Source organism: Murinocardiopsis flavida, assembly GCF_003014485.1.
Taxonomy (GTDB): domain Bacteria; phylum Actinomycetota; class Actinomycetes; order Streptosporangiales; family Streptosporangiaceae; genus Murinocardiopsis; species Murinocardiopsis flavida.
Genome location: NZ_PYGA01000005.1, coordinates 113971 through 226864, shown reverse-complemented (window position 1 = coordinate 226864; position 112894 = coordinate 113971). Strand labels below are relative to the sequence as shown.

Sequence of the window (112894 nt, the reverse complement as noted above, 5' to 3'; positions counted from 1 at the left end):
GGCGATGGCGTTCAGCGCCGGGCCGAGGAACAGCGCGACGACGATGCCGACGAGCAGGAACGGCAGGATCTTCAAAAAGATCCCGATGTCGCGGCCGACCAGCGAGCCCACCTGCCAGAAGCGGATCTGGTCGAACACGAAGTTGTTGGTGACGATGACGCCGTGGATGAACCCCATGAGCACCGCGCCGACGGCGGTGCCCGCGAGCGCGAGCCGGATGGGGGTGGCCCCGCTGCGGCCGCGCGCGCCGAGGGTGTAGACGGCGACGGCGGCGACGGCCGCCCCGAGGAACGCGAACCACACGTAGGCGGAGACGCTGGTCAGCCCGAAGACGAAGATCGCGACCACGACGGCCGCGGCCGCGCCGGCGTTGATGCCGAGTACGCCGGGGTCGGCGAGCGGGTTGCGGGTCAGCGCCTGCATCAGGGCGCCGGCGAGGCCGAGCGCCATGCCGACGAACACGCCGAGGATCGTGCGCGGCAGCCGGAGTTCGAAGATGACGCTCTGGTCGTACCCGCCGTCGAAGTTCCACAGCGCGTCGGCAACGGTGGCGAGCGGGATGGGCTTGGCGCCGACGGAGACGCTCAGCATGACGCACAGGGCGAGGGCGCCGATCGCGGCGAGCAGCCCGCCGGCGCGCATCAGGTGCACGCGTGCGTGCGCGGAGGTGCGGCGGCGCATCGCGGCCGCGGCGGCCGTGCTGTCGTCGGTGCGGGGGTCGTCGTCGACGGAGGCCAGGCGCTCCAGTGTCATCGCGCGCCGTCCGGGCGCAACCGATGGGCGCGCGGAGAGTGGAGAGGCACCGCATTCCTCCGTAACCGGAAATTTCGAACCGAGCAAAGCCTAACCTAAGTGGATCAGGCGGCGGAACTGGGCGTCGGCCGCACCGGGGCCCGCGGCAGCGCCGCCGCCTGCGGTCGGGCGGCCGCGCGCCGCGCAAGCGCCGCAAGAGAGAAGCGCCGCGTGAGTGCCGCAAAAAGCAGTGCCGCAAAAAGCAGCGCCGCGCAGAAATCGCGTTGCGCGCGGCGGCCCTCTCACGCCATCCTCGGCCCAATGACCACAGCGAATCCCCGGATCACCAGTTCCAGCCCCGCCGACCTGCACGCCACCGGCGGCTACCACCACGTGACCCTCGTTTCGGCCGGCCGCACCGCGCACCTGGCGGGCCAGTGCCCGCTCGACGCGGACGAGAAGATCGTCGCCCTCGGCGACCCCCTGGGCCAGGCCGACCGCACCGCCGAGAACGCGCTCGTCGCCCTCACCTCGGCGGGCGCGCGCCCCGAGGACGTCATCCGCACCGTCGTCTACGTCGCGAGCGACGACCCCGACGTGCTCGCCGAGGTGTGGCACCGGCTCGCCGAGGACTCCCCGATCAAAGCGGCCTTCGTCACAGCGAGCACCCTGATCGGGGTGACCTGCCTGGGCTACCGCGGCCAGCTGGTCGAGGTCGACCTCACCGCCGCGCTGCCCGAGGGGTAGCGCGGCGGCTCAGCTCCGCTCCCCGATGCGCGGGGGCTCGAACGCGCGCATCCGCGGCGGCTCGCCGGAGTAGGCCGCGACCTCCACGAGCACGTGCTGGCCGGTGCACCCCTGGCTGAGCGCCGAGGTGCCGATGTCGGCGGTGAGGACGTTGGGGTTGCCGTGCGCGCAGGTGACATCGGGCGCCGACGGGTCGAACCACGCGCCGGTCGAGAGTTGCGCCACACCGGGCCGCAGGGCATCGCTGACGCGTACCCCGGCCAGGCAGCTGCCGCGGTCGTTGTACACGCGGACGACGGCGCCGTCGGCGAGGCCGCGCGCCGCGGCGTCATCGGGGTGCAGCCGCAGCGGGGCGCGGCCGCCGATCTTCTGCGCGGCGCTGTAGTCGCCCATGTCCTGCTGGCTGTGCAGTTTCCCGCTGGGCTGGTTGGCGATGAGCAGCAGCGGCCATTCCCGGGAGCGCTCGGAGCCGAGCCGCTCCTCGCCGGCCAGCCAGGTGGGGCCGCCGGGGCAGTCGGGGTAGTCGAATCCGGCGATGGTCTCCGAGCGCAGCTCGATGAGGCCGCTGGGGGTCCCCAGCGGGGCCGCCGCGGGGTCGGCGCGGAACGCACCGAGGAGGGCGGTGTCGGCGGCGCGCCCGGGGATGGGCACGCTGCCGGCCGCCCAGAATCCGTCGAACGAGGGCAGGTCGTCGCCGCCGCGTCCGTCGCGCCATTCGTCGTAGACGTGCCGCAGCCACCCGGCGGAGTCGCGCCCCTCGGTGAACTCCTGCTCGACGCCGAGCCGCCGGGCCAGCGCCGCGTAGGTGTCGTACTCGTCGCGCGCCTGCCCGTGCGGGGCGACGGCGCGCGCCATGGCGCGGAGGGTGAGGTCGCCCTGGCTGGCGGCGATGTCGTCGCGCTCCAGGGTGGTGGTCGACGGGAGGACGATGTCGGCGTGGCGCGCCGTCGCCGTCCAGTGGGTCTCGCCGACGACGACGGTCTCGGGCCGCCCGAACGCCGTGCGCAGCCGGGAGAGGTCCTGGTGGTGGTGGAACGGGTTGCCGCCGGCCCACCACACGAGCCGGATGTCGGGGAACACGAGCCGGCTGCCGTCGAAGTCGAACGCCTCGCCCGGGTGCAGCAGCATGTCGCTCACCAGGGCGACGGGGATGAACGACCGCACGGGGTCGGCCCCCTGCGCGAAGCGGGGGATCCCGCCGGGCGTGGCGCCCCCGCCGTAGTTGCCGCTGGAGCCGTACCCGGACGCGAACCCGCCGCCGGGGAGCCCGACCTGGCCCAGGCAGGACGCCAGCGCTAGCCCGGCCCACAGCGGCTGCTCGCCGTAGCGGGCGCGCTGCACCGACCAGCCGACGTTGACCAGTGTGCGGCCCGCCGCCATGCGCCGGGCGAGGCCGCGGATCGCCGCCGCCGGGACCCCCGTGATCCCTTCCGCCCATTCGGGGGACTTCGCGACGCCGTCGGCGCCGCCCATGATGGAGTCGCGCAGGTGGTCGGCTCCGACGGTGTACCGGCCGAGGAATTCGCGGTCGGCCAGCCCTTCGTCGAACAGGACGTGCATGAGCGCGAACATGAGTGCGGTGTCGGTGCCCGGTGCCGCCGGCAGCCACTCGGCGCCGACGTCCTCGGGGGTGTCGTCGCGCAGCGGGCTGACGGAGACGAACGCGGTGCCGTTCGCCGCGGCGGCCCGCATCGCCGGGACGGCGGTCTGCGCCGCGCGGCCCCCCGACGCCACCCAGGTGTTGGAGCCGCGCAGCCCGCCGAAGGTGACCAGCAGGTCGGTGTGCGCCGCGACGGTGTCCCAGGTCGCCGGGCGGCGCAGCAGGTCGCGCGTTCCGTCGGGCCCGATGAGGTGCGGGAGCAGCGACTCGACCGCGCCGTGGCTGTAGGTGCCGACCGAGCGGGTGTAGCCGCCGGTCGTGTTCAGGAAGCGGTGCAGCTGGCTCTGCGCGTGGTGGAACCGGCCGGCGCCGGCCCACCCGTAGGACCCGCCGAACACCGCTCCGTCGCCGTGGGTCTCGCGGACCCGGCGGAGCTCGCGGGCGAGCAGGTCGAGGGCGGTGTCCCAGTCGAGGGCGACGTAGTCGTCATCGGGGTCGCCGCGCAGCAGGTCGGGTCCGGGCCCGTTCTCCAGCCAGCGGCGCCGCACCGCGGGCGTGCCGATGCGGGTGGCGTGGTGCTGGGCCGCGGGGACGTTGGCGATGAGCGGCGCCGGATCGGGGTCGTCGGGCCCCGGGCGCGCCCCGGTGACGGTGCCGTCGCGCACCAGTACCTCGTAGGTGCCCCAGTGCGAACTGGTGCGGTGCGCGGTCGCGGCCCCCTGCTCGGCGGATCCGCCGCCCGCCGCGGCCGGGCCGTCCCCGTGGACATGGTCGTCAGCGTGCGCCATGGTGCGCCCTCCCCCGAATCGCGACACCTGCCCCACCAGGCTACGCGGGTGCGCACCGGCCCCGGGACGCGGCAGGATGGGCGGCGCGGACGTCGATCGGGGGGAGAACGGGATGGATGCGGTGGCTGCGCGGCCGAGGCGGTCGGTCCTTGCGGTGCCGGGGTCGAACCCGCGGTTCATCGCCAAGGCGCGCGACCTCGCTGTCGACGCGTTCTTCCTCGACCTGGAGGACGCGGTCGCCCCGGCGGCGAAGGACGAGGCGCGCGGGCTGGTGGTCCGGGCGCTGGCCGAGGGCGGGTGGGGCGATCGGATCCGCTCGGTGCGCGTCAACGACCTGAGCACGGCGTGGACCTACCGGGACGTCATCGAGGTCGTCGAGGGCGCGGGGGCGCACCTGGACAGCCTGGTGCTCCCGAAGGTCACCGAGGCGGCCCAGGTGCGGTGGCTCGACACCCTGCTCACCCAGATCGAGCGCGCGGTCGGCCTGGAGGTCGGCCGCATCGGCATCGAGGCGCAGATCGAGGACGCCCGCGGGCTGGTCGCCGTCGACGCGATCGCCGCGGCGTCCCCGCGCGTCGAGTCGCTGGTCTACGGCCCCGCCGACTTCATGGCCAGCATCAACATGAAGACCCTCGTGGTCGGCGAGCAGCCGCCGGGGTACGACGTCGGCGACGCCTACCACTACGTCCTGATGCGCATCCTCATGGCGGCGCGCGCCAACGGCCTCCAGGCCATCGACGGCCCCTACCTCCAGGTCCGCGACACGGCGGCGTTCACGCGGTCCGCGCGGCGCACCGCGGCCCTCGGGTTCGACGGCAAATGGGTGCTGCATCCCGCCCAGGTCGACGCGGCGAACGAGGTCTACGCGCCCGACCAGGACGACTACGACCACGCCGAGCTGATCCTGGACGCCTACGCGCACGCGACGACGGTGCAGCGCCGCGGCGCGGTCATGCTCGGCGCGGAGATGCTCGACGAGGCGTCGCGCAAGATGGCGCTGGTCGTCGCCGCGAAGGGGCGCGCGGCGGGGCTGCGCAGGACCCGGGCGTTCAGCCCCGACGCCTGAGCCCTCGCCGCGGCCGGCGCGCACCTCGCCGCCCGCAGAGGTCCTCGGCGATCAGGGCGAGGCCGATGGCGAGCAGCCAGGAGTCCTTCGCCAGCGCGATGCCCTTGCCGGACGGGCGGATGCCGTCGCTCTCGCGGGCCTCGGGGTCGGTGAAGTACAGGCCGAGGAGGCTCGCGGAGAACCCGGTCAGCGCGGCCCCGGCGACGGCGCCGGGCACGAACGGGGCCAGCAGCGCGGCGCCCACCGCGATCTCACCGGTGCTGAGCAGCCGGACGAAGGTCTGCGGGTCCATGTCCTTGAGGAACGGGTAGGCCCTGGCCGCCTCGGCGTGCACGTGGGCGGCGGTGTCGGGGTCGGGATTGCGCTTGCCCAGCCCGGAGTTGAGGATGAACGCGCCCGGGAGCAGGCGCAGCGGCAGATGGTGGGGCCTGGCGTTCGTGCCCATGAGCACTCCAAAGTCGCAGCGGGTTCGGCCGGTCCGCCCTTCGCGGGGCGGCGGCCTCGACCTCTCACGTCTACCCTGTCCGCGCCCCGGATGCAGCTTGCCGCTCCGGTGGGCCGGCCCGGATCGGGCGCGGCGTCCGCCGGGGCCCGCGGCCGAGCCCGGCGCACCGGTCCCCGCGCGCCCCGCCGCCCCGGCGTCCTGGGGCCCGATGACCCGGCCGGGCCGGTCCCGCGGTGGGTCCGGCCGGGCGCACGTGCGGCGCCCCGAGACACGGGGTTAGAATCTGGAGCGATCGCTTAGGTTTTTGCGCCGGGCCGGCACCGCGGGTGCGCCCGGGGCGGAAGGGACGCACACCATGAACGTGCAGGAGACGCTGCGGTCCACCGCGCAGATCACCAGGGCCTTCGGGGAGACGTGGATCCGCGGGCGCGTGCTGGACGACCCGTTCAGCAGGCTCTACCTGCGCGAGGGCATGCTCGACCCGTACCCGGTCCACCGGCGGCTGCGGGCCGCCGGGCCGGTGACCCGCAGCTCGGCCGGAGTGTGGCTGATCACCGGGCACCGGATCGGCGGCGAGGTCCTCCGCGACCCGCGCTTCGGCGTGCGGGCCGAGCCGTACCGGATCGGCGAACCCGGCCCGCTGGAGTACCGCGCGGGCGCCGAACACGACTTCTCGATCATGCACATCGACCCGCCCGACCACGGCCGCCTCCGCCGCATCGCCGCCCCGGCCTTCAGCCCCAAGATGATGCGGCACTACCGCCCGCGCATCGAGCAGGTGACGCACCGGCTGCTCGACGCCGCGCAGCGCAAGGGCGGCTTCGACCTGATGGCCGACATCGCGTCGCCCCTGCCCATCACGGTGATCTCCGACCTCATCGGCGTGCCCGACGGGGACTTCGAGCGCTTCGCCGAGTACGGCAGGGTCGTCGCGCGCTCCATCGACGGCGTCCGCTCCCCGAGGCACGCCCAGGAGCTCGCCCGTGCCACCCGCGACCTGTACGCGCTGTTCGCGGAGCTCGTCCCGGAGCGGGCCGGTTCGGACGGCGACGACGTGATCACCCGCCTCGCCGGCGCGCTCGACGAGGGACGGCTGACACCGGCCGAGCTGCTCTCCCTGACATGGGTGCTGCTCATCGCCGGGTTCGAGACGACCGTCAACCTCATCGGCAACGGCATGCTCGCGCTGCTGGCCAACCCGGGGCAGTGGCGGCTGCTCTGCGAACGGCCCGACCTGGCCCCCAAGGTGGTCGAGGAGGTGCTGCGCTACGACTCGCCCGCGCAGGCCACCATCCGCATCGCCAACGAGCACGTCTGGCTCGCCGGTCAGCGGATCGCCCGCGGCGACCAGGTGTTCGTCCTCATGGGGGCCGCGGGGCGCGACCCCGCCGTCTACCCCGACCCGGAGCGGTTCGACATCACCAGGGAGGACCCCGCTCCCCACATCGCGTTCGGCAGCGGCCCCCACTACTGCATCGGCGCGCCCCTGGCCCGGTTGGAGGGGGAGGTCTTCTTCCGCGCGGTCGCCGAGCGGATGCCCGACCTCGTCCGCCGCGGCCTGCCCACCCGCCGCCGCATGATGTCACTGCGCGGCCTGGCCCACTTCCCCCTATGGCACCCCGCCCCGCGCACCTGACCGCGGCTCGGTGCCGGCCCGAACGACCGGTGGGACGACGGCGCAGATCCCCCGACAAGGACGGACACCCCGCTGACCGCGGTTCTCTTAGTTCGAGTTGTGTCCTTTTTCCAGCTGAATATTTTGGAGTGGTTACATGCCCGCTGACGTGCTCGGGAGTAGCGCTCGAAGGCGGTTTGGTGCGATAGCATTCCGCACACGTTCCGCAAGAGATCATTAGTCACTTAAAGTCTACGTTTTGAACAATAAGCTCCTCGCTCGTTGGTGGCCATCCTGGAATTGGTATGTTGGAACCGAAACTGGCAACATACCATTGATCAATCTGTCGCCTCATTAGAAGAGGGAATGCGCGCAGTTGCATTCCGGGTTCCCAGGAAACTATCTCTCCCTGGGTTTCCATTATTTATTATTACCAATTCATAATCGATTTTGAAGCGGCGCGGTTTCTCTGCGGCCCCCCATGTTTCTGGGTCATACTGACGATAGGCGTCCTTGAATTCGGATAGTTGTGTTGCAAGGAATTGTTTTGAGAGATTACCTTTTGGCCTGGCTTGACTCAGTCGTTCAGCGAGTTCTTCTTGGTTGAGCCCAATGAGACGGGGGTGGCTTTCATTGGCAATAACCCATGCCTGGGACAGTACCGTTCGAGTGTTCTTGTCTATTCTAGGCCAGAGTTCTTTAATTCGACCGAGTTGAACAAGTCCTAACCACTCGCGGGCAGCGGCGACGGGGCCTCCGTCGCCATAATGACTGTTCATGGTTTCAAGTACTATCTGCAAATTTTGTGAAGCCAATTCTGCTAGGCCACTAGCTTCACCGTAGTCGAGTACCCTGCGATAGGCGGAGATGGCAAGGCTGTATAGCTCATCCTCGTGGTGAAGCGATCCGAGAATGAACGCAGCTCGCGCATCATCGGGCATTGAACCGGAGCCGATTATGCATTCGAGACGCCCTTTTGCTTCAACACGCTCTCCGGATTCAATCATCGAAGTAATCTGGTCAAAAACTGTATCCTCTCTCTCTTGGTTCGAAGTAGATTCTTCAGATTTGACTAGCGCCGGGATGATCGTCGGCTGCCCCTTAAGTCTTCTGACTAGTGAATCCAGATTCCAGTTTTCAGAGTTTCCTATATCATAGTAGCTCGTAAGTCGGAACGGTGGAGGTATGTATGCGTAATCAGATGGAGATACTATTACCGGTACAAATTTTGCTGGGTCGCTTTCTGCATGATAAATGTCTGCCGTAATAACCGAACCTTCCCATTTGACACCCACTCCTCGGCCGGGAACTTCCCGGCCAAGATGCCTGCGCAAATAGGTCTCAGTCGCAACAAGGATGACGTAGTCAGAAATTTCAATTTGTTCATACATCCACAATGGCCACGATGGTGGAGGAGGGGCCTCATCAAATAAATCGATCCAAGCATCAATTCCCCTCTTTCGAAGTTCTTGTGCGAGGTTGGCGATTTCGAATCTATGATCTTCGTCATCATGGCTATAGGATATAAAAACTCGTATGAATTCTTTTGTTGTCATATAATCCCAATTATTTGCTTCTGAAATCGAACTTCAAAGCTAATTTCTATGTTCGAAATCATAGCAATGGAATGGGGGTTGAAAATCATGATCTCTTAAATTTCCTGACTGAAACTTTGAAGTAGAATCATGGGATGATTGAATCATTACATTACGTTCACATTTCATGTGATTGAGAAATCACTGAAGGTGAAGAACTCTGTAAGGGTCGTGCTTCGGGTCTGCGCCAAGTGCCTCGATGGTGAAGACGCCATCGCCAATGTCCGCATTGGGCTGCTTTCGGTGGCATACGGCTACATCGGACTGGTGGACGCTCGACGCCACGGCGCGGGTGCTCGCCCTGGTCACCAGGCAAACGCGGTGGTCCGGGCGCGATGGGGCGGGTTCTCACTGCGGGGGGCCGTGTCTCTTACCAACGGCTAACCGTCATGGGCGACGATGAGGGGCATGAGCACTGCGAATCGGATCCTCGTCGCCGATGACGACCGCGCCATCCGGGAGTCGTTGGAGCGCGCCCTTGAGCTGGAGGGCTACGAGGTGCGGACCGTGGGCGACGGTGTGCAGGCGCTGGCCGTCGTGCACAAGGATCCGGTCGACCTGCTGGTGCTCGACGTCATGATGCCGGGGGTCGACGGGCTCGGGGTGTCGCGGGTGCTGCGGGCCGAGGGCGATCGCACCCCCATCCTGATGCTCACCGCCCGGGTCGAGACCCCCGACCGGGTCGCCGGGCTCGACGCCGGGGCCGACGACTACCTGCCCAAGCCCTTCGAGCTCGACGAACTGCTGGCGCGGCTGCGGGCCCTGCTGCGGCGGGCGGCGCCGGTCGCCGAAGGCCAGGCCGGGCAGCTGCTGCACGTCGGCGACCTGCGGTTGGACCCCGAGGCGCGGCGGGTGTGGCGCGGCGAGCGCGAGGTCGAGCTGTCCAAGACGGAGTTCGACCTGCTGGAGCTGCTCGTGCGCAACGCCGGGATCGTGCTCGACCACTCCACGATCTACGACCGCATCTGGGGATACGACTTCGGGCCGGAGTCCAAGAACCTCGCCGTGTACATCAGCTACCTCCGGCGCAAGCTCGAACCCGCCGGGACGCCGCCGCTGATCCAGACCATCCGCGGCGTCGGATACACGATCCGGCCGCAGTGATGTCCGGACCCGCACCGAACGGCGGCGCGGCCGGGCCCGACGCCGCGCCCGGGCCCGGGTCGGCGGCCGGCGGGGAGTCTTCTCGGCAGGGCTCCGCGCCGCACGGGCACGCGCCGCGGACCGGGCGGCGCGCGCGGTGGCCGCGGTTGGACGAGTGGACGCTCGGCGCCCGGTTCGCGCTGATCTTCGCGCTGGTCGCGGCGGTGATCATCGCCCTGCTCGGCTCGCTCGCCTACAGCGCGGCCGCGGCGCTGATCCGCACCGACGCGCAGCAGGACTTCGACAGCACCGTCGAGAACCTCGCGCGCGACGTCCGCAACCAGACCCCGAACCACGACGGATCCGGGTCGCTGCGGCTGCTGGCGTCGGAGTCGTTCACCTACCAGGTGCTCGCGCCCGACGGCTCGCTGTCGTTCCAGTTCCGGCCGCCGCAGCGGCTCGACTACCTGCCGATCGACCTGGTCGACCGCCAGGTGGCGGCCATGGACTCCGTCGCGTCGGTGCGCACCCGCGAGGACACCTCCAACGGGGAGAACTACCGCATCGCCACGGTGTCGCTGGGCGGCGGCACAGGCGCGGTCCAGATCGGCCAGCGGCTGTCGCCGATGGAGAACATGCTGGGCACGCTGGCGCTCCAGATGCTCGCCATCGGCGGCGTGGTGCTCGTCGGTGCGGCGTGCACGGGTTGGCTGATCGCGCGGCGCATCACGGGGCGCCTGGTGCGGCTCACCGAGGCCGCCGAGTACGTCACCTCGACCGGGCGGCTCGACCTGGTGGCGCCCGACCAGGGCGGCGGCAAGGACGAAGTGGGCCGGCTCGGCCGGGCGTTCAACGCGATGCTGGCCCGGTTGACGGCGTCCAAGCAGGACCAGCGCCGCCTGGTGCAGAACGCGTCGCACGAGCTGCGCACCCCGCTGACCAGCCTGCGGACCAACGTCAGTGTGCTCGACCGGCTGGAGCGGCTCTCCCCTGAGGCGCGCCGCCGGCTCATCGACGACTTGCAGGGCGAGACCCGCGAACTCACCGACCTCGTGAGCGAACTGGTCGAGCTGGCGACGGAGACCCGGGCGGACGAGCCGGCCCAGGAGGTGGCGCTGCGCGACGTCGCCGAGCGCGTCGCCGCGCGCTCGGGGCGGCGCAGCGGCCGCGAGATCGTGGTGGACGCCGATGACAGCGCGGTGTTCGGCCGCCCGCAGGCGCTCGAACGCGCACTGTCGAACCCGGTCGAGAACGCGTTGAAGTTCGACCCCGGCGGCGCGCAGCCCGTCGAGATCGTGGTGCGCGGCGGCCGGGTCGAGGTGCGCGACCGCGGCCCCGGCATCGAGCCCGGCGAACTCGCGCACGTCTTCGAGCGCTTCTACCGCGCCACACCGGCCAGGAGCATGCCCGGTTCGGGGCTGGGGCTGTCGATGGTGCAGGAGATCGCGCTCTCCCACGGCGGCAGGGTGTTCGCCTACAACAGGGACGGCGGGGGCCTGGCGATCGGCTTCGACCTGCCCGTCCTGCCGCCGCCCGGCGGCTGACCCCGGGGCGCCCTCAGTCCCGCCCCACCGCCTTCAGCGTCATGTCGGCGAGGGTGTCGGCGTAGGCGTGGGTGAGCGGGCCGGTCTGGAACAGCCAGCGGTAGGTGAGCGGCCCGGTGAGCATCTCGACAACGGTGCGCACGTCGGCGTCGGCGTCGATCTGGCCGGCCTCCTGCGCGGCGCGCAGGCGCGCCTCGTAGGCCGCCCAGCCGGGTTCGAGGGAGCGCGTCCGGTTGCGTTCGGCGAGGGCCTCGTCGATCTGGATCTCGGTGTTGAGCGCGCGGAGGACGGGGCCCAGCCGGGGGTCGGTGAACTCGTCGACAGTGGCGCGCAGGACGGTCTTCAGGTCGGCGGCGATGTCGCCGGTGTCGGGCAGCGCGGGCTCCTCCCCTTCGACCGCCCCCGCCCCTTCCTCGATGGACATCTCGACCGCGTCGAAGAGGACTTCGCCCTTCGACCGCCACCAGCGGTAGATCGTCTGCTTGCCGACGCCGGCGCGCGCGGCGATGCCCTCGATGGTGGTCTTCTGGTAGCCGAGCTCGGCGACCTGCGCCATCGCGGCGTCGAGGATCGCGGTGCGGGAGCGTTCGCTCCGCCGGGAGGAGTCGGGCCTCTTCTCGTATGCCATGGGACGAGACGCTACCAAAAGAACGAACCGAGACGTTTCGTCTTGACAAGGAAAAGAACTTGCCGCATCGTGTTCTTGGCGAGACGATGCGTTTCGTCGCACCGGACGGACGAGACGGAAGAGAAGGAGGCCCCCATGCCTACTGGACGCAACAACATGCTCGGAATCGGCGGACAGCGCAGCAAGCACTCGAAGAGCGCCCTGCGCGGCGCCCCGGCCAAGGGGCAGCGCGGCGGCGGCGACGCCCAGGCGGCAAAGCGCGAACTGCTGCGGAAGATCCAGGAACGGTCCCGGAACGGACCCGGGCAGGGCAGCGGCGGCAACGAGGCGTCGTGACCCCGCGCGACCGGACGCGGCGCGGCCGGTCGGCAACGGGCGGAGGCCCCGCACGGCACCGCCGTGCGGGGCCTCAGCGCTGTTCGGGCCCCGCCTTGTCCTCGTCGAGCTGGTCGCGGAGCTCGTCGATGACCAGCAGGTCGCGGCGGACCCGGGACGTCCGGTAGGTCACCCGGCCGGCGATGTGCGCCGCCACCGGCACCGTCAGCAGCTGGAAGAGGGCGACCAGCAGCAGGATCCCCACCTGGGGGTCCGGCGCCAGCCGCAGGCCGATCCCGATCAGGATCAGTATCAGCCCGAGGATCTGCGGCTTCGCGGCGGTGTGCAGCCGCGAGAGCAGGTCGGGGAACCGCACCAGCCCCACACCGGCGGCGAAGGACAGCAGCGCCCCGCCGAGCAGGCAGCCCAGCGCGACCCACTCCAGGACGGTCTCCATGGTGCTCACCGGTCCTCCACGTCTTCGAGCGGTTCCGGCGGGGCCGATTTCTCCTGCTTCGCGACGAACCGCGACACGCTCACCGAGCCGACGAACCCGAGGAGAGCGAGCACCAGCAGGATCGGCAGCACCGAGGCCTCGCGGTGATAGGCGCCGTACGCGCCGATCCCGGCGATGGCGCAGGCCAGCAGCACGTCCAGCGAGATGGAGCGGTCCAGGATCGACGGGCCGAGCAGCAGCCGGACCATGCTCAGCAGCGTGGCCGCGCTGAGCAGCAGCGCGATCGCGATCCACATGATGCTCACAGGACCTCCCCGTCGTCGAGCGCGTGTTCCAGCGCCGCCTTCTCCTCGAGCCGTCTGATGTCGGCGCGGGTGCCGAACGCCTTCGTCACCCGCTCCTCCACGCGGAGCACGTCGCGGCGGGCGGCGTCGGCGGCATCGCGGTCCTGCACGTCGAGCGCGTGCACGAACAGTGTCGAGGTGGCGTAGCGGACCTCCACGATCACGCTGCCGGGGATGACGGAGACCGTGATGGCGGTCCCCGTGAGCAGCACGTCGGACTCGGTGCGCAGGGGCACCGCGATGACCGAGCTGCGCGGGGTGCGCCCGAACGCGAACGCGGTGCGGACGACGCGCGCGCTCGCGGCCACCAGGTCCACCGCGAAGTGCGCGGCGAACACCAGCAGGCCGTAGGGGCGCAGCCGCAGCCCGGTGTCCACCGCAGGCAGCGGGAACACCCAGACGATCGCCACCGCCACGGCCAGGCCGGACGCCACCACCGCCGGCGACAGCTCGCCGTACAGCAGCACCCACACCACGAGCAGCGACGCCACCAGCGGCAGCTGGATGACGCGGCGCCCCACGGCGAAGCTCAGGGGCGGCCGCTGCGGTCCGTCGGGGCGGCTCATGAGGTCCCTCCGGGAAAGACCGCGTCGATATAGGGGGCCCGCTCCAGCAGCTCCTCTGCCGCGCGGTCGCTGAAGCCGATGAGCGGCCCGGCGAACACGGTGAAGGCGATGCCCATGGCGACCAGCCCCACCGTCGCCACCAGCATGGTGCGCGGGAACGTGGCGGAAGTGGTGATGGTGCGCCCGCCGAGGGTCGCGGCGCGTCCGCTGACGGTGCGGACGCCGGGCGCGCGCACCCGCGACGACGGCCCCATGGCCTCGCCGGGGCCGAACGCCGAGGTCGGCGACTCCTCCTCCGAGGTCTCCAGCACGGTCCCCGGCTCGGCGACGGCGCCCTCGGCCGGGGCGCGCCAGAACGCGTAGTTCCACACTCGCGCGATCGCGTACAGCGTGAGCAGGCTGGTCAGCACGGACCCGGCGACGAGCGTGTAGGCGAGGGGCCCGCCGAGCTGCACGCCGGCCTGCATGAGGCCGAGCTTGCCGAGGAAGCCCGACAACGGCGGGATGCCCGCCAGGTTCATCGCGGGGATGAAGAACAGCACCGCGACGAGCGGCGACAGCTTCGCCAAGCCCCCCAGGTCGTCCATTGACGTGCTGCCGCCCCGGCGCTCGATCAACCCGGTGACCAGGAACAATGTGGTCTGCACGGTGATGTGGTGGGCGACGTAGAACACCGCTCCGGCCAGGCCCAGCTGGCTGCCGAGCGCCATCCCGAAGACCATGTACCCGATGTGGCTGACGAGGGTGAACGACAGGAGGCGCTTGATGTCGGTCTGCGCGACGGCGCCGATGATGCCGACGACCATGGTCGCCAGCGCCACCCACATCAGCAGCTCGTCGACCTGCCCGCCGGGGAACAGCAGGGTCTGGGTGCGGATCATCGCATAGACCCCGACCTTGGTGAGCAGCCCGGCGAACACCGCCGTGACCGGCGCGGGGGCGGTCGGGTAGGAGTCGGGCAGCCACGCCGACAGCGGGAACACGGCGGCCTTGATGGCGAACGCCGTCAGCAGCATCACCTGGAGGACCAGGCGCAGCTCCTCGGGGATGTCCGCGAGCCGCACGCCGAGCTGCGCCATGTTCACCGTGCCGGTGGCCGCGTAGGCGGCGCCAATCCCGACCAGGAAGATGACGGAGGACAGCAGCGACACCACCACGTAGGTGGCGCCCGCCCGGATGCGCGATTGCGTGCCGCCGAGGGTCAGCAGCACGTAGCTCGCCGTGAGCAGGATCTCGAAGCCCACGTAGACGTTGAACAGGTCGCCGGCGAGGAACGCGTTGGACACCCCGGCGACCAGGATCAGAAACGTCGGGTGGTACACGGCGAGCGGCGCGACCTCGTCCTCGTCGGCCATGCCCTGGCCGATGGAGTACACCAGCACGGCCAGGGTGATGGCGGCGGACACGGTCACCATGAGCGCCGAGAGGCGGTCGGCCACCAGCGCGATGCCGATGGGCGCGCCCCAGCCGCCGACGTGCACGACCTGCGGGCCGTACAGGTCGGTCCCGATCAGCAGGGTGATCCCGATGAGCAGCACGGCGGCGAGGGTGGCGACGCTGACCACCCGCTGGACGCGCTGCAAGCGGACACCGGCGGCGAGCTTCGCGCCGGCGCTGAGCAGCGGGAGCACGACGGGCAGCGGGACCAGGTAATGCAGGAAGTCGTGCATCTAGTCGGCTCCTTGCATGTCGCTGTCCTCGGCGCGGGCGAGCCGTTCGCGCTCGGAGCGGATGGCCCGCCGCAGCTCGCGCTTCTGCCTGCGGATGTTCTGCCGCAGCTCCCGGTGCAGTTCCCGTTCCGCCTCGCGGTCGGCGCGCACGTGCTCCTTCAGGCTGCCCCTGGCCTTGTCGACCCGCGCCTGGTAGGCGGCGACCTGTTCCCGGACGTTGCGCTTGCGGTCGAGCATGTACCTGGCGGCCTGCTCCGTCCCGTAACGGTCCTCGTCGGCCATGCACGCGCGGAGGTCGGCCTTCGCCTGCGCGATCTCGCTGCGGATCTCGTCGCGCTCCGCCGCCTCGCGCTCGTCCTCGGCGTCCATCTGCCGCTGCATCTGCGTCCGCTGCTCCTCGATCTGGCGGCGCAGGTCGCGCTTTTGGGCGCGGATCCGGTGGCGCAGCTCGACGCGGCCGCCGCCGAGGACGATCCGGCGGTCCTCGGCGTCGTCCTGCACCTCGTCGTTGCCCTGGAGCTGCCAGCTGCGGTGCGCCATCGCGAGGAGGAACGCGGTCACCCCCAGGGTGATGACGATCGCCGTGAGGATCATGGCCTGCGGCAGCGGATCGGACATCTCGTTCTCGGGGGTGGACCCGAGCAGCGGCTGGCCGCCCGCCGCGCCGCCCGTCGACAGCAGCATCAGGTTGACGCCGTTGCCCATGAGGATGACGCCGAGCAGGATGCGGGTCAGGCTGCGTTCGAGCAGCAGCACCACACCGCTGGCGACGAGGACCCCGACGACGGCCACCAGGACGAGGGTCGGTGTGTCGTTCACGCGCTGACCTCCTCTGCCGCGGCCTCGCGTTCGGCCTCGCGGTCGAGCTGCTCGTCGATGCGCGCCCCGAGGCTGCGCAGGATGTCCAGGACCAACCCGATCACCAGGAGGTACACCCCGAAGTCGAAGATCAGCGAGCTGGTCAGGTGCAGGTGGCCGAGGAGGGGGACGTGCGGTTCCCACACCGCGCCCTCCAGGATCTCGGTGCCGAACACCGCGCCGCCGACGGCGGTGCCCAGGGCGATGACCAGGCCGAAGCCGATCAGGGCGCCGGGCTGGGCGCGGACGGACGCGTAGAGCTCGAACCGGCCGCCGGCGAGGTAGCGCACCATCAGCCCGAGCCCGGCCACGATCCCCCCGGCGAACCCGCCGCCGACCGATGTGTGCCCGGTGAACAGCAGGTACACGGAGAGCAGCATGATGACGGGGAACAGCATCCTGGCGATCACCTCGAAGATGATCGAGCGCCGCTCCTCGCTGAGGGCCTCGGCGCCGGGCAGCCACAGGGGGTTCCACCGGTGCTGGACCCGCAGCAGGTTGCCCGCCGACGCGAGGCCGACGGGCTGCCACGCGGTGCCGCCCGACGGCGGCGCCGGGCTGATGGGGGTGTGCACGCCGAGCTGGGGGAGCGCCGGGTCGACCAGGCGGGTCCGCGCGGTGGACGTGCGGCGGCGGACGAACATCAGGCTCGCGACGCCGGCCGCCGCGACGGCGAGCACCGAGATCTCGCCCATGGTGTCCCAGGCGCGCAGGTCGACCAGGATCACCGAGATGATGTTCTTGCCGCCGGCCTCCTCCGCCGCGGCGGGGAAGCCGCTGGAGACCGACTCCGCCTGGCGGCCGGCGAGGGCGAAGTAGGCGATGGACGCGACGAACGCGCCCATCGCGGCGCCGACCAGCAGGTTCCAGATGCGGCGGCCGCGCAGGGTCGGCGTCGAGAACCGGCTGGGGAGGCGCCGCAGCACCAGCACGAACACGACGAGGCTGATGGTCTCGACGAGGAACTGGGTGAGGGCGATGTCGGGGGCGCCCTGGAGCACGAACAGCGAGGCGGTCCCGTAGCCGGTGAGCCCCACCAGGATCACCGCGAAGAGGCGGCGGCGGACCAGCAGCGTCCACAGTGCCGCGACGGCGATGACGGTGGCGGGCAGCAGTTGCAACGGGGTGTCCCACACCCGGATGGGCGGTGCGGGGATCTCCCACAGCTCCCCGCGGATGATCGCGGCGGCGCACACCACGACCAGCACGACCAGGGTGGTGCCCAGGTAGATGGGCAGCGACCCGCGCTGGGTGGCGCCGGTGACCTGGACGGCGAACGTGTCGAACCAGGCGAGGAAGCGGCGGAAGAGGCGGTCGGGGTCGATCAGGGCCCACCGCGCGCCCAGCCACTCGACCCGGCCGCGCACGCCGAACAGCGCGAACCCGCCCAGCACGCACAGGACCGAGAGCAGCAGCGGGACCTCGAAGCCGTGCCACAGCAGCAGGTGCTCGGCGCCGGCGCCGCCGGTCCAGGGGACGGAGTCGGCGTAGACCGCTGCCACCGGGTCGACGAGCGCCGCCAGCGGCCCGCCGATCAGGCTCAGCGCGGCGAGGATCGCGGCGGGGGCGAGGAACAGCGGGTCGGGGGCGTGCACCGGAGTCGCGGCGGTGCCGGGCTTCGTCGCGAACGCGCCCCACAGGAAGCGCAGCGAGTAGCCGACCGTGAGCACCGAGCCGACGACCATGCCCGCCAGCGCGGCGGTCTCCCACAGCCCGCCGTTGCCGAAGGCCCCGAACGCCGCCTCCTTCGCCACGAAGCCCGCTGTCGGCGGCAGCCCGGCCATGGACGCCAGGACAACGGCCGACACCCAGAACACGGCGGGCATCGACCGGCGCAGGCCCGACAGTTCGCGCAGGTCGCGCGTTCCCGTGCCGTGGTCGATGATGCCGACGAGCAGGAACAGCGCGGCCTTGAACAGGGCATGCGCGCACAGCATGGCGAGCCCCGCGAGCGCCGCGTTGCGGGTGCCGGCGCCGAGCAGCGCGGTGAGGAAGCCGAGCTGGCTGATGGTGCCGTAGGCGAGGAGCAGCTTCAGGTCGTACTGCCGCAGCGCCTTCCAGCCGCCGAGCACCATCGTGACCAGCCCGAACACGATGGTGACGGCCTGCCATACCGCGAAGTCGCCGAACGCGGGGGTGAACCGTGCGATCAGGTACACTCCGGCCTTGACCATGGCCGCGGCGTGCAGGTAGCCGCTGACGGGGGTGGGCGCCTGCATGGCGGCCGGCAGCCACAGGCTGAACGGGGTCAGCGCCGATTTCGACAGCGCCCCGATCAGGATCAGCACCAGCGCGGTACCGACGAGCGCGCTCGCTCCGGGCGGGTCGGCGAGCAGCTCGGAGATGATGTAGGTGCCCGTGGTCTCGCCGAGCATGATGACGCCCACCAGCATGGCGAGCCCGCCCAGCGTGGTCACGGTCAGCGCGGTGGTCGCCGCCCGCCTGCTCTTCTTGCGCTCGGTGTAGTGGCCGATGAGCAGGTAGGAGAAGACGGTGGTCAGCTCCCAGTAGATGAAGAGCTGGATCATGTCGTCGGCGAGGACCAGGCCGAGCATGGCCCCGGCGAAGCCGGTGAGGACCCCGGCGAACCTGCCGAGCCCCGGTTCGTCGTCGGTGAAGTAGCGCGCGCAGTAGACCAGGATCAGTGCGCCGATACCGGCCGCGATCAAGGTCATGACCAGGCCGAGCACGTCCATGCGGAACGCGAGGGTCAGCCCGAACTCCGGCGCCCAGGGGTACGACTCGGCGACCGGCCGCCCAGCGACGACCGCCGGGGCGCGCACCAGCGCCCACAGGGCGGTGGCACCGGGGACGAGGGCGAGGACGAGGAAGGCGTTCCGGCCCCACCAGCGCACTAGCAGCGGGGCTAGTGTCGCGGCCACGAAATGCGCGACCACCAGCGACGTCAAACCTGCTCCCCCTTTTGCGGGCCGTGTATTTCGGTCCGGCCGGTTCGGACGGCACGTATGCGCGCTGAGCGCACGGGCGCACCGGCAACCCTAGGCCGCCCTGCGCCGTTTCCCGGGGAGGCCGCGGTGCTCCGGGCGGACCGCGGGGCCGGGTCAGCGCGGCTTATCGGGGTTTTAGGTAGCTTGGCTATCTGATGTCTAGGCTACCTAAAGGGTTTGGGCGGCGGAGACGGGGGCAGCGGGAATGTCGCGCGAGGATCCGGAGTTCACCGAATTCCTGCACGCCTGGGGTGATCTCATGAACGCGGTGGCGCACGCCCGCGCGCGCAGCACGGTCGCCGACGCACCGAAGCTCACCCTTCCGCAGGCGCTGCTGCTGGAGACCGTCCGCGCCCAGCGGCGCCCGACCGTCGGCACGATCGCCGCGGCGGCGGGTATCGCGTCGCCATCGGCGACCCGCATGCTCCAGCAGCTCGAACGCAAGGGCGCGGTGCGGCGCCGCCGCTCCGACGAGGACGAGCGGATCACCGTCATCACCCTCACCGACGAGGGCGCCGTTGCCCTGGACGAGTGCTGGGCGGGGCTGCGCGCGCGCCAGCACCAGCTGTTCGACGGGGTCGACCCCGCGCTGCGGCCGGCACTGATCGAGCTGCTCCGCAGCATGCGCGACGTGGTCGACACCATGTGAGCACCGCCCGCGCGGCATCCGGCCGCGCTCATGGTGACGGCGACACCAGGTTGGAGTGATTCCGCAAGTCCTGGTCCACCTCGGGTGGCGGGTCTGTGTCCGGGGTCTGGCGGTCGAGGCGGGCCGTGGTGTTTCGTGCCGCTTGCGCTTCGCGCGGAGCGGCAGCCTTCGCCGTGCGGCCGCGGGCCTGTGCACAGGGGCTGCGCAGGGGCGCTGTCGCGCGGCGACCTCGCGACTTGTGTTCGGGGCTAGACTGCGACGGCCACGGATTCACCGGTAACCCGCTGGTCGGCGTACACTGCCCCTAATGTGGCATATGCCATGTTCTGCGGCCTTTCGCTGCGGCGGTGGCCGTCGGCACACGCGGTATCCGGTGGTAGGCGGGTCGCTCCAGGGCTGGTCGGCCCGGCTGCGGTGACCTTCGGGAGTAGGTAGGCTCCCTTTGTCCCGTTTCGACGATTCGGCTCTGCCGTAATGGTGCGCCGCGGGCGCGCCGAGCGGACAGCGCCGGCCCGGCGTTCCCACGCCGGGCGAGAACCTCGCACAGTGACAGATCACAGGGCGGCCGTTCGCGCGCGTCCGGAACGAGTCAGGCAAGGGGCTGGTCAATGTCGTGGGCCATCGCCGCTGCTGTCGCGGGCGCGTTGGCCGTCGCGGCCGGCGCGGCCCTCCAGGAGCGCACGGTGATCACCGCTCCCACCTCGGGGATCAGCCAGTTCCGACTGCTCCGGCACCTCGCCCACAGCCCGCGGTGGCTGGTCGGCACGGCGCTCACCGTGAGCGGGGTCGGCGCGCACATGTGGGCGCTGGGCCACGCCCCGTTGACCGTCATCCAGCCCATCAACATGAGCGGGCTGCTGTTCGCCGTGGTGCTGTCGGCGTTCTTCCACAAGCGCAAGCTCAGCCGGTCGCAGGTCGTCGGCTCGCTCGCCGTCACGGTGGGACTCGTCAGCCTGCTCAGCGTGCTGCCGTACCACACCGAGACCCCCGACTTCGAGCATCCCGCCCTGTCGATGCTGCCCGGTGTGGCCCTCCTGGTCCTCCTCGCGTGCCTCGCCATCGCCCGCTACAGCGGCGACGCCGTGCAGGCGTGGACCCTCGCCTTGGGCGGCGGCGTCGCCTACGCGGTGACCTCGGCGCTGGCCCGCGTCATAGGCCTGGGGGTGCTGGAGGACCCGCTGAACATCGTCCGCCCGCTGACCGCCGTCGCGCTGGTCGTCGGGCTGTGCGGCGCCCTCGTCGTGCAGAACGCCTACCGCACCCACCACTTCGCGCTCGCCTACGCGACCCTGCTCATCAGCGACCCGATCACTGCGGGGATCATCGGGGTGGCGTTCTTCGGCGAGCCGCTGCCCGAGGGCCCGATGAACGGCGTCATCGCGGCGGTCGCCACCGCCGTGATCATGGCCGGCACGGTCACCCTCGCCAAGTCCACCCGGCCGGCGAAGGCCGCGGTGACCGTCCCGCTGCTCGACAGCGCCGACGACGAGGACGGCGAGGCCGCCGAGCGGCCCGCCGCCGAACCGGACGCCGGCGACCCCGCCGCCGCTGATTCCGCCCCCCGCACCGCGGTACGCACCGAGGCCGGGCAGGCGCGCACCGGCCCGCGCGCACCGGCCGGCCGCGCGGCGGCCCGGCGGCAGCGCGCCGAACCCGGGCGCTCCTACTGAGCCCCGCGCCCCGCACGGGCGCCCCGCCGCGTACCGGGCCCGCTCAGCGGCCGGCGTGCGCCCGGGCCAGCTCCCGGTAGATCCCCTCGAACCGCGCGACAGAGTTCTCGTGGTCGTGGACGGCCGCCATGGTGCGGCTGGCCCGGCCCATCCGGTCGCGCCGCGCGGTCGGCGCGGTCAGGATCCGGCTCAGGTGCGCCGCCAGCGCGGGGGTGTCGCCGGGCGGGTAGAGGTATCCGTTGTGCCCCGCCTGGACCAGGTGCGGGAGCGCCATGGCGTTCGCGGCGACGATGGGCAGCCCGCTCGCCATCGCCTCCAGGGTCGCGATGCTCTGCAACTCCGCCGTGCCCGCGATGGCGAACACGTCGGCCGCGCGGTACGCGGACGGCAGGTCGTCGTTGGGGACGAAGCCGAGGAACCGCACGCGCCCGGCGACGCCCTCGCTCTCGGCGAGGCGCGCCAGCCGCTGCCGCTGCGCGCCCACGCCGGCGATGACGAGCTGGGCGTCGTCGGGGCGGACCATGGGGAGCGCGCTGATCAGGTCGTCGATGTGCTTCTCGGCGTCGAGCCTGCCGACGAACGCGATCGTGGGCCGGTCGGGGATGCCCAGCAGGGCGCGGAGCTCGTCGCGCGCCTCGTCGCCCAGGGGCCGGAAGCGGCCGAGGTCGATGCCGCACGACACCGCTTCGACCGGCTGCTCGAAGCCCTTGTCGAGGAGCAGCCGCGCCGCCGTGCGGGTCGGCGTCGTCATGTGGTCGACCGCGCCGAGGACCCGGCAGAAGTCGTGCCAGGCGAACGCGGACATGCCGCGGCGCAGCGGGGCCGGCACCTTCAGGTAGTCGAACAGGTTCTCCGGCATGAAGTGGTTGGTGGCGAGCACCGGGACGTCCCTGCTGCGGGCCGCGCGCAGCAGCATCCGCCCGGCGATGAAGTGGTTCTGGACGTGGACGACGTCGGGCCGCAACCGGGACAGCAGGCGGTCGAGGTGCCCGCCGACACCGGGCGGGAGGGGCAGCCGCACGCTCTCGTGCACGAGCGAGGACATGGAGCGCAGCCGGTGCTCGACGACGCCGTCGCACCGCACGACCTGCGGCGGGCCGTCGGGCGACGGGCACAGGACGTGCACGTCGACACCCCGTTGGGAGAGCCCGCGGGCCAGGCGCGCGGTGAAGTAGGCCGCGCCGTTGACGTCGGGCGGGTAGGTGTCGGTGCCGATGAGGACCCGCAGCCCCGCGCGGCGGCGCACGGGGTGCGGGGCCGGCCCCCGAACGCCGTGCGGCGGGGTCCGGGGACGGGACGGCGGGATGTGCACGGCCATGGTGTGGTCCTCCGGTCGGCGCAGGGACGGGAGCGCACCGCATGGCGGCCGCGTGCCGGCGCGGAGGCGGGCGTGCCGGGTCGAACGGCGAGGATGCGGTGCCGCGAACACTACTCTGCGGCACCGGGCGGCGCAGCGCACTGCGCGGGCGTGTCCGGGGTCGGCCGCGCGCAGTACCCCCGCCCCGGACGGACGCGGACCGGGGTCCGCGACAAATCCGTTGACGTGAGGAGCCCGGTCCTTCTTACGATCACCCTCATCCCCGCGACGTGGAAGGCCGCCGCCGCGGGCCCCGCTGCGCGACACTCCGCGAAGCGGGCGCAGTAGGGGAGTGCGGAGCATCCGGCGGCCAGAGAGGGTGGCCGCCGCCGGGTGCTTCGCATCCGCGACGGTAACCCACCCCCTCGCCTGAGGGCGCCAGGGCCGTGCAGCGCCCCCGCACCCGTCAAGCTGACGGTGTCGGGCCCCGCGGACGGGTCCGCGGGGCCCGACGCCGCACGGCGGGCGGGGTCAGCCGCCCATCTTCTCCGAGGACTGGGCGGAGAGGACGACCTCGACCTTCTGCTCCTTGCCGTCGCGCTGCACGGTGAGCGCCACCTTGTCGCCCGGCTGGTGCGAGCGGATGTTCGCGATGAGGACGTCGGGGTCGCCGACGCCTTCGTCGCCGATCTCGGTGATGACGTCGCCCTTGCGCAGGCCGGCCTTATCGGCGGCGCCGTCGGACTCGACGTCGACGACCGCCGCACCGGCCTTGCCGCCGGAGTTGGGGCTGATGGTGGCGTCGATCGCCGCGTACTCGGCCGACCCGTTCTTGATGAGCTGCTCGGCGATGGGCTTGGCGTGGTTGATCGGGATGGCGAAGCCCAGGCCGATGGAGCCGGAGGCGCCCCCGGTGGGGCTGCCGCTAGTCCCGGCGATGGCGGTGTTGATGCCGATGACCTCGCCGCTGCCGTTGACCAGGGCGCCGCCGGAGTTGCCGGGGTTGATGGGCGCGTCGGTCTGCAAGGCGTTGATGACGGTCGAGGTGGTGGGCTTCGGCTCCTTCTCGGGCTGCTGCTCCTTCTCGGGGCCGGGGCCGGGGGCGAACGGCAGGCCCGGATCCTGCTGCTGCCCGGGGCCCTCCTCCGGCCCGGTCGGACCGGTGTTGACGGGCCGGTCGAGTGCGCTGATGACCCCGGTGGTCAGGGTGCCGGAGAGGCCCAGGGGCGAGCCGATGGCGGCGACGTTCGCGCCGACCTCGACCTTGTCGGAGTTGCCGAGCGCAGCGGGGGTGAGGTCGGAGCGGTCCTCGGCCTTGATGACGGCGAGGTCGGACACTGGGTCGGTGCCGAGGACCTCGGCCTTCGCCTGGCTGCCGTCGCTGAACTCCACGGCGAGGTCGGCGTCCTTCTCGGACCCCACGACGTGGCTGTTGGTGAGGATCTGGCCGTCGGAGCTGATGACGACGCCGCTCCCGCCGGAGTCGCCGGACTGCACCGAGACGACGCTCGGCATGACCGCTTCGGCGACCTTGCTGAAGTTGCCGGCCGAGACGTTGTTGGACGGCTCGCCGGACAGCGACCGCCCGACCGGGCCGAAACCGCCGCCGAGGAGCTGGTTGGTGGCGACGGCGGCGGCCGGGCCCACGATCAGGCTGGTGACCAGGGCCGTGGCGGCGGCGACGCCGAGGACGCGGCGGTTGCTCCACCGCCTCGGCTGCGGCGCCGGCTCGGGCCCGCCGGGTCCGCCGGGTCCGCCGGGTCCGCCGGGTCCGCCGGGTCCGAAGCCGAAGGCGGCGTGCGGCGGGAGCGGGGGCTGGTCGCCGCCGCCGGGCGGTGCGCCGTGCGGCGGCGGCCCGCCCGGCGCGGCCCCGGCGAACTGCGGGCCGGACGCGGCGCCCCACGGCTCGGCGGGGTACCCGCCCTGGTGGGCGGCCGCGCCCTCGGGGGCGGGCGGGTGCTGGTGGTAAGGCCGTTCGGGAACGGGCGAGTGCTCGGGGCCGCCCGCGGCGGCCGGGGGGTCGACCGCCGCCGCTTCGGGCCCGGGCGGCTGCGGGGCCCCGGCGGGGGGAGCGGCCGGAAGGTCGGCCGTGGGACCGGCCGGGGTCTCGAAGGTCGCGGTGGTGTCGGCGGCGGGGCCGCCGTGCGGCTCCGGAGCCGCACCGGGGTGCTGCTCGTCCTGGTGGGCGGCCTGCTGCTCGGCCGCACCGGGGTCGGCGGGCGCGCCGTCGGGCCGGGGCCGGAGATCGCGCTCCGAGCCCTCGTGCGGGGCGCCGTCGTCGGGGCCGGTTGCGCTCATGAGTTCCTCCGGGCGAATGTTCGTTGCGGGCCGGTCGGTGCCGTGGCCTCTGTGGTGCCGACGCGAGGTCCCGCCCGGTTTCGGCGGACGTGGCGCCCGCCGGTCCCTTTGTCGTTATGCCAGCAAGGATCGCCGGGCAAGGTTAGAGAGCGGTGAGACGGCGTCTAGGCACGGTTTCGAGTCGGCCGCGCCGCCGCGGATACGCACCCCGCCGTCGCGCGTCTCGGCGTGTCTTCGCACGTCACGGCGCGTCGTCGCACCGTTGGGCCCGTGGTGGCCGACGATGGGACCAGCACCCCCCGCACACGATCCACCGCGTGGCCGCTCACTAACCCGACATCCGACTGGCCACGCGGTGTCCACCGCACGCGTGCGGGGCGCCGCATCCGGCGGCACCCCAGGCGTCGGGAGTCTGCCGCCGGGGGTCAGCCGCCGGTCTCGACCGGCAGGGAGCGGTCGGGGCCCCAGGCGCTGAAGGACCCGGGGTACAGCCGCGCGCCGGTGAACCCGGCGCGCTCCAGCGCGAGCAGGGTGTGGCACGCGGTCACGCCCGAACCGCAGTAGGCGGTGATGGACGCCGCGCCGCCGGCGCCGAGGGCGTCGAAGCGCGCGCGCAGGACCTCGGGCGCCGCGAACCGCCCGTCTGGGCCGAGGTTGCCCTGCCATTCGGCGCTGCGCGCGCCGGGGATGTGGCCGGGGCGGGCGTCGACCGGCGCCGGTGCCGCGCCGGTGTAGCGGTCGCGGGCGCGGGCGTCGACGAGCAGAGCGGCGGGGTCGGTGCCCGCGGCGCGCACGTGGGCGAGGTCGGCGATCCGGTCGGCGGGCCACGCCTTCGGCGTGCGCCGCCGGGGTTTCGGTGCAGCGGCGCCCTGCTCGGTCGGGCCGGGCCACGCCTGGATGCCGCCGTCGAGGATCGCTGCGGGCGAGCCGAGCGCCCGCAGCATCCACACGAGGCGCGCCGCGACGGAGCCGCCGGCGTCGTCGTAGGCGACGACGGGCGTGGTGTCGCCGATGCCGAGGCGGCCCAGCGCCGCCGCGAACTCGCCGGGTTCCGGCAGCGGATGGCGGCCGCCCTCGGGGGTGGCGGGGGCGGCGAGGTCGGTGTCGACGTCGGCGTGGACCGCCCCGGGCAGGTGCCCGGCGAGGTAGGCGTCGCGCCCGGACCGGCCGTCGAGGTACCAGCGGGTGTCGACGGGCACGACCTCGCCGATGTGCTCGGCCAGCCATGCGGCGCCGACGACGATGGGCAGGTCGGAGACGTTCGGCGGGTTCGGCATGGCCGCAGGATATACGGGCCCGCCGCCCTACCGCCGCACCCGCGGGGCGCGCTCCGCGCGGCGCACGTGCCGCAGCCACAGCAGCCCGAGAACGGGCAGCACGAGCGGGATGAACACGTACCCGCTGCCGAACCGGGACCAGACGGTGTCGTCGGGGAACACAGCGGGGTAGGCGAGGCTGAGCGCGCCCACGGCGAGCACCCCGGCGAGCTCCACGGCGCACGACACCGCCGCGACGGTGTGCGAGGTGCGGCCGGAGCGGGCGATGCCGACGGCGGCGACGATGTAGATGATCCCGGCCAGCGCCGAGAGCAGGTAGGCGACCGGGGCCTCGTCGAACCGGGTGGCGATCTGCACCGCGGCGCGCGCGGTGGCGGCGAGCGCGAACACGGCGTAGACCGCGACGAGCACCCGCCCGGGCCCGCTGCGGCTGAGCGGCGGGGTCGGTGCGGCGGGGCTGTCAGCCAATGCCGGGGCTCCAGAGCTGTTCGAGGCGCACCATCAGGACCGGCAGGATCAGGCACGCGAACGCGATGACGGCGGGGCCCCACCGGCTGCGGTCCATGAATCCCCACACGGCGCAGGCCGGCGGCACCAGTGCGGCGGTGGCGAGGTAGGCGACGAAGGTGGCGGTGTCGGGCGGCCGGGCGCCGCCGACGAGCATCGTGATCGAGACGACGACCTGCGCGATCAGCAGCAGTTCGAGGACCGCCATGGCGACCAGGTGCGGCACGACCATGGGCCGGTCGCGGAAGGTCGAGACCAGGCACCACGCGGCGATCGCCAGGGACACCAGTTCGATGGTGGTGGTCAGGCCCTGGACCATGCGCGGCCTCCGTCCCGTCGTCGCCGGTACCCTCCGTTGCCGATTATCTACGACGAGCCGGAGGGGCCGCGCGAGGGTCCGAAAGAGCGGGGGGCCGCACCCCGGTGTCCGGGGTACGGCCCCAACTCCGGTGCCGAGGTCGGTCTGCGGCCGGTCAGGCGGCCGGGACCAGCGAGTAGGCGCCGAGGGCCACGAGCCCCGCGAGCGCGGCCCCGATCATCGGGCCGACGACGGGCACCCAGGAGTAGCCCCAGTCGGAGTCCTTCGGACCCTTGAGCGGGAGCAGCGCGTGCGCGATGCGCGGGCCGAGGTCGCGCGCCGGGTTGATGGCGTAGCCCGTGGGCCCGCCGAGCGACATGCCGATACCGACGACCAGGAGCGCGACGATCAGCACCGCGGTACCGGATTCGCCGAGGCCGGTGTTGTCGCCGTACCCCGTGGCGATCACCACCATGACCAGGGCGAAGGTCGCGATGATCTCGGTGGTGAGGTTCTGGACCGGGTTGCGGATCTCGGGTGCCGTGGCGAAGACGCCGAGGTAGGGGCCCGGGGACTCGCGGAACTGGCCGAGGTAGGTCAGCCACACCAGTGCGGCACCGAGGATCGCGCCGATCATCTGGGCGAGGATGTAGACCGGCACGTCGGCCCACGCCGTGCTGCCCTCGATGGCCTTGCCGAGGGTGACCGCCGGGTTGATGTGCCCGCCGGAGAGCGGGTTGGACGCGTAGGCACCGGCGAGGACGCCGAAACCCCACCCGAACGTGACGACGACCCAGCCGGCTTCCTTCGCCTTGGACTTGTTCAGGCTGACGGCGGCGCCTACACCGTTGCCGAACAGGATGAGAATCGCCGTTCCCATGATCTCGCCGACCAGAATCATTGCTGGTGTTGGGTCCACACTGACCTCCGAGTGCCGAAGCCGGAAATAGGAAACGAATACCCCCGAAACCGGCGTTTCATTGCGCGCAATGCTGTCTACGGCCCGGTTTATCGAACTGTTGCACGATCCACTGCGGGAACGCCAGAGCGCATTTCCGTCCATGGCCGGACCGTTGCGTTCCAGAGGGGTTCCCGTGCAGTTCAGGGCGCTTCGGTCAGGGAAGTCCCAAGACGGTTGCGAATGCCGCCGCGCTGCGGCGCGGCTCGGTTCGATATCGCTCCCGGATCTGCTGTTGCCCCGGGATCGCCGGGGCGCTAGGGTTCTTTGTTTGCTGTCACGGCGGCGTTGAACGCTGCGCGCAGAGGATCGGCACGAACCGGACGGGCAGTCCGGGGCGGGACCCGCGCCCGCCGCCCGAATTGTCCCTTCCCGCCGCCGATCCCTGAGGTGCGCCATGTCCCATGGGTCCGTCACGCCCGCCGACACCCCTCCCGACACCCCCGCCGACCCCGAGATCCGCGCCGAGCGCGCCCACCTCGCGGCGTCCCGCGAGGCGCTGCGCCGCATGCGCGACGAAGTGCTCGCCACGGAGACCGCGCTCGGCGACGCCGTCGCCGACAAGTTCACCAACGAGGTGCTGCGCCGCGCGCGCCGCACCCGCGCCGAGCAGCTGGCCGCGCTGCCCGACGTCCCGCTGTTCTTCGGCCGCCTGGACTTCGAGCCGGGCACCGTCTTCGAGGACGGCGCCGAGACCGGCCCGGACACCGACACCGGCGGCGACGCCGACCGGGTGCACATCGGCCGCCGCCACGTGCACGACGACCAGGGCCGCGCCATGGTGCTCGACTGGCGCGCGCCGGTGTCGGTGGCGTTCTACCGCGCGAGCCCGGCGTCACCCATGGGTGTGCGGTCGCGGCGGCGCTACGGCTTCGACGGCGGTGCGCGGCTGACGGCGTACGAGGACGAGCCGGTGGCGGAACCGGCCCCGGCCGGGGTCGCGGGCGGGCTGCTCGCCGCGGAGATCGAGCGGCCGCGGTCGGGGCCGATGCGCGACATCGTGGCGACGATCCAGCCGGAGCAGGACGACCTGGTGCGCGCCCCGTTGGAGCGGACGGTCTGCGTGCAGGGGGCGCCCGGCACGGGCAAGACCGCGGTGGGGCTGCACCGGGTGGCGTACCTGCTGTACAGCGAGCGGGCGCGGCTGAGCCGCAGCGGGGTCGTGGTGATCGGGCCGAACCGGTCGTTCCTGTCCTACATCGCCAACGTGCTGCCGGCGCTGGGCGAGGTGCAGGTGGGCCAGGCAACGGTCGAGGAGCTGCTGGGGCGGGTGCCGGTGCGGGGGACGGACCCGCCGGAGACGGCGCGGATTAAGGGCGACGCGCGGATGGCGGAGGTGATCCGGCGGGACCTGTGGTCGCTGCCCGTCGAACCGGCCGAGACCCTGGTCGTCCAGCGCGGTGCCCGGCGGTGGCGGCTGTACCCGGAGGAGCTGGCCGGACTGCTCGCGGAGCTGCGGCAGCGGGGTGTGTCCTACGGCGCCGGGCGCGAGATGCTGGCGCACCGCATCGCGCACGAGGTCCTGACCCGCATGGAGGCCGCAGGCGAGGTGTGCGACGACCGCACGCACACGCAGGTGCGCCGCACGCGCGAGGTGAAGGCCGCGGTGGCGGCGATGTGGCCCAAGGCCGACCCGGTGAAGCTGGTGTGGGGCCTGCTGGGCGACGCGCACCGGCTGGCGCGGGCCGCCGAGGGCGTGCTCGACGCCGACGAGCAGGCCGCCGTCGCGTGGGGGCGGCGGCCGCGGGGGGTGCGGTCGGCGCCGTGGTCGGTGGCCGATCTGGCGCTGATCGACGAGGCGGCCGACCTGATCGAGCGGCAGAGCGGCCTGGGCCATGTGGTGGTCGACGAGGCGCAGGACCTGAGCCCGATGCAGTGCCGGGCCATCGGGCGCAGGGCGGGTTCGGGGTCGTGCACGGTGCTGGGCGACGTCGCGCAGGGGACGAGCCCCGGCGCGGCCTCGGACTGGACCGCGGTGCTGGGCCACCTGGGCAAGCCCGAGGGCGTGGTCGCGGTGCTGGAGCGGGGGTACCGGGTCCCGGCGCAGGTGATCGAGTTCGCGGCGCGGCTGCTGCCGGTGATCGCGCCCGGGCTGGGGGCGCCGGTCGCGGTGCGGCGGGCCGCGGGGTCGCTGCGGGTGAGCGCGGTCGGCGCCGAGGCGTTCGCGGCGTCGGTGGCCGAGGCGTGTGCGGAGGCCCTCGACGGGGAGGGGTCGGTGGGACTCATCGCGGCCGACGGCGACATCGCGGGCCTGCACGCGGAGCTGGCCGGAGCGGGGTTCGCCGTCGGCGTGCTGGGCGGGGACGGGGCTGCGCTGGGGGCCGACCGCCTGGTGTGCGTCCCGGCGTCCCTGGCGAAGGGGCTGGAGTTCGACGCGGTGGTGGTGGCCGAGCCGGCGCGCATCGCCGCGGCCGAACCGCGGGGCCTGCACCGCCTGTACGTGGTGCTGACGCGGGCGGTGAGCGTGCTGCACGTCGTGCACGCCGAGCCGCTCCCCGATCCCCTGCGCTGAGCCCGCATCGGGCCGACCCCGCCGGCCATGACGAAGCGGTTCTCTCACCGCTGGGTGGAGTTTCGGCCTTTCGGGGTCGGGCCGCCCAGCGGGCGGACCGACCCGGGAATGCCGAAGTTCCATCCGCGGCTGAGAGAAGCCCATGACGTAAGGATCGGCGAGGGACCTGCCCAATGGGAGTCGGGCCGCCCGGGATTGAGTCCGGATTCCCGGGTAGGGCGGCCACCGTCGCCGCCGATCGGATCGGTTACCGGCTGCCGCCGCCTCTCGGCAAAGTGGGCGGCGGTCCGACCGGCCGCCGTATCGGCGGTGTAGAAGTGGGACGAGGGCGAGGCGGTCGCCGCCGCGCCGCGCCGATGGAGCAGTCGAGAGTGAGGAAGGGCAGATGACCGGCCATACGACAGGCGAGAATCCCGAGACCCGCTGGGTGGTCGTCGGGGTGGACGGCTCCGACTCCAGCCGATACGCGCTGGAGTTCTCGGCGCATGAAGCCGACCTGCGCGGGTTCGGGCTGCGCGTCATCACCGCGGTCTCACCCGAGGAGGAGGACGGCCCCTTCGCCGACTTCCTGCGGACGCCCGAAGCGGGGGAACGCCGGCCGGTCAAGCACGCCCGCGCCCTCCTCGACTACGCCCGCGACTGGATCGCCCGGCTCTACCCCGAACTGCCCGTCGAGCCGCAGTTGGTGCGCGAGCGCGCGGCCGTGGCACTGCTGCACGCCGCGGAGCAGCCCGACGCCGCGGCGGTCGTCGTGGGGTCGCGCGGGCTCAGCAGTTTCGCCTCCGCCTTCGTCGGCTCCGTGGGCGTCGAACTGGCGGCGCACTCGCCGGTGCCGGTCGTCGTCCTGCCCAAGCAGCACGAGGCGGCCAAGGGCGTCAAGGGCCGCGTGGTGGTCGGCGTCGACGGGTCGGAGCCGTCGGGGCGCGCACTGGGGTTCGCGTTCACCGAGGCGGCGCGGCGCGGCGCCACGCTGGTCGCGGTCTGCGCGTGGCAGCCCATGACCGCGTTCGCGTCGTCGATGGGGCCGGTGCCGGCCGAGGTCTTCGACGACGAGGCGATCGCGGAGAACGCGCGCCTGACCGTCGAGGAGGCGCTGAGCGGGCCGCGCGACGCCCATCCCGACGTGGCGGTCGAGGTCCGCATCGAGCGGGGCCACCCGGTGGTCGCGCTGCTGGACGTCGCGAGCCCCGCCGACCTGATCGTCATCGGTTCCCGCGGCCGCGGCGGGTTCCGCGGCCTGCTGCTGGGCTCGGTCAGCCAGTCGGTGATGCACGGCGCGTCGGGGCCGGTGGCGGTGGTCCGCTGAAAGGGCACCCCCCGCCCGGCGCACGGCGGCCGCCTCGTCGACCGCCTGAGGGCATGGTGGCGCACAGCCGGCGGCCGGCCCGGCAGTACACCGCCGCCGCCGTGAGCGGCGCGGCGTAAGCAGGCCGCCGCCGTGCGCGGAGCGCGGCGAACTGGGCACGGCCCGGTCAGGCGTCGGCCTCGACGCCTCCGGCGAGGAGGGGTTCCATGACCGCCTCGGGGTGGTCGCGCTCGATGACCTTGAGCCGCCACTTGTTGTGCACGAGCATCAGCAGTTCGCCGTCGGAGCGCCGCTTGAGCACCTCGGCGCCCGACAGCCCGTGCAGGACGGGCGCCGAGGCGGCGTCGGTGCGGCGCGCCACGTTGTAGTCGATGTGCGCGAGTTCGATGGGCGCCCGGAACTCCTGCTCCATCCGGTGCTTGACCACGTCGAACTGGAGCGGCCCGACCGCGGCCAGCACGGGCGCCTGCTCGCCGCGGACGTCGGAGGTCAGCACCTGCACCACGCCCTCGGCGTCCATCTGCTCGATCCCGCGCCGGAACTGCTTGTAGCGCCCAGCGTCGAGCGCCCGCGCAACGGCGAAGTGCTCGGGGGCGAAGCTGGGGATGGGTGGGAAGTGCACCTCGGGGCCGTCGAACAGGGTGTCGCCGACCCGCAGTGAATGGGCGTTCACCAGCGCGATCACATCGCCGGGGTAGGCGGTGTCGATGGTCTGGCGCTCCGAGCCGAACACGGCCTGGGAGTACTTGGTCGCGAACGGCCGCCCGGTGCTCGCGTGGGTCAGCACCATCCCCCGCTCGAACCGGCCCGAGCACACCCGGACGAACGCCATGCGGTCGCGGTGCGCCTTGTCCATGTTGGCCTGCATCTTGAACACCAGGCCGGAGAACGGGGCGTCGACGGGGCGCGGTCGGCCCTTCTCGTCGGCCTCGGCCGAGGGCGGCGGCGCGAGGCGGACGAGGGTCCGCAGGAGCTGGGCCACGCCGAAGTTGGGCAGTGCCGCGCCGAACAGCACCGGGGAGGACTTGCCCGCCAGGAAGGACTCCTCGTCGTAGTCGGCGCCGATCTCGCCGAGGAGTTCGAGCTCCTCCAGCGACTGCGCCCACACCGCGCCCTCGGTTTCGGCCGCGTCCGCGTGGCTCAGCGGCTGCTCCTCGGCGCGGGTGGCGCCGCCGGGGGTGCGGTGCATCTTGGTGTAGGTGTCGCCCGCGGAGCGGTCGATGAGGCCGCGGAAGTCGCCGGCGATGCCGACCGGCCAGTTCAGCGGGGTGGGCCGCAGCCCGATGCGCTGCTCGATCTCGTCGAGCAGTTCGAGGGGCTCGCGGCCGGGCCGGTCCCACTTGTTGACGAAGGTGATGACCGGGACGGAGCGGGCGCGGCACACGTCGAACAACTTCAGGGTCTGCGGTTCGAGGCCCTTCGCGGAGTCGAGCAGCATGATCGCGCAGTCGACCGCGGCGAGCACCCGGTAGGTGTCCTCGGAGAAGTCGGCGTGGCCGGGGGTGTCGAGCAGGTTCAGCACGCAGTCGTCGTAGTCGATGCGCAGCGCGGCCGAGGTGATGGAGATGCCGCGGGCGCGCTCCATGTCCATCCAGTCGGAGGTGACCCCCCGCCGCTCGCCCTTGCCGTGGACCGCGCCGGCCGAGGTGATCGCCGCGGCGTGCAGCGCGAGCGCCTCGGTGAGCGTCGACTTGCCGGCGTCGGGGTGCGAGATGACCGCGAACGTCCGGCGGCGCCGGGCCTCTGCCGCGGTATCGGGGCTTCCATGGGACGCGCCGTCCGCTGTCACGCTCACCGGGATCAGGACTCCTCGCTGGTCTGCCCGGCCGGATGGCGGCAGGGCGGTGCGGGCCGCCGGGCCGGCCGCGCGCAGGCGGCGCGGAGCCGGGACGGGCCTCGGGGACACCTGAAATCTACCTGCGGTGCCGCCTGCCGCGTGACGTCGTGTGATCCTGCTGGCTGACGAGTGGCGCAACAGCGGGCGCCGCCGGGGAGGGGTGGGGTGCGATGATCGTCGTCGGGTTGTCGTCGGGAACGTCTGCGGACGGGATCGACGCCGGGGTGCTGGACCTGGAGCTGTCCGGCGAGCCGCCGGACGTCCGCGTCGCCATGACCCCCATCGGCTACCGCGAACTGCCCTACCCGCCCGGGCTGCGCGAGGAGGTCCTCGCCGCGCTCCCCCCGGCGCGGGTCGACATCGGGGCGGTGTGCCGCCTCGACACGCTGCTCGGCCAGGCGTTCGCCGACGCCGCCCGGTCCGCCATCGGCGAGCTGTGCCCCGGGGGAGCGGCCGGCCTCGTCGTCTCGCACGGCCAGACCCTGTACCACTGGGTCGAGGACGGCGCGGTGCGCGGCACCCTGCAATTGGGCCAGCCCGCCTGGATCGCCGCCGCCACCGGGGCGCCGGTCGTCTCGGACCTGCGGGCCGGCGACATCGCAGCGGGCGGCCAGGGCGCGCCGCTGGTCGGCGCGTTCGACGCGCTGCTGCTGTCCGGGCGGTCGGCGCCCGCAGCGGCGCTGAACATCGGCGGGATCGCGAACCTCACGGTGGTCGCACCGGGCCGCGCGCCCATAGCCTTCGACACCGGCCCCGGGAACGCGCTGCTCGACACCGCGGTCGGCCGCCTCACCGGGGGCCGCGAGCACCTGGACCGCGACGGTGCGCGGGCCGCGCGCGGGCGGGTGCACCCGGGGCTGCTGGAGCGCCTGCGCGCCGACCCGTACTACGCGCGCCCGGCACCGAAGTCCACGGGCAGGGAGCTGTTCCACGCGGCCTACCTCGACGCCGCCGTGGCGGGGTCCGACGTGTCGGGCGACGACCTGTGCGCCACCCTCACCGCGCTCACCGCGACCACGATCGCCGACGCCTGCCGGGCGAACGGGGTCACCGAGGTCATCGCGTCGGGCGGCGGGCTGCGCAACCCCGCGCTCGCCGCCGCGCTGCGCGCGGCGCTGGCACCGGCGCCGCTGCGCGCCTCCGCCGATCTGGGGATCGACCCGGACGCCAAGGAGGCGTGGATGTTCGCCCTGCTCGGCTTCCTGACGTGGCACGGGATCGCGGCGTCGGTCCCGTCGTGCACCGGAGCGGCGCACCCGGCGCTCCTCGGGCGGATCACGCCGGCCGGGCCCGCCGGCGCGCACGGCCCGGCCGGCGGGTACGGCGGGACCGACGCGGCGTCGCTGACCCTCGACCTCCGCAGGGGAGATCCGCCCCCACCTGGGCCGTGACCACGGCGGGGCCGGGCCCGCCGTCCCCGCGCCCCCGGCGCCGGACGGCTTCGGCCACAATGGGGGCCGTTGATCCGCGGAGAGGAGACGTGCATATGCCAGGGTCGTGGTTGGACCTTCCTCAACATCAGGCGTGGCTGGCGAGGGAGGAGGCACGGCTGAGCGCGTTCGCCCGGGCCGCCGCCGATCCGGCGGGCGGTTTCGGCTGGCTGGACGAGTACGGCCGCCGCGACCCCTCGCAGCAGGTCATGACCTGGATCACCGGGCGTATGACGCACGTCTTCGCGCTCGCGCACCTGCGCGGCGAGCCGGGGGCGGGGCCGCTGGCCGACCACGGCATCGCCGCGCTCACCGGCCTGCTCCGCGACCCGGAGCACGGCGGCTGGTTCCCCGGAGCGGCCCAGGGCGTGCCCGTCGACACCGCCAAGGGCGCCTACGAGCACGCGTTCGTCGTCATCGGCGCGGCGAGCGCCACCGCAGCGGGGCGCCCCGGTGCGGCCGAACTGCTCGCCGAGGCGCTGGACGTCGTCGAGAAGCGGTTCTGGGACGACGCGGCCGGGCTGTCGGTCGAGGGCTGGGACCGGGCGTGGCAGGAGACAGAGGCGTACCGCGGCGCCAACAGCAACATGCACATGATCGAGGCGATGCTCGTCGCGGGCGACGTCACCGGTGCGGCGATCTGGCACCGCAGGGCGCTGCGCATCGCCGAACGGCTCGCCCACGGCATGGCGGCCGAGCACGGCTGGCGGCTGCCGGAGCACTTCACCCCCGAGTGGGAGCCGCTGCCCGAGTACAACGCCGACCAGAAGCGGCACCAGTTCCGCCCCTACGGCACCACCCCCGGCCACGCGCTGGAGTGGGCGCGGCTGCTCGTGCACCTGGAGGCCGCCCTCGGCGCCGACGCCCCGGCGTGGCTGCTCGCCGACGCCGAGAGCCTGTTCGAGGCCGCGGTGCGGCTGGGCTGGCGCGCCGACGGGTCCGACGGCTTCGTCTACACCCTCGACTGGTCGGACCGGCCCGTCGTGCGGGAGCGCATGCACTGGGTCGCCGCCGAGGCGGTCCTCAGCGCGGCCGTGCTCTACCGCCGCACCGGCGACGACCGGTACGAGCAGTGGTACCGCACCTGGTGGGACTACATCGCGCAGCACGTCATCGACCCGGTCCACGGCAGTTGGCGGCACGAGCTCGACGCGGAGAACGGGCCGTCGGCGACGGTGTGGTCGGGCAAGCCCGACGTGTACCACGCCTACCAGGCGGTACTGCTGCCGGTGCTGCCCCTGGCGGCCAGCCCGGCGGGAGCCCTCAGGTCCTGACCCCCGACCCTCCCTGCCCCCCGGCCCTCCCCGCCCCCCGGCCCCGTGACCTCTCCGCGCCGGGCGCTCTGCCGGTACCACCTTTTCCGGACAGGTACAGAAGTCGGCCATAGGCGGCCACGCAGTGGATGCGGCGGCCCCGTCCATTGAATGATGGACGGGGCCGGACGGCGTCCAATGTGCGGGGCGTTCCCACCCGGCCGCGGCGCCCGCCGGCCGCCCTGGTCGGAGAGGAGGGTCCATGGGCGATTCGTCGCGCACAAGGGAGACCCTTGCGGCGATCGCCGCCGTGCTCACCGGCACCGCGGGCTTCATCGCACTCGCCCTGCTGGTGGCCGACCCCCTGGTGCACGGCTACGACCCGGGCATCGCCGAGACCCTCCTCGGCGCCGGGGCGGCACTGGGACTGCTGCGGGCGCGGGGCGCGATCTCCGCCGTCCGGGTATCGCGGCGGCTGGGCGTGTACCGCCGGCGCATCGCCGGGCTGCACGCGCTGCCGCCCGGCGCCGAGACCGACGCGCTCGCCGATGAGCTGGAGACCGAGCGGCGCGCCGCCGGCGCGCAGAGCGACTCCTACCTCGGCACCACCGTGTTCGTGTTCGTGCTCGCCTGCGTGATCGCGGTGTTCTTCCTGCCCGGCCGGCCCATTCTGTGGCTGCTGACACCCCATTGGGCGCTGCTGACCCTGCCCGTGCTGTGGTGGGTGGGCACGGTGGCCTACGCCGCCCTGCTCTACGCCCTCGTCCGCGGGTACCCCGAGATGTTCCCCGGCCCCGTGTACAGCTGGCTCGGCCCGGCCGCCATCGGCATCCCCTTCATGCTCGCCGTGCCGACCGCCGTGCTCGTGTTCCTCCTGGGGCACATGTGCGGCCGGATCCTGGTCCTCGCCGCCGTGCCGTGGGTGCCGCGCGGCGACGGCGAGTCGCCCGCGCTGGCATTGGCGGGTGCGACCGTGCGCGAGCACACCGACCCGGTCGCGGCGCTGCGCGCGTCCGTGCAGCGGGCCCGCCGCGCGCAGTCCTCCGGTGGGGCCGAAGGCGTCGTGCTGGCGCTGCTGGCATTCCTCGGCAGGGCGACCCCCCAGCAGGTGGAGCGGGCGAAGGGGCTCATCGGCGCCGAGGTGGAGAAGTGCGCGCTGGAGCACCCCGAACTCGTGATCCGCATGCTCGACGACAACCCCGTCCTGCTCACCCCCAAGGTGTTCGGCGCGGCGCTGGGGCAGTGGACCCGCAACCCCGCCGACGGTTCGTTCGACGAGACCTGGGACGCCGTCGTCTCGATCGCGACCCGGCTCGACGGCGCCGTGCACCCCTTCCGCCACATCGACAGCGCCCTGCTCACGGTGGCCCCCGAACACGTGGCCCCGGTGTTCCGCACCCGAGCGGTGCACCGGGTCCTCGCCGGCCTCGACGCCGCCCTCACCGAGTCCGCCGCCCCCGACCCCGCAGCGCCGGAATGGGACCTCCTGGCGCGGCTCGCGCCGCAGGGCGCCCCGCACACGCCCGGCGCGTGGCTGTGCGTCCTCGCCGACTCCGCCGCGGAGCGCGGCGCGCCCGCACTGGCGCGACCGCGCTACCGCGCCGCCATCGCCTACGGCTTTCCCGGCGCCCAGGCCCGGCTGGCGCACCTGGAGGCGGGGGCGGGCCACGCGCTGCTGCGCGACGGCGACCCCGAGGGCGCCGAACGGCACCTGCGGGCGGCGGTCGCGCTGGTCGACGCGCCCGACTACCGACTGCTGCTCGCAGCGGCCGAACTCGGCAGCGGACGCCTGGCGCCCGGCGACCCGTCGCTCGTCGGCCGCATCGCCCGCGAGCACGGCCGCGACCCCGGGTCGCCGACCGTCCGCTTCCTCGTGGCCCTCCTCTCCCTGCACCTCGGCGACCCCGGATCCGCGCTGCGGCACCTGCGCCACGACCCCGCTGCGCTGCGCGCCGCGCTGCCCGAGGCGGCGGAGGCGGCGGACCTGACGGCGGCGGTGCTGGGCGGCGACCTCCACGCGTTCCCCGCCGCGATGGACGCCGTCCACCGCCGGCACGCCGCCGCCTGGGCGCGGCACGTGCCGTTCGACCCGGCCACGGTCCTGTCGTGGGGCGCGCGCAGCGCCCGGTCGGCCGCCGACGACGACCGGCTCGCGCGGATGTTCGAGGCGCTGCCCGCGGCGGGCGCCGACGGCCGCGCCGCAGTCGTCCACCAGGTCAGGGTCGCCGCGGCGCACCGGATCCTCGCCGAGGTCGCCGCGTTCCTCGGCGACGGCCCCGGCGACCCCCGCCGCGGCGGTGCGGCGCTGCGCATGTACGGCGCCGAGGACGACGTCGGGCGTCGGCTGGCGGCCGCCGAATCACTGCTGCGGGGGGCCTGACATGGACATCATGGGCATCCCGGCGCGCGCCGTCGACCCCGACCTGCTCGCGGCCACCGACGGGTTCGGCGCCGCGGCGCTGGTCGCCGCCGAGACCGGCGCCGTGCGCGTCGAACCCGTCCACCTGCTCGTCGTGCTCGGCCGGATCAAGGGCGGGCTCGCGGCCTCGCTGTTCGCGAGCGCCCGCATCCCCGTCGACGTGTTCGCCGCGGCACTCGCGGCGCGCGGCGGCCAGAGCCCGCGGTTCGGCACTCAGGCGGCGGCGGGGCTCGACGACGCCACGGCGAACCGTGCCACCCGTGCCGTGTTCGCCCGGCTCCGCGGCGAGTGCGCCGACGGCGCCGCGGTGCTCGACGAGCGCCGCGTGCTCAGCGCCGTCCTCGACGGCCTGCACGTCCGCGACCGCGAACTGCTCGCCCGCTACGGCAGGGTCGACCTCGCGGCGTGGCGCGACGCGGTGGCGGCGGTCCCGCAGCGCCCTGCTGCGGTGTTCGGCACCGACGGCGCACTCGCCACCGCCGCGTTCTCCCCAGGGGCGCGGACCGTCCTGCGGATCATGGCGGCCGACGCCGCCGGGCTGCGCCACACGCGGCTCGGCGCGCCCATCCTGCTGCACGCCATGGTCGTCGCACCGGGCGGACTGGTGGAGCAGAGCTGCCACTTCTCCGGCTACGACCTCGCCGCGCTGCGCGTCCAGACCCAGCTGCTCGTCGGCGGACGCAGCGGCGCCGGCGAACAGGTCGAGCCCGTACTCGCCGAGGACGCGATGGAGGAGTCGCTGCGCCACGTGTTCGACAAGGCCGCCAAGGGCGCCGCGCACCGCCGCTCCGAGACCATCGCCGAACGCGACCTCCTGGCGGCACTGGTCGACTCCCCGAACGGGCTCGCCGCGGCGTTCTTCCGCGACACCGGCATCGACCCGGCGAAGCTGCTCCGCTACGCCGACTCCTACTACGCCGAGCAGCCGCCCGCCGACACCGGTGTGCGCTCGGGCGGCGTCGCCGAGGAGCTCGCCTGGTTCCGGCGCAACCTCGTCGGGCAACGCAGCGTCGTCGAGCGCCTCGCGCCGCACATCGAAGGCGTCAAGCGCGGCCTCGCGCGCGGCTTCCGCTTCGGCGACCGGCCCCGCGCCGCGTTCCTGTTCTGCGGCCCGAGTGGCGCTGGGAAGACCCTCACCGCCCGGCTGCTCGCCAAGATGGTGTACGGCAGCGAGGCCGACACCCTGGTCTTCGAGATGGGCCAGTTCAACACCCGCGAGTCCATCAACTACTTCGTCGGCGCCCCGCCCGGGTACGTGGGGTTCGGCGCGGGCCGCCTCACCAACGGGCTGCGCGACAACCCGCGGCGGGTGTTCCTCTTCGACGAGGTCGAGAAGGCCGACTCCCGGGTGCTCGACGCCCTGCTGCGGCTCCTGGACGAAGGCGCGGTGAACGATCCCGCCGGCCCGCTCCGCGAGGCGTACGACACCATGATCGTGCTGACCTCCAACCTCGGCGCGGCGGAGTTCGCCGAACTGGGCCGGTCCCAGAACGAGCCGGGGCCGGACGACCCTGCCGCGCAGGTCGACGAACTGCTCACCACCATGTTCGGCCCTGAGGCCGCTGCCAGGGCCGACCGCCCCGACGGCGCCGACGGCCCGGGGGCGCAACTGCGGCGCACCCTGCGCGCCTCCTTCCGGCCCGAGCTCATCAACCGCCTGGACGACGTCGTGCTGTTCGCGGCGCTCGGCCCCGACGAGCTCCGCGAGATCGCAGAGGTCGAACTGCGCCGCTTCGCCGAGCGGACCCTCGCGGGGCTCGACGTCACGGTCACCTGGCGCGCCGACGTCCCCGCCCACATCGGGTCGCTGGCGTGGCGGTCCCGGCCGGAGCAGGCGGCGCGCGGCGTGCGGCGGTGCGTCGACGACCTCGTCCCGCCGCTGCTGCGCCTGCTGGACGACACCGAGGAGACCGGCCGCCGCACCGCCCGGGTGCTGCTGATGGTCGACGGCGACGAGCTGGCGGTGGCGGCGAATGGCTGAGGACGGCACCACCGTCACGGAGCTGCGCGGGCTCGCGGAGCGGCTGCGCACCCGCCTCGCGTCCCGCACCACGATCGACGCCGACGCCTACCGTCTGCTCCGCGACGACAGCGGCGCCCTGCGTCCCGCCTCCGACGCGGCGGTCGCCCTGTGGGAGGAGGGCGGCGGGCCGTGGCGCGACCACCACCTCGCCATCGCCCGCCACTCCCGCCTCTATGCCGACCCCCCGCAGGACGACGCGTCGGACCGCGACGAGCACTACCTGGCGTACTGGGCGAAGGTGCACGCCGACGACTCCTTCTGGGACCGCATGGGCGAGCACCTCGGCGCCGTCATGGGCGCGCCGTTCCCCGCGGAGGTCCTCCGCGCAGTGCGCGCGCGGCTCCCGCGCGACCTGCTCGCCCCGCATTCCACCCTCGCCGAGCAGGCGCTGGCCGACCACCCCGGTGTCGCCGCGCTGCACCTGGCCGAGATCCGCGACTCCGGCCTGCCCGCCGACGCCATCGCGGCGGCCCGCAAGGACTTCGCCGGGGACTCCGTGACCGGCGCCGTGATCGCCGCGGGGGAGGGCCGCCACAACGACGGGCTCGACCTGCTCGCGCCCCGGCTCGCCGCCGACCCCCACAACCCCGACCTGGTCCGGGCGGCCCTGTTCGTCGCGCGGCGGCGCATGGAGACCGCCGTGATCGAGGCGGGGTGGTCCGACCGCAGCCCGCCGTTCCTCAAGCGGGTCGTCGGGATGCTCACCGGTTACCGCAACGCGCTGGGCGGCGGCACCCCGGCCGCGGAGATCGCCGACGAACTCGCCCGGGTGGAGTTCTTCATCGGCCTGGAACTGCTCCAGCGGCACCTCGGCGGCAACCCCGGCTCGGCGACGGTCCTGAACGGTGCGCGCACCGCCGCCGATCACATCGACCGCGCCCTCGCGCTCAACCCCCGCCTCGCGTCGGTCAGCCGCATCTACGAGGACGTCGCGGGGTGCCTGACCGCGGCCCTGCTGACCGCGGCGCACGCGGCCCACAAGCTCGGCCACGGCGACGCCGCCGCGCGCCGCTTCCTCGACCGGGCGCTGCGCCACCCCGACGCCGTGGTGGAGGAGGCCGTCTCCCGGCAGCTCGCCCTCATCGTCGTCATGGACATGACCTCGAACACGGTGGCGGAACTCGACCTCGGCGAGGCCGTGATCGCGCGGCTCGGGAACGACCCCGGACTTTCGGCCGACTGGAGGATGTCCACGCTGCCGATGATGAGCACCCTCATCGCGCAGCGCCGCAGGTGGGCGCGGTGACCCCGGCGCGGGGCCGCACACGCCCGGAACAGGCGAGGAGCACGATGGCCGAGAACCCGTGGGCCTGGCAGGACGGCCGCAACCCCTACACGTGGACCCCGTTCCAGGTCCTCGACCTGCCCCCCGACACCGCCGGCCGCGCGGCCATCGACGCCCACGTGCGCAAGCGCCGCGGCCGCGTGGCGCGGGCGCCCGAACGGTACCCGGTCTTCGGCCGGATCCCCACGGTCGCCGACGTCAACGAGGCCGCCGAGCAGATCCGCGACCCCGAGGCGCGGCTGCTCGCCGAACTGCGCACGCACCGCCCCGAGCGGGCCGACGCCGCCGAGCGGGTCGCCGTCCCCGCTCCGCCCGAGATCCCGGCGCCCGAGCCCGTGGTCCGTGCCGACGCCCTGTACCGGCTGGTCCCGCCGCCCGCGCCGCGGCACTTCGAGCGGTTGTGGCCGCATGGCGGGTAAGAGCAGCCGCCGGTCCCGCGTGAAGCCGGCGCGGCAGCGCACACGGCGGCCCCAGGCGCAGCCCGACGTCGAGTTCACCGAGGAGGAGCGGCCCGAACTGCCGGGTCCCCCCGTCCCGCCCTACGCCGTGGTGCACAAGCTGCTCAGCGCGGGGGCGCGGGACAAGGCGCGGGCGGTCAACGCGGTCCGGCAGGAGGCCCGCGGCGAGGCCGAGGAGCAGCGCCGCCGCTACACCGACGTCGCGTCCGGTGTCGCTGCGGCGCTGCACGAGCTCCGGGTGCTGCTGGCCCGCGACGGCGAACGGCTGCGCGGCGCCGGGTTCGCCGACCACGCCGACACCCTCGCGGCGCTCGACCGGCGCATCGCCGCGACCCTCGCCAACGCGGGGGTGCGGTTCATCGACCCGGTGGGCGAACGCTACCTCGCCGTCGCCGACCACCTCTCCGTCAAGCACCGCCCGGCGGAGGGCGAGGACACCGGACTGGTCGTGTCCGAGACGCTCAGCCCCGGGGTGCTGCTGGACGACGGGGAGCTCCTCCGCCCCGCGCAGGTCTTCCTCGCGGCCGGGGCGCCCCACACGGCAGAGGACGCACCGGCGGCGGAGGCCGGTCCGGCCCCGCCGCGCACCGAACCACCGGAGGGCGGCGGCGCGGCGCCGCACGGCCCGGAAACCGAGGAGAACGACACGTGAGCATTGTGGTCGGCATCGACCTGGGGACCACCAACAGCTGCATCGCGGTGCCCGCCGGCACCGACATCCCCGGCAAAGAGGAGCTGATCAAGGCGCGGCGGCTGCGGCCGGTCGGCGACGCCCTGGTCGTCACCGACGCCTCGAAGTCCCCGACCACGCCCTCGGTGGTGTGGATCGGCCCCGACGGCGCCGTCGAGGTGGGCGGCCGCGCGAAGCAGAAGGCGGCGTCCGGCGACCACCCGCCCGCCCGGTTCTTCAAGCGCGACATGGGCACCGACCAGCGGGTCAGGGCCGGGCACGCCGACATCACCCCGGTCGAGGCCTCGGCGCACGTCCTGCGGCACCTCAAGCGCGTCGCCGAGGAGGTGCTGGGCGTCCCGGTCGAGCGCGCCATCGTCACCGTCCCCGCGTTCTTCGAGATGACGGCGAAGACCGAGACCACCGAGGCGGGGCGGCTGGCGGGGCTCGAGGTCGTCGAGACGCTCATCGAACCCGTCGCCGCCGCACTCGCCTACACCCGCGACCCCAAGAAGCGGCCGACGGGCCCCACCACCTTCCTCGTCTACGACCTCGGCGGCGGCACCTTCGACACCTCCGTGGTGTCGTGGGACCCCGAGACCGGGTTCGAGAACCGCTCCTTCGACGGGGACCGCTACCTCGGCGGCTACGACTTCGACCGCGCCCTTGTCGGCTGGGTCGCCGACCGGGTGCCAGGCTACGACCTGGGATTCGACGCCGACTCCGCCGACGGCGCGAAGACCCGGGCGAAGCTGCTGTCCTCCGCCGAGGAGGTGAAGCACGAGCTCACCCGCTCCACCGACTTCGACTTCATCGCGCAGAACTGCGTCGACCGCCGCGGGGCGCCCCTCAACATCAACGAGCCGGTCACCCGCGACTCCTTCGAGGCGCTGATCGAGCCGCGGGTGCGCGGCACGCTCACGAACTGCGACCGCGCGCTCGCCCAGGCGGGGGTCGCGGCCGACGACCTCGCCGACATCGTCATGGTGGGCGGCTCCTCGCGCATCCCCCTGGTGGTCGACGTGCTCGCCGCGCACTTCGGCCGCCGGCCGGGCAGCCTCAACCCCGACCTGTGCGTCGCCGTGGGGGCCGCGGTCAAGGCCGCCACCGTCACCCGGCGCAGCGGCTACCTCGAACTCGACCACCCCGAGCCCGCCACCCCGGCCACCGACATCGGGGGCAGGGTGCTCCCCGGGCCGCTCCTCGACACACCCGCCGCCGCCACGGTGGTGCTGGCCTCCGACGACGGCGTCTTCCGCGCGGAAGAGCAGGCCGACTCCGAAGGGCGGTTCCTCTTCGAGGACGTCCCGATCGACGCCGACGAGGAGAACGGGTTCACCGTCCGGGTGCTGGCGCGCGGCGACGAGGTCGACGCGCAGCGGTTGACGGTCGAACCCGGCGGCGAGACCGTGCCGCCGCCCTCGGGCGACGTGCTCGCGCACGACTTCGCCGTCGAACTGGTCGACGGGCTGCACACCGTCGTCAGGGCCGGCACGATGCTGCCGTACCGCACGGAGTTCCGGTTGGAGACCGCGACCAAGGGCGCCGCGCTCGCCGTGCGCCTGTTCGAGGGGCTCGTCCCCGTGGGCGAGGTCGCCGTCACCGGGCTGTCGAGCGAGCTGCCCGTGGGCTCCGCCGTCGACGTCACCCTGGAGTTCGAGCTGGGCTGGACCATCCGCGCCGAGGCGCGGGTGCCGCGTTACGACGCGCGGGGCGAGGCGGTCATCCTGATCCCGCAGCGGCGCGTGTCGTCATGGGACGAACTGCGCGACAAGACGCGCGACCTCAAGTCCGGGTGGGAGGAGCGGCGCCGCGCAGCGCCACCGGCCGACGTCATGCGCGTCGGCCCCGACCTCGACCGGCAGCTGACCGAGATCGACGCGCTCCTCGCCGAAGGGCAGGACCGCACCAAGGCGCACCACAAGCTGGTCGAGGCCGAGACCCTGCTCCAGAGCGTGCGCGTCGCCGACGCGTCGTCGCTGGCCCCGCCGTGGGAGGAGTACGAGGCGGCGCTCGCCGAGCTCCAGCACATGATCGCCGACCTCGCCCGGCACGACGCGGCGAAGGCCGCCGACCACCGCGCGGCACTGCCCGGCCTGCGCACCAGCGGCCGGGCCGCCTACGACGCCGGCGACCGGATGGACTGGCACCGGGCCAACGAGGTGGTGCGCGAACGCATGACGGCCGTCGCCCGCGACATGCCGGGCGGCGGCCGGCGCCCGCAGATGAGCGCGGCCGAACTCCAGTACGGGCTGCTGCACGACATCAAGCTCACGGTGCAGGCGGTCACCGACGCGGACACCGCCACAGGGGGCCGCCACCACACCATGGTGACGCGGCTGACCGGGGAGTTCCAGGCGGTCACCGATGAGGTGGCGCAGGTCGACATCACGGACGACAAGGAGGGCATGCGCCGCCTGGTGCCGATCTTCGTGTCGAAGTTCAAGCCGCTGCGGGAGCGGACCGACCGCTGGCTCGCCGAGATCCGCCAAGAGCGCCCCGACGTCGTCGGGCTGCGGCTGCCGTCGAACCCGCTGGGAGGCTGACCCATGGCGAACCCGATCATCTGCCCGTTGTGCAAGGGGCGGCTGCTCGACCTGCCGCGGACGTGCCCCGGGTGCGGCGGCGACCTCGGCGGCCTGGTGAAACTGCGCGACTTCGCGAACCGCAGGTTCAACACCGGCCTGCGCATGGCGAAGGCCGAACGGTGGGAGGAGGCCGAGGAGGCGATGGTCGCCGCCCTGGCCATCGACCCCGGCGACGCCGAAGCCGGCCGGGTGCTGGCGAAGATCCGCCAGAAGTCGGCCGGCCGCCGCAGGAGGCGCCCATCCCAGCCCGACTGACCCGCACGCTGGGCGGCCGACTGATCGGGAGCGAGCAGTCGGCGTGCACCCGGCCCGGCCGGGGCGACCATGCTCAGGGGGTGTTTGGAGCGGTCGGCGTGCTCCCGACCCGGCCGCTGGGCACTCAGCGCCCCGCGGCCGGGGGCCCGCCATCGGCGTCGGGCTTTTCGGGTCCGGGATCCGGAACGATGCCGCCCGCGGGGGGAGAGCCGGGCTCAGGCGCGGCGCCGCCCGCTGGGGGCGGTCCGAACGCCGCGGGTGGTCCGGGGCCGGGGTCCGGCGCGGTGCCGTCCGCGGGTGAACCGGGCGCCGCGGGCGGGCCGGTGGGCGCTGCCGGGGTGTCGGCGGCGCCGGATTCGCGGCCCTCCGATCGCTCCGCTCCGCCGTTCTCCTTCTCCTTGCCGCGGTGCATGCGCAGGCCGATCCCGCTGGTGAGCAGCAGCACCAGCCCGGCGAGGAGCAGGACCGCGGCCCCGCCGATGGCGCCGTCGGTCAGGTCCCAGACGGCTTCCGGTACCGCGGTGGTCAGCCCGAGGACGCCGCCGACCAGCAGGACGACCTGGCGGTCCCACCGGTAGAGGACGAGAAGGGCGACGGCGACCGCGAAGGTCACGATGTAGCCCGCGATGTACGCCCTGTCGAATGCCCCCTCAAGGGAGAAGTACTGGGCTCCGATGAGGGCCGTCGCCGCGCCGATCCCGTAGGCGAGGCGGCGGTGGACGAGGATCCCCGTGCCCGCGATCCCGCACCACAGCGCGCCGAGTGCCACGAGGAGCACGGAGGTCGTCATACCGTCGCTGATTTCCACCAGGTCGACGGCGGCAATAAGAGTGGCGGGCGCCAGCAGGCCGCACGCGACCAGTCCCACGGCGCTGGGCAGCGCGGCGTAGGAGGCCGCCGCGACCAGCAGCCCGACCGTGAACGGCAGCGTCCAGCTCTGATCCTCCGCAGCCACCCCGACCGCGGTCATCACCGCCACGGCCGTGAGCGACCAGAGCACGCCGGTGATCCGGCGGCGGGCCGTGGGGACCCGGTGAGACCGGCCGCGCACCTCCTTCGGCCCGCCTGCCGCGGCGAGGCCGCCGACGAGCAGGACGGCGGCGATCACGGAGAGGACCCCGATCCGCCCGACCCGCCCCAGGTCCTCCCAGGACACGCCGACCAGCGCCAGCACGCCCGCGAACACGAGCCCGCCGCCCACGTATCCGACGATCTCCGCCCAGCGGACGCCGGTGTGTTCGCGGTCGGCGGAGTCGAGCGCCTCGTGGACGGCGTCGGCCTGCTGCGCGGTGATGACCCCGCGTGCGACGAGCCCGGCAAGCGCCGCCGCGCGCGGGCCACCGCCCTGATGCGGTGCCGTCGGGCTCCCGTACTGCGTCATTCCGTCACCCTTCTCCGATGGGTCGGCTCCTGGTACCGCCTCCCATCATGGGCGCCCACGCGCCCGGACGCATGAGTACGACGACTCAGAGTCGCTGATGCACACACCCCGGCCGCCCGCAGCCCCGAAGAAGCACGCAGGCGTCCGAGCGCCCCCGGATGCCCTGGGCAACGGGAGCGAGCGCGCTCGGGGTCGGCCGCCCGAGGACGAGCGCGCTCGGGGCGGGGCACCCATGAGGAGGCCGCCTGGGGGCGAGGGCGTCCTTGGCCTCGGGGGAGGGGAGTCGGGGTGCCGGGGTGTCTGCGCAGCAGCGAATGAGGGCGTCCGGGGGCGAGGGCGTCCTCGACCCCAGGGGACAGGAGCCAGGCTGCCCGGCAGCCTTGCCCAGGTCTGCTGTGGGGTTGGGCGCTCTCGGCCCGCACTCCCGGCATGGCGCCGAGGCCACAACCCATCCCCCTCTATGTCGCGGGGCAGTGGGCCAGGGCGGAGCGGGGCTTGACGTGGTCTTTGCCATGGGGCATGTAGCGTGCCGGGGTCAAGGATCGTTGCACCAGATCTACGCTTCCTCCCCTCGCGGCGCACTTCCCCTTTCCTTCCCAGGTGGCCGTGATCCCGACGTGGTGCGATGGAGTTCTCACATGTGGATCGTCATCTCGTTGTGCGCGCTCGCCGTCATCGGCGGCGGCGCGGGCATCCTCCTGCTGACACGCTTCCCGCTGCGCTTCCACGGGCCGGGTGCGCGGCAGCGCCGAAAGGACTTCATGAAGTCGGGGAAAAGGACCCCGTGAATCTGGGGAAACGGACCCCGTGAAGCCGCGGAAGCGGACCCCGTGAAGCAGCGGAAGCGGACCTCCTGAAGTCCGAGAAACGGCCCCCCTGAAGTCCGGGAAGAGGACCTCGTGAAGCCGGGGAAGTGACGTCGGATTACCCCATGACCAGCACGATCTTTCCGCGGCCGTGCCCCGTCTCGATCTCGCGGTGGGCGTCGGCGGCCCGCTCCAGCGGGTAGCGCGAGCGGATGTGGACCCGCAGCCTGCCGCGCTCTGCCAGTGCGGTGAGTTCCGCCAGCCGGGCGGCCGTGCGCTGCGAGCGGAGGAACCGGGCGCCGTGGCGCCCGGCGTCCGTGTCGGCGATGGTGCCGATCCGCCCGCGCTCCTTCACCAGGTGCCGTGACGTCTCCACGCCGCCGTGCCCGGCCGTGTCGAACGCGGCGTCGATCCCCTTCGGTGCCTCGGCGCACACCCGTTCCAGCAGGCCGTCGCCGTAGGCGACGGGGACGGCCCCGAGTGTGCGCAGGTACGCGTGGTTCGCCGGGGCCGCGGTGCCGATGACCGTCGCCCCCCATTCCACGGCGAGCTGGACGGCGATGCTGCCGACACCGCCGGCCGCGCCGTGGATCAGGACGGTCTCGCCGGATCGGACGCCGAGGTCGCCCAGCGCGGTGTGCGCGGTCTGCCCCGATGCGGACAGCGCCCCGGCCTGGTCCCACGGGAGCGACGCGGGTCTGCGGACGAGGTGGGCGGCCGGCAGGACGGCGTACTCGGCGTAGCAGCCCAGCACCCGGAAGCCGATGACGTCGTCGCCGGGGCGGAACCCGGTCACCCCGTCGCCGGTGCTCTCGACGGTCCCGGCGAACTCGTTGCCGGGGATCTGGGGGAGGGCGACGGTCACCCCCGGCGGCCCCCAGCCGCTGCGGACGGCCGCGTCGACGGGCTGCACGCCCGCGGTCCTGACCCTGACCAGGACCTCGCCGGGGCCGGGTACGGGGGTGGGCACGTCGATGAGCGCGAGGACGTCGGGCGGCCCGGCTTCGGTGAACGCGGATGCCTGCATGGCTGTGCCTTTCCGGTCGGCGCTGACGGCCGCGGGGCCGGGTTGCCACCCCAGTCTCTAACCTCAACATAAATTGAGGTCAATGCCGGCGCGCCGGAGGCCGGCGGCCCTGTGCAACCCCCTGCAACCCTTGCCGTTCCGGCACGAAGGGCGTGAACTGGGTCACAGTCGACCGTTCACGGCCGTTCCGGGAGGTGTCGTGGGACGCATCGTGGGCATCGTTGCGAACCCGGCCTCCGGACGCGACATCAGGCGGCTCGTCGCCACGGCCTCGGTGTTCCCCACCGCCGAGAAGGCGAACATGGTGCAGCGGATGCTCACGGCCCTGGGCGCGGTGGGCGTCGACCGCGTCCTGCTGAACACGGACCTGGGCGGTATCTCGGCCGCCGTGCTGCGCGCCGTGCGCACCCGCGACCCCGCCCGCGACCCCCACTGGCCCGAGGTCGACTTCCTCGCGGACGACCCCGTCACCGGCACCGCCGACGACACCGCGCGCGCCGTGCGGCGCATGGCGACCGCAGGGGCCGGTGCCGTGGTCTGCCTGGGCGGCGACGGGACGGCGCGGGTGGCGGCCGCCGCCTGCGGCGAGGTGCCGCTGCTCCCGTTGTCCACCGGGACCAACAACGCGTTCCCGCGGATGCGGGAGGCCACCACGGCGGGGCTCGCCGCCGGGCTGGTGGCGGTGGGGGCCGTCGACCCCGACACCGCGCTGCGCCGCTCCACCCGCCTGACGGTCACCGCTGCGGGTCGCACCGAGACCGCACTCGTGGACGTCGCCGTCTCCGCCGCGCGCCACGTCGGCGCCCGCGCCCTGTGGGACCCCGCGACGATCACCGAGCTGTACTGCACCTTCGCCGAACCCGACGGGATCGGGCTGTCCAGCGTCGCCGGGCAGCTGTGCCCCAGCCCCCGCTCCGACCCCCACGGCGTCGCACTGCTGCTCGGCCCGCCGCGGGAGTGCCGCCACGTCGTCCGCGCGCCCATCGCGCCCGGCCTGGTCGTCCCCGTCGGCGTGCGCGAGTGGCGCCCGCTGCTGTGCGGCGAGGCGGTGGCGGTGCGCGCGGAGCACGGGGTCATCGCCGTCGACGGGGAGCGCGAGATCGAGCTCTCCGGCGGACCGGCCCCCGTCGTCCGGCTGAGCGGGGACGGGCCCCGATGCGTCGACATCACCGCAGTACTCGCCGAATCGGCCCGGCGGGGGCTGCTGCGATCCGCCGCCGCTCCGGCCGAGCAGTCCAATTGACCCCCTGGGAGGTACCCGTGACCGAGACGATCCCGACCGATGCCAGCCGCGGACTCGACCCCGACGGGCTGCTCCGCGCCTACCGGACCATGCGCACCATCCGCGACTTCGAGGAGCGCGTCCACGACGAGTTCGCCACCGGCGACATCCCCGGGTTCGTGCACCTGTACGCGGGTGAGGAGGCGTCGGCCGCCGGCGTGTGCCAGCACCTCGACGAGCGCGACACCATCGCCAGTACGCACCGCGGCCACGGGCACTGCATCGCCAAGGGCGTGGACGTCACGGGGATGATGGCCGAGATCTTCGGCCGCGCCACCGGCGTGTGCAAGGGCAAGGGCGGCTCCATGCACATCGCCGACCTGAGCAGGGGGATGCTCGGCGCCAACGGCATCGTCGGCGGCGGCCCCCCGCTGGTCTGCGGGACTGCGCTCGCGGCGAAGCAGCAGAACACCGGCGGCGTCGCGGTGGCGTTCTTCGGGGACGGCGCCAGCAACCAGGGCACCACCCTGGAGTCGATGAACCTCGCGTCGGTGTGGAACCTCCCGGCGATCTTCGTCGCGGAGAACAACGGCTACGCCGAGGCCACGGCGAGCACGTGGTCGGTCGCCGCCGACAACATCGCCGATCGGGCCGCCGGGTTCGGGATGCCCGGCGTCATCGTCGACGGGTTCGACTTCTTCGCGGTCCACGAGGCGGCGGGCGAGGCGGTGGAGCGCGCCCGCGCCGGCGGCGGTCCGACGCTCATCGAGATGAAGCTGACCCGCTACTTCGGGCACTTCGAGGGCGACCAGCAGACCTACCGGGGCGATGAGGTGCGCAACGCCCGCGAGACCCTCGACTGCCTCACCCGCTTCCGCCGCCGGGTCGTGGAGACCGGCGAGCTCACCGCCGAACGGCTCGACGCGGTCGACCGCGAGGTCGCCGCGCTGGTCGGGGGCTCCGTCGAGCGGGCCCGCGCCGCACCGGCGCCCGACGGCGCCGACCTGCTGACCGACGTCTACGTCCGCTACGAGTGAGAGGAGCGAGGACCATGGCACGCACGATCAGCTACCGCGAGGCGATCAACGAGGCGATCGCCCAGGAGATGGCGCGCGACCCCGCCGTCATCGTGATGGGCGAGGACAACGCGGGCGGCGCCGGCGGCCCCGGCGCGGAGGACGCCTGGGGCGGCGTCATGGGGGTCACCAGCGGCCTCTACCACCGCTTCCCCGGCCGCGTCCTCGACACCCCGATCTCGGAGTCGGCGTTCATCGGCGCCGCCATCGGCGCGGCGACCCGCGGCATGCGCCCCGTCGCCGAGCTCATGTTCGTCGACTTCATGGGCGTGTGCTTCGACCAGATCTACAACCAGGCCGCCAAGTTCCGCTACATGTTCGGCGGCAACGCGGTGACCCCGGTCGTCATCCGGACCATGTACGGGGCCGGGCTGCGCGCCGCGGCCCAGCACTCCCAGGCCCTGTACCCGCTGTTCACGCACATCCCCGGCCTCAAGGTCGTGCTGCCCTCCTCGCCGTACGAGGCGAAGGGCCTGATGACGCAGGCGATCCGGGACGACGACCCGGTGGTCTTCTTCGAGCACAAGGCGATGTACGACACCACGGGCGAGGTGCCGGAGGAGCCCTACACGATCCCGTTCGGCGAGGCCGAGACCGCCCGCGAGGGCTCCGACGTCACCGTGGTCGCCTTCGGCGGGATGGTCGCGCGGGCGCTGGAGGCAGCGGACGCGCTGGCGTCGTCCGGAATCGAGGCCGAGGTCATCGACCCGCGGACCACGAGCCCGCTGGACACCGAGACGATCCTGGAGAGCCTCGCCGAGACCGGCCGCCTCGTCGTCGTGGACGAGAGCACCCCGCGCTGCTCCATGGCCGCCGACGTCGCCGCGCTGGCGGCCGGCGAGGGGTTCGCCCTGCTGCGCGCCCCCGTCCAGCAGGTCACCGCGCCGCACACCCCGGTGCCGTTCAGCGCCGGACTGGAGGACCTGTACGTCCCGGACGCACAGCGCATCGCCAACGCCGCGAAGGCCGCCGTGGATTGGAGCCGGTGAGGATGGCCGACGAGCGGATCCAACGGGTCACCATGCCCAAGTGGGGCCTGTCGATGACCAGTGGGACGGTCACCGACTGGGTGGCGGCCGAGGGCGAGGAGGTCGCCAAGGGGGCCGACCTCGCCGAGATCGACACCGACAAGATCGTGGGCACGCTGGAGGCCGCGGGTGACGGCGTCCTGCGGCGGGTCGTGGTCGCCGCCGGGTCCGCGGCGCCGGTCGGCGCGACCATCGCGGTCATCGCCCCGCCCGAGGTGCCCGACGCCGAGGTCGACGCGGTGGTCGACGCCGAGCGCGCACGCCTGGCCGCCGGAGCGGCGGAGGCGGAGCAGGGACCGGCGGCGGCCGACGTCGCCGTCGGCGGCCGGAGCGTCGCCTACGCCTCGCTCGGCGCTGGGGACGGCGACCCCGTGCTGCTGGTGCACGGCTTCGGCGGCGACAAGAACTCGTGGCTGTTCGTCCAGGAGCCCCTCGCGGCCGACCGCAGGGTCATCGCGGTGGACCTGCCCGGCCACGGCGCGTCCGGCAAGGACGTCGGCGGCGGTTCGCTGGACGAGCTGGCCGCCGTGCTCACCGGGTTCCTCGACGCCATGGGGATCGAGCGGGCGCACGTCGTCGGGCACTCGCTCGGCGGCGCCGTCGCGGTCGCCGCGGCGGCTCGCGCGCCCGAACGGGTGCGGTCGCTGACCCTGGTCGCCCCGGCCGGTGTCGGCACGCAGATCAACGCGGACTTCCTGCGCGGCTTCGCTGCGGCCGACACCCGCAAAGGGCTCAAGCCGCACCTCGCGTCGCTGTTCGCCGACTCCGCGCAGGTAAACCGCAGGCTCGTGGACGACCTGCTGCGCTACAAGCGCATCGACGGCGTGCGGCAGGCGCTGGACACCCTGCTCGGCACCCTGCTCGACGGCGACGGCCCCGCGCTCGACATCGCCCCGCTCATCGCGGGGGTGGGCGTCCCCGTGGCAGCGGTGTGGGGCGCGCAGGACGCGGTACTGCCCGTCGGCAACGCGGACGCGCTGCCCCCGTCGGTACGCACGCGCCGGGTCGCGGGTGCGGGGCACATGGCCCACATGGAGGCGCCCGCCGAGGTCCGCGCCGCCGTCGAGGAGGCGATCGCCGCGGCGGGGTGACGCCGCGGCCGATGGGGGCGTGCGCCGGCCGGGACCTCCCGGCGGTCTCGGCCGGCGCGCCGGTCAGCGCTGCCGGATGCCGGGCGCGGACCTGAGCGGGGCCAGAAGGCAGGTCAGGACTGGTCGGAGCGCTTTGGAGCCTTCGCCTTGCCGGTCTTCGGCGCGGTCCGGGTGCGGCGGGGGCCGAGCGCGGGCCCCGCCGGGCGGCCGACGGCGAGGGGTAGAACCACGCCGTCGACCAGGCGCAGCGCCAGGTCGCGGTCGATGGGCTCCTCGCTGACCAGCGCCCGGAAGAACATGGTCGCGGGGACCACCTGCCACAGCAGGTCGAGGTCGGCGTGCTCGGACAGTTCGCCGCGCTGCCGGGCGCGCTCGAACACCTCACGGGCGGTCTCGGCGCGCGCGTCGATGTAGCCCGTGCGCATCGCGTCGGCGAGGTCGGGGATCCGGCGGAGCTCCCCCACGAGGTCGGCGACGATGTCCCCGAGGGAGACCAGTTCCGCGCGCAGCCCTTCGAGCAGGGCGAGCAGGTCGTCGCGGAGCACACCGGTGTCGGGTGCGCCCGGCGGCTCGGCCACCGCCCGGCCGAACGCCGCCACGACGAGGTCCGCCTTCTGGGGCCAGCGCCGATGCACCGTGGACTTGCCGGTCCCTGCCCGAGCGATCACCGCCTCGACGGTCAACCGCTCATAACCGGTTTCGCGCAGCACGTCGAGCACCGCAGCCAAAAGGTCGGCCTCGCGCTCGGCACTCCCGCGCAGTGGAATGACGGTCATGAGGCCAGCGTACGGCCATGTCGCGGAAGTACAGGGATCGTGCGCCCGCCGCGGCCGCGCGCGCAGGCCCGGGATCCCGCAGCGGCAGGCGTTCCAGCGCCCGCAAGGACGCCACAGCCGCCCCAGACCGAGAGCACCCGGCACGGGGCGGCGGGGCGTCCCCGGCGGCCGCCCGACCGACCGGTGCGGCCGGACGGGCGATGCCCATGGCCGCACCCGTCCGCGCGCCTCCGTCAGGCGGCAGCGGCGGACGGCCACGTGGGCGGGGTGAGGCCGTGCATGCCCCGGTAGGCGGCCCGCGGCGGGGTGCTCCACCCGGCGGTCAGCTCCTCGGCGGGGCGGTAGACCTCGACGGCCAGCGGGCGGCACACGTCGATCGGGTCCCTGGCGTCGGGGCCCCAGAACGGGACGGAGAGGTCGCCAGCGGGGCAGGTCGACAGCGCGCAGAGCAGGTCCTGCTCGGCGAAGAACTCGAAGAAGTCGCCGGCACGGGCGGGCGACGCCTTCATGAAGTACCCGCCGTCGTCGTTGAGCCCGGCGCAGTTGAAGATGTTGAGGACGTCGTGCACGTCGAACTCGGTGAGGCCGTACGGCAGTACGGCGCGGGTCAGGTTCGAGTGGCAGTGGAAGTCGAAGTCCTCGTCGGTGAGGATGCGGTTGACGTAGGGGTCGCACCGCGACCCGAGCAGGTCGTGGATGCGGCCGCCGTCCTCGTCCGTGCCGTACCACGCCAGGGTGTCGTTGGTGACGGTGAGCAGCGGGCGCAGGTGGGGGAGTGTCGACCACAGCCGGTCGTAGCGGGTCACGTGGGTGCTCTGCAACTGGCGGGTACGCGAGGTCCACAGGCGCTCGCGGGGGTCGTGGCGGTTCCACACGTTGAAGTCGCCGGCCTGCGCCCCCTCGGGGGCGATCACGCGGCACAGGTACCCGGCGGGCACCTCCCAGGCCCGGCCGGAGCGGATCGGGAGCACGAACCGGTCGGTCAGATCGCGGTCCTCGGTGCGCTCGGCCAGCCGGTCGTAGAAGGCGGTGTCGACATCGAGGACGCTGCCGGCCCTCGGCTGGTACGCGGCGGGGGGTGATCCCATTTCCGTTCCTCACTGTCCTGTCGGAGGGGCGCCGCGGCGCCCCTGGCGGGTCGTGTCAGCGCGCCGAGGCCGCGCGGCGGAGGCCGTCGAGCGCCTGCCGCTCGGAGTCCTCCAAATAGACCAGCAGCACGCCGACGCCCTGCGTGCGGCCGCCCTGGCGCAGCAGCTCGTACAGCTCCCTGTCGCGGGCGGCCCAGCCGCGCTGGAACCGCTCCTCGTCGCACGACGCCGCCCACGCCAACCGCAACTGGGCGAGCAGCGTGCGGAAGAAGTCGTCGAGGCGGCGGCTGCCGAGCACCGCGACCAGGGCCTGGTGGAAGCGCAGGCTCGCCGTGCCCGCCGCGCGCCACAGCCGTTCACGCTCGGCGCGCTCCTTCGCGAGCACCGCCGCCTCCATGGCGGCGAACCGCTCCTCGCCGGCGACGGCGCTCTCGGTCGCGGCCTGGACTTCGAGGACCCTGCGGGTGCGGTAGATGTCGCGCACCTCCGCGGCGGTGAACGCCCGGACGAACGCTCCCTTGTTCGGCGCCTGGGCCACCAGCCCCTCGGACGTGAGCAGCCGCAGCGCCTCGCGCAGGGTGTTGCGCGAGACGTCCAACTCGGCTGCGACCGGGGTCTCGCGCAGGGCGGTGCCCGGCGCCAGCACCCCTTCGAGGAGCCGCGTCCGGAGCACGTCGACGACCCGGTCGGTCGCGCTCGACGCCTCCGTGGCGCCCGCTTCATCCAGTGGCATGGGCCCGAGACTAACCCGCTATATGTTCAACAATCAAGAACGAACATGAAACATGCTTTGAACAGTGCAATTGACGATCCGTTGGCCATTTCTCGTACTCTTGGATGCGCATAAAGATCGATGTTGTTGAACAATATTGCCGTGTGTTCCCCGGCCGGTCCGCGGCGCGCCGGCCGGCGGCGCCCGAGCCGACACGGAGCGGTGCGGGGCGGCGGTCGCGCTGGGAAACGTCCGACCGACGTGGCATGATTTCGCGTGTGACCAGCAGTTCCGATCCGGCACAGCACCTGCGCGACCTCGCGCGGCTGCGCCGTGTCCGCGACCGGATCGACCAGGAGTACGCCCAGCCCCTGGACGTCCAGGCGCTCGCCCGCGGCGCGCACATGTCGGCCGGGCACCTCAGCCGCGAGTTCCGGCGCGCCTACGGGGAGTCGCCGTACGCCTACCTGATGACCCGGCGCATCGAGCGCGCCATGGCGCTGCTGCGCCGCGGCGACCTCAGCGTCACCGAGGTCTGCTTCACGGTCGGCTGCTCGTCACTGGGCACGTTCAGCACGCGCTTCACCGAGCTGGTCGGCGTGCCGCCCAGCACCTACCGGCGCGACGCGGCGGGCGCCACGGCGGGCATGCCGCCGTGCGTGGCGAAGCGGGTGACCAGACCGGTCAGGAATCGAGAAGCGCCGGTCACCGAGCCGCGGCTAGCGTGAACGCCATGGACATCAGCATTCACCAGAGCTTCCTGCCGCACAGCGACCCTGACGCATCACTCGCCTTCTACCGCGACACACTCGGCTTCGAGGTCCGCAACGACGTCGGATACGACGGCATGCGCTGGATCACGGTCGGCCCCGCCGACCAGCCCGGCACGTCCATCGTCCTGGAGCCGCCGGTCGTTCCCGGCTGCGGCATCACCGACGACGAGCAGCGCACCATCGCCGAGATGATGGCCAAGGGCACCTACGCCGGCATCAACCTGGCGACCGACGACCTCGACGGCACCTTCGCGCGTGTGCAGTCCGGTGACGCCGAGGTCGTCCAGGAGCCCACCGAGCAGCCGTACGGCGTGCGCGACTGCGCCGTCCGCGACCCCGCGGGCAACCTGATCCGCATCCAGGAACTGCGCTGAACCGACCGGCGGCGGCGCGGCCGCCGGCCGCGGCGCCGCCGCGGCCGGGAGCGGCCGCGGCCGGGAGCGGCCGCGCCCTACTGATGGAGACACGATGAGCAAGGCCACGAGGGCCGACACCCCGGCGTCCGCGACGATCGCCGCCGACAGCCACGACCTGATCCGGGTGCACGGCGCGCGCGTGAACAACCTCAAGGACGTCAGCGTCGAGCTGCCGAAGCGCCGGCTGACGGTGTTCACCGGCGTCTCCGGCTCGGGCAAGAGCTCGCTGGTGTTCAGCACGATCGCCGCGGAGTCGCAGCGGATGATCAACGAGACCTACAGCGCGTTCCTCCAGGGCTTCATGCCGAACCTCGCCCGGCCCGAGGTCGACTACCTCGACGGCTTGACGACCGCGATCATCGTCGGCCAGGAGCGCTTGGGCGCCAACCCCCGCTCGACGGTCGGCACGGCCACCGACGCCAACGCGATGCTGCGCATCCTCTACAGCCGCATCGGCACGCCGCACATCGGCTCGCCCCAGGCGTTCTCGTTCAACGTCCCCACCCGCACGGCGAGCGGCGTCCTGGAGTCCGACAAGGGCAGGGGCGAGAAGAGCATCGTGCGCAAGCGCGTCTACCTGGGCGGCATGTGCGCACGCTGCGAGGGCACGGGCTCGGTCAGCGACTTCGACCTGACGGCCCTGTACGACGACTCCAAGTCGCTCAACGAGGGCGCGCTCACCATCCCCGGCTACAGCATGGAGGGCTGGTACGGCCGCATCTTCCGCGGCTGCGGCTTCTTCGACCCCGACAAGCCGATCCGCGAGTACACGAAGAAGGAACGGGAGGACCTCCTCTACAAGGAGGCCACCAAGCTCAAGATCGAGGGGACCAACCTGACGTACCTGGGGTTGATCCCGCAGATCCAGAGGTCGTTCCTGGCCAAGGACAAGGAGGCGATGCAGCCGCACATCCGCGCCTTCGTCGACCGCGCCATCACGTTCCAGGACTGCCCCGACTGCGGCGGCACCCGCCTCAGCGAGTCCGCCCGCTCGGTCAAGGTAAGCGGGAAGAGCATCGCCGACCTCTGCACGATGCAGATCAGCGACCTCGCCGACTGGGTCCGCCACCTCGACGAGCCGTCCGTGGCCCCGTTGCTCGCCGGGCTGCGGCACCTGCTCGACGCGTTCACGGAGATCGGGCTGGGCTACCTCTCGCTGGACCGGCCGGCGGGCACCCTCTCCGGCGGCGAGGCGCAGCGCACCAAGATGATCCGGCACCTCGGCTCCTCGCTCACCGACGTCACCTACGTCTTCGACGAGCCGTCGATCGGACTGCACCCCCACGACATCGCGCGGATGAACGCCCTGCTGCTGCAACTGCGCGACAAGGGCAACACCGTGCTCGTCGTGGAGCACAAGCCCGAGATGATCGCGATCGCCGACCACGTGGTCGACCTCGGCCCCGGTGCCGGCACCGAGGGCGGGACCGTCGGCTTCGAGGGCACCGTCGACGGGCTGCGGGCGAGCGACACCGCCACCGGCCACCACTTCGACGACAAGGCGCGCCTCAAGGACTCCGTGCGCTCCGCCTCCGGCGCGCTGGAGGTCCGCGGCGCGTCGGCGAACAACCTGCGGGACGTCAACGTCGACATCCCGCTCGGCGTGCTGTGCGTGCTCACGGGCGTCGCGGGTTCCGGCAAGAGTTCGCTGACCGACGGCTCGGTCGCGGGCCGCGACGGCGTCGTGGTGATCGACCAGTCGGGGATCCGCGGTTCGCGCCGGAGCAACCCGGCGACCTACACCGGGCTCCTCGACCCGATCCGCAAGGCGTTCGCGAAGGCCAACGGCGTGAAGCCGGCGCTGTTCAGCTCCAACTCCGAGGGGGCCTGCCCCAATTGCAACGGCGCCGGCGTCATCTACACCGACCTGGGGGTCATGGCCACCGTCGAGACACCCTGCGAGGAGTGCGAGGGGAAGCGGTTCCAGGCGGCCGTGCTGGAGTACCGGCTGGGCGGCAAGGACATCGCCGAGGTCCTCGCCATGTCGGTCGCCGAGGCCGAGGGGTTCTTCGCCGAAGGGGAGGCGCGCACGCCGGCCGCCCACAAGATCCTCGACCGCCTCGCCGACGTCGGGCTCGGCTACCTCAGCCTGGGCCAGCCGCTCACGACCCTGTCCGGCGGCGAGCGGCAGCGGCTCAAGCTCGCCACCCAGATGGCGGAGAAGGGCGACGTCTACGTCCTCGACGAGCCGACCACCGGCCTGCACCTCGCCGACGTCGAGCAGCTGCTCGGCCTGCTCGACCGGCTGGTCGACGCCGGCAAGTCGGTCATCGTCATCGAGCACCACCAGGCGGTCATGGCGCACGCCGACTGGATCATCGATCTCGGCCCCGGCGCCGGGCACGGCGGCGGCAAAGTGGTCTTCGAGGGCACCCCCGCCGACCTCGTGGCCGCCCGCTCGACGATCACCGGCGAGCACCTCGCGGCCTACGTCGGCGCCTGACCGGGGTCTGGCTCCGTCGAGTCCTCACCCCGCGGTGACGGCGCGGCCCAAGGGGTTGTGGGCGGGCGGGAACGGGGCGCGGCGGTCGGTGTCGGCGAAGGCGCGGTCGGGCAGCCACAGGACGAACGTGCTGCCCGCGCCCAGGTCCGAGTGCACGGCGGCCGAACCGCCGTGGCTCTCGGCGATCTGGCGCACGATCGCCAGGCCGAGGCCGACCCTGCGCTGCCCCTCGGTCCGCGGTCCGGCGTCGGCCCGCTCCGGCCCGCCCGACCGGACGAACCGGTCGAATACGCGTTCGCGGTCCTCCACCGCGATCCCGGGCCCTTCGTCGCGCAGCGCGATCCACGCCCAGCCCGCCTGGCTCCCCGCTGCGAGGAGCAGTTCGCTGCCGCCGGGCGCCAGCCGCACCGCGTTGGACAGCAGGTTGTCGACGGCCCGGCGCAGCGCGCGCGGGTCGCCCGCGACCACGGGCCCGGACGCCAGCCGCCGGGTGAGCGTCAACCGGTGCTCGGCCGCGAGAGCGGCGTACTCCTCCGCCGCCTCGTCGCCGATGGCGGCGAGGTCGGCGTCGACGTCGGCGAAAGCGGGCGAACTGCGCCGCGCCGACGCGAGCAGGTCCTCCACCAGGTGCGTCATCCTGCTGGTCGCCCTGGTGACGATGGCCCCGGCCTGGGCGCGCGCCTCCGGCGAGGTGTCCTCGTGGATGAGGACCGCGTCGACGTTCGCCTGGATCACCGCGAGCGGGTTGCGCAGCTCGTGCGACGCCTCGTCGACCATCTGGCGCTGCGCGGCGAACGCCCCTTCGAGGCGCCCCAGCATCGCGTCCACCGTGTCGGCGAGCGCCCGCAGCTCGTCCTTCGGCCCGTCGAGCGCGATGCGCCGCGACAGGTCGGTCGCCGAGATCTCCTGCGCCGTGCCGGTGATCCGGCGGACGGGGCGCAGCACCCGGCCCGACAGCCACCACCCCGTCCCCAGGCTCACCACGAAGAGCCCGCCCGCGCCGGCCATGGAGTAGTCGCGCAGCCGCTCCAGCAGCGTGTGGTTGACGGCGGCCTCGACGCCGCGGATGTCGGCCGCCTCGAACTGGTGGCCCTCCTTGACCTGCCAGTCGCCCTGGGCGTCCTTGTACACCTTGTTGACGGTGACCGGCTTCAGCGGCGCGGCCTCGACGTTCGCCGAGAGCGCCAGGTACACGCCGCCCAAGGCAAGGGACACCAGCGCGAACAGCACGGCGGAGTAGGCCACCGTGAGCCGGAACCGGATGGTCTGTGTCCACCCGGGCAGCCGGGCGCGCACGCCGCGGCGGCCGGCCGGCGGCCCGCCGGGGCTCATGGCCGCACCCGCAGCCGGTAGCCGCGCCCGATGACGGTCTCCAGGACGGGTTCCTCGCTGCCGCGCGTGAGCTTGCGGCGGAGGGTGCCGACCGTGACCCGGACGCTCTGCGTGAACGGGTCGGCGTTCTCGTCCCAGACGTGCTCCAGCAGCTCCTCGGCGGACACCACGTGTTCGGGCCGGAACATCAGATACCGCAGCACGCCGAACTCCTTCAGGGTCAAGGGCAGCTCGCGCCCGTTGCGGGCGGCGAGCTGCCGCGCGCTGTCGAGGAACAGCCCGCCGACCTCCAGGACGGCCGAGCCGCCGCCGACGTCGCGGCGCAGCAGGGCGCGGATGCGGGCCTGGAGTTCCGCCAGCGCGAACGGCTTGGTGATGTAGTCGTCGGCGCCTTCGTCGAGCCCGCGCACGCGGTCGGACAGGTTCGCCCGCGCTGTGAGCATGAGGATGCGCAGGTCGGGTCCTGTCCCCGTGGGGATCTCACCGCGCCGCACCCCGCGGCACAGCGCGAAGCCGTCGGTGTCGGGCAGCGTGATGTCCAAGATCATCAGGTCGTAGGCCGCCATGCCCAGCTTCTCGGCGGCCTCCGCGCCGGTGGCGGCGGTGTCGACCGCGTACCCGGCGCGGCCGAGTCCGCTGCGCAGCGCACTGACCAGTCCTGCTTCGTCTTCAACCACGAGGAGTCGCACGGCTCAACGATAAGGCCGCGAACCCCGCCGGACAGGTGCCGCTTTCGGTGGGCTTTCGGTCCCGTTTCCCGCCGTTTTCGCCCCATCTTGGTGTGCTGTGCGGACCGGTCGGACCACCCGGCCGCCGGCACCCAAGGAGCCAGCAATGCCGCACCTCTCCCGCCGCACCCGCCTCCTCATCGTCGCAGGCGCGTTCGGCACCGCAGGGTCCCTCGCGCTCGGCGGGGCGGCCTACGCCCTGGGCGGCGAGGAACCCGCCGGATACGCCCAGATCGTCGAGAAGTCCGAGACGTCCCCGCGCGGCGGCGACTCCGGCGCCCCGGCCGCCGACAAGGACTGCCCCGAGAAGGACGGCGCGAACGACCCCGCGTCGCGGACGTGAGCCGCGCGACCCGATGGGACGGCAGCGGGGGCGCCCTGCGCCCCCGCGGGCCGCGCCCGCCGAGCGGAAGGGACGGAGACCAGGCGTGAGCATCGAAGCGCACCTCAACGGCGCGGTCGTCCACAGGGGCGACACGGACATCGGCACGGCCCTGCTCGAACGAGCGCTGTTCGAGGTCAAACGGGTCGTCGTCGGCCAGGACCAGTTGATCGAGCGGATGTTCGTCGGCCTCCTCGCACGCGGGCACTGCCTGGTGGAAGGGGTGCCCGGCGTCGCCAAGACCCTGGCGGTGCGGACCCTCGCCGAGGTGATCGGCGGCCGGTTCGCCCGGTTGCAGTTCACCCCCGACCTCGTCCCCGGCGACATCGTCGGCACCCGGATCTGGCGGCCGTCGTCGGAGGGGTTCGACACCGAGCTCGGCCCGATCTTCGCCCACCTCGTCCTCGCCGACGAGATCAACCGCGCCCCGGCGAAGGTCCAGTCGGCGCTGCTGGAGGCGATGGGAGAGCAGCAGGTCAGCATCGGCGGGGTGAGCCACCCGCTGCCGACGCCGTTCCTCGTGCTGGCCACGCAGAACCCGGTCGAGTCCGAGGGCGTCTACGCGCTCCCCGAGGCGCAGCGCGACCGCTTCCTGATGAAGGTGTCGGTGGGCTACCTCAGCCCGCTGGAGGAGCTGACGGTCCTCCAGCGGATGGGCGTCCGGCCGCCGCACGCGTCGGCGGTCCTCTCGCCGGAGCTGGTGGCCCGGTTGCAGGACGCCGCCGACGACGTGTTCGTGCACAACGCGGTCGCCGAGTACGTGGTCCGGCTGGTGCACGCCACCAGGGAACCCGGCTCCTACGGGCTCGACGGCGTGGCCGAGGTCCTGGAGTTCGGAGCGGGGCCCCGCGCCACACTGGGGCTCGCCGCGGCGGGCCGCGCCCTGGCGCTGCTGCGCGGCCGCGACTACCTGCTGCCCGCCGACGTCGCCGACGTGGCGGTGGACGTGATGGCGCACCGCATGGTGCTCACCTTCGACGCCCTCGCCGACGGGGTCGACCCCCGCTCGGTCGTCGAACGGGTCGTCGCGGCGGTGGAGCAGCCCAGCGTCGTCCCCGCGGACCACGCGCGCGTCCCGGGGCCGGCGGCGTGAGCACCGCGGAGCTGCCCGGCCGCGACGGGGAACGGGCGCTGCGGGCACTGGACCTGCCGGTCCGGCGCCGCCTCGAAGGCCTGCTGCACGGCGACCACGCCGGGCTGCGCAGCGGCCAGGGGAGTGAACCCGACGAGGCGCGGCCCTACCAGCCCGGCCAGGACGACGTCCGCCGCATGGACTGGAACGTCACCGCCCGCTCCGTCGAACCGCACGTGCGGGCCCCGCTCGCGGAGCGGGAGATGCAGACATGGGTGCTGGTCGACGCGTCGGCGTCCATGGACTTCGGAACGGCGCTGCTGGAGAAGCGGGAACTGGCAACGGCCGCCGTCGCGGCGGTCGGGCTCCTCACGGACGGCCCCGGGAACCGGCTCGGCGCCCGCGTCGCGCGCGGGGACGCGCTGGAACTCGTCCCCGCGGGCGGCGGGCGCGCCGCCCGCCGCCGGCTGCTGCGGACCCTGCTCGCCCGCCCGGGCGCGCCCCCCGGCGCGCAACCACCGACCGACCTGGCCCGCTGCCTCGCCCGGCTGCACCGCGACCACCCCCGCCCCGGGCTGCGCGTCGTCGTGTCCGACTTCCACGACGGAGCCGACCGGTCCGATACCGGCCTCCCGCCGTGGACCGCCCCGCTGCGCCGCCTCGCGGCCCGCCACGAGGTGATCGCCGCGGAGGTCATCGACCCGCGCGAACTGGAACTCCCCGACGTCGGCCTGGTCACCCTCGTCGACCCGGTCAGCGGGCGGCGCCGCGACGTCCCCACCGGCAGCCGGCTGCTGCGCGACCGCTACGCCGCAGCCGCCCGCGCGCACCGCGAGCGCAACGCCGCCGCGTTCCGCGCCGCGGGAGCGGCACACCTGAAACTGCACACCGACCGCGACTGGGTACGCGAGATCGCCGTGTTCACCGCGGCGCGACGCCGCTCGGCGGCGCGCCGCCCGCCGACAGGAAGGGCGCGGATCCGATGAGCTTCCTCGAACCGATCTGGCTGTGGCTGCTGGCCGCCGCCCCGGTGCTCCTCGCCGGCTACATCGCCGCGCAGCGCCGCCGCTCCCGCTACGCGGTCCGCTTCGCCACCCTGCCCATGCTGGAGCGGCTGGCGCCCGCGCGCCCAGGCTGGCGGCGGCACCTCCCCGCTGCGGCGCTGCTCACGGCGCTCGTGGCGCTGGCCCTCGCGGTCGCCCGCCCGGTCGCCGAGGTGACGGTGCCCCGCGAGCGCGCCACCGTGGTCGTCGCGCTGGACACCTCGGAGTCGATGCGCGCCGAGGACGTCGAACCCAGCCGGATCGAGGTCGCGAAGGAGGCCGCCACCAGATTCGTGGAAGGGCTCCCGCAGCGGTTCAACGTGGGCCTGGTGGCGTTCTCCGGGACGGCGAGCGTCGAAGCGGCCCCCTCCACCGACCACAGGGAGGCGATCGACCGCATCGCGGAGCTGCGGCTCGACCAGAGCACGGCGATCGGCGACGCCGTCACCACCAGCCTTCAGAGCATCGCCGACCTGGACGACCGGGCCGCCGACGACCCGCCCCCGGCGCGCATCGTGCTGCTGTCCGACGGCGCGAACACCAGCGGCGTGCCGCTGGGGCAGGCCGCCGAGGCGGCGGCGGAGGCCGGTGTCCCGGTGTCCACGATCGCCTACGGGACCCCCGAAGGCCGGATCGAACTGGGCGGCCGGAGCACGCCGGTCCCCGTCGACGCGGAGTCGCTGGAGGACCTCGCCCGGGACACCGGGGGCGGCTTCCACACGGCGCAGAGCGACGCCGAACTGCGCCAGGTCTACGAGGACCTGGAGTCCTCCATCGGCTGGACGGTCGAAGAACGGGAGATCACCACGCTGGTCGTCGGGGCGGCGATGGCCGCACTCGTCGCGGCCGGACTCGGATCGCTGATTTGGTTCGCGCGGCTGCCATGAGCGGCCACGACGGCAAGGAGGAGCTGATGGATCAGCGCCCCGCCGCGACCGGTGCCCCGGTCCGCGGCCCGGACTTCTTCACCCCGCCCCGCACCCGCCCGGCCCCGCCCCCCGATGGAGACGGCGGCCCGCAGTGGGCGGGAGGCGGACCCCAGGGACCAGGTGGCGGCGGCCCGCAGTCGGCGGGAGTCGGCCCGCAGGGGCCGGGTGGCGGCGGGCCGCAGTGGGCGGGAGTCGGCGGTGGGCAACCGCCCCACCCCGCCAACGGCCACCGTCCCCCCGCAGGCCCCGGAGCCACCCCACCCCCGTCGGCACCCTGGCACCGTGCCGACCCGCGCCCGGCCGGCCGCCCTGGACCCTGGCGGCCGGTCGCGGTGGCGGTACTCGCCTCCGTGCTCGCCGGTGGCGCCGCCGGGTACGTCGCAGCGGCGATGCAGGCCGAGGAGCTCCCTGGGACGCGCGCCGCAACGGGCGGTGGCGGGTCCGGCCCGGCCCCGGAGCCGGGCAGCGTCGCGGCGGCCGCCGACGAGGTCCTGCCCAGCCTGGTGTCGGTGCGCGCCGAGAACGGGAGCGGGCAGAGCGTCGGGTCCGGTTTCGTGTTCGACGAGAGGGGCCACGTCCTCACCAACGCCCACGTCGTCGGCGGCGCCGACCGGGTGGACCTGGTGCTGCCCGACAACCGTGAGGTGGACGCGACCGTGGTCGGCACCGACGAGGCGCAGGACATCGCCGTCCTGCGCACCGACGCGTCGGGGTTGCGCCCGGTGGAGCTCGGGGACCCGGAGGCGATGCGGGTCGGTGACACGGTCCTCGCGGCCGGCAGCCCGCTGCGCCTGGCGGGGACGGTGACGAGCGGCATCGTCAGCGCGGTCGACAGGGAGGCGCGTCTGGGCGAGTCCGGCCGCCGCCAGGAGGTCATCCAGACCGATGCGGCGATCAACGTCGGCAACTCCGGTGGGCCGCTGGTGAACGCCGCGGGCGAGGTCGTCGGGGTGAACACCGCGATCGCCACCGACGGCCGCGGCAACGGCAACATCGGCATCGGCTTCGCCGTCCCCATCGACCGCGCGGGCGAGGCAGCCGAAGACATCATTGCCTGACACTGACACTGACACTGACACTGACACTGACACTGACACCGACACCGACACCGACACAGGATCCCGCCCCGGTCCGGCATCCGGGCCGAGGGTGTTCCATGAGGAGGCGTCTGGGGCGAGGGCGTCCTTGCCCCCAGGGGACGGTGCCAAGGTCCGCTGGGGGACAGGGCGCTCTCGGCATCCACCCCCGGCCTGGAGCTGAGGCCACAACTCACCCCCTCTGCCCCTCTGCGCCAGGCCGTGAGCCGCGCTCGATGTCGGCGGCGCGCCGCTCGCGCGCTTCGCACGGAGCGGGGGCCTTCGGCGTCGCGGGGGTATGTGGAGGGGGCTCCTTTGGTGTCCTGTAATGGTGTGTTCCGGTGTGGCGCGGGGGCGTCGTTGGACGGTCTGTTGGTGTGTGGGGGCCGGTGGTAGCGTCGTCCCGACAATCGACACCATGTACCGATCACAGGGACATCATGGATATCCGATATGCCACGAACCCCGAGGACGCGCGGGGTTACGACACCGAGGAACTCCGGCGCCGTTACCTGCTCGACGCCGTGTTCGTACCCGGCGAGATCCGCCTGACCTACAGCCATCAGGACCGCGTGGTCCTCGGCGGCGCCATGCCGCTCGGCGCGGAACTCACCCTGGACCCCGACGACGCGCTGCGCACCGACCACTTCTGCGAACGGCGGGAACTCGCGGTCTTCTGCGTCGGCGGCCGCGGCACGGTGCGCGTGGACGGCGCGGTGTACGAGCTGGACCGCGCCGACCTGCTCTATGTCGGGCGCGGGTCCCGCGATGTCGCGTTCGGTTCGGCCGACCCCGCTGCCCCCGCGCGCCTCTACCTCTTCTCCACCCCGGCGCACCAGAGCCACCCCACAACGGTGGTGCGCGAGGGCGACGTCGCGCCGGTGGAGCTCGGCACCCCTGACGGCGCCAACGTGCGCACGCTGCGGCGCTACGTCGACGGCACCCTGGTCCGGAGCTGCCAGTTGATGATGGGCTACACCACCCTCGCGCCGGGCAGCGTGTGGAACACGATGCCAGCCCACACCCACGTCCGCCGCACCGAGTGCTACCTGTACTTCGACCTGCCGCCCGAGGCGCGTGTCATCCACCTGATGGGCGAGCTCGACCGCACCCGGCACCTCGTCATGCGCAACGAGCAGGCGGTCATCTCGCCGAGCTGGTCGGTCCACAGCGGCGCCGGTACCGCCGACTACTCCTTCGTGTGGGCCATGGCCGGCGAGAACTACGACTTCACCGACATGGACCACGTCGCAATGGACGAGCTGCGGTGAGCGGCGCCGCGACGCTGCACGCGATGTTCTCGCTGGAGGGGCGGACCGCCCTGGTCACGGGCGCGCGTACGGGGCTGGGCCGGGCCATGGCCGGCGCCATCGCCGTCGCGGGCGCGGACGTGGTGCTGCTGGGCCGCGGCGGCGGCATGGCCGCAACAGCAGCGGACGTGCGGGCGGCGGGCCGCAGCGCCTGGGAGGTCGCCGTCGACCTCGCCGAACCCGCGGCCGTCCCCGAGGCCGCCCGCGCGGTCCTCGCCGAGCACCGCGTCGACATCCTGGTGAACAACGCGGGCATCATCCGGCGCGCGCCTGCGGCCGAGCACACCCGCTCCGACTTCGACGCCGTGCTCGACGTGAACCTCGAATCGCTGTTCCTGCTGACGCGGGAGATCGGCGCGCCGATGCTGGAGCGCGGCGCGGGCAAGGTCGTCAACGTCGCCTCGCTGCTGTCCTTCCAGGGCGGGGTCAACGTGGTGGGCTACACCGCGAGCAAGCACGCCGTCGCCGGGCTCACCAAGGCCCTCGCCAACGAGTGGGCGCCGCGCGGCGTGCAGGTCAACGCGATCGCGCCCGGATACTTCGCCACCAACAACACCGAGGCGCTGCGCGCCGACCCGGAGCGCGCGGCGGCGATCCTGGACCGCATCCCCGCCGGGCGCTGGGGCCGCCCCGACGACCTCGCCGCGGCGGCGGTGCTGCTGTGCGGGCCGGGTTCGGACTACATGGCCGGTCACGTCCTCGCCGTCGACGGCGGTTGGCTGGCGCGCTGAAATCTCTTCGCCGTGTGGTCTTGCGCACACCCGACACTCGGGATTACCTTCGTCCCACTTAGAGAAACACTGTGCCGATGAACGGAACACTATGATCCGACTAGACTTCTCTCCTGATGAGGGAGGTGGACGTGGCGGAGGCACCGCGCCAACTCGACGGTCTGGGCACACTCGAACGCGGGCTGGCGATCCTGGAGCACGTGGGCGCCAACGGCGAGGTCAGCACCAACGCCGTCGCCCGGGCCCTCGGGCTGAGCCGCAGCGCCACCTACCGCACCGTCAACACGCTCAAAGCCCTCGGGTACCTCGAATCGGATCCCGCCACCGCGAAGGTGCGCCTCGGTGTGCGCCTGGTCGACCTCGGGGTCAAGGCGCTGTCGTCGGCCGACCTGTTCCGGGTCGCGCCGCCGGTGATGGGCCCCCTCGCCCTGCGCACCAGGGAGACCGTCTACCTCGCGATCCCCGATGAGGACTCGATGCTGTTCGTCGCCCGCGAGCAGGGCCCCAGCGCGGTCGCTCCCAGCGCCGGACTGGGCGGCCGCCGCCCGATGCACAGCACCGGCCTCGGCAAGGCGTGGCTCGCGGCGCTGCCCGGCGACGAAGCCGAGCACCGCATCAAACGCCTCACCCTGCACCCCCGCACCCCCAACACCATCGTCGACCCCGACGAACTCCGCACCGAGCTCGACCGCGTCCGCAGGCGCGGCTGGGCCGTCGACACCATCGAGAACGAACCCGACGTCGCCTGCGTCGCCGCCGCCATCAAGGACCGCACCGGCGAACCCGTCGCCGCCATGAGCATCGCCGGACCGTCCGGGCGCGTCCTCCTGCGCACCGACGAACTCGGCCCCCTGGTCCGCGACACAGCCGCGGCCCTCTCCCGCCGCCTCGGCCACCTCCCCGGCAACGCCTGACCCGCCGCTTCGGCCACCTCCCCGCCACCGACCGACCCGGCGCCGCACACGCCCGCCCCACCACCGGACCACCCGCGCACCGCGCGTCGCTCCGTGCTGCCCGGGGACAGGGCCGCCGCCGGACCCCGACGGGCCCGCACCCCATCGCCGCGGCGCGGGCTCCCCGCCCGTTCCCCGCACCGGAAGAGGTTCCCCATGGGTTGGGTCCAGAACTACGAGCCGCTCGGCGGACTCTGGGGCTCCGCCGCCCTCGCGGCGCTGCCGATCGCCGTCCTGCTCCTCGCGCTCGGCGTGGCACGCCGCTCCGCGCACGTGTCGGCTGCGCTCGGCCTGGGCTGCGCGGCCGCCGTCGCCCTCGCCGTCTACGGGATGCCGGTCGACCTGCTCGCGTCCGCCACAGGGCTCGGCCTGGTGTTCGGCATCTGGCCGATCGCCTGGATCGCGTTCAACGCCGTGTACTTCCACAACGTGACCGTGGAGACCGGGCGCTTCGAGAGTATCCGCCGCGCCCTCGCGGGCTTCAGCCCCGACCGCCGGATCCAGGCGCTGCTCATCGCGTTCGGCTTCGGCGCGCTCCTCGAAGGGGTCGCGGGCGGCGGCTCGCCCATCGCGATCACGGCGGCGATGATGGCGGCCCTCGGCTTCCAGCCGGTCAAGGCCGTGGTCCTGGCGCTGCTGGCGAACACGGCGCCCGTGGCGTTCGGCGGACTCGGCAACCCGCTGATCGTCCTCGGCGCGGTCACCGGTCCGCTGATGGACATGCGGCCCGAGCAGGCCACCGAACTGTTCTCGGCGATGGTCGGCCGCCAGCTGCCCGTCCTGTCGCTCATCATCCCCGCGTTCATGGTGGTCGTCCTCGCGGGGTGGCGCCGGACCGCGGAGGTGTGGCCCGCGGTGCTCGCCACCGGCCTCGGCTTCGCGGTCGCGCAGTTCCTCGTGGCGAACTTCGTCAGCCCCAGCCTGGTGGACGTGGTGGCGGCGCTGGCGTCCATGGGCTCCCTGTGGGCTGTCACCAAGGTGTGGCAGCCGCCGACGGTGTGGCGCTTCGACAACGAGGACGCGGACGCCGAGGCGCCCGCACCGGCAGCGGGCGCGGCGGCCCATTCGGGGATACGCGCCTGGACCCCGTACCTCATCCTCATCGCGGTCATCTTCGCCTCGCGGATCGGCAGCCTGTTCCCCGCCCTGCCGGGCTGGGCGAACATCACCGCCTGGCTCCAGGCCGCGACCGTGGAGATCCCCTGGCCGGGCCTGCACGAGCAGGTGGTCCGGGTGGCGCCCATCACCTCCGAGGACACCCCCTACCCGGCGCTGCTCAGCCTGGACCTGCTGTTCTCGGCCGGGACGGTGGCGCTGATCGCCGCGGTGATCGCCGGCTTCGTCATGCGGGCGACGCCGGGCACCCTCCTGAAGGTGTACTGGCGGACGTTCGTGCAGATGCGCTGGGCGCTCGCCACCATCATGATGATCCTCGCCATCGCGCACGTCATGAACTACCCCGGCGCGACCTCGACCCTGGGCCTGGCGTTCGCCCAGACCGGGTTCCTGTTCCCGTTCTTCGCCGCCTACGTCGGCTGGCTCGGGGTGTTCCTCACCGGCTCCGACGCGTCGGCGAACAGCCTGTTCGGCCCGATGCAGGTGATCTCGGCCCAGCAGTTGGGGGTCGACCCGGTGCTCGCCGGGGCCGCCAACACCTCGGGCGGGGTCATGGGCAAGATGATCTCGCCGCAGAACCTCGCCGTGGGCGCGACGGCGATCGGCCAGACAGGGAAGGAGTCGGCCCTGCTCCGCCAGACGTTCTGGTGGTCGGTCATGCTCACCGCGGCGGTCGGGGTGATCACCTTCCTCCAGGCGCACCTGTTCCAGTGGATGATCCCGGGCTGAGCGGAGCCGCCTCGCGGCGGCCCTCGTGCGGCGCCGCGAGGCGGCGGATCACCCCCCGGCCACCGACGGGAGCACGCGGACCTCGGCGCCGTCGCCCACCGGGGCGTCGAGGCCGCCGACCGCGCGGCATTCGTCGTCGTCGACGAAGACGTTGACGTAGCGGCGAACCTTGCCCTGGTCGTCGCGGAGCCGCTTGTCGAGCCTCGGATGGCGCGCGGCGAGTTCGTCGAGGACGCTGCGCAGCGGGACCGGGCCGGACCCCATGGCGAGGTCGATCGTCACGGCGCCGTCGCAGTCGGGGCGGAGGACCTGGGGAACGAAGACCTTCACGGCCATGGCGCTACACCTCGATCGCGCGGACGCAGAGGATGTCGGGCAGGTGGGCGACGACCTGCTGCCACGCGGTGTCGTCGTCGGTGCGGGCGTAGAGGTCGCCGGACCGGGTGCCGAAGTAGAACCCCGCGGTGTCGGCGCCGTCGGTGCAGGCGGCGTCGCGAAGCACGATGCCGAAGTACGGCTCGGCCGGCAGGCCGTCGTTCAAGGGGGCCCAGGTGCGGCCGGCGTCGTCGGTGCGCTGCACCTGGAGGCGGTTGTCCGGCGGCAGGTGGTTGGTCTGGCTGACCACGGGGAAGTTCAGCACCGTGCCCGGCAGGTGCGGGTGGGCCACCATGGCGAACCCGAAATCGCTGGGCAGACCCTCGGCGATCGAGGACCACCGGGTGGCTGGGTCGTCGCTGCGGTACACGCCGTGGTGGTTCTGCGCGTAGAACGCGCCGTCGGAGCCGACGGCGACCTTGTGCACGCACTGGCCGTACTCGGGGAACTCCTCGGGCAGGAACTGGGCGCTGATCCCGTTGTTGGCCGGGGACCAGGACTTGCCGGCGTCGCGGGTCTGGTACACGCCGCCCGTGGACATGGCGACGGTCATGGCATTGGGGTCGGTGCCCTTGGCGGTGACCGTGCCGGGCAGCACGGTGTGGATGGCGGCGCCTCCGGCGCCGGGGAACCAGTCGGTGCGGTGCGGGTGATCCCACAACCCGCGGACCAGCTCGAAACTGATGCCGCCGTCGACGGAGCGGAACAGCGCGGTGGGCTCGACACCGGCGTAGACGATGCCGGGTTCGTCGCCGTAGGCGAACTGCCACACGCGGGTGAAGGAGTCGTCGATGTCGGCGGGGAACGCGATCGGCGCGTGGGCCGGCTCGTGCCAGCGGGCGCCGAGGTCGTCGCTGAACCACACGCTCGGACCGAAGTGGGAGCTTTCGGCGCCGACGAGGATGCGGCCGCTGCGAGGGTCGCAGCCGATGGCGTAGATGCCGGCCGTGTTGGCGTAGTCCTCGGCGTCGAGCCGGTGCGGGCCGTGCACCTCCCACGAGCGCCGGTCGTCGCTGGTTGCGGTGAACAAGCCCTTGCGTGTCCCGATGACCAGGAGATATGCCATGATCGCCTCCGCGATGAGTCGCTGGAGACAACTCTTACACACGGCGACGACATTTCCGCGGGATCTTTACCAGACCCTTCCCCGCGACCTCACGCGGGGCGGCGAAAACCGGGTGCGGCCGCGGTCGGCCGTCCGCCACCATAGGACCGTGCGCGTCGACGATCCCGCCCGCTCCGGTACGAGCGAACTCCCCGATGGCAGGCTGCTCGGCTGGGCCGAATGGGGGCCGCGCGACGGTGTCCCCGTGCTGCTGGTCCCCGGCGCCGCAACGAGCCGGTCCCTGGGCGCCGACACCGGTGCCGTCGATGCGCTGGGCGTCCGGCTGATCTCGGTCGACCGGCCGGGTCTCGGCGCCTCCTCGCCCGCGCCCGATCGGACCTTCGCCTCGTTCGCCGACGACATCCGCCGGTTCGCCGACCTGCGCGGACTGGGCCGCCTCCCCGCCGTCGCGAACTCGCAGGGCGCGCCGTTCGCGCTCGCGTGCGCAGCAGTGGGAGCCGTCGGCGCCCTCGCCGTCGTCTCAGGCGCCGACGAGGTCGCCGCGCCGGAGTTCCGCGCCCTCCTGCCCGCCGACCTCCGCGGCCTGGTCGACGCGGTCGCCGCCGACCGGGCCGCGGCAGCGGAGCGTCTCGCCGGGTTCGGCGCCGACGCGATGTGGGCCATGGTCACCTCGGGAGCCCCCGACGCCGACCTCGCCGTGTACCGCGAACCGGGATTCGAGCGCGCCTACCGCCGCGCACTCGCCGAAGGGTTCGCGCAAGGGCCCGAGGGATACGCGCGCGACACCGTCCTCGCCATGGGCCGATGGCCCTTCGACCCCGCCCGGATCGCCGTACCGGTCGACCTCTGGTACGGCGCGCTCGACACCGCCCACTCACCCGACAACGGCGCGGCGCTCGCCGGACGCATCCCCGGCGCGCTGCGCCACGTCATTCCCGGCGCCGGCGGATCGCTCCTGTGGACGCACAGCGAGGACATCCTGCGCACCCTGCTGGCGCGGGCCGCGGGCTAGCGGCCTCGGCGAGCGGCGGCGATGCGCTGCCGGGACGCCTCGTACAGGACGGCCGTCGCGGCGTTCGCCGCGTTGAGCGAACTGGCGGACCCCGCCATGGGGATGCGGACCATGCGGTCGCACCGCTCCCGCCACGCGTTGCTCAGCCCGGACGTCTCGTTGCCGACGAGCAGCAGCACAGGCCCTGTCAGGTCGGCGTCGAAGACATCGGCGTCGCCGTCCTCGTCGGTGCCGACCACGGTGACCGGCCGCCCCCGCCCGGCAGCGCGGTCGAGCCACGCTTCGACGTCGCGCTGGGCTGGCACCCGCACGGCGGGCAGGGCGAACACCGAACCGGTGCTGGCCCGTACCGACTTCGGGTCGTAGACGTCGGCGGCGTGCCCGGTCACCACGAGCCCGTCGGCGCCGAAGGCGTCGGCCGACCGGAGTACCGAGCCGATGTTGCCGGGGCTGGTCGGGCGGTCGAACAGGACGCCGAGGAAGTCGGCGCCGACGCTGATCCGGTCGAGGTCGTCCGCCGGAATCTCCAGGACGGCGATGATCTCGGGGGCCGCCTCGTTCTTCTCGCCGAGTTCGGCGATGAGCTCGGGGGCCATGGCGACGTGCTCGGTCCGGGTGTCGCGCACCAGCCCTTCGGCCCAGCGCGACAGAGGGTCCTTCGCCGAGTGGATCAGGGTGCGCACCCGCCAGTCGCGCTCCAGGGCGATGGAAATGGGGCGGACCCCCTGGACCAGGAACTCCCCTGCGCGCTGCCGCTTGTTCCGGTTGGACAGCAGCGCCTGCCACTGCTGGAACCGGGCGTTGCGCGAGGTGATCCGCTGGACCGGCGCCACGGCGTCCTCCCGCTGGTCGGGACGCGCGGCCCTGCGGCGCGCGTCGATGGTCGATGCGACAGGCAGGCTATCCCGGATGCGCCCGGGCGGGGACGGCGCCCGGGGCCGCTCTGGGCACCGCCCCCGCTCACCGCCGCCTCGGACTCCTGCCGATCAGGACCGCCGCCGCGGCGAGGACGGCCAGCGCCCCGCCGAACCACATGGTGCCGGACGGTGCGAACGCGTCGACCGCGCGGCCGCCCGACAGCGCACCGAGGGAGATCGCGATGTTGAAGGTCGCGACGAACAGCGCCGAGCCCGCCTCCGGTGCCTGCGGCGACGACGTCAGCAGCCACGTCTGCATGCTGACCGATACGCCGCCGTAGGCCGCGCCCCACACGGCCAGCAGCGCGACGACCGCGCCCAGCGTCCCGCCGGCAACGGGGACGAGCAGCACGGACGCGGCGACCAGCGCCGCGATGGCGAGGACGGTCGGGCCCAGCCGGCGCGACGCGGCGGCCCCCGCGGCGAAGTTCCCCGCGACACCGGCGACGCCGTACACCAGCAGCAGCGTGCCGATGGCCCCCGCTCCGACGCCGGGGACCTGCTCCAGTACCGGCCGGATGTAGGTATAGGCCGCGAAGTGCCCGGTGACCAGTAGCAGCGTGACCGCGAGGCCGGTGCGCAGCCGGGCGTCGCGGAACAGGCCCGGCACCTGCCCCCACCGGATCGCCCGCGTGCCGGGCAGCGCGGGCAGCAGGACGGCCAGCGCCACGAGCACGCCCGCCGAAAGCACGGCCATCACGGTGAAGGCCGTGCGCCAGTCGGCGAGGTCGCCGATCAACGTCCCGACCGGCACCCCGACGACCGACGCGACCGCGATCCCGCTGAAGACCATCGAGGTGGCCGTGCCGACCGACCGCTCGGGGACCAGACGCACGGCCAGCCCCGCCGCGATCGCCCAGACCCCACCGATGGCGACTCCCGTCAGGACGCGCGCCAGGAGCAGGACGGGGAAGTTCGGCGCGAACGCCGCACCCAGGTTCGCCGCCGCGAGCAGGGCCACCAGCGCCATCAGCACGAGCCGGCGGTCGAGGCGGCCGGTCGCGACCGTGAGAGCGGGCGCGGCGGCCGCCGCGACGATGCCGGGCGCCGTCATGGTCAGTCCGGCGGTCCCCGCGGACACCCCCAGTTCAGCGCTGATCGCGGTGAGCAGCCCCACCGGCAGCATCTCGGTGGTGACGACCGTGAAGGTCCCCGCCGCGACCGCGAGGACGGCCAGCCGGTTCATGAGCGGGGATCGGGCCGACGCGTGCGCTCCCGCCGCGGGGTCGATCACCGCGGATTCGTTCGTTGTGGACATGCGTCCAGGCTCGTGTCACACGCGGTCGGGGAACAACGGCGAAGTGCGCATCCTTGGATTAGTCGGACTCATCGATCGAGGGGGGCGGCTGTGGCGGGGGTGGAGATCCGGGAGCTGGAATGTTTCCTGGCCCTCAGTGAGGAGTTGCACTTCGGCCGGGCGGCCGAGCGGTTGTACGTCTCCCAGGGGCGGGTCAGCCAGTTGCTCGCGGCCCTGGAGCGCCGCATCGGCGCCCGACTCGTCGAGCGCACCAGCCGCCGGGTGCGGCTGACACCCCTCGGCGAACGGTTCGTCGCCGACCTCCGACCGCCCTATGACGCGCTCCTCGCCTCCGTCGAGCGGGCCGGCGCCGAGGCGCGCGGTGTCGGGGGCGTCGTGCGGGTCGGCTTCGTCGGCACCCTGAACGAGCGGCTGATCAGCAGGATCGACCGCTTCGAGAAGCGGTACCGCGACTGCGAGGTGGAGATCGTGGAGCTGCCGCTCGCCGACCCCTTCGGGGCCGTCCGGCGCGGTGAGGTCGACGCGGCGATCGTGCTCACCCCGGTGGCGGAGCCCGACATGGTGATCGGCTCGACCTTCTCGATCGAGCCGCAGACCCTGGTCGTGTCCGCCGACCACCCGTTCGCGGACCGCGCCTCGGTCACCGCGGAGGAGCTGGCCCAGTGCCGCCTCATCGGCACCGCCGAACCGGCGCCCCGCTACTGGCGGGAGGCGCAGGCGCCCACCGGGACCCCCGAGGGGCGGCCCATCCCGCGCGGCCCGATCGTCGGCACCCTCCAGGAGGGCCTGACCGCCGCGGCCGCCAACCGGGGCGCCCTGCTGACCTGCGCACCCTCCGCGCACTACCACCGGCGCGGCGACACGGCCATCGTCCCGGTCACCGGCCTGCCCGACTCCGCCCTCGCCCTCATCTGGCACCAGGACAGCGAGACCACCCGCACCCGGGCCTTCAACGCCACGATCAGCACCCCATAGGACGCCCGCAGCGGGGCCCGTCACCCCTGGGGGACCGGATGACGGGGTCCCCGGGTCTCCCGGCGCCCCGGGCGCGTCAGGGGCGGAGCACGGCGACGAAGGCGCCGTCGGCGGCGAGGGTGTTGCCGGGATGGAAGTCGCCGTGGACCGGTTGGCGCCGCGTCGGCGCGTTGTGCAGCTCGGCGAGCCGCCGGTCGAGTCCGGGGTCCTGGAGCCGGGGGTCCGCCGGCGGGGCGGCGCCGTCAAGGCCGGCGCCGAAGAACGAGGGGACCGGGCGCGGCGGCGGACGGAGGGGGGCCAGCGCGCCGTGCAGCCGGGCGAGCAGCGCCGCGGCCTGCTCCGGGACCCCGGCGGCGGTGGGCTCGGGCCATGCTCCCTCGACCAGCGGCCACACCGACATGGGGCGGTCGGCGACCCGCACGACGGTCGCCCCGTCCGCCGTCGGCAGCGGGGCGAGCGCCTCCGGGAGGTGCGGGGCGGCCCGCGCCGCGATGGCGTGGCACCATTCCGCCGCTGCGGTGGAACGCCATCGGGGCCCCAGCCGGACCGCGTGCGCGCCGACGGCGAAGGCGGTCGACTCCTCCCCGCCGTACAGCCGGCGGGGAGCAGACACGGGGGCGATGCCCCAGCGGCTGCGGAGGGCGTGCTCCGCGGCAGGCGTGAACGCGAGGTCCGTCGAGGCGGTCATTCGGGGCCCTCCAAGACCAGGGACACGCGGATACCCGGTGGGGATGTGCATGACGGGGCGCGCCGCGTGCGGTGGAATCGGCGGCATGGACCCAGCATCGCACCCGTCCCGCCGCGCCGCGCGTCAGGCACCCGGCGGCACCGACAACGAGCGCTGGTGGGTCGCCCCGGCGGTGCTGACCCTGCTGGCGGTCCCCGGGTCCGCCGTTCTGCTGTTCGCCGTCGCGCTCGGGCAGATGGGGTTCGACCCGTGCCCGCCGAGCGGCTGCCCGCGGACGGAGCGGCACTACGCCGTCACGGTCGCGGTCGCGGCGTCGAGCCTGATCCCGGTGATCGGAATCTGGCTGGTTCCGCACCGCCGCGGGCTCACCTGGGCCCGGGTGCTCGCGATCATCGTGTACGTGCTGGTGTTCGCGGCGACCATCGGCATGGTCGTGACGATGCCGATGGGCGAGTAGGGCGCGCGGAACCGCGCCCCCCTACTCGCCCATCGGCCCCGCGATTCCGGCGGCCTGCTGGTGTGCAGGCCGCCGGAGGGTGAAGCTCTCACGATGCTCTCAAACGGCGGACGGCCTGTCGGGCGTGCTGTCGTCCTCCCGATCGGTGCCGGCGTCCCGCATGGAGATGTTGGCGGTCTCCGGCATGAGCAGGATCGGCACGAACGCGATCGCGGCGGCGGCCATCAGGTAGAAGCCCGGGATCAGCGAGATGCCCGTCGTATTGATCAGGGTGATGACGATCAGCGGCGCCGTCCCGCCGAAGAGGGCCGTCGACACGTTGTAGCCGATGGAGAAGGCGCCGAAGCGGATCCGGGTCGGGAACAGTGCCGGCAGGGTCGCCGGGATGGTCGCTGCCAGCGGCAGCAGCAGGGCCGCCATGGCGGCCAGACCGATGACCATCAGGACCGTGTTGTGCGAGTTCATCAACATGAACGCCGGCACGCTCAGCACGAAGAAGCCGATGCACGAGGTCATCAGCATCGGCTTGCGCCCGAACTTGTCGGAGAGCATGCCGACCGGCGCGATGAAGATCATCATGCCGATGTAGATGCCGATGGTCGCCAACTGCGACTCGACGTGGCCGAGCTTCAGTACTTCGGTCAGGTAGGTCGGCATGTAGGTGAGCAGGATGTAGTAGCCCACGTTGAGCAGGACGACGATGCCGACGAGTATCAGCAGCCTGCGCCACGCCGACACCAAGGTCTCCATGAACGGGGTCCGGGTCTCGCCGCGCGCCTCGGCCTCAGTGAACTCCGGGGTGTCGGACAGCCGGGAGCGGAGGTACACGCCGACGAGTCCGAGCGGCGCGGCGATCAGGAACGGGATCCGCCAGCCCCAGCTCTCCAACTGCGGGGTCGAGAGGGTGAGGGTGAGGATGAGCACCAGACCGGAACCCAGCGTGTAGCCCACGTAGGTGCCGAACTCCAGGAAGCTGCCGAGGAAGCCGCGCTTGCGGTTGGGCACGTACTCGGCCATGAAGGTCGCCGCGCCGCTGTACTCGCCGCCGGTCGAGAATCCCTGCGCCAGCCGCGCGATGATCAGCAGGATCGGCGCGCCGACGCCGATGGTCTCGTAGCTCGGGATGAGCCCGATCATGAGTGTCGCCCCCGACATCATGATGATCGTGAGCGCGAGGACCGATTTGCGTCCCCATTTGTCGCCGAGCGGGCCGAGCACGATGCTGCCGAGCGGCCGGATGAGGAACGATGCCGCGAAGATCCCGAAGGTCGAGATGAGTTGCGCGGACGGGCTTGCTTCGGGGAAGAAAAGCTTTCCGATTGTCACGGCGAGATAGCCGTAGATTGCGAAGTCGAACCATTCGACGGCGTTTCCCATCGCCGCCGCCGTTACGGCTTTCCGGATGACTTTCTCATCGGGTTCCGCAGGCGACCCTGACTGATCAGGCTGCTCGGTACTCGTATCCAAAGCGGGGACGCCTCCTTGGGCCTGTATCACCGCGCGCGGCAACGCCGCGCCTGCCGTCATTTCCGGGCGATCCGGACGACCAGGTGAGGCTACTAGGGACGAATCACCTGGTGCACCGGTTCCGAGGGCAATGATAATTGACTTGTAGCGAAATAATTATTTGGTTGTTATGTGCGGCATGCGGCCCCGTTATGCGGATTAGGCAAAGATGGGACCTATGTCGCCGATGGGGGCGGCCATCCAGGCCGGTGCCGTGCGGGGGCGGTTGCCATGGGGGCGCCAGGGGTTGCCGCGGAGGTCGGCGACCGGTGGGCACCCCGCGTGCGCGGAGAATGACGGAGCGAAGTCCGGCCCTCTTCTCGGCCGAATTCGTGGCCCTTGGGAATTAATTGATCCGCCTGTTTTTTCGGCGGGTTCCGGGTTTCGGTGAATAGGAATTCCGCGGATTCCGCCGGCCGGCCCTCGTTCCGAGCGACGCCATTCCGCCCGCGGTCCCCGCGCCCGACCCGCCCGTCTCACCCGTCTCACCCGTCCCACCTGCGTCGGCGGAGGCCGCTGCGGGCGGGAGGCGGTGCGTTGCCCCGGTGCTGCGCGGGCGGCCCCGCGACCCGGGGTTCCGCGGGGTTCGCGGAGTGGGTGTCCTCTTGTCCCGGTGATTGTTGGTGATGTCTAATGGCGCCGAGGAATCAAAAAGAATCACGAGAGGCTCGGTATGCATACGCGGGACGAGATCGCTTCCCAGCCGGACACCTGGCGCGCGGCGGCCGATCTGGCCCCGACCGCAGCCACGCGGCTTCCCGCCTCCGGCGAGCGTGTGGCGGTCCTCGGGTGCGGCACCTCCTGGTTCGTCGCCCAGTCCTACGCCTGGCTGCGCGAAAGCGCCGGTCACGGCCTGACCGACGCCTTCCAGGGTTCGGCCTTTCCCGCCGGGCGCCGCTACGACCGCGTGGTGGCCATCAGCCGTTCCGGCACCACCAGCGAGATCCTGGCGACGGTCGCGGGGCTTCACGCGGGGACGAGGGTCACCGCGCTGGTCGCGGCGCCCGGTACACCGCTGTGCGCGGCGGCGTCGGACGTCGTGGCCCTGCCGTTCGCCGACGAGCGCTCCGTCGTGCAGACCCGCTTCCCCACCAGCCTGCTCGTGCTGCTGCGCGCACACCTCGGGGAGGACGTCGCCGCCCTCCCCGCGCAGGCGGAGCGGGCACTCGCCGCGCCGCTGCCCGACGAGCACGTCAAGGCGGAGCAGGTCACCTTCCTCGGCGCCGACTGGGCGTTCGGGCTCGCACAGGAGGCCGCGCTGAAGATGCGCGAGACCGCCCGGGCGTGGTCGGAGTCCTACACGCCCATGGAGTACCGGCACGGCCCGCTCGCCATCGCCGAACCGGGCCGTCTGACCTGGCTGTTCACCGGGGCGCCCGAGGGGTTGGCCGACCAGGTGGCCGCGACCGGCGCCGCGGTGAAACCGGCCGTGCTCGACCCCTTGGCCGAACTCGTGCACGCCCAGCGCCTCGCCGTCCGCGCAGCAGAGGACCGCGGCATCGACCCCGACGTGCCGCGGAACCTCACCCGCTCGGTGATCCTGCCATGACAGCCGGCCGTGACCCCGCCGGCGGCACGATCATCGCCATGGACGTCGGCGGGACCCGCATCAAGAGCGCCGAGGTGACCGGGTTCGCCGCATTCCCAGCGGACACCGGAGAGGCAGCGGACGTCGGGGACGCGGCGGACGTCGGGGACGCGGCGGACGCCGAGGTCATACGGCGTACCGCCGAGCCCGGAGCCGCAACGAGCACCGGGCCCGCGACGGGCACCGCGAACACCGGGGCCGCCGCACCGGCGGCGCAGGCCGAGATCGGCCCCGTCCGCCGCAGCCCGACCGGGCGGGAGGGCGGCCCCGAGGCCGTCGTCGCGCACATCCTCGACCTGGCGGAGGCGCTGTGCGCCGAGGCCCGCGCCGCCGGGCGGCGCCCGGTCGGAATCGGGATCGCCATGCCCGGCATCGTCGACGAGGCGGTCGGCACCGCCGTGTTCTCCGCGAACCTCGGCTGGCGCGACGTCGCCATCAGCGACATCGTGCACCGCCGGATCGGCCTGCCGGTCACCCTGCGCCATGACGTCCGGGCCGGCGCGCTCGCCGAGGCGCGGCAGGGGGCGGCCCGAGGCGCGGACTCGGCGATCTTCCTGCCCATTGGCACCGGCATCGGCGGGGCCGTGATCATCGGCGGGGAGGTCCTGCGCGGCGCGCACTCCCGGTCGGGGGAGTTGGGCCACGTGGTCATCGACCCGCGCGGGCCGGTGTGCGGCTGCGGCGCCCGCGGCTGCGTCGAGGCCTACGCCTCCGCCGCTGCGATCGAGCGGGCCTACAGGGGCGGCGGCGCGGGTCTCGGCGCCGACGCCCCCGCGCACGACGAGGACCCCGCGCACGTCGATGCCGCCGCTGTCGCGGCGCTGACGGCGGACGGCGACCCCCGCGCCGCGGCGGTGTGGGACCGGGCGATCGACGCGCTGGCGCGCGGCATCACCACAGCGAGCGCGCTGCTCGACCCCGCTCTCGTCGTCATCGGCGGCGGCCTCTCGCGCGCCGGCGACCTGCTCCTCGACCCGCTGCGCAGTGCCCTCGCGCGGCAGGTGACCTTCCACGTCCCTCCCGAACTTGCACTCGCCCGGTTCTCCGACGAGTCCGCCTGCCTCGGCGTCGGCCTCGCCGCGTGGGAGGCCGCACGTCCGGTGCGCGCCTGATGCCCGTTCCGCCCGCACCCCCGTACCCGCTCCCCGCGACCGTGCTCTCCGGCGCCCGCCTGGTGCTGCCCGACCGCGTCGTGCCCCGCGGCTGGGTGCGGATCGCCGGGGACCGGATCGCCGCGATGGGCGAGGGCGACCCGCCGCGGGAACTCGCGGCGGCCCACCGTCCACTGGACGGCGCCACCCTCCTCCCCGGCTTCGTCGACCTGCACTGCCATGGCGGGGGAGGGGCGGCGTTCGCGGACGGGCCCGAGGCCGCGCGCGCCGCCGCGGCCTTCCACCGCGCGCACGGCACCACCACTTTGATCGCGAGCCTGGTCACCGGGCCTGCCGAGACGATGGCGGCCGCCGCGGCGATGCTCGCCGCGCTCCCCGCCGACATCGGGATCGCAGGGGTGCATCTGGAGGGCCCCTTCCTCTCCCGCGCGCGCTGCGGCGCCCAGGACCCCCGCTACCTGCGCGCCCCCGACCGCGGCCTGCTCGCCGACCTGCTCACCGCGGGCGCGGGGGCGGTCCGCGCCGTCACCCTTGCCCCCGAACTCGGCGGAGCCTTCGACCTGATCGCCGACCTGCGCGGTGCCGGACTCATCGCCGCCGTCGGGCACACCGACGCGGACTTCGACACGGCCCGCGGCGCGATCGACGCGGGCGCCCGGCTCGCCACCCACCTGTTCAACGGCATGGCCCCCGTCGCGCACCGGGCCCCGGGCGCCGCGCTCGCGGCGCTGCTGGACGACCGTGTCGTGGTGGAGCTGATCAACGACGGCGCCCACCTGCACCCCGCCGTCGTCCAGACCGCCCTGCGCACGGCGGGCCCCGACCGGGCCGCACTGGTCACCGACGCCATGGCGGCTGCGGGGATGCCCGACGGCGGCTACCGGCTCGGCACCCAGGACGTCGTGGTCCGCGCCGGTTCGGCGTGGCTCGCCGACGGCTCCTCGCTGGCCGGGAGCACCCTGACCATGGACGCCGCGGTGCGCCGCACAGCGGCCCTCGGCGTTGGGCTGCGCGCCGCCGCGCACGCCGCCGCCACCGTCCCGGCGCGGCTGCTGGGGATGGCCGACAGTACCGGCGCACTGCGTCCCGGGTTACGCGCCGACATCGCCGTGGCAGGACCCGACCTGCGCGTCCGCGCGGTGATCGCGGGCGGCCGCCCCGTCCACGACCCGGAGGGACTGCTCGCGTGATCCTCACTGTCACCCCGAACCCGGCGCTCGACGTCACCTACCGCTTCCCCGAACTGCACCTCGGCGCGACCAACCGCGTCGCTGGCGCGGACCGGCGCGCAGGGGGCAAGGGCGTGAACGTCGCGCGGGTACTCCACGCGCTGGGCCACCCCGTGACGGCGACGGCGCCGCTGGCGGGCCCCACCGGCGCCGCGATCCGCGCCGACCTGGACCGATCGGGGATCCGGCACGCGTGCGTCGACGCCGCCGAGGGCGACAGCCGCCGCACCGTGACGGCGATCGAGACCGGTACGGGCCGGGCGACCTGCCTCAACGAGTCCGGCCCCGTGCTGTCCGAAGACGCGCTCGGGCTCCTCTGCGACCGCGTCGAGGAGCTCATCCCCGCTGCGCGCGCCCTGGTGCTGTCGGGGAGCCTGCCGCGCGGCGCACCGGCGGACACCTACCTGCGGCTGGTCCGGATCGGCCGCGCCGCCGGGCGCCCCGTTCTGCTGGACACCGAGGGCGAACCGCTGCTCGCGGCCCTTCCGGCAGGACCCGACCTGGTCAAACCCAACGCCGACGAACTCGCGCGCAGTACCGGCTGCGCCGACCCCGCCGAGGGCGCGCGGCTGCTGCTGGAACGGGGCGCCCGCGCGGCGGCGGTGTCGCTGGGCGCCGCCGGGCTGCTGCTGCGCACACGGGCGGGCGCGTGGCGGGCCCGCCCGCACCGGACGCTGACCGGCAACCCCACCGGCGCGGGCGACGCACTCGCGGCGGCGTTCGCCCGCGCCGCGGCACGCGGGCAGCCCTGGCACGAGGCGCTGGCAGAGGCGGTCGCGCTGGCCGCGGCCGCCGTCGCCCGCCCGTTGGCCGGCGACGTCTGCCCCGGCACCGCGGCGGAGTTCGCGCCGCGCGTGGAGATCACCCCCGACGCCTGCTGACCCGCCCGCCCTGCTCGACCGCCCTGCACTGCCCGACCCGCCCGACCGCCCCGGCGCGCCGCCGACCCGCACACCGAAACCGACACGGGAGCCACCCATGCCCATCGCCCCCACTGCCGAGATCGTCGCCTCCGCCCGCGCGTGGGGCACCGGCGTCGGCGCGTTCAACGTCATCCTCATCGAGCACGCGCACGCCGTCATCGAGGGCGCACGGGACGCCGGCCTGCCGGCCATCCTGCAAATCAGCGAGAACGCCGTGCGCTACCACGGGGGCGACATCGCGGGGATCGCCCGCGCGAGCCTCGCCGCGGCCGCAGCGGCGCCGGTCCCCGTCGCCGTCCACCTCGACCACGCGACCGACCTCCGGCTCGTCCGCGCGGCCGTCGCCGAAGGCATCGGCTCGGTCATGTTCGACGCCTCCGCGCTCGCGCACGACGCGAACGTCGCCGCGACGACCGATGCCGCCGACTGGTGCCGGGAGCGGGGCGTGTGGGTCGAGGCGGAACTCGGTGAGGTCGGCGGCAAGGACGGCGTCCACGCGCCGGGCGCGCGCACCGACCCCGAAGCGGCGGCCGCGTTCGTCGCCGCAACGGGGGTCGACGCGCTGGCGGTGGCCGTGGGCAGCTCGCACGCGATGCGCACCAAGACCACGGTGCTCGACCTCGACCTCATCGCCGCGCTGCGCGCCGCGGTCCCGGTGCCGCTCGTCCTGCACGGAGCGTCGGGCGTCCCGGAACCGCACATGGCCGAAGCCGTCGCGAGCGGAATCACCAAGGTCAACATCGCGACCCAGCTCAACATCGCGTTCACGGGCGCGCTGCGGACCGCCCTGGACGCCGACCCGGACGTGGTCGACCCCCGCCGCTACCTCGCCCCGGCGCGCGCGGCGGTCGCCACCGAGGTCGCCCGCCTGGTCCGCACGCTCGACGACGTGCCCGGCGGGCCCCGCTGAATCCGGCTGCCGCGCGTTTCAACCGGGTCGCGCCAGGTAGCGGTGGTGGAAACGACCCGTCTGGAGGTGTCCGGCGATGCCCGGTCGACAAGAGCTGCCCGCCACACTGGAGCGCTCGGCGAAGAAGGCGCAACGGACCTGGATCAAGGCCCACGACTCGGCGGTGCAGGAGTACGGCGAGGGCGAGCGCGCCCACCGGGTCGCGTTCGCGGCGCTGAAGCACACCTACGAGAAGGTCGGCGACCACTGGGAGGCCAAGGCGTCCGCCGGGCCGTCGGACCGCCAGGCCGCCAACCCGAAGGCCGCCAAGGGTCGCGGCGCCGACAAGGCCACCGCCGGGGGCGTGGACGCCGCCGCGTCGAAGGAGCACCTGTACCGGCAGGCCCGACGGTTGGGCGTGCACGGTCGGTCCACCATGACCAAGGCGCAGCTCGTCACGGCGCTCCGCAAGGAGAGCGGACGGCGGACGCGCGGCTCGTGACGCCCCGCACCCGGCGGCGTGCGGACGGCGGCGTGCGGTCGGCGGCGTGCGGTCGGCGGCGTGCGATCGGCGGATGCCGCCGGAACCGGCGGACTTCGCGCGTTCTGGTGTGAGTGGGCCCGATCAGGGTTAGCGGGAGGGGACAGAGAGGCCGGAGGGAGCACGCTCCACCGGCCGAGCCGACCGATTGAGGAGCCATGAGGTATCCGACTCCCCCCAACCCGCCCACCGACATCGCGACGGCGTTGGAGGCCGACCACCAGGCGATCGAGCGAGACCTCGGCACCCTGGAGGCCGGTGCGCCCGCCGGAGCGTCGGAACGGCGCAAGGCGGCCGGCGACGTGGCCGCCGACCTGGCGAGCGACGCCGCGGTCAAGGAAGCGCACCTGTACCCGTTCATGCGGAAGTTCCTGCCCGACGGCGAGGAGGTCGCCCGGCGGCAGGTCGCCGGGAACGGTCGGGTCGAGCGCGAACTGAAGGAGCTGGAGTCCGCAGAGGACGAGCGGTTCGAGGTCGTGCTGGCGCGGCTCACGGCGCAGGTCCGCGCCCGCTTCGCCGAAGAGGCGCGGATCCTGCCCAAGCTGGTGGCGGCGACCACCGCCCGGCAGCGCCGCGAGCACGGGCGGCGGCTGCTGACCGCCAAGCGCACCGCGCCGACGCGCGCGCACCCCGATGGCCCGGACGAACCCCCCATGAACAGGATCGCGCACCGGGGCCTGGCACTGGCCGACCGGCTGCGCGACGCGGCCGAAGGCCGGCGCCGCTGACAGCGGCACCGGCCCCGCCCCGCGGGCGGGTGGCACCCGCAGCGGACGCGCACCGGAGGTGGCTCGTGTCGGAGATCGCCGAAACGGTCGACGTCGAGGTCCCCGTGGGCCTCGTCTACGACCAGTGGACCCAGTTCGCGACCTTCCCCGAGTTCATGGCGGGCGTGGTCGACGTCGTCCAACACGGCGACACCCGGATGACCTGGGAGATCGTGATCGGGGGTCGACACCGCCGGTTCGACGCGGAGGTCGTCGAACAGGTCCCCGACGAGCGCATCGCCTGGCGGACCGTCGACGGCGTCACCCACGACGGCGTGGTGGCGTTCCACCGGCTCGACGCGGAGCGCACCCGGGTCACCCTGCGGATGCGGACCGTCCCCGAGGGAACCGTCGACACACTCGGCGACCGGCTCGGGCTGGTGCGCGGCCGGGTAAAGGACGACCTGCGCAGGTTCAAGCACTTCATCGAGGAGCGGCGCACACCCACGGGGGCGTGGCGCGGCGAGGTGCCGCCCCGGCAGTGAGGACCCGGGCGGCAGGCGGCCCGGCGGCGCGGGTGGACCGGTGGTGCGGATGGACCGGCGGCGCGGGTGGCCGCGCGGGGGAGCGGCCGGCCGCACCGCCCGATGGCGGGTACCGGTGTCCGGCCGCGACCGGACACCCACGGTGGACCGGCCGTTGGCGTTGGACCGGCCGTTGGCGTTGGACCGGCCGTTCGCGGTGGACCGGCCGTTGGCGGTGGACCGCCCGCCCGCGGCGGATCGGACAGCGGCGGCACAGGCACGGCCACGGAAAGGGAGCACACCGTGAGTGGAATCGAAGGCCAAACGCAGTCCTACCCGGGGCGCACGGAGCCGATGAACCCGCGGCCGCGCGATGAGATGCGCGGCTACCAGGGCAGCGGGCTCCTGAACGGCGCGCGGGCACTGATCACCGGGGGCGACTCCGGGATCGGGCGGGCCGTCGCAGCGGCGTTCGCCAAGGAGGGCGCCGACGTCGCCATCGCCTACCTCGACGAGCACGACGACGCCGCGCACACCGCGTCCCTGGTCGAGAAGGCCGGGCGGACCTGCGTGACCATCCCCGGCGACCTGGCCGACGAGGGACACTGCGCCGACGTCGTGGCCCGGGCCGAGTCGGGCCTGGGCGGGCTGGACGTCCTGGTCCTGCACCACGCCACCCAGGCCGCTGTGGCCGACTTCGCCGAGCTGACCACCGAGCAGCTCACGCGCACCTTCCAGGTGAACGTCTACAGCGTGTTCTGGCTGCTGCGCGCGGCGGTGCCGCTGCTGCCCAGCGGCGGATCGGTCGTCATCACCGGCTCGATCAACGGGCTGCGCGGCAACAAGAGCCTGATCGACTACGCGTCGAGCAAGGCCGCCGCCATGAACCTGGCCTCGTCGCTCGCCCAGCACTACCTGGATCGGGGCGTGCGGGTGAACTGCGTCGCGCCCGGTCCGGTGTGGACCCCGCTGATCCCGGCGACCCTTCCGGAGGAGAAAGTGGCGGGATTCGGAGAGCAGTCGCCCATGGGGCGCGCCGCCGACCCCGACGAGATCGCACCGTCGTACGTGTTCTTCGCGAGTGGGCGCCTCTCGTCGTTCTACACGGGGGAGACCCTCACCCCGACGGGCGGCGAGATCCAGGCGAGCTGACCCGCCCGCCCCGTCCCGTCCGCCGCATCCCGGCCGCTCGGCCCCACCCGCCGCGCCTGCACTCGACGCGCTGAAGCCCGGGCAATGTCCCCTACGGCACCTGTTCAAAGTGGGGAAGCGACCACGGCGGGCGGGGCTCCGCGCCCTGGCCGGATCGGACGGGCTTCTTGGGGCCGGTCCGTCTGCGGACCGGCCTCAGAGAACCCCCGTGGCCGGACGGACCTTGGCGGGCCCGAAAGTCCACCCGCGGACCACACGCCATACCGCCCACGTTGGTGCCGCGCGTGGCGGTGTTCTACTCTTCGGCGTCGGCCCGGCGTTCGGCGGTGGCGAGCAGTTCGCGCTGCCGCGACTCGGCGGCCGGGCGGTCGGGCAGGGGGACGCGGAGCAGCGCCTTGCGCCGCCCGCTCCGCCGGGCCAGCGCCAGCGCGTCGGAGCGGTGCAGATCGAGCGCCTCGCCCGCGTCGGCGAGGGCGCGGCGGACGCGGCGCCGGTAGCCGTGCCGCACGGCGAAGTAGACCACCATCGCGGTGCAGAACCCCGCGGCGACCTTGACCAGCGTCCCCGCCACCGAACCGCCGAGCAGCGGCGCGTCGAAGAACCAGTGCAGCGCCACCGCCACCAGCACGAGCACTGCCGCGCCCGCTGCGCGGCGCCGTCCGGGGCGCCACCGCTCCGCCGCGAGTATCCCGACCGCCGTCCCCGCGACGGCGGACATCGCCCAGTGTGTGCCGAGGCCGGTGAGCCCGACGCGCAGCACGACGGACAGGAGGGTCGATTGCAGGCCGTCCGTCGCGCCCTGCTGCATCACCAGGTTGAGGGCGTAGGTGGCGTTCTCGACCATCTGGAAGCCCAGCCCGACGAGCGCGCCGAGGATGAAGCCGTCGACGGGCCCCCGCACCGCCCACGGCGCGGCGACGGCGATGAGCACGACGCCGGCGAGCTTGAGCACTTCCTCGTTGAGCGGGGCCGACAGCGCCGGCGCCCAGTCCGCCGCGAAGGCCAGCCCCGCGCCCTTCGACCACATCCCGATCAGCGCCTGGTTGGCGACCATGGCGAGGCCGACGGGGGCGGTGACCCCCCACGCCACTGCGGCCGCCGCGGACCCCGCCGACGGCGGGCGCACCGGCCGGATCCTGCACAGTGCCCAAGCGCCGATGGCCAGCGCCGCCGCCAGGAGTACGAACGCCGTCACGGCTTCCACGGGGAAGACCCGCGCGGCCGGGCCGTACTGGCGCAGCAGGATCACCAGCCCGGCGGCGCACAGCACGATGTAGGCGAGGCGCGCGGTGAGGGCGGGGAGCGCGGCGCGCGCGTGGCGGGGGCTCGCGCCGGCGCCGCGCTGCGGGCCGGACTCCCACGGGCCCGATGCCCTCTGCGGTGGGACCGTCGGCTGAGCGGGCGGTGCCGTTCCCGGGTACGGGCGGGCGTGGCTCATGGCGCGCCTCCATGGTGCTCGGTGAACCTGATCGAACGGACCGCGCGCTTGGCGGCCTCCACGTCGGCCGCCGTCGCCTCGGGGCCGCTCATCACCACCATCTCCACGGCGAAGTCCCGCCCGGGGGCGGGGAAGACGCCCGCCGTCCCCGCCTCGGTGTCGGTGCGCGCCGAGCCGGACAGCCCGGTGGCACCGCTGTCGGATGCGACGGGTCGCGGTTCGCCCAGGCGCGTGGCGGGATCGGAGACGCGGACGATCTTCCGCATCCCGCTCCACAGGTCAGCCGCGCTGTCGGGGGAACCGTCGTGCGGGGTCACGGTGTTCAGCACGAGCCGCACGTGATTGCGGCTGAACAGGTAGTTCTGCCCCTCTTGGCTCGAATCGGGGTGCAGTGCCCAGCCCGGGTCGAACGTCAGTGTGGCGTCGTGCCCGCCGCCCGAGGCGATCCGCATGCTCCGGTCGGCGGGGACCGGTTCGCTATCGGGGAGCAGCGCGTTCAGCAGGGGCAGCCCGAGCGCCAGCAGGGCGATCATGCCGAGGGTGACCCCGAGCGGCAGCCATCGCGCCTTCGTCGTCCATGGCGGCCGGTCCCGCCCGCCGGTCATCGGCTCGGCCATCGCTCCCCCTCGTCGCGGGCCCCGCTCTGAGCAGCGGCGCGGTGTCCCGAGTCCACCGAAGCACCGGGGCGCCGCGGGGGCCGCGCCGCCGCGCGTCCCTTTTAGCCCTCCTTTGCGGCGATTTCATCGTCACCGGGGTAGGACGTGGGGATTCGGTGGGGAAACCCGGGATCTGCGGTGCGGAATGTGGGACGGGGGCCGGATCCGGCCCCGGCCGGCTCGGGGCGGTGGTCCGGCTGGCGGGACGGCGGAATCCGCTGCGTTTCAGGCTGTTTCGGCCTGATTCGTCGCGGTTGACACGGCCATACCGCGATGCTTCGATGTGAAATCGATTTCTCGGTATGGGGGTATGCATGCGGGCTGGCGAAGGTGACGACGGGCAAACACGCCGCGGCGCGTCCCGGGCGCCGATGCGGCGCTCGACGTTCTTCAAGGCCGCGGCGGGCGCCGGACTGGCGGTCGGCGCCGGGGCCCTGTTCGGCGGGCCGCAGGGGCGGTCGGCGATGGCCGGCCTCGTCGGGGGCGGCGAGAAGGCGCGGGCGCCCGTTTCCGCGAAGGTCGCCGACCTCACCGGTCCCGGCCTGACCGACCGGTTCCGCATGGCGTCCACCGACCTCGGGATCCCCGTCACGACCCCGGACGGCCGCCTGCTGTTCGTGTTCGGCGACTCCTACGAGCACGCCAGAGGACCCGACCCGCAGGACTTCTGGCGCTCACCGACCGCCCTCTACGCCGACGCCTCGGACGTCGCCGGCGGCGTGCGGTGGACCGGGGCCGTCGGCGGCGACACCGCCGAGCAGCTCTGGCCCTACGAGCACGTCGGCGCGTTCACGGTGCTGCCGTCGGACGCCGTGGTGATCGGCGACACCATCTACCTGCACGCCATGGCCAACGAGGAACTCGGCAAGGTGACCCGCACGGAGCTGTGGAAGTCCACCGACAACGGGCAGACCTGGGGCACCGAGCCCGTCGCCCTGTTCGACGCCGGATTCCGCGGGACCGAGGCCGACCCCAACCCGTTCCAGCTGCTCACCTGGGCACTCGGCGACGACGGGTGGGTGCACATCTACTCCACCGAGTTCGGCCGCAGGATGCGGAAGATGTACCACTTCCGGGTGCACCGGGACCACATCGAGAACCCCGAGGCCTATGAGTCGTGGGGCGCCGCCGAAGGCGGCTGGGCCTGGGGGAACCCGCCGACACCCGTCATGGACGCCGACCAGCGCATCGAAATGGGCGAGATGTGCCTGCGGCCGCTCGGCGGCAAATGGGTGCTCACCTTCTTCAACAACCATCCCGACAACAGCGGGATCGAGGGCATCGTCGTCGACCGGCCCGACGCCGACCTGACGACGGCCCCGCGCACGATGCTGATCAGGAACACCGCCTGGGGCGACGAGGACGACTCCAAGGTCGCCCAGGTCTACGGCGGCTACATCATCCCCGGGTCGACCCTGGAGACCCTGCACCTCACCGTCAGCCAGTGGAACACCGGCACCGACACCCCAGAGCTCGACCCCGGCTGGCCCTACCGCGTGATGCAGTTCCGCATCGACGGATTCGCCGCCTGAGGCCCTGCCGCGGGGCGGTCCACGGGCCCGCCCCGCGGCCCGGTCGGCTGCTGTCGGCCGTCGGGCGACCAGGCCGCACCGGGGTTCGTCCCGCGCTGCCGGAGCGGGGGGATCGGGGTGGGGGCGGGGTTACCCGGCCATGTCGAAGTGCGCGATCACCTTGCTGGGGCGGATGCGGACGACCAGTTCGCCGGGGACGCCGTTGCGGCGCCCGAACTCCTCGGCGCGGTCGGGGCCCATGTAGCGCCGGGCGATGGCCGTCGCCGTGCTGACGAGCTCGCCGGCGTCCTCCGAGAGGACGGCGTCGCCCTGGACCTGGACGAACGCGTAAGGCGGCGCCTCCAGGTCGACGGTGAGGGCCACGCGCGGATCGCGGGCCAGCGAGCGCCCCTTCGCGGTGTCCTTGCCGGTGTTGAAGACCAGTTCGTCGCCGTCGACGATGAACCAGATCGGCGCCACCAGCGGGCGGCCGTCGGACGAGGTGTAGGCGATCTTGCCGGTGCGCGTGCCCTGCTGGAGGAAGTCGCGGACGGCCGGCTCGGTGATGGAAGACACGCAGGCAGGCTACCGCCGGGCGGCCCCGTTCCCGCCGCGGCGCGCCCGCCCCGCCCGCCCCGGCACAGCGGGCGTTCTCAGCGGGCGGGGCGGACCCACCGGGAGGCGACGAGCGCGGCGAGGACGCAGCAGCCCAGTGCGGTACCGGCGCCGGTGAGGCCGGCGGCAGCGAGTCCGGCCCCGCCGAGCGCGGCCCCGGCGAAGACGCCGAGGCTCATCCCCGCGGCGTTCACCGCGAGGGCCGACCCGCGCAGTTCCCCGCTCCGGCGCACGAGCAGGCTGACCACGCACGCCGCGACGACCGCGTGGCCGACCGCCTGTAGGGCCGTCAGCGCCAGCGCGAGCGGCAGCGACGTCGTGAACGCGAATCCCAGGGTGCTCGCCGCCGCGAGCACCAGGCCCAGCGTGAGCAGCGCCTCGGTGCCGATCCTGGGGGGCGCGGCGTTGGCGAGGCGGCCCGAGAGGTAGTTGCCGACGAAGAACGAGCCGCCGCTGAGCGTCCACACCAGTGCGAACACCTCCGGGGTCAGGCCGAACCGCGCGTCGTAGAACGCGGCGAGGTAGGCGAGGTAGCCCATGAAGGCGGCGGTGCGCAGGAACGCGATCAGCAGTAGCGGCACGGCCCCCGGTATCGCCAGGAGCGCGCGGAACGTCGCCAGGTAGCCGATCCGGGGACGCTCCGCCGCCCGCGCCGCGGAGCGCCGCCGCACCAGGAAGAGCGCGCCGAGCAGCAGCGAGGCCGCCGCGACGGCGCTGAGGGTCCCCTGCCACCCCCAGACCAGGGCCGGGAGCGCGATCACGGGGGCGGCGAGCATGGCGGTGAGCGACTGCGTCGCGGTCACGAGGGTGGCGGCGCGGCCGGCCGCGCCGCCCGACCCGAACCGGTCGGCCGCCGCGGCGGTGAGCGCCGGGTTCAGCATCGACGTGGCGGCGCCGACCAGCAGGCAGAACGCCGTGAGCGCGAGAAAGGAGCCGGTCGCGCCGAGGGCCGAGGAGAGCCCGAGCAGCAGCAGCCCCGCGGCGGCGGTCCACTCCTTGGGCAGCCGGTCGATCAGCGGGGCGAGCGCCACCCCGACGGCGAGTGCGGCGAGGCCGCCGAGCCCGCGCAGGCCGCCCACCGCGGCGACGGTCTCGTCGGCGCCTTCGGCGATGGGCACGAGGAAGGTGCCGAAGACCGTGAAGGGCAGCAGCCCCGCGGCCGACGCCAGCAGGACCGGCCAGAGGGCGCGGATCATCGCCAGGTCGCCCGGCACGGCATCGGCCGGGTCGGCGGGGGCGGTACCGGACGCCGGGGCTGCGGGGTGGCCGGTCACCGTGTCGGCTCGCTCATCGGGGTCTCCATGGTCGGGGTACGGCGCTCGACCACGAGGTCGAAATGAAAACGGTTATCGTCATCGTCTATGATCCTCCAGTATGCCCCCTTTCTCCCGCCCCACGGCCACCACGGAACGCCGGTCGGCGGCCGGCGGCGAACCGGCCGGGCCGACGGGCGCGGCGCCCCGGCCGCCCCCTCCCGCGTTCCCGGCACTGCTCGTCGCCGCCCTGCTCGCAGCGCTGGCGTGCTCGACCGTCGCCGCCATCGGGCTCGGCCCCGCGCCCGTGCCGCCCGCCGAGACCGTGCGCTACCTGTGGGCGGCGCTCTCGGGCGGCGCCATCGCGCCGGACGAGGTCGCGACCTACCAGGTCGTCTGGCAGGTGCGGACGCCGCGCGTGCTCCTGGCCGCGGTGGTCGGCGCCGGGCTGGGCGCCGTCGGCGCGGCCGTCCAGGCGATGGTCCGCAACGCGCTCGCCGACCCGTTCGTCCTCGGCATCTCCTCCGGCGCGTCGGTCGGCGCCGTCGCGGTGACCACCTTCGGCGTGCTCACGTCGTTCGGGGTCTACGCGCTCTCCGCCGGCGCGTTCCTCGGGGCGCTGGCGGCGTCCGCCGTCGTCTACGCCGTCTCCTACAGCCGCATGGGGGTGACCCCGCTGCGGCTCGTGCTCACCGGGGTCGCGATGGCCTACGGGTTCCAGGCGCTGATGAGCGTAATGGTCTACCTGGCGCCCGACGGGGAGGCGACGAACACGGTGCTGTTCTGGACGATGGGCGGTTTCGGGGCCGCCACCTGGGGATCGCTGCCGGTCGTCGCGATCACGGTCGGCGCGGGCCTCGTGGTGCTGCGCAGGTACGCCCGCTCCCTGGACGTGATGTCGCTGGGCGACGAGACGGCGGCGAGCCTCGGGGTGGACGCCTCGGCCCTGCGCAAGGGCCTGTTCGTCGTCACCTCGCTCATGACCGGCGCCGTCGTGGCGGTCAGCGGGGCGATCGGGTTCGTCGGCCTGATCATGCCGCACCTCGTGCGCATCGCTGTGGGCGCCGGGCACGCCCGGGTGCTCGCCGTCACCCCGTTGGCGGGCGCCGTCTTCATGGTGTGGGCCGACCTCGTCGCGCGCACGCTCGTCGCGCCCCGCGAGCTCCCCCTCGGCGTCATCACCGCACTGGTCGGCGTGCCGGTGTTCATCACGATGATGCGCCGCAAGGGCTACCTGTTCGGAGGGCGCTGAGATGGATCTCCGACTGGACGCGGTCTCGGTCGAGGTCGGCGGGGCGATGCTGGTCAGGGAGCTGTCCCTGGACGCCGCGCCCGGGCAGGTGGTCGGACTCGTCGGGCCCAACGGCAGTGGCAAGTCGACCGCGCTGAAGTGCGTCTACCGGGCGCTGCGCCCCAGTAGCGGGGCCGTCCGGGTGGGCGGCGCCGACCTCGCGGCCGGCACCCTCCGAGAACGCGCCCGGACCGTCGCGGCACTCACCCAGGAGAGCAGCACCGACCTGGACTTCACCGTGGCGGAGATCGTCGCCCTCGGACGGACGCCCCACCTGCGGGGGAACCAGACCCTCGGCGCCAGGGAGCGGGAGCTGTGCCGCCGGGCGATGGAGCGGCTCGACATCGCGCACCTCGCCCACCGCGGCGTGCTGTCCCTCTCCGGCGGGGAGCGCCAGCGTGTGCTGGTCGCCCGGGCACTGGTCCAGGAGGCGCCCGTGCTGGTGCTGGACGAGCCGACCAACCACCTCGACATCCGCCACCAGCTCGAACTGCTCTCCCTCCTGGCGGACTCCGGCCGGACCGTGCTGGTCGTGCTGCACGACCTGAACCTCGCCGCGGCGGTGTGCGACCGCATCGGCGTGCTCTCCGAGGGCTCACTGGTCGCCGCGGGCCCGCCCGCCGACGTGCTCACCCCCGAACTCGTCCACGAGGTCTTCGGCGTCCGGGCGAGCGTGGTCGCGCACCCCCTGACCGGCGACCCGCAACTCCTCTACTCGTTCGCGACCCAGCCCACGCAGCCCACGCAGCCCACGCAGCCCACGCAGTCCACGCAGCCCACGCAGTCCACGCAGTCCACGCAGTCCACGCAGGCCACGCAGGCCACGCAGGCCACGCAGGCCACCCAGCCAACGGCGGAAGGATCCCCACGATGACCGAGACCAGCCGACGCCGCACGCGGCCGCCCGCGAAGGCGCTCCTCCCGATCGCCGCGTCGGCCGTGCTCCTGTGCGGGTGCGGCGCGCGCGTCGCCGAGGAGGCCGGCGCGCCCGCGCCCGTGACCGTCGAACGCTGCGGGGAGGAGGTGGAGTACCGGCGCCCGGAACGGGCCGTCGTCTACGAGGCGGGCAGCGCCGACAAGATGTTCGCCCTCGGCCTCGCCGATTCGGTCCGCGGGTACGTCATGCCGCCGGCGAACCCGCCCGTCGAGGAGTCCCCCTGGGCGGCCGACTACGCGGCGACCGACATGCTCAGCGACGACCTCCTCAACAAGGAGCTCGTCGTCGACGCGGAGTCCGACTTCGTCGTCGCCGGGTGGCAGTCGGGGTTCAGCGAGGAACGGGGTATCACCCCCGAGATCCTCGACGGCCTGGGTATCCAGAGCTTCATGCACAGTGAGACCTGCTACAACTACCCGGGCCATCCCATGCGGACGGCGCCGTTCGAGGGCCTGTACACCGACCTGGAGCGCATGGGCGCCATCTTCGGCGCCGAGAAGAAGGCCGACGAGGTCGTCGCGTCGCTGCGGGACCGCGTCGCGGCGGTCGAGAAGCGCGCGCCGAAGGGCGATCCGCCGAAGGTGTTCCTCTACGACTCCGGCACCGACAAGCCCTTCACCGCCGGCAACCAGGTCCCGCCGAACGAGATCATCGCGCGGGCCGGGGGCGAGAACGTCTTCTCCGACCTGGACGAGCGGTGGACGGAGGTGGGCTGGGAGTCGGTCGTGGAGTCCCAGCCCGAGATCGTCGTCATCATGGACTACGGCGACCAGCCCGCAGAGGAGAAGATCGACTTCCTGGCGTCCGCCCCGGCCACGAAGGACCTCCCCGCGGTGCGCGACGAGAACTTCTACATCCTCGACTACAACGAGGCGATCAGCGGGCCCCGCAACATCGACGGCCTCGAGGGCTTCGCGGAGTACCTCCGCGAGTACGAGGGCTGAGCCCGGCGGTGCGGTGCCCCGATCGCCGGACCCGGCGCCGGGCGCACCGCACCCGGTTCCCATCTCGCCCCGCCCAGGGCAGGGAGCGGGTAAGAGCAGGGTCTGGCGCGGGCGGGAAGGGCCGGTCGGCGGCCGGGTGGTCGGCCGCCGTCCTCACTCGGGCCTGGCGGTCCGGGCGTTGCGCGGACGTTGCCTATGCTGCTTGCGCGTCGCCCGTTCCGCGTGCGGCGCCCCTCGATCCCCTCGGTGAGTAAGGACCGCCTCCGCCCCATGAGCTACAACTTCCTGCACGGCCGGGCCGACGACGTGCGCGCGCGGATCATGCGCGACCCCTTCCCCGCTGTGGCGCCGCACGTGCGGGTGATGATGGTCGACGACCCGCGCGCGATGGGCGGCAACTCGCTGGCCTACTCGGTCAGCGCGCGGTGCACGGCCGTCATGTGCGTGAAGATGGGGCGCACCGAGACGGTCGTCATCGGACGCGACCACCTGCACGCGTGGGGTGTCGCCAAGCACGACGTCTGGTTCGCCGCGTTGCGGAACCTGGCCGCCGAACCGGTGACCGTCACCCCCAACGAGTCGACCGCCGACGTGCCGCTCTACACACTCTACGGTGCGGACTGGGCGGGCTCGTCGCACGTCATGCGCTTGGGCGACGTGCTGCCGGCACCCACCCCGTTCGGGGCCGTCGCGATGCTGCCCGGCCTGAACTCGATCCTGTTCGCGCCGCTGATGTCGCAGCGCTCACTGGCGATCCTGCCGATGATGTGGCTGGTGTACCAGCGCTTCACCGCCGAGGACCGGCCGGTGACCGACCAGCTCCTGTGGTGGCACAACGGCCGCCTCAGCGCGATGGACGCCATGGACAGCGCCCCGATCGACGGCAAGAGCGGCATCCACGTCATCGAGAGCCCGGAGTTCCAGCGGATGAAGTCCGCCCTCCCCGCCTGACACCGCGCGGCCCGCGCCCCCGCCGCGGGCGCGGCCATGCCGGGCGGGTCAGGAGCACAGGCTCTCCGCCGTGACGCCGTCGTCGGGGAGCTCGCGCTCGCTCATGCCGAACCTCGCGCCGATGTCCTGCATCCGGCCGTCCCGGCGCATCGCCGCGAGCCGGTCGTTGACCGCCGCCGCGAGCTCGGTGTCGCCGCCCGCGAAGGCCATCGCCATGTGGGACTCCGCCGGCCGGTCCGGGCCGAGCGGCGCGGGCGGCGAGACGACCTGGAGGTCGTCGGCGGGGCTGTGCCGCAGCGTCCACCGTGCCACCACGGATTCGGCGGCGACGGCGGCGGCCTGCTCGCTCCGCACCGCCCGCATTCCGGCGTCGAGGTCGTTGACCCGCAGCGGGTCCCGGGCTCCCGAGGCTTCCGACGCGGCGGCGTCGCCTTCGGCGGTCCCGTTGACCACGGCGAGCCGCATCCCGGGAGCGGTGAACTCCGTACCGCCGCCGACCTTCTTCGGATTGCCCTTCTTGACGACGAACGAGGTGGTGTACTTCGCGTCGGGGTCGGCGAAGGCGGCCCGCTCGCACCGTTCGGGCGTGACGGCCATCCCCGCGGACACCGCGTCGAACCGATCGGCCCGCAGGCCGGGCAGCAGGCTGTCGAACGTGTGGACCTCGGCCTTGACCTGCGGTACCCCCAGGTCCTTGAAGACCGCGCGGGCGACCTCGATGGAGTACCCGGTGGGCCTGCCCTCCGTGTTGGTGAACGAGATGGGGGCCCACTCGCTGAATCCGACCCTGGCGTAGCCCTGGTCCACGAGTTTCTGGAGCGCGGGCCCGCCGTCCTGCGCGCCGTCCTTCGCGCCGCCGGTCCCGCGGTAGGCGAACCAGGCCGCGCTCCCGCCGAGCAGCACCAGCACGAGGAGCGCCGCGGCGAGTGCCGGCACCGCGGTCCGGCGGCGCCGGGCGGCAGCGGGCGGGTGCGGGCCCGGACGGCGGGTCGGCGGCCCCGGTGCGGGCGGCGGGCGGCCGCCCGGTCCGGGGGCGGGTACCGGCGGCCCGTCCTCCTGCGGGACAGGGGTCCACTGCTGCTCGATGAGGGTCGTCGCCACCTCGGTGGCGTCGACCGGGCCAAGGGCCTCCGTGCCGCCGGTGAGCAGCGGGATCAACCGGGCGGCCGGCGGGCGCCGAGCGGGGTCCTTGTCCAGCGCCGGCACCACCGGTCCGGTGAGGCCGGCCGGCAGGCCGTCGAGGTCCGGCTCCTCGTTCAGGATCCGGTACATCAGGGTCTCGGCGGCGCCGGTGCCGAACGGGGGGCGGCCCAGGACCGCGTAGGCCACCATCGCGCCCCATGCGAAGACGTCGGCCTCGGGCCCGGTGGCCCCGCGGAAGCGCTCAGGGCTCATCCAACCGGGCGAGCCCACCAGCCCGCCGGTGCGGGTGATGGCGCTCTCGTCGACCGCGCGCGCGATCCCGAAGTCCAGCACCTTGGGGCCGTCAGGCGCCAGGATGACGTTGGCGGGTTTGAGGTCGCGGTGCACGATCCCGGCGGCGTGGATCGCCGCCACCGCCTCGGCCAGCCCGACGGCCAACGCCTCGACCTGCCCCAACGGGAGCGGGCCCGCGGCCTTCACCTGCGCGTCCAGAGTCGGGCCGGGGATGTAGGGGGTGGCGTACCACGGCTGGCCCCGGTCGGTCTCGGCGGCGATCACCGGCGCGATGCAGGCAGCCCGTACCCGCGACATGAGCGCGACCTCGCGGGCGAACCGGTCGCGGAACTCGGCGTCGCCGGTGTACTCGGCGCGGATGAGCTTGAGCGCCACCCACCGCCCATCGGGGCCGGTCGCACCGTAGACGACCCCCATGCCGCCGGCCCCCAGCCGCCCCTGCACCTGGAACGGGCCGAGGCGAGCGGGGTCGCCGTCGGCAAGGGGCGACATGGGCGGCCGCTGTGTTCGGTGCACGGTCGTCCTCGCAGAATCGGTCCGGGGGCAGCGGCGAGAGACCATGATGCAGTCTGCGCGGCGGGCGCGCCACCGCTGGGTCCGCTCCGCGCCTGGCCGCGGCTTGCCGTGCGCACCGCCGTCTGAGTACGTTGCCCGCTCGGAACCGAGTAGTCGCGCCGTTGGCGGGGCGGACCGGTGGACATACGGTTGGCCACTGCGACCAGCCGCGGCGGACCGATACGCCGCAGGCGCGAACCAGGGGACGGTGTGCGATGGCCGGTACGGGACTACCGAACGGGGAGTGGGCGCCGACGCGCCCCGGCGGCGCCGCGACGCTGAAGGCCGCGGCCCTCGGCGCGGGGATCGGGCTGCTGGCCCTCGCCGTGGCCGTGTTCGCACCGTTCGGGCTCGCGCTCCTCGCCCTCGCCTGGGCCCTCTCTCCGGGAACCGGCGAGGCGCTCGGCGCGAGCGTGCTCGTCGCGTTCCTCGCCGTCCTCGTCGCGGTATCGCTGCTGGGCTGCGTGCTGGCGCTGCGCGCGCTGGTGCGCGCGACACCCGGGGCCCGGCCCGGTGCCGTCTGGAAGACCGTGGTGGCGGGTGCCGCACTCGCCGTGGCCGCGGCCGCGGCCACGGCCTTCGCCGGGAATCCGCTCGACGACCAGCTGCCGGTCGCAGCGAGCGCGCTGCTGGTCGCGTCGGCGACCGCCGCGACGGCGGTCGTCACCGTGCGCGGGGCGCGGATGCCCATGTGGGCCGCTGCCGCCCTGCTCGTCCTGCCGATCGCCGGGCTCGTCGCGGCCGCCCCGCTGCTCGCCGGGATGTCGGCCCGCGGGGCCGTCCAGGACGACATCGACGCCTACGGCGGAGAACTCGCGGTCGTCGACGGCGGCGGCTGGCGCGTCGACGGGTTGAGTTGGAACTCCGAGGACGAGTACCTCGACGTCGCCTACGTGGACGCCAACGGCGACCACGCCACACTCCGCCACATCCCGGCCGGCGACTGGGGCGGGGAGGGCACCGCGGAGGGCAACACCATGTGCTCGATCCGGGGATTCACCTGCGAGGAGGCGGACGGCGGGTCGCGCCTGCTGGTGAAGGAGGACGGTCGGCTGTACGGGGCCGAGCTGACACTGGACGACGGCAGCGGGGTCTCCCTCGACGTCGCCCCCGACTACTCCAAGCCGGAGGACGAGCAGACCTCCCCCCGAGTCGTCGAGGAGCTCGTGCGGCACGCCCGTCCGGCGACGGCAGAGGACCGGGAGCGGCTCCTGGACGCCGTCGTCGCGAAGCGCGGCTGAGGGACGGCGGGACCCCGGGGCGGCGGCCGCCGGGCGGCCCGCCCGACGCGGCCGCCTTCGTTGCCGCGGCCGCCGTGCGCCATCTGCGGGGCGGCACCGGGTCGGCGGGCGGCAGCGTGCCGGCCGCATGCGGCCTGTCCGGCCGGTGAACCGGGATCTGCCGCGAGACCTGAACCCCGGATTCCTCCCCGCGCCCGCGCATCCGGAGCGGATCGGCGGCCCTCGCGTTCACCGGACTTATCCGCGGCTTACCTTTGGCGTACGTTTTCGGCGTGTATAGTTCCCCAGTCTCAGAGCACTGCTCCGCTTCGGCGGAATGACGCGATCGGCGGAAAAGGGAAATCGATGAAGCGCCTGCCCGATGCATCTCTCTTGGCGGCACGTATCGTGATCGGGGTCACGTTCTTGGCCTATGGAACGTCGCTGCTGGAAGACACGTGGCTCGCTGAACGCAGTTTCGCGGGCATGGGGGTGCCGTTTCCCGGATTGGTGCTGTGGATCGCTGCCGCGGCGGGCATCGTCGGCGGCCTGTGCTTCGCGGCGGGCTTCGCTCTGCCCGTCGTCGGAGTCGTGCTCGCCGTGCTCTCCCTCGTCGCGCTGATCCCCGCTGACGGCCCGGGTGCCGCCTACGCGCAGGTCTACGTTCCGCCGCACTACATCCTGGTCATGGTCTTCTCCTGCCTGGGATTCGGGTTCAACGGCGGGCGGTTCACCGCGGCGCGCCACCTGTCCGGCCGGCGCGGAACGAGCGCCGACAGCGCGGACATGCGCGGCTGAACGTCCCGCCGTCCGCAACGGTACGGGCCCGGCGCGCCGCCCGTCCGAGTCCCGGTGCCGCGCGCCCAAGATGCCGAAGAACCCGTGTGGTTTATTTTGTTGCATGCCAAATCCATAACCACATTCCATGCCGTTGCGGCATGGTTTCCGAGGCGGATATCAGGGTCCTCCCTGCGACGAATTCGTGCGCGCCGGTGCGCTCCGCGCCGGAGAATGCCCGGGGAGATTGTCCGCCTGGACGGACGGCATTGATTCCGTAGTAGATTCTGGTGCAAATTCTTCAGCGGTAACGGGAGTTCGTAGTGCGTCGTGACCAAGGTGCCGGCCTGATCGAGTACGCAGCGGTCCTGGCGCTGGCAGCCGCGATCCTTGCGGCGCTGCTCGTCTCGAACCTGCCCGCCAAGATCAGCGGATCCGTCGCGTCGGCCGTGTGCACGCTCATGGGCAACGACGACTGCGAGTCCTCCGACGGCCCCGGTTCCGGCGGAGGAGGCCCCGGCGGCGACGAGGACGAGCGGCCCGACCCGGCCGACACCCCCGACGGCGAGGAAGACCGCAACGGCAACGGCATCGCCGACGGCGAAGAGGACCGCAACGGCAACGACATCCCCGACGGCGAGGAAGACCGCGACGACGACGGCACCCCCGACGGCGAGCAGAACGAGAAGGACGGCCTGCCCCACGACGACGACGGCGGCAACGGCACCCCCGACGGCGACGAGGACCGCAACGGCAACGGCGATTCCGACGGCGACGAGGATCGCAACGGCAACGGCATCCCCGACGGCGAAGAGGACCGCGACCGGGACGGCACACCAGACGGCGACCAGGACGAGCACGAGGGCCTGCCCGACGAGCAGGACGACCCGCAGGACGAGGGCGGCGACGGGAAGCGGGACGGCGAGCAGGACCGCAACGGCAACGGCATCCCCGACGGCGACGAGGACCGCAACGGCAACGACGTCATCGACGGGGAGGAGGACCGCGACGACGACGGGACCCCCGACGGCGAGCAGGATCGCGGCGGCCTGCCCGAGGAGAAGGACGACGGCAACGGCACTTCCGACGGGCAGGAGGACCGCAACGGCAACAACAAGCCCGACGGCGAAGAAGACCTCGACGACGACGGAACGCCCGACGGGCAGGAGGACCGCAACGACAACGGCACCCCCGACGGCGACGAGGACAACCCCGACGGCCTCCCCGAGAACGAGCCGGGCAAGGACGACCCCGAGGAACTCAAGCCCGAGGACGTCACGGACGACGACTTCCACGACGACGACAAGAAGGACGACGACGACAACAAGGATGACGACGACAACAAGGATGACGACAAGTCCGACGACGAGAAGAAGAAGGACGAAGAGAAGCTGATCGAGGAGTCCGAGGAGTTCGACGAACTCGAGGACTACCTCGACACCGAGGACATCAAGAAGTGCGCCGGTGTGGCCGACTTCCGGAAGTGCATCACCGAGAGCGTCCCGCCGCCGGACAAGGACTTCATCACCGAGGTGTTCGACTTCTTCCTCGGTGAGGGCCCGCCGCCGCCCAAGTCGATCGACCTGGTCGAGGCCATCGACGACGCCGCCGACGCGATGGAGGACCACCGCAAGGACCGCGACAACGACGACAACGACGACAAGTCCGACGAGAAGGACGTCTACGACGAGTACCCCGACGAGGAGAAGTTCGTCAAGGACTCGCCGGAGTTCGACGCCGCGAATGAGGAGTTCGGCAAGGGCAACGTCGAGAAGTGCGCGTTCGACAAGCCGCACGACCTGTCCTTCAAGGAGTGCCTGTACCAGGCGCGTCCGCCCGGTGAGGGGGGCGGGCTCTTCGGGGCGCCGCCGCCCCCGCCGCCCCCGCCCGAGCCCTCGATGATCGAGGCCGCCAACGACGCCGACAAGGCGTTGCAGGACTACCGGGACAACAAGGACAAGAAGGACGACAACAAGGACGAGGACGACAAGGACGAGGACGACAACAAGGACGAGGACAACTGCGACACCGGCAACAGCTTCACGGCGGGCACGCGTGTCCTCACGGGCGACGGCCGGTCGCTCCCCATCGAGGACATCGAGGTCGGCGACCAGGTCCTCGCCTCCGCGCCGACGACCGGTGAGCAGGGCCTCCGGCCCGTCACCCGGCTCATCCGCGGAGAGGGCGAGAAGGTCCTCGTCGACATCGAGATCGACGGCGAGACCCTGACCGCGACCGACAACCACCCCTTCTGGGTCGAGTCGGCCGATGCCTGGGTGCCGGCGTCCGACCTGCGCACCGGGATGGTCCTGCGCGACCCGTCGGGCGAGCCGGCCGACGTCGGGTCGGTCGACACCCGGGTCGTGCCCGACCAGCGCGTCTACAACTTCACGGTCGGCGAGCTGCACACCTACTTCGTCGTCGGCGGCGAGGGCGGCGTGCTCGTCCACAACCTCGACTGCGCCGGTGACAAGGAACGCGGCGGTATCAAAAGGGTGATCGACCAGAAGGTCGATGAGGGCAAGTTCCAGGACGCCGACGTCATGGCCCGCGAAGCCGCCTCCGACGCTCGGGAGGCCCGCAAGCGGGCCAAAGAGGACCCCACCGACAAGAACAAGGAGGAGGCCGACGCGGCCGAGAAGTTCGCCAAGGAGCAGAAGCAGAGGCTGGCGAAGGAGAAGCTCGACAAGGCCAAGAACGACGTCGAGAACGCTCCGGACAAGAACAAGTTGCAGGTCAAGGACGCCGAGCGGGAGATCGAGGCCGCTGAAGCCCTCGGTGACGATGTGTTGCAGTTCAACGAGAAGTTCGGCAACGGGGGAAAACGCGGCGAGATCGACGTCGAGACCGACAACGCGGTCATCGAGGTCGCCAACGGCAAGAAGGTGACCAAGGACGACCAGATCAAGCAGCGGGTCGACGACAAGGGTCTCAACCCCGAGGGGAAGAAGGTCGTGGTCTACGCGCCGAACTGGAGCGACAAGTCGATCCGGCTGCTCAAGTCGCGGCTCGGCCCCGATTACGAGGGCAAGTACGAGATCGTGAAGACGACCGAGGATCTGAAGGACGCCGCCGGCTGACCGGCGCCCGAGCGACGGACGGAGGTACAGGACACCGATGAGTCTCACCGTGGGCGTGTACACACCGGCGGAGGTCACCGAGGACGAGCTGCTCCGGCTGCTCGCCGGGATCGGTGCGGAGCTGCACCCGGACCAGTGGACCTCCGCCGTGCTGAGCCGGGGCGCGCAGCACGTGTGGATCACGATCGGTCCGGCCGACACCGAGGAGCTGCTCGAACCCGACGACGCCGCGCGCATCACCCACCTGCTCGGCGGGCCCGCCGGGTTGGAGACCGAGCTGCGCGTCTCGACCGTCGACGGAAGGCGGCCCCCTGGTCCCGCGGTCGAGATCGTCACGGCCATCGCGGCCCGGCACCAGGTGGCGGTCTTCGGCGAGCAGACGGTATTCGGCCCGGCCGAACTGCGCTCCCGGTCCGCCGCCGGCGGCTCGGCCGCCGACGTCTTCCGCTGAGGCGCGGCACCCCGCCGCGCACGTACGCCGCGGGCCGGGCCGGATCCGCACGGCCGGTGCCGGCCCGGCCGACGGCCCGAGCCGGGACCGCCCGCACCGGAGGCGCGCACCGGGGGCGGCGGCGCCGACCCCGGTGCGCGGGGCGGATTCCGCCCGCTGGTCCCGCTGGAGGACCATCGCCGCCGTCCTCAGCGGTTTCGGCGGGCGAACCCCCACAGCAGCAGGGCCAGGTAGGCGCCGTTCACCGCGGCGCCGCCGAGCAGCCAGGGCCAGACCGCGCCGCCCTTTCGGCGTGCCCAGGTTCAGCGGTACGCCCATTCGCCGCACGGTCAGCGGGCCCAGTACCCCGAAGTCCACAGCCGCCCTTCCCGCCTTGGTGGCGGCAACTGTAACGGTCACCGGCCCGACGGAGGCGGCGCCGACCGCATTGGTGCCCGATGTCACCGACCCCGGTCACGGTTAGATCGGAACGTTCGCATCTATCCGAACAATCCGATACATTCGCCTGCATGAGTGTTGATCGATTCGTGGAGGACGCCGGGCTCTTCTACGCGCGGCTGGGACTGAGCCGGACGGCCGGGCGGGTCATGGGCCGGCTCCTGACCGCGGAGTCCGGCAGCGCCGACGCGCCCGAGCTGGCCGAGGCGCTGGCGGTGGCCAAGAGCAGTATGAGCATCGCTTTGCGGCAGCTGGAGCAGGCGGGCATGGTCGAGCGGTTCCGGGTGCACGGCGCACGGCGCGACCACTACCGCCTGGCCGAGGACGTCTTCGCCCGCGCCTTCCGCGCCAAGATGGCCGAGTTCGAGGGCTTCCGGGCCCTTGCCGAGCAGGGCCTGGACGCGGTGGGCGACGACCCCGCGCGCCGCCGGCGGCTGGAGCTGATGCGGGATATGTACGCGTTCATGATGGACCGCTTCCCCCGCCTGCTGGACGAGTGGGACGACCTCAAGGACGCCCGATGAGGCCGTTGCTGATCACCGTGGGCAGCCGGGGAGACGTCCAGCAGTTCCTGGCCCTGGCGCGCGGGCTGCTGGCAGCCGGGCATCAACCGGTATTGGCGGCGCCGCGCCGGTTCGCGCCGCTCGCGGCCGGGTCCGGGGTGGAGTTCGCGCCGCTCAACGACGAGATGCTCGCGATGCAGGACGCGGTCGCGGGGCAGGGTGCGCGCGCGGCCATCACCGCGGCGCGCTCGGTGCGGCCGATGCTCCGCCGCCTCCTCGATGACCAGGCGGCGCTCGCCGCACGTCCGGCCGATGCCGTGGTGTACCACCCCAAGTCCCTCGGCGGGCCCTACATCGCAGAGAAGCTCGGCGTCCCGGCGATCGCCGGGCTGCTGATCCCCCTGTACATTCCGACGTCCGCCTTTCCCTCGCCCATTCTCCCGGCCCGGCTGCCGGCCCTGTTCAACCGGGCGAGCTGGCGCGTCGCCGCCGCGATCGAGGCACCCTACCGGGGCACGGTCCGCACCTGGCGGGCTGAGGCACTCGGCCTGCACGACGGCTTCCTGCCGATGGCCGAGCTGGTCAAGGCGGGCAGCGTGCTGCACGCCTGGAGCCCGCACCTGCTGCCACCGCCCGAGGACTGGCCCGCCCCGGCACATCCGATCGGGTTCTGGACGATGCCCGCGGACGACACCTGGACCCCGCCCGAGCGGCTGGCCCGGTTCCTGGACGAGGGCGAACCGCCCGTCTACGTGGGCTTCGGCAGCTCGACCACCGGCGACCCCGAGGCGCTGACCGCCACGGCGCTGGAAGGGGTCCGGCTGGCCGGGCGCCGGGCCGTGCTGGCCACCGGATGGGGGGCGCTCCAGCCGGGCGCGGTCGCCGACGACGTCCTGGTGATCAAGGAGGCCCCGCACGACTGGCTGCTGCCACGCGTCGCCGTCGCCGTGCACCACGGCGGGGTCGGCACGGTTGCGGCCGCCCTGCGGGCGGGAGTGCCCCAGGTCGTCCGCCCGTTCCTCGGCGATCAGCCGTTCTGGGCCGCCCGCCTGCACCGCCTCGGCGTCGCCCCGGCCCCGCTGCGGGGCCGCCTGACCGCCCCCCGCCTGGCCGCCGCCATCGAGGACGCGGCAGCGCTGGCGCCGACAGCCCGCACGCTGGCCGACCACGTCACCGCCGAGGACGGCGTCGCGACGGCGGTGGCCCGCATCGCCGAATGCGTCGAGTCCCGCTCATGACATCGCCGATGTCCCGGCCTTTCGTCGGTCCTCTGTTCGCGACCGGCCCAGGGCGGCTGGCTCCGCGGCCGGTGCGGGTGCGGGGCGCGTGAGGTCGAGATCGTCACCGTCCGTGGGGCGGCGGCGTCATCAGGGTCGGGGCTCTGGTGCGCCGATCCGTTCAAGGGCCTCCACTGCGTAGTGGACGCCGTCTTCGACGCGGGCCCGCTCGCCGAGTGTGCGGGCCGTGTCGATGAGAACGGGATCGGTCGTGGCCTGGGTGATGGCCGCGGCGAGTGTGCGGGCGGTCAGGCGCTGGCCGCGCTGCGGCGCGGTGGCGACCCCGGCGGCATGGGCGCGCTGGGCCCAGAAGGGCTGGTCGCCCCAGAACGGGCAGACGACCTGGGGGCGTCCGGCGGCCAGTGCCGCGCCGGTCGTGCCGCCGCCCCCGTGGTGCACGACGGCGGCGCAGCGCGGGAACAGCCAGGGGTGCGGCGCCTGGTCGATGACGTGGACGCCGTTTCCGAGTGGGGCCTCGGCACCGATACCGCCCCAGCCCGTGGCGATGACCGCCCGTGCGCCAGCTGCCCGGACGACGTCGGCCATGAGGTGCCCGGTCCGCCCCGGGTCGGCGCTGGGCAGGCTGCTGAACCCGATGAACACCGGGGGTTCGCCGGCGTCGAGGAACGCCGCGAGTTCGGGGGGCGGACTCCATTCCTGGGCAGGCGGGAACCAGAACCCGGTGGTGTGGACATTTGGTGGATAGTCGGCTCCGGCGGGGAGCAGGTGGCGGCTGAACGCCTGAAGGAGGGTGCTGTGGCCGCCGTCGGCCTGGCGGAGCGGGTCGTGGCGGTGGCGGCGGCGATCCAGCCCGAGCCGCCCGCGCAGTTCGTCGGCCACGCTGTACTGACCGCGCAGTGCCATGGCGACGAGGCGGTAGCTGGCCCGGTTGAAGACGGGTGGGATCCAGGCCGGCCAGGGCACGCCCGGGGCGGGAAACGCGCTGGTGGGCACCCACGAGGGTTGGAGGGCCACGGGCACCGAGGGGACGCCGAGCCGTTCGGCGATGTGGTGGCCGGGCATGCCGGGGATGTGGACGACGAGGTCGGCGCCGTCGTCGGCCGCTTCGGCCATGTCGGCGTAGACCTGGCGCATCAGCGGCTTGATCCGGCGCACCAGGGTCGCGGCCTGGACGGCGCCGCGTACGCCCCGGAGCCCGGTGTCCATGACGACGCTCAGTTCGGGGTCGCCCATGAGGGTGTTGGGACCGTCGTCGACCGGGCGGTAGGTCACGCCGTGGTCCGCGGCGAGCGGGGCCGCGGCGGCGGGGCCGGCGACCACCGCGGTGTGGCCGGCGGCCTCCAGCGCGCGGGCCAGCGCCAGGAACGGCTGGACGTCGCCGCGGGTGCCGTGGGTGAGGAGGAGGGTCTTCATCGGGGGGCCTGTCGTTTCCGGTGGTCTCGGACGGCGTCCCATGCGTCGAGCCATCGCTCGTCGGCGAACAGCCCGTGGGTGAGCATCTCCACGCTGTGGCGCGAATAGCGCAGGATCGCGTCGAAATCGGTGATGTCGTCGTCCAGCACTCGGGAGACATGGGCGCCGAACGCCAGTGGTGCCAGGAGCCAGGAGACGTAGATCGCGGCGCGGGCCCTGGGGTCCTCGGACGGGTGCACCCATCCCTCCTGCTCGCCGGCTGCGAGCCAGGCGGTGGTGGTATCGACGATCTCGTCGAAGAGGTCGGCGGCTGCGGGGGAGCCGTCGAGGAGCGCGCGGGCGAGATAGGTGCGTTCGGCGCCCGCGCCCTCCAGCATCGCGGCCAGGCCGGGGGCGTCGCGGCTGGCGGCGTCGGCGCGCCCGGGGGCGCCGCGCGCCATGGACACGACGTGCTCGTCGCAGGCGCGGCGCAGCCCGTCCTTCGACCCGAAGTGGTGCACGATCAGCGCGGGGGAGACGCCCGCCTGAGCGGCGATGGCCTGCATGCTGACCCGGCCGACCCCCGCGGAGCCGAAGAGCCGCAGTGCGGCGTCGCGGATGCGGGCTTTGGCGGTCAGATCATCGGTTGAACTCATATTCGGGATACTAAACATGTGTTCAGTAGCGTGCTGACGGCTCCGCCCCTGGACAAGCGGTTCAGCTGCGCCGGGCCGCCGTTGCGCCCGCCGTCGCGGGCCGGGGCAGCAGCGGGCGGGGCCGATGCGCACGGTCATCCGCTGCCCGGTTCCGCGGCCGGTGCGGGCGCTTCCGCCTGCCGCTCGTCGTGGTAGCGGGCCATCAGCTCCCAGTACACCAGCAGCAGTGCCATGGACGCGGCACTGGTCGCCACCGTGGTGACGGGCAGCCGGCGGCGGGCGGCGATCACCGAGGCGAGGCCGATCGCCGTGGCCGCGGCGTTGACGCCCATCGCGGCATCCAGGGGCCGGTCGAGGAGCCACAGCTCCTCGCCGAGCATCGCGCGGCTCGCCCAGGCCCGGTTGTGGGCCGGCTCCGGGAAGATCACGGGGTTGACGGCGAACCAGGCGGCCACGGCCGCGGCATGGCGCCAGTCACGCGTCCAGACCGGTACCAGGGCCAACGGCGCGGTCGCCCACCGGGACCACGCGCTCCACGGGTTGGCGTGGCGCGCGAAGACCGCCCGCCGCACCTGCGCGAGCCTGCTCGGGGGGCTGGTGTCCATCGGTGTCCTTTCCTCCTGGACCGGGCCGTCGTTCGCCGTTCGTGGTCCGGAGTGCTGTGCCGGTGCCGCGAGCGCCCGAGCGGCGGCCTGCCGGTACTGCGCAGAGCCGGTCGACCGGTTGAATTTACGTTCAGAATGCTAAACGTTCATTCAGCCTGGTGCCAGGGTCCGCCGCGTTCTTAGCGCTTTCCTGACGCCGCCGGGTGGTGCCGCCTGCCTCCCCGTGCTGAGCCGCCGAGAAATTCACTACATGACTATGTAGTTTACTATCTATTCATGTAGTTTCGGGGTATGGACACATCCGACACCGACGGCCGCGCAGCGGCCGACCTCACCGCGCGGGCCCGGATCCGCGATGCCGCCCTCGCCGAGTTCGCCGACCGCGGGTTCAAAGGGGCCACGTTTCAGACCATCGCCGACGCCGCCGGAGTCTCGACCGGACTCATCCGGCACCACTTCGGCTCCAAGGAAGGGCTGCGGCGGGTGTGCGACGAACACGCCATCGGCACACTCCTGGACCAGGCCCGCAGCAGCCTCGGCGCAGAGGCGGCGGAACCGGGCTTCATGGCGTCGGTCTACGCCATGGGCGCGGCGAGCGCCCGCTACCTCGCCCGCGCGCTCGTCGAGGGCTCACCGGCGGCAACCGAAATGTTCGACGCCGGCTCCGACCTCGCCGAGCAGTTCCTGTCCGCCACTTGGCCCGACCGCTTCCCCGCCGGAGGGGCGGCCGTCCGCGACGCCGCGGCGGTCATGGGCGCCATGCACCTGGGGACGCTGGTCCTGCACGCCCACCTGAGCCGCCGCATGGGCGCCGACTCACTCGACCCGGCCAACCTCCCGCGCACGGGCGCGGCGATCGCCGACATCTACGCCCTCATGGGCGACTACTTCACCGGCGCCCAAGGCGCTCTGATCACCGAGGCCGTCGCCTCGGCCGCTCACGGGAAAGACGAGGAGGACCGGGATGAGTGACGCCGTCCGCACCCGAAACCTGGTCAAGGCATTCGGCACCACCCGCGCGCTCGACGGGCTCGACCTGGCGGTCCCCGCGGGGGAGGTCCACGGATTCCTCGGCCCCAACGGGGCCGGGAAATCCACCGCGCTGCGGGTCCTGCTCGGCCTGCTGCGCGCCGACTCCGGCACGGCGCAGGTGCTCGGCGGCGAGCCGTGGCGCGACGCCGCGGCGCTGCACCGCCGGCTCGCCTACGTGCCGGGCGATGTGGTCCTGTGGCCCGGCCTCTCCGGCGGCGAGGTCATCGACCTGCTCGCGCGGCTGCGCGGCGGAACCGGGACGCGGCGCCGCGCGGAGCTCCTCGACCGGTTCGACCTGGACCCGCGGCAGAAGTGCCGCGCCTACTCCAAGGGCAACCGGCAGAAGGTCGCCCTGGTGGCGGCGCTCGCCGCGGAGACCGAGCTGCTGATCCTCGACGAACCCACCTCGGGACTCGACCCGCTGATGGAGGCGGTGTTCCGCGAATGCGTCGCCGAGGAGCGCGCCCGCGGGCGCACCGTCCTGCTGTCCAGCCACATCCTCTCCGAGGTCGACGCGCTGTGCGACCGGGTCAGCATCATCCGGGCCGGCCGCGTCGTCGAGACCGGGACGCTCGCGGAGCTGCGCCACCTGTCCCGGACGACCGTCTCCGTGGAGCTCGACGGCGATCCGGCCGGGATCGCGGATCTGCCGGGCGTACACGGCGTGGAGGTCGACGGCGGCCGCCTGCGCTGCCAGGTGGCGCCCGACCGCCTCGACGCGCTGTTCGCCCGCCTGGCCGGGATGGGGATGCGCGGCCTCACAGCGCAGCCGCCCACGCTGGAGGAGCTGTTCATGCGCCACTACGGAGCCGATCACGGACGACCGGGTGACGCGTCGGCGGCGGTGCCCCGATGAGCGCCGCGGCCCGCACGGGCGCGCCCCGGCGCCCGACCGGCGGATCCGGCCGCTTCACCGGGGCCGCCGGGCCGGCCCGGCTGGTCCTGCGCCGCGACCGCGTCCTGCTCGTGCTCTGGCTCCTCGTCACGGCGGGGATCGTCATCGGTGGCGCGGCGGCGGTCGACGGGACCTACCCCACCGCGCAGGCGCGCCAGGACCGGTTCGACCAGGTGGCGACCATCCCGATGTTCATGCTCCTACAGAGCCGCGCCTTCGACACCACCGCCGCCGCACTCGCGGCGCAGCAGGCGTTCGGAGGGGCGACGATGTGCGCCGGCCTCGGCGCCGTGCTGCTCCTCGTCCGCCACACCCGTACCGAGGAGCAGGCGGGCCGGAGCGAGCTGCTCGGCGGCACCGCGATCGGGCGGCACGCTCCGCTGGCGGCGGCGCTGGCCGTCGTGCTCGGAGCAGGGGTACTGCTCGCCGCGGTCACCGCGGCAGGGCTGGTGGCGACGGGGATGCCGGGCCCCGGCTCGGTCGCGCTGGGCCTGGTCGTCGGCGGGGCGGTGTGGATCGCCGCTGCCCTCGCCGCGGTGGCGGTGCAGCTCACCACGCGGACCGGCGCCGCCGCGGCGATCGCGTTCGGGCTCTTCTACATGCTGCACCTGGTGCGGGGGATCGGCGCGATGGGCGGCCCCGGAGCGGCCTGGCTGACCTGGGTGTCGCCCAACGGGTGGCTGGAGAACGTCCGCCCCTACGCCGATGAGCGGTGGTGGCCCTTCGCGCTGGTCCTGGTCTGGACGGCCGCACTCGCGGCTGCGGCGTTCGCGCTGGCGGAACGGCGCGACCTCGGCTCCGCGGTGCTGCCGGCGCGCCGGGGGCCGGCGGTGGCGCCGCCGGGGCTGCGTTCGGTGCCGGCCCTGGCG

The 112894-nt window shown here is 73.3% G+C and carries 100 protein-coding genes and 1 pseudogene (2 of these 101 running past the window's edge); 62 read left to right on the top strand and 39 right to left on the bottom strand.

Annotated elements, in window-relative coordinates; translation table 11 throughout:
• On the bottom strand, positions 1-681 hold the 5' portion of the coding sequence (locus tag CLV63_RS09700) for a FecCD family ABC transporter permease (RefSeq protein ID WP_245928694.1). Its footprint begins 345 nt before the window's first position; 681 of the gene's 1026 nt are visible here — the first part of the coding sequence; it begins with the start codon at positions 679-681; its stop codon lies beyond the left edge, outside the window.
• 372 nt (positions 682-1053) lie between these two features.
• Here CLV63_RS09700 and CLV63_RS09695 point away from each other — a divergent pair, with 372 nt between their 5' ends.
• Entirely contained in the window at positions 1054-1479 is a 426-nt protein-coding gene (locus CLV63_RS09695) for a RidA family protein (protein WP_106582598.1), read from the top strand.
• Between the two features lie 9 nt (positions 1480-1488).
• Here CLV63_RS09695 and CLV63_RS09690 read toward each other — a convergent pair whose 3' ends face one another.
• Positions 1489-3867: a molybdopterin-dependent oxidoreductase gene (locus CLV63_RS09690; RefSeq protein WP_106582597.1), complete on the bottom strand. Its 2379-nt coding sequence runs from the start codon at positions 3865-3867 to the stop codon at positions 1489-1491.
• 112 nt (positions 3868-3979) lie between these two features.
• Here CLV63_RS09690 and CLV63_RS09685 point away from each other — a divergent pair, with 112 nt between their 5' ends.
• On the top strand, positions 3980-4933 hold the full coding sequence (locus CLV63_RS09685) for an HpcH/HpaI aldolase/citrate lyase family protein (RefSeq protein WP_106582702.1): 954 nt from the start codon (positions 3980-3982) through the stop codon (positions 4931-4933).
• Here the strand turns inward: CLV63_RS09685 and CLV63_RS09680 are convergent.
• Positions 4917-5378, bottom strand: coding sequence for a hypothetical protein (locus CLV63_RS09680; protein WP_106582596.1), 462 nt, complete (start codon positions 5376-5378; stop codon positions 4917-4919). The two genes, CLV63_RS09685 and CLV63_RS09680, sit on opposite strands and share 17 nt — an antisense overlap.
• Positions 5379-5733: 355 nt before the next feature.
• Between CLV63_RS09680 and CLV63_RS09675 the strand changes: the two genes are divergently transcribed.
• Positions 5734-7014: a cytochrome P450 gene (locus CLV63_RS09675; RefSeq protein WP_106582595.1), complete on the top strand. Its 1281-nt coding sequence runs from the start codon at positions 5734-5736 to the stop codon at positions 7012-7014.
• A 317-nt stretch (positions 7015-7331) separates the two neighbouring features.
• Here CLV63_RS09675 and CLV63_RS09670 read toward each other — a convergent pair whose 3' ends face one another.
• Complete coding sequence (locus tag CLV63_RS09670) at positions 7332-8549, bottom strand: toll/interleukin-1 receptor domain-containing protein (protein WP_106582701.1); 1218 nt, start codon at positions 8547-8549, stop codon at positions 7332-7334.
• 447 nt (positions 8550-8996) lie between these two features.
• On the opposite strand from CLV63_RS09670, the gene CLV63_RS09665 reads away from it, so the two are divergent.
• On the top strand, positions 8997-9692 hold the full coding sequence (locus CLV63_RS09665) for a response regulator transcription factor (RefSeq protein WP_106582594.1): 696 nt from the start codon (positions 8997-8999) through the stop codon (positions 9690-9692).
• Positions 9692-11215 carry a sensor histidine kinase gene (locus CLV63_RS09660; RefSeq protein ID WP_394339754.1) on the top strand — a complete coding sequence of 508 codons (1524 nt, stop codon included), beginning with the start codon at positions 9692-9694 and terminating at the stop codon, positions 11213-11215. The genes CLV63_RS09665 and CLV63_RS09660 overlap by 1 nt, the downstream gene beginning before the upstream one ends.
• A gap of 13 nt (positions 11216-11228) precedes the next feature.
• Here CLV63_RS09660 and CLV63_RS09655 read toward each other — a convergent pair whose 3' ends face one another.
• Positions 11229-11843 (bottom strand): TetR/AcrR family transcriptional regulator, encoded by a 615-nt coding sequence (locus CLV63_RS09655; RefSeq protein WP_106582593.1) that lies wholly within the window; start codon positions 11841-11843, stop codon positions 11229-11231.
• 135 nt (positions 11844-11978) lie between these two features.
• Between CLV63_RS09655 and CLV63_RS09650 the strand changes: the two genes are divergently transcribed.
• Positions 11979-12179 (top strand): DUF6243 family protein, encoded by a 201-nt coding sequence (locus CLV63_RS09650; protein ID WP_211301232.1) that lies wholly within the window; start codon positions 11979-11981, stop codon positions 12177-12179.
• A 73-nt stretch (positions 12180-12252) separates the two neighbouring features.
• Here the strand turns inward: CLV63_RS09650 and mnhG are convergent, their stop codons facing one another.
• The 6 genes from mnhG to CLV63_RS09620 are packed head-to-tail and all read right to left on the bottom strand — an operon-like array spanning position 12253 to position 18953.
• Positions 12253-12615: a monovalent cation/H(+) antiporter subunit G gene (gene mnhG, locus CLV63_RS09645; RefSeq protein WP_106582699.1), complete on the bottom strand. Its 363-nt coding sequence runs from the start codon at positions 12613-12615 to the stop codon at positions 12253-12255.
• Positions 12616-12620: 5 nt separating this feature from the next.
• Complete coding sequence (locus tag CLV63_RS09640) at positions 12621-12911, bottom strand: monovalent cation/H+ antiporter complex subunit F (RefSeq protein ID WP_342751374.1); 291 nt, start codon at positions 12909-12911, stop codon at positions 12621-12623.
• Between the two features lie 5 nt (positions 12912-12916).
• Entirely contained in the window at positions 12917-13525 is a 609-nt protein-coding gene (locus tag CLV63_RS09635; RefSeq protein ID WP_106582590.1) for a Na+/H+ antiporter subunit E, read from the bottom strand.
• Positions 13522-15195 carry a Na+/H+ antiporter subunit D gene (locus CLV63_RS09630; protein WP_106582589.1) on the bottom strand — a complete coding sequence of 558 codons (1674 nt, stop codon included), beginning with the start codon at positions 15193-15195 and terminating at the stop codon, positions 13522-13524. Before CLV63_RS09630 ends, CLV63_RS09635 begins: the two co-directional genes overlap by 4 nt.
• The gene (locus CLV63_RS09625) at positions 15196-16014 is read right to left on the bottom strand and encodes a Na(+)/H(+) antiporter subunit C (protein WP_106582588.1); all 819 of its coding nucleotides are present in this window, start codon (positions 16012-16014) and stop codon (positions 15196-15198) included.
• Positions 16011-18953: a Na+/H+ antiporter subunit A gene (locus CLV63_RS09620; protein WP_106582698.1), complete on the bottom strand. Its 2943-nt coding sequence runs from the start codon at positions 18951-18953 to the stop codon at positions 16011-16013. The genes CLV63_RS09625 and CLV63_RS09620 overlap by 4 nt, the downstream gene beginning before the upstream one ends.
• 253 nt (positions 18954-19206) lie before the next feature.
• On the opposite strand from CLV63_RS09620, the gene CLV63_RS09615 reads away from it, so the two are divergent.
• Positions 19207-19650: a MarR family winged helix-turn-helix transcriptional regulator gene (locus tag CLV63_RS09615; protein WP_245928681.1), complete on the top strand. Its 444-nt coding sequence runs from the start codon at positions 19207-19209 to the stop codon at positions 19648-19650.
• Between the two features lie 608 nt (positions 19651-20258).
• Positions 20259-21320, top strand: a complete 1062-nt coding sequence (locus tag CLV63_RS09610; protein ID WP_170134188.1) for a DMT family transporter — start codon at positions 20259-20261, stop codon at positions 21318-21320.
• 43 nt (positions 21321-21363) lie between these two features.
• Here the strand turns inward: CLV63_RS09610 and CLV63_RS09605 are convergent, their stop codons facing one another.
• From CLV63_RS09605 to CLV63_RS09580, 6 genes are all read right to left on the bottom strand, one after another.
• A complete protein-coding gene (locus tag CLV63_RS09605; RefSeq protein WP_106582587.1) occupies positions 21364-22638 on the bottom strand; it encodes a glycosyltransferase in 1275 nt (424 codons plus the stop codon).
• Between the two features lie 510 nt (positions 22639-23148).
• The gene (locus tag CLV63_RS09600) at positions 23149-24915 is read right to left on the bottom strand and encodes a trypsin-like peptidase domain-containing protein (protein WP_106582586.1); all 1767 of its coding nucleotides are present in this window, start codon (positions 24913-24915) and stop codon (positions 23149-23151) included.
• A 425-nt stretch (positions 24916-25340) separates the two neighbouring features.
• Complete coding sequence (locus CLV63_RS09595) at positions 25341-26192, bottom strand: sulfurtransferase (protein WP_106582585.1); 852 nt, start codon at positions 26190-26192, stop codon at positions 25341-25343.
• 27 nt (positions 26193-26219) lie between these two features.
• On the bottom strand, positions 26220-26660 hold the full coding sequence (locus CLV63_RS09590; RefSeq protein WP_106582584.1) for a hypothetical protein: 441 nt from the start codon (positions 26658-26660) through the stop codon (positions 26220-26222).
• Positions 26653-27018 carry a hypothetical protein gene (locus CLV63_RS09585; RefSeq protein ID WP_106582583.1) on the bottom strand — a complete coding sequence of 122 codons (366 nt, stop codon included), beginning with the start codon at positions 27016-27018 and terminating at the stop codon, positions 26653-26655. The genes CLV63_RS09590 and CLV63_RS09585 overlap by 8 nt, the downstream gene beginning before the upstream one ends.
• A gap of 154 nt (positions 27019-27172) precedes the next feature.
• Positions 27173-27898 (bottom strand): MIP/aquaporin family protein, encoded by a 726-nt coding sequence (locus CLV63_RS09580; RefSeq protein WP_106582582.1) that lies wholly within the window; start codon positions 27896-27898, stop codon positions 27173-27175.
• Positions 27899-28352: 454 nt separating this feature from the next.
• Here CLV63_RS09580 and CLV63_RS09575 point away from each other — a divergent pair, with 454 nt between their 5' ends.
• Together CLV63_RS09575 and CLV63_RS09570 are read left to right on the top strand one after the other, a co-directional pair.
• On the top strand, positions 28353-30467 hold the full coding sequence (locus CLV63_RS09575) for a HelD family protein (RefSeq protein ID WP_106582581.1): 2115 nt from the start codon (positions 28353-28355) through the stop codon (positions 30465-30467).
• 385 nt (positions 30468-30852) lie between these two features.
• Entirely contained in the window at positions 30853-31773 is a 921-nt protein-coding gene (locus CLV63_RS09570) for a universal stress protein (protein WP_106582580.1), read from the top strand.
• A gap of 166 nt (positions 31774-31939) precedes the next feature.
• On the opposite strand, the gene CLV63_RS09565 is transcribed toward CLV63_RS09570, so the two are convergent.
• Positions 31940-33568 carry a peptide chain release factor 3 gene (locus tag CLV63_RS09565; protein ID WP_106582579.1) on the bottom strand — a complete coding sequence of 543 codons (1629 nt, stop codon included), beginning with the start codon at positions 33566-33568 and terminating at the stop codon, positions 31940-31942.
• A 212-nt stretch (positions 33569-33780) separates the two neighbouring features.
• Here CLV63_RS09565 and CLV63_RS09560 point away from each other — a divergent pair, with 212 nt between their 5' ends.
• The 9 genes from CLV63_RS09560 (at position 33781) to CLV63_RS09520 (ending at position 45991) form a co-directional block, all read left to right on the top strand.
• Positions 33781-35001 carry an anhydro-N-acetylmuramic acid kinase gene (locus CLV63_RS09560; protein ID WP_106582578.1) on the top strand — a complete coding sequence of 407 codons (1221 nt, stop codon included), beginning with the start codon at positions 33781-33783 and terminating at the stop codon, positions 34999-35001.
• Positions 35002-35096: 95 nt separating this feature from the next.
• On the top strand, positions 35097-36314 hold the full coding sequence (locus CLV63_RS09555) for an AGE family epimerase/isomerase (RefSeq protein ID WP_106582577.1): 1218 nt from the start codon (positions 35097-35099) through the stop codon (positions 36312-36314).
• A gap of 241 nt (positions 36315-36555) precedes the next feature.
• Positions 36556-38673, top strand: coding sequence for a hypothetical protein (locus CLV63_RS09550; protein ID WP_106582576.1), 2118 nt, complete (start codon positions 36556-36558; stop codon positions 38671-38673).
• 1 nt (position 38674) lies between these two features.
• On the top strand, positions 38675-40693 hold the full coding sequence (locus CLV63_RS09545; protein WP_106582575.1) for an AAA family ATPase: 2019 nt from the start codon (positions 38675-38677) through the stop codon (positions 40691-40693).
• Positions 40686-41981 carry a hypothetical protein gene (locus tag CLV63_RS09540; protein WP_106582574.1) on the top strand — a complete coding sequence of 432 codons (1296 nt, stop codon included), beginning with the start codon at positions 40686-40688 and terminating at the stop codon, positions 41979-41981. Before CLV63_RS09545 ends, CLV63_RS09540 begins: the two co-directional genes overlap by 8 nt.
• A 44-nt stretch (positions 41982-42025) precedes the next feature.
• Positions 42026-42439, top strand: coding sequence for a hypothetical protein (locus tag CLV63_RS09535; protein WP_106582573.1), 414 nt, complete (start codon positions 42026-42028; stop codon positions 42437-42439).
• The gene (locus CLV63_RS09530) at positions 42429-43130 is read left to right on the top strand and encodes a hypothetical protein (RefSeq protein WP_106582572.1); all 702 of its coding nucleotides are present in this window, start codon (positions 42429-42431) and stop codon (positions 43128-43130) included. The genes CLV63_RS09535 and CLV63_RS09530 overlap by 11 nt, the downstream gene beginning before the upstream one ends.
• Positions 43127-45694, top strand: coding sequence for an Hsp70 family protein (locus tag CLV63_RS09525; RefSeq protein ID WP_106582571.1), 2568 nt, complete (start codon positions 43127-43129; stop codon positions 45692-45694). The genes CLV63_RS09530 and CLV63_RS09525 overlap by 4 nt, the downstream gene beginning before the upstream one ends.
• A gap of 3 nt (positions 45695-45697) precedes the next feature.
• Positions 45698-45991, top strand: a complete 294-nt coding sequence (locus CLV63_RS09520; protein ID WP_106582570.1) for a hypothetical protein — start codon at positions 45698-45700, stop codon at positions 45989-45991.
• Between the two features lie 124 nt (positions 45992-46115).
• Here the strand turns inward: CLV63_RS09520 and CLV63_RS09515 are convergent, their stop codons facing one another.
• A complete protein-coding gene (locus CLV63_RS09515) occupies positions 46116-47372 on the bottom strand; it encodes a DUF2157 domain-containing protein (protein ID WP_106582569.1) in 1257 nt (418 codons plus the stop codon).
• Positions 47373-48010: 638 nt separating this feature from the next.
• On the opposite strand from CLV63_RS09515, the gene CLV63_RS33510 reads away from it, so the two are divergent.
• Positions 48011-48160: a hypothetical protein gene (locus CLV63_RS33510; RefSeq protein WP_170134187.1), complete on the top strand. Its 150-nt coding sequence runs from the start codon at positions 48011-48013 to the stop codon at positions 48158-48160.
• Between the two features lie 136 nt (positions 48161-48296).
• Here the strand turns inward: CLV63_RS33510 and CLV63_RS09510 are convergent, their stop codons facing one another.
• A complete protein-coding gene (locus CLV63_RS09510) occupies positions 48297-49205 on the bottom strand; it encodes an NADP-dependent oxidoreductase (protein ID WP_106582568.1) in 909 nt (302 codons plus the stop codon).
• Between the two features lie 199 nt (positions 49206-49404).
• Between CLV63_RS09510 and CLV63_RS09505 the strand changes: the two genes are divergently transcribed.
• From CLV63_RS09505 to CLV63_RS09490, 4 genes are read left to right on the top strand one after another with little or no spacing between them, the layout of a single operon-like run.
• Positions 49405-50448, top strand: a complete 1044-nt coding sequence (locus CLV63_RS09505) for an ATP-NAD kinase family protein (protein WP_170134186.1) — start codon at positions 49405-49407, stop codon at positions 50446-50448.
• A gap of 17 nt (positions 50449-50465) precedes the next feature.
• Complete coding sequence (locus CLV63_RS09500) at positions 50466-51464, top strand: thiamine pyrophosphate-dependent dehydrogenase E1 component subunit alpha (RefSeq protein ID WP_106582566.1); 999 nt, start codon at positions 50466-50468, stop codon at positions 51462-51464.
• A 14-nt stretch (positions 51465-51478) separates the two neighbouring features.
• The gene (locus tag CLV63_RS09495) at positions 51479-52492 is read left to right on the top strand and encodes an alpha-ketoacid dehydrogenase subunit beta (RefSeq protein ID WP_106582565.1); all 1014 of its coding nucleotides are present in this window, start codon (positions 51479-51481) and stop codon (positions 52490-52492) included.
• 2 nt (positions 52493-52494) lie between these two features.
• Positions 52495-53622 carry an acetoin dehydrogenase dihydrolipoyllysine-residue acetyltransferase subunit gene (locus tag CLV63_RS09490; RefSeq protein ID WP_106582564.1) on the top strand — a complete coding sequence of 376 codons (1128 nt, stop codon included), beginning with the start codon at positions 52495-52497 and terminating at the stop codon, positions 53620-53622.
• 113 nt (positions 53623-53735) lie between these two features.
• On the opposite strand, the gene CLV63_RS09485 is transcribed toward CLV63_RS09490, so the two are convergent.
• The 3 genes from CLV63_RS09485 to CLV63_RS09475 all read right to left on the bottom strand — a co-directional run bounded on the left by CLV63_RS09485 (position 53736) and on the right by CLV63_RS09475 (position 56219).
• The gene (locus CLV63_RS09485) at positions 53736-54398 is read right to left on the bottom strand and encodes a TetR/AcrR family transcriptional regulator (protein WP_106582563.1); all 663 of its coding nucleotides are present in this window, start codon (positions 54396-54398) and stop codon (positions 53736-53738) included.
• Between the two features lie 233 nt (positions 54399-54631).
• Entirely contained in the window at positions 54632-55486 is an 855-nt protein-coding gene (locus CLV63_RS09480) for an urea carboxylase-associated family protein (protein WP_106582562.1), read from the bottom strand.
• 55 nt (positions 55487-55541) lie between these two features.
• The gene (locus CLV63_RS09475; protein ID WP_106582561.1) at positions 55542-56219 is read right to left on the bottom strand and encodes a GntR family transcriptional regulator; all 678 of its coding nucleotides are present in this window, start codon (positions 56217-56219) and stop codon (positions 55542-55544) included.
• 245 nt (positions 56220-56464) lie between these two features.
• Here CLV63_RS09475 and CLV63_RS09470 point away from each other — a divergent pair, with 245 nt between their 5' ends.
• From CLV63_RS09470 to CLV63_RS09460, 3 genes are all read left to right on the top strand, one after another.
• Positions 56465-56926 carry a helix-turn-helix transcriptional regulator gene (locus CLV63_RS09470; protein ID WP_211301231.1) on the top strand — a complete coding sequence of 154 codons (462 nt, stop codon included), beginning with the start codon at positions 56465-56467 and terminating at the stop codon, positions 56924-56926.
• Between the two features lie 5 nt (positions 56927-56931).
• Positions 56932-57345: a VOC family protein gene (locus CLV63_RS09465; RefSeq protein ID WP_106582696.1), complete on the top strand. Its 414-nt coding sequence runs from the start codon at positions 56932-56934 to the stop codon at positions 57343-57345.
• A 94-nt stretch (positions 57346-57439) separates the two neighbouring features.
• A complete protein-coding gene (locus CLV63_RS09460; RefSeq protein WP_106582559.1) occupies positions 57440-59830 on the top strand; it encodes an ATP-binding cassette domain-containing protein in 2391 nt (796 codons plus the stop codon).
• A 24-nt stretch (positions 59831-59854) separates the two neighbouring features.
• On the opposite strand, the gene CLV63_RS09455 is transcribed toward CLV63_RS09460, so the two are convergent.
• Together CLV63_RS09455 and CLV63_RS09450 are read right to left on the bottom strand one after the other, a co-directional pair.
• Complete coding sequence (locus CLV63_RS09455) at positions 59855-61162, bottom strand: sensor histidine kinase (protein WP_106582558.1); 1308 nt, start codon at positions 61160-61162, stop codon at positions 59855-59857.
• On the bottom strand, positions 61159-61851 hold the full coding sequence (locus CLV63_RS09450; RefSeq protein ID WP_211301230.1) for a response regulator transcription factor: 693 nt from the start codon (positions 61849-61851) through the stop codon (positions 61159-61161). The genes CLV63_RS09455 and CLV63_RS09450 overlap by 4 nt, the downstream gene beginning before the upstream one ends.
• Positions 61852-61996: 145 nt before the next feature.
• On the opposite strand from CLV63_RS09450, the gene CLV63_RS09445 reads away from it, so the two are divergent.
• The 9 genes from CLV63_RS09445 (at position 61997) to CLV63_RS09400 (ending at position 71231) form a co-directional block, all read left to right on the top strand.
• A complete protein-coding gene (locus CLV63_RS09445) occupies positions 61997-62233 on the top strand; it encodes a hypothetical protein (protein ID WP_106582556.1) in 237 nt (78 codons plus the stop codon).
• Positions 62234-62324: 91 nt separating this feature from the next.
• Positions 62325-63365 carry an AAA family ATPase gene (locus CLV63_RS09440; protein ID WP_245928692.1) on the top strand — a complete coding sequence of 347 codons (1041 nt, stop codon included), beginning with the start codon at positions 62325-62327 and terminating at the stop codon, positions 63363-63365.
• Positions 63362-64330 (top strand): DUF58 domain-containing protein, encoded by a 969-nt coding sequence (locus CLV63_RS09435; protein WP_106582554.1) that lies wholly within the window; start codon positions 63362-63364, stop codon positions 64328-64330. The genes CLV63_RS09440 and CLV63_RS09435 overlap by 4 nt, the downstream gene beginning before the upstream one ends.
• Positions 64327-65274 carry a VWA domain-containing protein gene (locus tag CLV63_RS09430; protein WP_106582553.1) on the top strand — a complete coding sequence of 316 codons (948 nt, stop codon included), beginning with the start codon at positions 64327-64329 and terminating at the stop codon, positions 65272-65274. The genes CLV63_RS09435 and CLV63_RS09430 overlap by 4 nt, the downstream gene beginning before the upstream one ends.
• A 374-nt stretch (positions 65275-65648) precedes the next feature.
• Positions 65649-66374, top strand: a complete 726-nt coding sequence (locus tag CLV63_RS09425) for a S1C family serine protease (protein WP_211301229.1) — start codon at positions 65649-65651, stop codon at positions 66372-66374.
• Between the two features lie 458 nt (positions 66375-66832).
• Positions 66833-67663 carry a 5-dehydro-4-deoxy-D-glucuronate isomerase gene (gene kduI, locus CLV63_RS09415; RefSeq protein WP_106582552.1) on the top strand — a complete coding sequence of 277 codons (831 nt, stop codon included), beginning with the start codon at positions 66833-66835 and terminating at the stop codon, positions 67661-67663.
• The gene (locus CLV63_RS09410; protein ID WP_281260710.1) at positions 67660-68433 is read left to right on the top strand and encodes an SDR family oxidoreductase; all 774 of its coding nucleotides are present in this window, start codon (positions 67660-67662) and stop codon (positions 68431-68433) included. The genes kduI and CLV63_RS09410 overlap by 4 nt, the downstream gene beginning before the upstream one ends.
• Positions 68434-68564: 131 nt before the next feature.
• Positions 68565-69347, top strand: a complete 783-nt coding sequence (locus CLV63_RS09405; RefSeq protein WP_245928680.1) for an IclR family transcriptional regulator — start codon at positions 68565-68567, stop codon at positions 69345-69347.
• Positions 69348-69542: 195 nt separating this feature from the next.
• Positions 69543-71231, top strand: a complete 1689-nt coding sequence (locus CLV63_RS09400; protein ID WP_106582550.1) for an L-lactate permease — start codon at positions 69543-69545, stop codon at positions 71229-71231.
• A 48-nt stretch (positions 71232-71279) separates the two neighbouring features.
• On the opposite strand, the gene CLV63_RS09395 is transcribed toward CLV63_RS09400, so the two are convergent.
• Together CLV63_RS09395 and CLV63_RS09390 are read right to left on the bottom strand one after the other, a co-directional pair.
• A complete protein-coding gene (locus CLV63_RS09395) occupies positions 71280-71567 on the bottom strand; it encodes a MoaD/ThiS family protein (protein WP_106582549.1) in 288 nt (95 codons plus the stop codon).
• A gap of 4 nt (positions 71568-71571) precedes the next feature.
• Positions 71572-72672 carry a WD40/YVTN/BNR-like repeat-containing protein gene (locus CLV63_RS09390; RefSeq protein WP_106582548.1) on the bottom strand — a complete coding sequence of 367 codons (1101 nt, stop codon included), beginning with the start codon at positions 72670-72672 and terminating at the stop codon, positions 71572-71574.
• 148 nt (positions 72673-72820) lie between these two features.
• Between CLV63_RS09390 and CLV63_RS09385 the strand changes: the two genes are divergently transcribed.
• Positions 72821-73684, top strand: coding sequence for an alpha/beta fold hydrolase (locus CLV63_RS09385; protein ID WP_245928679.1), 864 nt, complete (start codon positions 72821-72823; stop codon positions 73682-73684).
• Here CLV63_RS09385 and CLV63_RS09380 read toward each other — a convergent pair.
• Positions 73681-74517: a TrmH family RNA methyltransferase gene (locus CLV63_RS09380; RefSeq protein WP_106582547.1), complete on the bottom strand. Its 837-nt coding sequence runs from the start codon at positions 74515-74517 to the stop codon at positions 73681-73683. The two genes, CLV63_RS09385 and CLV63_RS09380, sit on opposite strands and share 4 nt — an antisense overlap.
• Positions 74518-74644: 127 nt before the next feature.
• The gene (locus tag CLV63_RS09375; RefSeq protein ID WP_106582546.1) at positions 74645-75859 is read right to left on the bottom strand and encodes an MFS transporter; all 1215 of its coding nucleotides are present in this window, start codon (positions 75857-75859) and stop codon (positions 74645-74647) included.
• A gap of 90 nt (positions 75860-75949) precedes the next feature.
• Between CLV63_RS09375 and CLV63_RS09370 the strand changes: the two genes are divergently transcribed.
• Positions 75950-76834, top strand: coding sequence for a LysR family transcriptional regulator (locus tag CLV63_RS09370; RefSeq protein WP_106582545.1), 885 nt, complete (start codon positions 75950-75952; stop codon positions 76832-76834).
• A gap of 76 nt (positions 76835-76910) precedes the next feature.
• Here CLV63_RS09370 and CLV63_RS09365 read toward each other — a convergent pair whose 3' ends face one another.
• Complete coding sequence (locus CLV63_RS09365) at positions 76911-77522, bottom strand: phosphotransferase (protein ID WP_106582544.1); 612 nt, start codon at positions 77520-77522, stop codon at positions 76911-76913.
• Positions 77523-77607: 85 nt separating this feature from the next.
• Here CLV63_RS09365 and CLV63_RS09360 point away from each other — a divergent pair, with 85 nt between their 5' ends.
• Complete coding sequence (locus CLV63_RS09360; protein ID WP_106582543.1) at positions 77608-77979, top strand: hypothetical protein; 372 nt, start codon at positions 77608-77610, stop codon at positions 77977-77979.
• Positions 77980-78078: 99 nt separating this feature from the next.
• Here the strand turns inward: CLV63_RS09360 and CLV63_RS09355 are convergent, their stop codons facing one another.
• A complete protein-coding gene (locus tag CLV63_RS09355) occupies positions 78079-79356 on the bottom strand; it encodes an MFS transporter (protein WP_245928678.1) in 1278 nt (425 codons plus the stop codon).
• Positions 79357-80158: 802 nt separating this feature from the next.
• On the opposite strand from CLV63_RS09355, the gene CLV63_RS09350 reads away from it, so the two are divergent.
• The 9 genes from CLV63_RS09350 (at position 80159) to CLV63_RS09310 (ending at position 88150) form a co-directional block, all read left to right on the top strand.
• Positions 80159-81034 carry an SIS domain-containing protein gene (locus tag CLV63_RS09350; protein ID WP_106582541.1) on the top strand — a complete coding sequence of 292 codons (876 nt, stop codon included), beginning with the start codon at positions 80159-80161 and terminating at the stop codon, positions 81032-81034.
• Positions 81031-82185 (top strand): ROK family protein, encoded by a 1155-nt coding sequence (locus CLV63_RS09345; RefSeq protein ID WP_211301228.1) that lies wholly within the window; start codon positions 81031-81033, stop codon positions 82183-82185. Before CLV63_RS09350 ends, CLV63_RS09345 begins: the two co-directional genes overlap by 4 nt.
• The gene (gene nagA / locus CLV63_RS09340) at positions 82185-83375 is read left to right on the top strand and encodes an N-acetylglucosamine-6-phosphate deacetylase (protein ID WP_106582691.1); all 1191 of its coding nucleotides are present in this window, start codon (positions 82185-82187) and stop codon (positions 83373-83375) included. The genes CLV63_RS09345 and nagA overlap by 1 nt, the downstream gene beginning before the upstream one ends.
• A complete protein-coding gene (locus CLV63_RS09335; RefSeq protein ID WP_106582540.1) occupies positions 83372-84295 on the top strand; it encodes a 1-phosphofructokinase family hexose kinase in 924 nt (307 codons plus the stop codon). The genes nagA and CLV63_RS09335 overlap by 4 nt, the downstream gene beginning before the upstream one ends.
• A gap of 97 nt (positions 84296-84392) precedes the next feature.
• Positions 84393-85247, top strand: coding sequence for a class II fructose-bisphosphate aldolase (locus CLV63_RS09330; RefSeq protein WP_106582539.1), 855 nt, complete (start codon positions 84393-84395; stop codon positions 85245-85247).
• A gap of 76 nt (positions 85248-85323) precedes the next feature.
• The gene (locus tag CLV63_RS09325) at positions 85324-85728 is read left to right on the top strand and encodes a ChaB family protein (protein WP_106582538.1); all 405 of its coding nucleotides are present in this window, start codon (positions 85324-85326) and stop codon (positions 85726-85728) included.
• Positions 85729-85925: 197 nt separating this feature from the next.
• Positions 85926-86495 (top strand): hemerythrin domain-containing protein, encoded by a 570-nt coding sequence (locus CLV63_RS09320; RefSeq protein ID WP_106582537.1) that lies wholly within the window; start codon positions 85926-85928, stop codon positions 86493-86495.
• A 65-nt stretch (positions 86496-86560) separates the two neighbouring features.
• On the top strand, positions 86561-87019 hold the full coding sequence (locus tag CLV63_RS09315) for an SRPBCC family protein (protein WP_106582536.1): 459 nt from the start codon (positions 86561-86563) through the stop codon (positions 87017-87019).
• 333 nt (positions 87020-87352) lie between these two features.
• Entirely contained in the window at positions 87353-88150 is a 798-nt protein-coding gene (locus CLV63_RS09310) for an SDR family oxidoreductase (protein WP_106582535.1), read from the top strand.
• A 295-nt stretch (positions 88151-88445) separates the two neighbouring features.
• On the opposite strand, the gene CLV63_RS09305 is transcribed toward CLV63_RS09310, so the two are convergent.
• Together CLV63_RS09305 and CLV63_RS09300 are read right to left on the bottom strand one after the other, a co-directional pair.
• Positions 88446-89588 (bottom strand): PrsW family glutamic-type intramembrane protease, encoded by a 1143-nt coding sequence (locus CLV63_RS09305; protein WP_106582534.1) that lies wholly within the window; start codon positions 89586-89588, stop codon positions 88446-88448.
• Positions 89585-90205, bottom strand: a complete 621-nt coding sequence (locus tag CLV63_RS09300; RefSeq protein WP_106582533.1) for a hypothetical protein — start codon at positions 90203-90205, stop codon at positions 89585-89587. Before CLV63_RS09300 ends, CLV63_RS09305 begins: the two co-directional genes overlap by 4 nt.
• Positions 90206-90615: 410 nt before the next feature.
• Between CLV63_RS09300 and CLV63_RS09295 the strand changes: the two genes are divergently transcribed.
• Positions 90616-91776 carry a DUF4185 domain-containing protein gene (locus CLV63_RS09295; RefSeq protein WP_106582532.1) on the top strand — a complete coding sequence of 387 codons (1161 nt, stop codon included), beginning with the start codon at positions 90616-90618 and terminating at the stop codon, positions 91774-91776.
• Positions 91777-91905: 129 nt separating this feature from the next.
• On the opposite strand, the gene CLV63_RS09290 is transcribed toward CLV63_RS09295, so the two are convergent.
• Together CLV63_RS09290 and CLV63_RS09285 are read right to left on the bottom strand one after the other, a co-directional pair.
• Positions 91906-92331, bottom strand: coding sequence for a PPOX class F420-dependent oxidoreductase (locus CLV63_RS09290; RefSeq protein WP_106582531.1), 426 nt, complete (start codon positions 92329-92331; stop codon positions 91906-91908).
• 77 nt (positions 92332-92408) lie between these two features.
• Positions 92409-93644: an MFS transporter gene (locus CLV63_RS09285; protein WP_211301227.1), complete on the bottom strand. Its 1236-nt coding sequence runs from the start codon at positions 93642-93644 to the stop codon at positions 92409-92411.
• A gap of 100 nt (positions 93645-93744) precedes the next feature.
• On the opposite strand from CLV63_RS09285, the gene CLV63_RS09280 reads away from it, so the two are divergent.
• The 4 genes and pseudogenes from CLV63_RS09280 to CLV63_RS09265 all read left to right on the top strand — a co-directional run bounded on the left by CLV63_RS09280 (position 93745) and on the right by CLV63_RS09265 (position 97746).
• Positions 93745-94875, top strand: coding sequence for a FecCD family ABC transporter permease (locus tag CLV63_RS09280; protein ID WP_106582530.1), 1131 nt, complete (start codon positions 93745-93747; stop codon positions 94873-94875).
• A gap of 1 nt (position 94876) precedes the next feature.
• Positions 94877-95629 (top strand): annotated as a pseudogene (locus tag CLV63_RS09275) (ABC transporter ATP-binding protein); the annotation flags it as partial.
• A 155-nt stretch (positions 95630-95784) separates the two neighbouring features.
• Positions 95785-96795: an ABC transporter substrate-binding protein gene (locus CLV63_RS09270; protein WP_106582528.1), complete on the top strand. Its 1011-nt coding sequence runs from the start codon at positions 95785-95787 to the stop codon at positions 96793-96795.
• Positions 96796-96990: 195 nt separating this feature from the next.
• Complete coding sequence (locus CLV63_RS09265) at positions 96991-97746, top strand: hypothetical protein (RefSeq protein WP_146165537.1); 756 nt, start codon at positions 96991-96993, stop codon at positions 97744-97746.
• Between the two features lie 48 nt (positions 97747-97794).
• On the opposite strand, the gene CLV63_RS33505 is transcribed toward CLV63_RS09265, so the two are convergent.
• Positions 97795-99699: a serine/threonine-protein kinase gene (locus CLV63_RS33505; protein ID WP_245928677.1), complete on the bottom strand. Its 1905-nt coding sequence runs from the start codon at positions 99697-99699 to the stop codon at positions 97795-97797.
• A 254-nt stretch (positions 99700-99953) separates the two neighbouring features.
• Between CLV63_RS33505 and CLV63_RS09255 the strand changes: the two genes are divergently transcribed.
• The 6 genes from CLV63_RS09255 (at position 99954) to CLV63_RS09230 (ending at position 107445) form a co-directional block, all read left to right on the top strand.
• Positions 99954-100979: a hypothetical protein gene (locus CLV63_RS09255; protein WP_106582526.1), complete on the top strand. Its 1026-nt coding sequence runs from the start codon at positions 99954-99956 to the stop codon at positions 100977-100979.
• 345 nt (positions 100980-101324) lie between these two features.
• Positions 101325-101756, top strand: coding sequence for a DoxX family protein (locus tag CLV63_RS09250; protein ID WP_106582525.1), 432 nt, complete (start codon positions 101325-101327; stop codon positions 101754-101756).
• Between the two features lie 302 nt (positions 101757-102058).
• Positions 102059-104815, top strand: a complete 2757-nt coding sequence (locus tag CLV63_RS09245; protein WP_106582524.1) for a polymorphic toxin-type HINT domain-containing protein — start codon at positions 102059-102061, stop codon at positions 104813-104815.
• 37 nt (positions 104816-104852) lie between these two features.
• On the top strand, positions 104853-105266 hold the full coding sequence (locus CLV63_RS33500) for a hypothetical protein (protein WP_170134183.1): 414 nt from the start codon (positions 104853-104855) through the stop codon (positions 105264-105266).
• A 509-nt stretch (positions 105267-105775) separates the two neighbouring features.
• Positions 105776-106228, top strand: coding sequence for a GbsR/MarR family transcriptional regulator (locus tag CLV63_RS09235; protein WP_170134182.1), 453 nt, complete (start codon positions 105776-105778; stop codon positions 106226-106228).
• A complete protein-coding gene (locus tag CLV63_RS09230; RefSeq protein WP_106582521.1) occupies positions 106225-107445 on the top strand; it encodes a glycosyltransferase in 1221 nt (406 codons plus the stop codon). Before CLV63_RS09235 ends, CLV63_RS09230 begins: the two co-directional genes overlap by 4 nt.
• Before the next feature lie 129 nt (positions 107446-107574).
• Here CLV63_RS09230 and CLV63_RS09225 read toward each other — a convergent pair whose 3' ends face one another.
• The 3 genes from CLV63_RS09225 to CLV63_RS09215 form a co-directional block, all read right to left on the bottom strand.
• Positions 107575-108858: a glycosyltransferase gene (locus CLV63_RS09225; RefSeq protein ID WP_106582520.1), complete on the bottom strand. Its 1284-nt coding sequence runs from the start codon at positions 108856-108858 to the stop codon at positions 107575-107577.
• Positions 108855-109493, bottom strand: a complete 639-nt coding sequence (locus CLV63_RS09220) for a TetR/AcrR family transcriptional regulator (protein WP_106582519.1) — start codon at positions 109491-109493, stop codon at positions 108855-108857. The genes CLV63_RS09225 and CLV63_RS09220 overlap by 4 nt, the downstream gene beginning before the upstream one ends.
• 134 nt (positions 109494-109627) lie before the next feature.
• Entirely contained in the window at positions 109628-110098 is a 471-nt protein-coding gene (locus CLV63_RS09215) for a DUF6653 family protein (protein ID WP_211301226.1), read from the bottom strand.
• Positions 110099-110389: 291 nt separating this feature from the next.
• On the opposite strand from CLV63_RS09215, the gene CLV63_RS09210 reads away from it, so the two are divergent.
• The 3 genes in view from CLV63_RS09210 to CLV63_RS09200 are tightly spaced (each overlapping or abutting the next) and all read left to right on the top strand, a layout consistent with a single transcriptional unit that may run on beyond the window.
• A complete protein-coding gene (locus CLV63_RS09210; protein WP_106582518.1) occupies positions 110390-111070 on the top strand; it encodes a TetR/AcrR family transcriptional regulator in 681 nt (226 codons plus the stop codon).
• A complete protein-coding gene (locus CLV63_RS09205) occupies positions 111063-111986 on the top strand; it encodes an ABC transporter ATP-binding protein (RefSeq protein ID WP_106582517.1) in 924 nt (307 codons plus the stop codon). The genes CLV63_RS09210 and CLV63_RS09205 overlap by 8 nt, the downstream gene beginning before the upstream one ends.
• A protein-coding gene (locus CLV63_RS09200) for an ABC transporter permease (RefSeq protein WP_106582516.1) crosses the window boundary here: on the top strand, positions 111983-112894 show its 5' portion. It continues 726 nt past the right edge of the window; only the first 912 of its 1638 coding nucleotides appear in the window; its start codon is at positions 111983-111985; its stop codon lies beyond the right edge, outside the window. The genes CLV63_RS09205 and CLV63_RS09200 overlap by 4 nt, the downstream gene beginning before the upstream one ends.

Excerpts from the sequence above, each read along its gene's own strand:
- CLV63_RS09675 (WP_106582595.1), top strand. The coding sequence starts at position 5,734 with ATGAACGTGCAGGAGACGCTGCGGTCCACCGCGCAGATCACCAGGGCC.
- CLV63_RS09695 (WP_106582598.1), top strand. The coding sequence starts at position 1,054 with ATGACCACAGCGAATCCCCGGATCACCAGTTCCAGCCCCGCCGACCTG.
- CLV63_RS09430 (WP_106582553.1), top strand. The coding sequence starts at position 64,327 with ATGAGCTTCCTCGAACCGATCTGGCTGTGGCTGCTGGCCGCCGCCCCG.
- CLV63_RS09470 (WP_211301231.1), top strand. The coding sequence starts at position 56,465 with ATGATTTCGCGTGTGACCAGCAGTTCCGATCCGGCACAGCACCTGCGC.
- CLV63_RS09325 (WP_106582538.1), top strand. The coding sequence starts at position 85,324 with ATGCCCGGTCGACAAGAGCTGCCCGCCACACTGGAGCGCTCGGCGAAG.
- CLV63_RS09560 (WP_106582578.1), top strand. The coding sequence starts at position 33,781 with ATGATCGTCGTCGGGTTGTCGTCGGGAACGTCTGCGGACGGGATCGAC.
- CLV63_RS09640 (WP_342751374.1), bottom strand. The coding sequence starts at position 12,911 with ATGTGGATCGCGATCGCGCTGCTGCTCAGCGCGGCCACGCTGCTGAGC.
- CLV63_RS09215 (WP_211301226.1), bottom strand. The coding sequence starts at position 110,098 with ATGGACACCAGCCCCCCGAGCAGGCTCGCGCAGGTGCGGCGGGCGGTC.
- CLV63_RS09555 (WP_106582577.1), top strand. The coding sequence starts at position 35,097 with ATGCCAGGGTCGTGGTTGGACCTTCCTCAACATCAGGCGTGGCTGGCG.
- CLV63_RS09365 (WP_106582544.1), bottom strand. The coding sequence starts at position 77,522 with ATGACCGCCTCGACGGACCTCGCGTTCACGCCTGCCGCGGAGCACGCC.
- CLV63_RS09515 (WP_106582569.1), bottom strand. The coding sequence starts at position 47,372 with ATGACGCAGTACGGGAGCCCGACGGCACCGCATCAGGGCGGTGGCCCG.
- CLV63_RS09280 (WP_106582530.1), top strand. The coding sequence starts at position 93,745 with ATGCCCCCTTTCTCCCGCCCCACGGCCACCACGGAACGCCGGTCGGCG.
- CLV63_RS09520 (WP_106582570.1), top strand. The coding sequence starts at position 45,698 with ATGGCGAACCCGATCATCTGCCCGTTGTGCAAGGGGCGGCTGCTCGAC.
- CLV63_RS09395 (WP_106582549.1), bottom strand. The coding sequence starts at position 71,567 with ATGGCCGTGAAGGTCTTCGTTCCCCAGGTCCTCCGCCCCGACTGCGAC.
- CLV63_RS09585 (WP_106582583.1), bottom strand. The coding sequence starts at position 27,018 with ATGGTCCAGGGCCTGACCACCACCATCGAACTGGTGTCCCTGGCGATC.
- CLV63_RS09545 (WP_106582575.1), top strand. The coding sequence starts at position 38,675 with ATGGACATCATGGGCATCCCGGCGCGCGCCGTCGACCCCGACCTGCTC.
- CLV63_RS09255 (WP_106582526.1), top strand. The coding sequence starts at position 99,954 with ATGGCCGGTACGGGACTACCGAACGGGGAGTGGGCGCCGACGCGCCCC.
- CLV63_RS09265 (WP_146165537.1), top strand. The coding sequence starts at position 96,991 with ATGCTGCTTGCGCGTCGCCCGTTCCGCGTGCGGCGCCCCTCGATCCCC.
- CLV63_RS09530 (WP_106582572.1), top strand. The coding sequence starts at position 42,429 with ATGGCGGGTAAGAGCAGCCGCCGGTCCCGCGTGAAGCCGGCGCGGCAG.
- CLV63_RS09485 (WP_106582563.1), bottom strand. The coding sequence starts at position 54,398 with ATGACCGTCATTCCACTGCGCGGGAGTGCCGAGCGCGAGGCCGACCTT.
- CLV63_RS09490 (WP_106582564.1), top strand. The coding sequence starts at position 52,495 with ATGGCCGACGAGCGGATCCAACGGGTCACCATGCCCAAGTGGGGCCTG.
- CLV63_RS09225 (WP_106582520.1), bottom strand. The coding sequence starts at position 108,858 with ATGAAGACCCTCCTCCTCACCCACGGCACCCGCGGCGACGTCCAGCCG.
- CLV63_RS09475 (WP_106582561.1), bottom strand. The coding sequence starts at position 56,219 with ATGCCACTGGATGAAGCGGGCGCCACGGAGGCGTCGAGCGCGACCGAC.
- CLV63_RS09685 (WP_106582702.1), top strand. The coding sequence starts at position 3,980 with ATGGATGCGGTGGCTGCGCGGCCGAGGCGGTCGGTCCTTGCGGTGCCG.
- CLV63_RS09295 (WP_106582532.1), top strand. The coding sequence starts at position 90,616 with ATGCGGCGCTCGACGTTCTTCAAGGCCGCGGCGGGCGCCGGACTGGCG.
- CLV63_RS09605 (WP_106582587.1), bottom strand. The coding sequence starts at position 22,638 with ATGGCCGTGCACATCCCGCCGTCCCGTCCCCGGACCCCGCCGCACGGC.
- CLV63_RS09615 (WP_245928681.1), top strand. The coding sequence starts at position 19,207 with ATGTCGCGCGAGGATCCGGAGTTCACCGAATTCCTGCACGCCTGGGGT.
- CLV63_RS09305 (WP_106582534.1), bottom strand. The coding sequence starts at position 89,588 with ATGAGCCACGCCCGCCCGTACCCGGGAACGGCACCGCCCGCTCAGCCG.
- CLV63_RS09330 (WP_106582539.1), top strand. The coding sequence starts at position 84,393 with ATGCCCATCGCCCCCACTGCCGAGATCGTCGCCTCCGCCCGCGCGTGG.
- CLV63_RS09550 (WP_106582576.1), top strand. The coding sequence starts at position 36,556 with ATGGGCGATTCGTCGCGCACAAGGGAGACCCTTGCGGCGATCGCCGCC.
- CLV63_RS09355 (WP_245928678.1), bottom strand. The coding sequence starts at position 79,356 with ATGGGAAACGCCGTCGAATGGTTCGACTTCGCAATCTACGGCTATCTC.
- nagA (WP_106582691.1), top strand. The coding sequence starts at position 82,185 with ATGCCCGTTCCGCCCGCACCCCCGTACCCGCTCCCCGCGACCGTGCTC.
- CLV63_RS09350 (WP_106582541.1), top strand. The coding sequence starts at position 80,159 with ATGCATACGCGGGACGAGATCGCTTCCCAGCCGGACACCTGGCGCGCG.
- CLV63_RS09460 (WP_106582559.1), top strand. The coding sequence starts at position 57,440 with ATGAGCAAGGCCACGAGGGCCGACACCCCGGCGTCCGCGACGATCGCC.
- CLV63_RS09535 (WP_106582573.1), top strand. The coding sequence starts at position 42,026 with ATGGCCGAGAACCCGTGGGCCTGGCAGGACGGCCGCAACCCCTACACG.
- CLV63_RS09400 (WP_106582550.1), top strand. The coding sequence starts at position 69,543 with ATGGGTTGGGTCCAGAACTACGAGCCGCTCGGCGGACTCTGGGGCTCC.
- CLV63_RS09595 (WP_106582585.1), bottom strand. The coding sequence starts at position 26,192 with ATGCCGAACCCGCCGAACGTCTCCGACCTGCCCATCGTCGTCGGCGCC.
- CLV63_RS09310 (WP_106582535.1), top strand. The coding sequence starts at position 87,353 with ATGAACCCGCGGCCGCGCGATGAGATGCGCGGCTACCAGGGCAGCGGG.
- CLV63_RS09660 (WP_394339754.1), top strand. The coding sequence starts at position 9,692 with ATGTCCGGACCCGCACCGAACGGCGGCGCGGCCGGGCCCGACGCCGCG.
- CLV63_RS09540 (WP_106582574.1), top strand. The coding sequence starts at position 40,686 with ATGGCTGAGGACGGCACCACCGTCACGGAGCTGCGCGGGCTCGCGGAG.
- CLV63_RS09580 (WP_106582582.1), bottom strand. The coding sequence starts at position 27,898 with ATGATTCTGGTCGGCGAGATCATGGGAACGGCGATTCTCATCCTGTTC.
- mnhG (WP_106582699.1), bottom strand. The coding sequence starts at position 12,615 with ATGGAGACCGTCCTGGAGTGGGTCGCGCTGGGCTGCCTGCTCGGCGGG.
- CLV63_RS09250 (WP_106582525.1), top strand. The coding sequence starts at position 101,325 with ATGAAGCGCCTGCCCGATGCATCTCTCTTGGCGGCACGTATCGTGATC.
- CLV63_RS09360 (WP_106582543.1), top strand. The coding sequence starts at position 77,608 with ATGGACCCAGCATCGCACCCGTCCCGCCGCGCCGCGCGTCAGGCACCC.
- CLV63_RS09230 (WP_106582521.1), top strand. The coding sequence starts at position 106,225 with ATGAGGCCGTTGCTGATCACCGTGGGCAGCCGGGGAGACGTCCAGCAG.
- CLV63_RS09300 (WP_106582533.1), bottom strand. The coding sequence starts at position 90,205 with ATGGCCGAGCCGATGACCGGCGGGCGGGACCGGCCGCCATGGACGACG.
- CLV63_RS09600 (WP_106582586.1), bottom strand. The coding sequence starts at position 24,915 with ATGAGCGCAACCGGCCCCGACGACGGCGCCCCGCACGAGGGCTCGGAG.
- CLV63_RS09375 (WP_106582546.1), bottom strand. The coding sequence starts at position 75,859 with ATGTCCACAACGAACGAATCCGCGGTGATCGACCCCGCGGCGGGAGCG.
- CLV63_RS09670 (WP_106582701.1), bottom strand. The coding sequence starts at position 8,549 with ATGACAACAAAAGAATTCATACGAGTTTTTATATCCTATAGCCATGAT.
- CLV63_RS33500 (WP_170134183.1), top strand. The coding sequence starts at position 104,853 with ATGAGTCTCACCGTGGGCGTGTACACACCGGCGGAGGTCACCGAGGAC.
- CLV63_RS09480 (WP_106582562.1), bottom strand. The coding sequence starts at position 55,486 with ATGGGATCACCCCCCGCCGCGTACCAGCCGAGGGCCGGCAGCGTCCTC.
- CLV63_RS09575 (WP_106582581.1), top strand. The coding sequence starts at position 28,353 with ATGTCCCATGGGTCCGTCACGCCCGCCGACACCCCTCCCGACACCCCC.
- CLV63_RS09465 (WP_106582696.1), top strand. The coding sequence starts at position 56,932 with ATGGACATCAGCATTCACCAGAGCTTCCTGCCGCACAGCGACCCTGAC.
- CLV63_RS09690 (WP_106582597.1), bottom strand. The coding sequence starts at position 3,867 with ATGGCGCACGCTGACGACCATGTCCACGGGGACGGCCCGGCCGCGGCG.
- CLV63_RS09495 (WP_106582565.1), top strand. The coding sequence starts at position 51,479 with ATGGCACGCACGATCAGCTACCGCGAGGCGATCAACGAGGCGATCGCC.
- CLV63_RS09270 (WP_106582528.1), top strand. The coding sequence starts at position 95,785 with ATGACCGAGACCAGCCGACGCCGCACGCGGCCGCCCGCGAAGGCGCTC.
- CLV63_RS09390 (WP_106582548.1), bottom strand. The coding sequence starts at position 72,672 with ATGGCATATCTCCTGGTCATCGGGACACGCAAGGGCTTGTTCACCGCA.
- CLV63_RS09665 (WP_106582594.1), top strand. The coding sequence starts at position 8,997 with ATGAGCACTGCGAATCGGATCCTCGTCGCCGATGACGACCGCGCCATC.
- CLV63_RS09610 (WP_170134188.1), top strand. The coding sequence starts at position 20,259 with ATGTCGTGGGCCATCGCCGCTGCTGTCGCGGGCGCGTTGGCCGTCGCG.
- CLV63_RS09570 (WP_106582580.1), top strand. The coding sequence starts at position 30,853 with ATGACCGGCCATACGACAGGCGAGAATCCCGAGACCCGCTGGGTGGTC.
- CLV63_RS09320 (WP_106582537.1), top strand. The coding sequence starts at position 85,926 with ATGAGGTATCCGACTCCCCCCAACCCGCCCACCGACATCGCGACGGCG.
- CLV63_RS09635 (WP_106582590.1), bottom strand. The coding sequence starts at position 13,525 with ATGAGCCGCCCCGACGGACCGCAGCGGCCGCCCCTGAGCTTCGCCGTG.
- CLV63_RS09235 (WP_170134182.1), top strand. The coding sequence starts at position 105,776 with ATGAGTGTTGATCGATTCGTGGAGGACGCCGGGCTCTTCTACGCGCGG.
- CLV63_RS09650 (WP_211301232.1), top strand. The coding sequence starts at position 11,979 with ATGCCTACTGGACGCAACAACATGCTCGGAATCGGCGGACAGCGCAGC.
- CLV63_RS33510 (WP_170134187.1), top strand. The coding sequence starts at position 48,011 with ATGTGGATCGTCATCTCGTTGTGCGCGCTCGCCGTCATCGGCGGCGGC.
- CLV63_RS09345 (WP_211301228.1), top strand. The coding sequence starts at position 81,031 with ATGACAGCCGGCCGTGACCCCGCCGGCGGCACGATCATCGCCATGGAC.
- CLV63_RS09445 (WP_106582556.1), top strand. The coding sequence starts at position 61,997 with ATGCCGCACCTCTCCCGCCGCACCCGCCTCCTCATCGTCGCAGGCGCG.
- CLV63_RS09205 (WP_106582517.1), top strand. The coding sequence starts at position 111,063 with ATGAGTGACGCCGTCCGCACCCGAAACCTGGTCAAGGCATTCGGCACC.
- kduI (WP_106582552.1), top strand. The coding sequence starts at position 66,833 with ATGGATATCCGATATGCCACGAACCCCGAGGACGCGCGGGGTTACGAC.
- CLV63_RS09630 (WP_106582589.1), bottom strand. The coding sequence starts at position 15,195 with ATGCACGACTTCCTGCATTACCTGGTCCCGCTGCCCGTCGTGCTCCCG.
- CLV63_RS09680 (WP_106582596.1), bottom strand. The coding sequence starts at position 5,378 with ATGGGCACGAACGCCAGGCCCCACCATCTGCCGCTGCGCCTGCTCCCG.
- CLV63_RS09210 (WP_106582518.1), top strand. The coding sequence starts at position 110,390 with ATGGACACATCCGACACCGACGGCCGCGCAGCGGCCGACCTCACCGCG.
- CLV63_RS09655 (WP_106582593.1), bottom strand. The coding sequence starts at position 11,843 with ATGGCATACGAGAAGAGGCCCGACTCCTCCCGGCGGAGCGAACGCTCC.
- CLV63_RS09510 (WP_106582568.1), bottom strand. The coding sequence starts at position 49,205 with ATGCAGGCATCCGCGTTCACCGAAGCCGGGCCGCCCGACGTCCTCGCG.
- CLV63_RS09220 (WP_106582519.1), bottom strand. The coding sequence starts at position 109,493 with ATGAGTTCAACCGATGATCTGACCGCCAAAGCCCGCATCCGCGACGCC.
- CLV63_RS09455 (WP_106582558.1), bottom strand. The coding sequence starts at position 61,162 with ATGAGCCCCGGCGGGCCGCCGGCCGGCCGCCGCGGCGTGCGCGCCCGG.